This is a genomic window from Actinomadura meyerae, assembly GCF_900188445.1.
GTDB classification, from domain to species: Bacteria; Actinomycetota; Actinomycetes; order Streptosporangiales; family Streptosporangiaceae; genus Spirillospora; species Spirillospora meyerae.
In genome coordinates this window covers 1-95,220 of record NZ_FZOR01000033.1, presented here as the reverse complement: position 1 = coordinate 95,220, position 95,220 = coordinate 1, and the positions used below count along the sequence as shown (strand labels likewise).

The window sequence follows — 95,220 nt, the reverse complement described above, 5'->3', positions numbered from 1 at the left end:
CTCGTCCACCTCCGCCGCGAAAGGAGCGATCTTGGCCTCCGCCAGCTCGCGCACCGTCCGCCGCAGCAGCTCATGCTCCTCCGACGGCGCGTACGACGGGTAGTCGCTCATGGTCCCTCCACCTGCCCGACCGATACTTTGACGACAAATATTTTAATGACAAAATAATTGACCGGCCGCGCCCCGGTCAAGGCGGGCCCGCGGGTCACGGGGCGTCCGGCCGGACCCGTCCGGCCGCCGCTCACCGACCTGATGACGCCGAGACCGCCGAACCCGCCGAGCCCGCCGCGAGCTCGTGAAGCGCGTGCGCTCGTCGATGGAACGCCGCTCGGGAATGGCTGCTGGAGCAGGGTTCGAACCCGCATGACGTGATCCAGAGTCACGCATCCTGCCGATTGGATGATCCAGCATGGGTGCCCGCGGGCGGGCGGTGGCGTCCGCCCGCCTCGGGCACGTGCAGAACCAGCCGGGGGTCGTTACTCCCGCCGGGCCCAGTCCAGAGCCGTACCCGGGAATCGAACCCGGTTCTCCTGGGTGGAAGCCAGGTGCCTCACCATTTCGGCTTGTACGGCATGCGGCGGAGCGGAGAACGTTCCGCCGTGTGGATCGGGCCGGACTCGAACCGGCAACCTCCCGCTTGCAAGGCGGGCGCTCTTCCCATTGAGCTACAGACCCCTGATGGACAGGAAATGCTGGACATGAAAAGGCCGCCGGATAGGTCATCCTGGCGGCCTCCGGAGAACCTTCGCGGTCCTATCCGGAGCCGACTCTCTGGACGGCGGTGCCTCGCCGCTGCCCGGCGCCGAGGCGCCTTGGGGCTTGCCGCCCGCCGGCCATGGCCATGACGCACCGCTCCTTCCGTCGCTTCCGTTCCGGCTTGTCCCTTAAAGGATGCTGGACGCCGCGCCCGGTGCGCAAAGCATTTTCCGGCGCGGCGTTTCCGGACGGCGTTTTCGGGGTGGCGTTTTCCGGCAGGTGTCCGCCCCGGGCCATGGCGCACGAATGGCCCGGGGCGGACGTCCCGATACCGTGCCGGATATCGCGGCCCTTTACCGGTGGGCGCGGGTGCGTCGCCCGGAGGGCAGAAGGCGCTGCAGAACGCGGAACGGGAGGGTCACGATGCTGACGATCGTGCCGATGATCGCGCTGAGCGCTGCGCTGATGCGGCGCATGGTATTTCACTCCTTCAGGTCGTCCTGAACGACCCGTACCCCCGTGTCGGGTTTTACACCGGCTTTGCCCCGACAATGACCGTGGCGTAGAACTCGTCGGACGTCCGGACGGCGGCGGACAGCCCGCCCCGCTCGACGGCGGCGACCGCGTCCGGGACCTGGCGTTCGCTCGTCTCGAACAGCAGGTGGCCGCCGGGCGCCAGCCACCGCGCCGCCTCGGCGGTGACGCGGCGCAGCACGTCCAGGCCGTCGGGGCCGCCGTCGAGGGCGACCCGGGGCTCGTGGTCGCGCGCCTCCGGCGGCATCAGCGCCACATCGTCCGTCGGCACGTACGGGACGTTGGCGAGCAGCACGTCGACGCGGCCGCGCAGCGCGTCCGGGAGCGCCGCGAACAGGTCGCCCTCGTGGGCGTGGCCGCCGAGCGGCGCGAGGTTCGCGCGGGCGCACCGGACGGCGGCGGGCTCGACGTCGGCGGCGTGCAGCGCGTACTCCTCCAGGCCGGCGACGAGGGCGGCGCCCAGCGCGCCCGAGCCGCAGCACAGGTCGACCACGACCGGGCGGGGCGGGAGGAGCGCGGCGGCCTCCCGGACGAGGAACTCGGTGCGGCGGCGGGGCACGAACACCCCCGGCTCGACGGCGATCCGCAGGCCGCAGAACTCGGCCCAGCCGAGGACGTGCTCCAGCGGCAGCCCGGCGGCGCGCCGGTCCACCATGGCGGACGCGTCGGCGGGGGTGCGGGCGGTGGCGAGGATCAGCCGTGCCTCGTCCTCGGCGAACACGCAGCCGGCGGCGCGCAGCCTGGAGACGATCGCGGACTCGGTGAGGGGTGTCGTCATCGGGATCCGGACTGTACAGCACCGTCGCGTCCCGAGCAGATGTCGCCTTCCCCGAGAATGGAGCGTTGCCGGTGAGGCGGAGGTGCGGGGTGTCGGAGAGGGCGGCCGGGCTGAAGGCCGACTGCGCGAGCTGTTTCGGCCTGTGCTGCGTCGCGCTGCCGTTCGCGCGGTCCGCGGACTTCGCGGTGGACAAGGCCGCGGGCGAGCCGTGCCGCAACCTCCTGGCCGACTTCCGCTGCGGCGTCCACACCGACCTGCGGGGGCTCGGCTTCCGCGGCTGCACGGTCTTCGACTGCTTCGGCGCGGGCCAGAAGGTGTCGCGGGAGACCTTCGCCGGGCGGGACTGGCGCGCGGACCCCGACGTCGCGCGCCGCATGTTCGCGGTGTTCCCCGTCATGCGGCAGCTGCACGAGCTGCTGTGGTACCTGGACGAGGCGGCGGCGCTGCCCGCCGCCGGGCCGGTCCGGGCCGAGCTCCGGCGGGTCTTCGACGACGTCGAGGGCCTGACCCGTGGCGGGCCCGACGAACTCGCCGCGCTGGACGTCGCGGCCGTGCGGGCGGAGGCGAACGCGCTGCTGCTGCGCGCGAGCGAGCTGGCCAGGGCCGCCGCGCCGGGGCCCCGGGCGGACCGGCGGGGCGCCGACCTCATCGGGGCGCGGCTGAGGGGCGCCGACCTGCGGGCCGCGAACCTGCGCGGCGCGTACCTCATCGGGGCCGACCTGCGCGGCGCGGACCTGCGCTCGGCCGATGTGATCGGCGCGGACCTACGGGACGCCGACCTGCGCGGCGCCGACCTCACCGGCTGCCTCTTCCTCACCCGGGCGCAGCTCGACGCGGCGCGCGGAGACGCCGCCACGCGGTTGCCGGACGCGGTCGGACGCCCGGCGCACTGGTGACCCGCGCCGCCTCACCTTGTTTGGTTTCCCGGTCAAGGGGCATTTTCGCAGCGCACGTCATCGGGGGGTCACGTGGCGCGGGTGAGTTGGTGGGGTACGGGGCTCGTGGCGCTGGCGCTGCTGGTTCTCGCCGCGGGGCTCCCGCTGCTCGACAGGGCGCTCGGCAGCGGCGGCAGGCCCGTCGCGGCCGGCACGGTGCTGTCGGTGGGGGCCGAGCGCGACGGCGTCCGGCCGGTCACGTTCACCGTCCCGTCGCCGGGCTGGGTGCTCGACCGGGCGGAGTCCTCGCTGACCAGCGACATCGAGCTCGCCAACGCCGGCGTCGGGCTGTACGTGCGGGTCGTGGTGCCGCTGGCGCCGCTGGACGCCCGCGCGCTGTGGACCGGCCTCGGCCGGATCGTCGCCGCCGGCGGGCGGTCGCGGCTGAGCGCGGGGCCGGTCCCGATCACCACCGCGCACGGGCTGACCGGGCTGACCGGGCGGCTCGACGGCCGCGAGCGGGTCGGCATGGCGACGGTGTTCGCGCGGTCCACGCTCGGCGCCACGGTGACGGCGTCGGGGCCGCCGGAGGCGTACCGGCGGCTGGCCACCGAGATCGAGGCCCTCGTGCGGACGCTGCGGATCTCGGCGCCGTCATGACGCGCCGGCCCGCGTTCTGGCTGTGGGCGGCGGCGTGCCTGCTCGGGGCCTGGACCGCCTTCCGCGGGATCGGCGCGCAGGCCGCGGCGTTCCCGGCCGGCGCGATCCTCGGGTTAGCGCTGCTCGCCCCGGCGCTGGCCGTGGGCGTGTGGGCGCTGCGGCGGCTGCATCCGATCCGGTCGCTGCCGCTCGGCCACGCGCTCGTCGCGGTGGCGTGGGGCGGGCTCGCCGCGTTCGGCCTCGCGCTGCCCGCCAACGCGGCGTTCCAGGCCGTGCTCGGCAAGACGGCGGGGCCGGGGTTCACCGCGGTGTGGGGCGCGGCGATCGCCGCGCCGGTCGACGAGGAGGTCCTCAAGCTGCTCGGGGTCGTGGTGCTGGCGCTGATGGCGCCGGCCGCGGTCCGCGGGCCGCTCGACGGCTGGGGGTACGGCGCGCTCGCCGGCCTCGGCTTCCAGTTCGCGGAGAACTTCCTGTACGTGCTGAACACGATCGTGCTGACGGGCGCGACGCAGGACGCGAACGCGGCGCTGTTCACCTTCGGCAGCCGGGTGGTCGGCGGGGCGTGGTGGAGCCACTGGGCGATGACGGCGGTCGGCGGCGCGGGCCTCGGCTGCCTGCTCGGGCGGGCGTCGCGGACGAGCGGCGCGGTCGCGGGCGCCGCCTTCGTGCTGTCGATGGCGCTGCACTCGTGGTGGGACGCGCCCGTCCTGGCGGGGGTGGCGCTGCTGCCGGTGAAGGGCGCGCCGATCCTGCTCGCGGCGGTGGTCGCGTACCGGCTGTCGCGGCGCCGGTACCTGTCGCACTTCCGGCGGACGGTGCACGCGGAGACGGCGAAGGGCGTCCTGATCCCCGGCGAGGGGCACGTGCTCGCGTTCCGCAAGTGGCGCCGCAAGGAGCGGTGGGGCGTCCCGGCCGGGGAGCCGCGCCGGCTGCTCGCCCGGCTGCGCGCCGACCAGCTGGCGCTCATCGAGGACGGGCTCGGCGGGCTGGAGCCGGACCCGCTGGCCGCCGACCGGCTGCGGGCCGACATCCGGCTCGTCCGGCACCGGCTCAACTCGGCCGCCGACCCGCGGGCGGCCTGACCCCGCGCAGCCCGGCGGGGAGGACGGCCGCGCAGACGGCCGCGGCGATGAGCAGCGCGGTGCCCGGCCGCTCCGCCGCGAAGGAGCCCATCACGGCGACGCCGAGCGCGGCGCCGAGCTGGCGGACCGCGTTGAGCAGGCCGCCGGCCGCGCCGGCCGTCCCCTCGGGCGCGGCGGTGACCGCGAGGGTCGCGAGGGCGGGCAGGGCGAACGACACGCCGAAGCCAGTGCAGAGCAGTCCCGCGACCAGCGCCGGGTAGGTGGCGCCGCCCGCCAGGACCGCGCCGAACAGCACGCCCGCGGCGGTGAGCAGGGCCAGGCCCGCGAGGACGGGGAGACGCGGCCCGGTGCGCGCGACGATCCGCCCGGTGAGCAGCGGGTTGAACGCGAACGGCAGCGTCATCGGCAGGAACGCCAGGCCGGTCCGCAGCGGCGTGAGGCCCAGGGTCTGCTGGAACACCAGCGGCAGGACGAACAGCACGCCGGTCATCACGAAGTTGACCGCCGCGCCCGCCGCCAGCGCGAACGGCATCCCGGGCGCGCGCAGCACCGCGGGCACGAGGACCGGTGCCGCGCTCCCCCGCTCCCGCGCCGCGAACGCCGCGCCCGCCGCGACCGCGCCGGCGGCCGAGCACGCGGCGTGGACGCCCGCCCCGGCGCCGAGCGCGATGAGCGCGTCGGTCAGCAGGCCGGCCGCCGCGCAGGCGAGGAGCTGCGCGGGCCGGTCGATCGCGCGGGAGCCGCGCGGGCAGGCGACGGCCCGTCCCGCGACGAGCGCGAGGACGGCCGCGGCGAGCGGCACGTTGACCAGGAAGATCGCGCGCCAGCCGGCGAGGCCGACCAGCGCGCCGCCCGCGATCGGCCCGGCGGCGAGCGCGGCGCCGCTCGTCGCCGCCCAGGCCGCGACGGCGCGGGCGCGCTCGGCGGGCACCGGGTAGAGCCGCGCGATCAGCGCCATGGACGCGGGGACGCATCCGGCGGCGGCGACGCCGAGCACGGCGCGCAGGGCGACGAGCGTCCACAGGTCCGGGGCGGCGGCGCAGAGCAGCGACCCGGCGCCGAAGACGGCGATGGAGGCGCGGAACACCCGGTGCGCGCCGTGCCGGTCGGCGACCGCGCCCGCCGACAGCAGCAGCGCGCCGAGCACGACCGTGTAGCCGGTGACGGCCCACTGGAGACCGGCGACGGACGCGCCGAGGGACCGGGCCAGATCGGGTTCGGCCACCGACAGGACGGTGGTGTCGAGCAGGACCATGAAGTAGCCGAGGGAGATGCCGAGCAGGGCGGAGCGCCGCTTCGCGGCGGACCCCGCCGGAACGGGTGCGAGGACTGTGCTCATGGCCGCCCAGTCTGGGAACGGGCGCGGCGGCGCTCCACCGGCTGCGCCGCACGCGGCGTTCGGAATACCCGAACGCTCCGGGCGGGTTGCGGTCGGCATGGAACCGATCGGCATGGAACTGCGCCAGTTGCGGACGTTCGAGGCCGTCGTCGCCCACCGGACCGTCACCGGCGCCGCCGTGGCCCTCGGGCTCGCGCCGTCCTCGGTGTCCGAGCAGATCAGGACGCTGGAGGCGGCGCTCGGCGTGGCGCTGTTCGAGCGCGGCCCGAAGGGGATGCGGCCGACCCCCGCCGGGGAGCGGATGCGGGAGTGGTCGGGGCGGCTGCTGCGGATGGCCGAGCAGGCCCGCCGCGAGGTGGCCGGGGAGCCGCCGGTGCTGCGGCTCGGCGCGCTGGAGTCGATCGCGGCGACGCACGTCCCCGGCGTCCTCGCCCGGCTCGCCGAGCGGCGGCCCGGCCCGCGGGTGGAGGTCCGCTCGGACGCCGCCCGCGACCGGCTGCTGGACGCCGTCGCCGCCGGGGACCTGGACGCGGCGCTGCTGCTGGACGCCGGCGACGGCGTCGGCGGGCTCGGCTTCGCGGCGCCGGCCGCGCCGCTGGACTTCGTCGACCTGGAGCCGGTCCCGCTCGCGCTGGTCGCCGCGCCGGACCACCCGCTCGCCGGCGCGCCCCGCGTCGCCGCCGCCGACCTGCGCGGCGAGCGGCTCCTGGTGAACGTCCCGGCGTGCTCGTTCTGGCTGGCGGGCGAGCGGCTGTTCGGCGCCGCCGTCGAGCGTGTGCGGGCGGGCAGCGTGACCGTGATGAGCTCGTGGGCGGAGCGGGGCCTCGGCGTGGCGCTCGTCCCCGAGTTCGCCGTCCGGGACAGGCTCGACGCCGGCACCCTCGCCCGGCTCGCGCTGGACGCCCCGGCGCTCAGCCTGCGGCTGGTCTGGCGCGCCGACCGCGAGGCGCTCCCCGGGCTGCGCGAGGTGCTCTACGCGGCGGCCGCGCCCTGACCCGGCGAGGGGCCGGCAGGTGCCCGGAGGGCGGCGTTTGCAGTGATCGGGCCGGGGTACCCGCCCAGCGGAATCACTGCTCGGGCCCGGGGAGAAGCGCGCGATGGCGGGACGCAAAGGCCGGTCGAGATCGGCGAGGGCCGGGGAGCTGGCCCAGGGGGTCAACGACCGGCTCGGCTCCACCTCGTTCCTGAGCCAGAACATCAAGAAGGCGTTCCCGACGCACTGGTCGTTCCTGCTCGGCGAGATCGCGCTCTACTCGTTCATCATCCTGATCCTCACGGGCGTCTTCCTCACGCTGTTCTTCAAGCCGAGCGGCGGCGTCCAGGTCTACGACGGCTCGTACGCGCCGCTCAAGGGCGTGCGGATGAGCGACGCGTACGCCTCCACGCTGCGCCTGACGTTCGACGTCCGCGGCGGGCTGCTGATGCGGCAGATCCACCACTGGGCGGCGAACGTCTTCCTCGCGGCGATCGTGGCCCACCTCATGCGGATCTTCTTCACCGGCGCGTTCCGCAAGCCGCGAGAGATCAACTGGGTGATCGGCGTGACGATGTTCACGCTGGCGCTCGCCGAAGGGTTCGCCGGCTACTCGCTACCGGACGACCTGCTGTCCGGCACCGGGCTGCGCATCTTCCAGGGCATCCTGCTGTCCATCCCCATCGCCGGGACCTACCTCAGCCTGTGGGCGTTCGGCGGGGAGTTCCCGGCAAGCGAGGAGTTCATCCCGCGGCTGTTCACGGTGCACATCCTGCTGATCCCGGGGATCCTGATCGCGCTGGTCACCGTCCACCTGATGATCCTGTGGCACCAGACGCACACCCAGTGGCCCGGACGGGGCCGGCGGGAGATGGCGGTGAGCGGCGAGAAGACCTTCCCGAACTTCGCCGCCCAGAGCACGGGCTACTTCCTGTTCACCTTCGGCGTCCTGGCCGGGCTCGCGACGGTCTTCCAGATCAACCCCGTCTGGCTGTACGGGCCGTACGAGCCGGACGAGGTCTCCTTCGGCTCGCAGCCGGACTGGTACGTCGGGTTCCTGGAGGGCTCGCTGCGCATCATGCCGCGGCTGTCGACGACCGTCGCCGGGCACGACGTCGCGTGGAACGTCCTGCTGCCGGCCATCGTCCTGCCGGGGGTCTTCTTCACCGTCATGGGGCTGTACCCGTTCGTGGAGCGCTGGGCCACCGGGGACGAGCGCGTCCACCACCTGCTGGACCGGCCGAGGAACGCCCCGACCCGGACGGGGATCGGCGCGGCGGCCGTCGCCTGGTACGCCAACCTGATGGCGGCGGGCGGCAACGACGTCATCTCCGACACCTTCAAGATCCCGCTGTTCTGGACGACGTGGTTCTTCCGCGTCGGGTTCTTCCTCGCCCCGATCCTGGCGTTCGTCATCGCCCGCCGCGTCTGCCTGAGCCTGCAGCGCCGCGACCTGCGGATCCGCGAGGAGGGCGTGGAGAGCGGCCTGATCTCGCTCAGCCCGGAGGGCGGCTTCGTGGAGCGGCACGAGCAGCCGGAGCGGGACGCCGGGGCCGTCCTGCGGACCCGGCAGCCCGGCGAGCTCGTCGCCCCCTACCCGAACCACATGATCCCGCTGCCGACCCCGAACCGCGCCCGCGCCCAGGTGCGCACCCGCGTCAACCGCTTCTACCTCGACTACCAGTCCGAGTCGTACGGCGGCGGCCAGGGCGATCTGGAGAAGCCGCCGCAGGACGGCGGCGGCCCGCCGGACAAGAGCAGCGGCTGACCCCGCCCGGCCGGCTGGCCCCGCCAGGCCCGCATCACTTGGGCGGCGGGAGCGACGGCTCGGCCTCCTGCGGCGGCTCCAGCGGCGGGTGGTGCAGGTCGAACGCGGGCCGCACGGAGCGGATGCGCGGCATCGACGTGAAGTTGTGGCGGGGCGGCGGACAGGACGTCGCCCACTCCAGCGACCCGCCGGCGCCCCAGGGGTCGTCGGTGTGCACCTTCTCGCCGTGCCGCCACGAGCGCACCACGTTCCACAGGAACGCGAACGTCGACGCGCCCAGGACGAACGAGCCGATGGACGAGATGAGGTTCAGCGTCGCGAACTGGTCGGGGTAGTCGGCGTAGCGGCGCGGCATCCCCTCGGCGCCCAGCCAGTGCTGCACGAGGAACGTCGTGTGGAACCCGAGGAACAGCGTCCAGAAGTGGAGCTTGCCCCAGCCCTCGTGCAGCATGCGGCCCGTCATCTTCGGCCACCAGAAGTAGAACCCGCCGAACATGGCGAACACGACGGTCCCGAACAGGACGTAGTGCAGGTGGCCGACGACGAAGAAGGAGTCGGTGAGGTGGAAGTCCATCGCCGGCGAGGCGAGGATGACCCCGGTCAGCCCGCCGAACAGGAACGTCACGAGGAACCCGAGCGCGAACAGCATCGGGGTCTCGAACGTGAGCTGCCCCTTCCACAGCGTCCCGACCCAGTTGAAGAACTTGATCCCGGTCGGCACGGCGATCATGAAGGAGGTGATGGAGAAGAACGGCAGCAGCACCCCGCCGGTGGCGAACATGTGGTGCGCCCACACCGTCATCGACAGCCCGGTGATCGAGATCGTCGCCGCCACCATGCCGAGGTAGCCGAACAGCGGCTTGCGCGCGAACACCGGGATGATCTCGGTGACGATCCCGAAGAACGGCAGCGCCGCGATGTACACCTCGGGATGGCCGAAGAACCAGAACAGGTGCTGCCACAGCAGCGGGCCGTGGTTCGAGGGGTCGTAGATGTGCGCGCCGAGCTTGCGGTCGGCCTCCAGCGCGAACAGCGCGGCGGTCAGCACCGGGAACGCGATCAGCACCATCAGGCTGGTCAGCAGCACGTTCCAGGTGAAGATCGGCATCCGGAACATCACCATGCCGGGCGCCCGCATCGCGATGATCGTGGTGATGATGTTCACCGAGGTCAGGATGGTCCCGAACCCGGACAGCACCAGCCCCATGATCCACATGTCGGGGCCGAGGCCGGGCGAGTACGTCTGCGACGTCAGCGGCGAGTAGGCGAACCACCCGTAGGCGGCGGCGCCGCCCGGCATGATGAACGACGCCATCACCATCAGGCCGCCGAACAGGAACAGGTAGTAGGTGAGGGCGTTCATCCGCGGGAACGCCACGTCCGGCGAGCCGATCTGCAGCGGGACCAGCACGTTCGCGAACCCGGCGAACAGCGGCGTCGCGAACAGCAGCATCATGATCGTGCCGTGCACGGTGAACAGCTCGTTGTAGGTCTGGTTGCTCACCACCTGCTTGCCGGGCTCCAGCAGTTCGGCCCGCATCAGCATGGCCATGACCCCGGCGGCGAGGAAGAAAAGGAAGGACGTGACGAGGTACAGGTAGCCGACCACCTTGTGGTCGGTGGTGGCCAGGACGTCGCCGATCCGCCTGCCCATGCCGTGCCGCGCGAGCGCGTCGGCGACGCTCGCGTCGTCCCTGCCCCGTACAGCCGTCATCGACGGCCCTCCCTCCCGCCTCGGTGCCCAACGGGGCACTTGCCGCAGGGACGCCGTTCAAACGGCGGGGACGCCGTTCGAGCGGCGGGGGCGGCGGTCAGATCTCGTCGCCGCGGTCGAGCTCCTCCTCGACGGGCGACGGCTCGGTGTGCCGCATCGGCTCGGCGAGGCGGGGCTTGCGGTGGTGCCGGCGCTGGTGGTCGCGCTCGGTCGGGGTGCGGCCCGGGTCCGGGTCGAGCGGGACCGACCGCATCACCTCGGCCACGCTGCCGTACGTGCCGAGCGGCAGCGCCGCCACCGCGCGCTCGGCCTCCATCTCCGGCCGCCTCTCGTGCACGTGCTCGACGATCCGCTCCTTGCTCGCCGGGAACGGCAGGTCCCCGAGCAGCTCCTCGATCTCGCGTGCGTCGGCAAGTCTCATGGCGTGCCCCCCGGTCCGGTGTGCTCCCCTGCCCGCGTGCGCCGCGGCGCCGTCCTGCCGCGGAACTGCCCGCCCGGTCACGGGCCAAACGGGGCGGCCGAGCCCAGCCGGTCCAGCAGGACGCCCTCGCGCAGCGCCCACGGGCAGATGTCGAGGCTCTCCAGGCCGAGCACGTCCATCACGCCCTCGGCCACGATCGCGCCCGCGAGGATCTGGTGGGCGCGCGACGCCTTCACCCCGCGCAGCCGGGCCCGCTCCTCGTCCGGCAGCTTCGCCAGCCGCGGGATCCAGCGGTGCAGGTCGCGGCGGTCGAGCCGGCGCTCCCGGAACGGCCCCGCCTTCGCCTTCGGCGCCCCGCACAGCCGGGCGAGCTGGGTGAAGGTCTTGGACGTCGCGACGGCCCGCACCGGCGCCGGGCGCTCGGCGATCCCGACGGCGGCCTCGGTCAGCACCGACCGCACGTGCGCGGACAGCGCCCGGCGGACGCGCCCCCGCACCGGCGGGCGCGGCGGCAGGTGGTGGCGGGTGAGGCGGCCGGCGCCGAGCGGCAGCGACAGCGCGATCTCCGGTTCCCGGCCGGCGCCGTAGGCGAGCTCCATCGAGCCGCCGCCGATGTCGGCGAGCAGCATCGGGCCCGCCGACCAGCCGTACCAGGCGCGGGCCGCGAGGAACGTCAGCCGCGCCTCCCGCTCGCCGGTGAGGAACCCGAGCTCGACGCCGGTGGCGGCGCGGACCTCGGCGGTGACGTCGGCGCGGTTGGCGGCGTCGCGCAGCGCGGACGTGGCGTACGGGACCAGCTCGGCGACGCCGAGGGCCGCGGCGGCGGCCACCGCCTCCCGCACCGCGGCGATCAGCCGCCCGACCGCGGGCCGCCCGATGACGCCGTGCCGGTCGGTGGCCTCGGCCAGCCGGACCGGGCGCTTCACGGAGCGGACGGGCAGCGGCGGCAGCCCGGGATCGAGGTCGGCGACCCGCAGATGCGCCGAGTTGGAGCCGATGTCGAGCACGCCGAGGCGCAGGGGGGCGTCGTCCATGGGTCTGCTTTACCCCGCATTGACCTCCTCAGTCCGGCGACGTTTCGGCGCGCCCGGTGGGGTAGGGCCGCCGGGGAGCGGGCCACCGGCTGAGGAGGAGCAGATGAAGGCCGTCACCTGGCACGGCAAGCGCGACGTCCGCGTCGAGAGCGTGCCCGACCCGGAGCTCAAGGAGCCGAACGACGCGATCATCCGCGTGACCTCGTCCGGCATCTGCGGGTCGGACCTGCACCTGTACGAGGTCCTCGGGCCGTTCCTCTCCGAGGGCGACATCCTCGGCCACGAGCCGATGGGCGTCGTCGAGGAGACCGGGCCGGAGGTCACGCACATCAAGCCGGGCGACCGGGTGGTGATCCCGTTCAACATCTCGTGCGGGCACTGCCACATGTGCGGGATGGGGCTGTACGCGCAGTGCGAGACGACGCAGGTCCGCGAGCAGGGCATGGGCGCGGCGCTGTTCGGCTACACCCGGCTGTACGGGCAGGTCCCGGGCGGGCAGGCCGAGTACCTCCGCGTCCCGCAGGCGCAGTTCGGTCCGATCAAGGTGCCGGAGGGCCCGCCGGACGAGCGGTTCGTCTACCTGTCGGACGTGCTGCCGACCGCGCGGCAGGCCGTCGGGTGGGCCGCGATCCCCGAGGGCGGGTCGGTGGCCGTGCTCGGCCTCGGCCCGATCGGGCAGATGGCCGCCCGGATCGCCCGGCACCGCGGGCACCGCGTGATCGCGGTGGACCTCGTGCCGGAGCGGCTGGAGATGGCGCGCCGGCACGGCGTCGAGGTGGTCGACGCCGACGACGCCGACGACGTGCCGGACGCGGTGCGCCAGCTCACCGGGGGCCGCGGCACCGACTCGGTGATCGAGGCCGTCGGGATGGAGGCGCACGGCTCGCCGGGCGCGAAGCTGGCGCAGACCGTCGCCGGGCTGCTGCCGGGCAACTCCGCCGCGCCGCTGATGTCGCGGGTCGGGGTGGACCGGCTCGCCGCGCTGGCCACCGCCATCGAGATCGTCCGCCGGGGCGGGACGATCTCCCTCATCGGCGTGTACGGCGGCATGACCGACCCGCTGCCGATGATGCGGATGTTCGACAAGGGCATCGGGCTGCGGATGGGCCAGGCGCACGTCCGGCAGTGGATCGACGAGCTGATGCCGCTGGTGACCGACGACGCCGACCCGCTCGGGGTGATGGACCTCGCCACGCACCGCTGGCCGCTGGAGAAGGCGCCGCAGGCGTACGAGATGTTCCAGAAGAAGCAGGACGGCGCCATCAAGGTGCTGTTGCAGCCCGGCGCGTGAGGGCCCGCCCGGTCGAGCCGGGACGGGTGATCGTGGACGGGTGATCACGGACTGATGATCGCGGACGGGGTCCGCGCGCCCTAGGCTTTCGGCACGCCCCCGCGGCGTGCCGATCACCCAGAGCCTGGAGGTGGGCCCGATGCACCCGTTCCGCGCGGCCATTGAGAAGGGCGACATCGACGCCCTCCCGGCGCTGCTGGCCCAGGACGTCACGTTCCTCAGCCCGGTGGCGTTCGCGCCGTACGAGGGGCGGGCCGCCGTCACCGCGATCCTGCGCGCGGTGACCCGCGTGTTCACCGGCTTCCGCTACGTGCGGGAGATCAGCGACGGCAGCGACCACGCGCTGGTGTTCAAGGCGCGGGTGGGCGACCGCGAGGTGCACGGCTGCGACTTCCTCCACCACGACGACGCCGGGCTGATCGACGAGTTCTGCGTGATGGTGCGCCCGCTGTCGGGCGCCCGCGCTCTGGCGGACGCGATGGCGGTGGAGTTCGCGAACGTCCGGCGGGAGATGGGCCTGGCCTGACGCGGCCCCTGACCGGACGGGTGCGCCTCACCGGGCGAGCCCGAGGACGGCCCAGCTCGCGAACGCCGCCGCCATGTACAGGGCGGGCGCGGGCCACCGGGTGCGCCCGCGGGCGAAGGAGACGGCGGCCGGCGCCGGGACGATGAGCGGGGCGAACACGACGGCCGTCCACGGACCCGTCCGCGCGGAGAACGCGAGCAGCAACGCCGACAGGACCGGCGCGGCCAGGACGCACGCCACCGCGCCGCGGAGGCCGAGGACCGCCGTGCAGGTCCGCTCCCCCGGCAGCGGCGCGCGGGTGGTCTTCCCCGCGAGTTCCACGTGCCCCGCCGCGAGCACCGCGACGAGCACGGCGGTGAGCGCGGACGCGTCCGGGCCGTGCCCGGCGGCGTCCAGGTAACCGGCGTACAGGTACAGGTGCAGCAGGACGGGCACGGGCAGGCTCACCAGCAGCCCGGCGAACAGCCTGTCCGGATGGGGCCTCCCCCAGCGCAGGTGGACGCCGAGCAGCGCGGCGGCATAGCCGAGCTGCGCGAGCAGGACGCCGGCCCGCCACGGCCACGCCGCGTGCGACGCGACCAGCACCGCCGCGCCGACCGCGTACAGCACGAGGAGGTCGCGGACGCGCACCTCGCCGGACGGCAGCGGGCGGCGGGGATGGAACCGCCGGTCGTAGCCGATGTCGCGGATGTCGTCGAGCGCCCGCATGAGAAGCAGGTCGGCGAACAGCGCCGCCGCGGCCGCCGCCGTCCCCGCCCCGGGCCGCCACCCCCGTCCCGCAGGGTCGAGCGCGGCGAACAGTCCGGTGCCGCCGCACGCCCACAGCGCGGCGGACACCGCGGACGGCAGCGGCGGGTAGGCGCCCCGGACGAACCGGCCGACCCGGACGCCCCACCCCTCACCGGCCCATCCCCTCACCGGCTCGGGCGCGACCAGGTGACCGGGAGCTGCCAGACCCCGCGCACGAACATGCGCTCCCGCCAGGCCAGGTCGGCGGGGTCGACCGCCAGTGACAGGTCCCCGAACCGGCGCAGCACGGCGGCCAGGCCGGTCTGGAGTTCGGCGCGGGCGTGGTGGGCGCCGAGGCAGCGGTGCCGGCCGTGGCCGAAGCCGAGGTGCGGGTTCGGGGAGCGGGCCGGGTCGAAGGCGCCGGCGGCGGGGAACGCCGCCGGGTCGCGGTTGGCGGCGTCGGTGAGCGGGACGACGACGTCGCCCGGCGCCAGCGGCGTCCCCGCCAGCTCGGCGGCGGCGGTGACGACGTGCGGCCGGCCTCCGGTGCCCGCGAGCCACGTCCAGCGCACGTACTCCTCGGCCGCGGCCGGGATCAGCGCCGGGTCGGCGCGCAGCCGGGCGGCGAGCCGCGGCCGCGCCGCCAGGTCGAGCAGGCAGAGCGCGAGGAGGTTCGCGGTGCTCTCCCCGCCCGCCATCAGCAGCCCGGCCCCGAACACCGCGATCTCCGCGTCCGACAGGTCCGAGCCGTGCACGAGCGCGGTGAGCAGGTCGTCGCCGGGGCACGGCCGGCGGGCCGCGACCTGCTCGGCGAAGTAGCCGCGCATGCCCTCGTGCGCCGCCGCGACCTCGGCGTCCGGGTGGTGCCCCGCCGACATCATCGCGCTCGCCCACGGCAGCAGCAGGCCGAGGTCGGCCACGGGGACGCCGAGCATGCCGCACACCACCGCGTACGGGAACGGCGTCGCGAACCGGGCGACCAGGTCGGCGGGCGGCCCGTCCGCCGCCACGGCGTCCAGGAGGCGGCCCGCGACGGCCGCCATGCGTGGGCGGTCGGCCTCCGCGCGGCGGGCCGTGAACCACGCCCGGACGGCCCGGCGCCGCCGGGTGTGCGCCGGCGGGTCGCTCGCGGCCAGCGCGAGCGACTCCGGGGTCCGCGCGAACAGGGTGCCGCCCCGCCACGCCTCCCGGCTGAACCGGTCGTCGGAGAGCACTTTCCGGACGTCGGCGTGCCGGGTGGCGAGCAGCGCCTCCCGGCCCGCCACCACGGCCGGGACCAGCGGGCGCTCGTGCAGGATCCGCAGGTGCCCGGCATCCAGCGGGACGCCCGGCCGGTGCGGCGGGGGGAAGTCCATCGGGTCTCCTTCAGGCGCTGAGCGGCGGGGGCAGCGAGGTCTCCTCGGCGCGGCGGCCCTCGCGCTCCAGCCGGCCCAGCCGCGCCGAGGTGAGGGCGGCGCGGAACAGCTGGATGCCGCGCGCCGAGCTCGGGTCGACGCCGGACAGGTCGCGGATGCGGTCCAGCCGGTAGTGCAGGGTGCGGCGGTGGATCCACAGCTCCCGGGCGGCGCGCTCGCGGTCGAGGTTGCAGGCGAGCAGCACCTCCAGCGTCCGCCGCAGGTCGGTGCCCGCGTCGAGCGGCTGCAGCACGGCGGCGAGCCGGCCGCGGATCGCGGGCTGCTCCAGGATCGCCAGCTCGACCAGCAGCTCGTCCGCCCGGTAGGGGCGGTCCTCGCCGTCCGGGATGGCCTTGACGGCGGTGAGCACCCGGGACGCCTCCTCCAGTGCCTCCGGGATGCCGGCGAGACCGCGCCGCTGCGCCTGCGCGGCGTGCACCGGGCCGCGCGTCCAGGCGGCGAGGGACGCGGTGAACTCGGCGGCGCGGCTCTCCGCGCGGGCGTCCGCGCACGGCGGCTCCCCGGCCGGCAGCAGCACGATGAGGCCGGACAGGTCGCCGGAGTACAGCACGCCGTCCCAGCCGTCCAGCCGCTCGCTCGCCCGCTCCCAGGCCGCGTCGGAGGCGGGCGCCTCGCACAGCAGCACCAGGTAGCCGGGCGCGAGCCGGACGCCGGCCGCCTCCGCGATGACGCCGGCGGGCGCGCCGTCGATCAGGGTCTCGGCGAGCAGCCGGCGCAGCGGCCGGGACGCGCCGCCCGCGCGGGGCGCCTCCGCGTAGCCCTGGATGCACGCCTCCCGCGCGCCGATGGCGAGCTTGGCCGCGTGCGCGGTCAGCTCGGCCATCTCGGCGAACCGGCCGGGCGGCGCGACCGCCCAGCAGGTGCGGGCGGCGGCGGCGAGCGCGAGGTCCCACACCTCCGACAGCACCGGCAGCGGGATCGCCTGCCGGGCGGCGAGGACGCCGAGGTCGCGGAAGCGGGCGAGGTCGTCGGCGGGCAGCGGCTCGCCGGTGAGGACGAGCCCGATGAGGCGGGTGCAGGTCTCCCCGCGGCCGCCGAACATGGGGCCCGCCGCGCGCCGGATCGGCAGGTAGGCGGGGTGGCCGTGCAGGGCCTCGCCGACCGCGTCGGCGACCCGGGGGCCGGTGGACAGGAGGATGTCGGAGAGTTCGCCGGGAGCGGTCATCGGCGCCGCTCCCCTACGCCGCCGCCAGCCGGAACCTGGGCAGGTGGCCGACGGTCGCGTCGACCAGCCCGTGCAGCTCCCGCACGCAGGCCGGTTCGCCGCCGAGCCCGTCCAGCAGGCGGTGCGCCCGCTCGATCAGCGGAGCCACGGACGCCGCGTAGCCCTCGATGACCTCCTCGTCCAGCATCCGGGCGGCCAGCTCGGCGCGCGCGGCCGCGCACCGGCGGGCTGCGGCGTGCAGTTCGAGCACCTCGCGGCGCGGCCCGGCGGGCAGCCCGCTCAGCAGGTGGACGAGCAGGTAGGTGGCGGTGCCGTTGGCGAGGTCCTCGTGCCGCCCGGACGCCAGGTCGCGCTGGTCGTTGACGAGCTGGCGCAGCACGCCGAGCGACCGGCCGAACGCGCGCCAGCCGGCGACGCGGCCGCGGTCCGCGCCGGCGAGGCAGGCGGCGGCCGCGGCGGCCATCCCGTACGGCGCGCCGGTCTTGCCCTCGTAGCCGCGCAGCACCGACGCGGGCGTGGCGACCGCCGGGCGCTCGGTGAGGTCGCGGAGCTGGCCGTCCACGGCGTCCAGCCAGCAGCGCGACAGCTCCTCCTCCAGCGCGGCGCGGGTCGCGGCGGGCACCGGCAGCCCGGCGAGGAGCCGGGCGGGCAGGGGACCGCCGACGGCGAACGCGGTGAGCGCCTTCCTGCCGGCGGCGACCCGGTCCGGGACGCCGGCCGGGCCGGGCGCGTCGGTCAGATCGTCGAGGTGCCGGGCCGACGCCCACCAGAGCAGGTGGACCACCGCGACCGGCGCCGCCGGGCCCGGCTCGCCGGTCTCCGCGCCGTGCGCCAGCAGCGGCAGCGTCACCATGCCGTGCAGGCCGGGCCGCGAGCCCTTCGCGCGGACGAGGTCGAAGAACTCCAGGAGGAACTCCGACATGGCGCCGCCGACCATCTCCCGGCCGTCGTCCAGACCCATCGCCAGGCCCTCGGCGAGCAGCTCGCACAGCCGCGCGATCTCCACCTCGACCTCGGCGATCGCCCGCTCCTGGGCGGCCTTGCCGAACACTCCTTCGTCCACGTGCCAACTCCTCTGGTGCTGCGGGGTGTGTGCGGGCCGCGCCGGGGGTCTCCGGCGGGGCCCGTCATCGGCGGGCGCGCCCGTCCAGGACCCGGACCGTGCCGGCGCGCCCGTCCAGTTCGACCCAGGCGCCGTCCGGGATGCGGGCGACGGCGCCGCCGACCGCGACCGCGGCGGGCACGCCGAGCAGCCGTCCCGTGACGGCGGTGTGCGAGAGCAGGGTGCCGCGTTCGACGACCAGGCCGGACGCGGCGATCATGAGGGGAAGCCAGCCCGGGTCGGTCTCCCGGGCGATGAGGATGCGGCCGGCGCAGCCGGCGGGCGGGACGCCGGGGTCGAGCACGACCTTGGCGCGGCCGCGGACCGTCCCGCCGCCCGAGCCGAGCCCGCGCAGGAAGTCGCCGTCCGGGCCGCCGGCGGCGCCGGCCGGCCGGGCGGCGGCGAGGGCCGCCGCCACGGGGGCGTCCGCCGGGACCGACAGCAGCGGCGGCGGGGGCGGGGCGTCGCGGTGCAGGGCGCGTTCGGCGCGGCGCACCGCCGCGAGGCCGCGCAGGACGTCGGGGCCGCCGCCGGGCAGGGTGCCGTCGAACGCGCCAAGCACCTCCTCGACGGTGAGGTCGAGGACGTCCATGGGGTCGTCGAGCGCCCCGGCCCCGGCGAGGTCGGCGCCGAGCCGCCACAGGATCGTGCGGGAGAGCCCGAACAGCTGCGTCCGGCAGAACCTGGTGTCCTCCCGGGTGCGGACCAGCGACCGCAGCAGCGCGAGCAGGGCGCTCAGGACGGCGCGGCGCGCAGGGTCGCGGCAGGCCGCCCGCAGCCGCCGCCGGGCCTCGTCCGCCGCCCGCGCCTCGGCGGCGCGGCTGCCCGCGACGGTCGCTCCCCGCCGGACGAGCGGCGCGAGGGTCCCGGCGAGCATCCAGGGCCGCTGCCGGGGCGTGGGCGCGTCGAGCTTGAGGTCGTGCACGGCGCGGTCGCCGTAGCGGCGCAGGTGGGCGCGGGCGGCGGCGGCCATGGGCGAGCCGTGCCGGCCGGCGGCGACGCCGTCCCACACGGCGCGCAGGGCCCGCGCGTCGGCCGGGTCGGCGGCGAGCAGCTCGGCCTTCAGCTCGGGGATCCGCCCGGCGCGCTCGGCGAGGTCGACGGCGGCGCGGGCGGCGGCGAGCGAGCGGTTCTCGCGGCCGCCGCACAGCAGGCCGGGCAGCAGTTCGGGCCCGGCGCCCGCCCAGCGGCGCAGCAGCGCGATCGTCGCCCGCAGGACGAGCAGGCCGTAGACGCCGTTGGTGAGAGTGACGCCCCAGCGGACCGACACCTCCGCCCACACCCGCCGGTAGAGGGCGATCAGCTCCTCCGGGGACCGCTCGGCGAGCGGCCGGGCGGCCGGATCGTGGACGTCCGCCATCACGCCGTCCCACCAGCGCAGGAAGCGCGCGGTCGCGCGGCGGTGCCCGGCCGCGCGGACGGCGAGGCCGGGCAGCGCGGCGGCGGCCCGGATCCGCGGCCGGCGGCGCTCCGCGCGGGCCTCGCCGGTGATGCCCATGCCCTCCTCCCAGCCGTCGCGGACCAGGTCGAACACCGGCAGCCGGCCGTGCAGCTCCTGCCAGTCGTCCAGCCGGTAGTAGACGCGCCCGCCGAGGTGCCCGACCATGCGCGGCAGCCGGTGCGCGTCGGCGCGGAGCCGCCGCGCGGGCACGCCCATGCGCCGGTACAGGTCGGTGAAGGCCAGTTCGTAGAACATCCGCGCCTGGGAGTAGGTGAGCGCGCCCGACACGCCCGGGAAGCTCTCGGTGATGTTGTGGTCGCCCCAGTGGACGCGGGGCCCGGCGTCGTGCGGGGCCGCGGCGAGCGGCCGCGCCTGGACGAGGTGGATCGCGCCGTCGGGGGTGAACACCCCCTCGATGTCCTGGGGGCGGCCGAAGTGCGATTCGACGCGGCGGGCGAGCTCGGCGACCCGGCGGGCCTCCTCGTCGGTCAGCACGGGGGCGTCCGCCAGCTCCGCGGGCACCTCGACCACTCTCGGGCCGGCCTCGCCGTCCGCGGGCGGGCCGACCATGCGCCGCTTGGCCACAACCTCGGTACGGACCTCGCCGGTCTCCGGATCGACGAAGAAGTGGTCCACGTCGGCCTTCTCCTGGACGACGCCCTCACCGATGCCGTGCGCGGCGGCGATGACGTGCCGCCGGGTCCCGTCGCGGGGGTCGCGGGTGAACGCGACGAACGAGCGGTCGCCGCACACCATGCGCTGCACGCCGACGGCGACCCTGGCGCCGGTCGGGTCGGATCCCCGGAGCGTCCGGTACTGGACCGCCTCGGGCTTGAACGCCGACGCCCAGCAGCGGGCGACCGCCTCCAGCAGCCCGTCCCGCCGGACGTACAGGAAGCTGTCGCTCATCCCGGCGTACGGGTCGTCGTCGGAGTCCTCTCCCCCGCCGTCGGGCCCCGGCACGACGCAGGCGCGGACGGCCGCCGTGCCGCCGGCGCCGATGTGCTCGTCGAACGTCCTCAGCAGGGCCGCGGCGAGGTCGCCTTCCGGAACGGCCTTGGCCAGGGCGGACGCCGCCGACGCGCACCAGCCGGCGGCGGGCGCGGCCGAGGGCGGCGGCAGGCGCAGGGCGTCCAGCGCCCGGTCGAACTCGGCGGCCGGGAGGCAGAAGAAGTCCGGGACGGGCAGTCCCGCCGCGCGCAGCGACTCCAGCCGCGCGAACTTGAGCCCGATCTCGCCCATCGTCACCACACTCCCGGCAGCAGGCGGGGCGTCGCGGCGGCGTACCGCGGGTAGCCCGGAACGGCGCGGAGGGCCCGTTCCTCGACCCGGATCCGCCCGGCGACGGCCGCGGCGAGCAGGACGAGCGCCACCGCGGTCACCGCGCCCGGGAAGAAGGCGGCGACGCCGGCATGGGCGAGGAGCATCCCCGCGTACGCCGGGTGCCGGACGGTCCGGTACGGCCCGTCCGTGACGACCCGGTGGCCGGCCTGCCGCGCCACGTGGTGGGAGTAGAACCGGCCGAGCGCGCGGATCGCGGCCCGCCGCAGCGCCACCCCGGCCGCGAACAGCGCGCAGGGCAGGAGCAGCCAGGGCGTCCAGCGGTCCCAGGGCGCCGGCCGCAGCGACGCGCCGGCGACCAGCAGGACGCGGGCCAGCCCGTACGGGAGCAGTGTGCGGGTGTCTGCGGGCGGGGCGCCGGAGCGGCGGAACGTCACCGGCGCCTCCAGCAGCAGCCAGCCGAGGTAGCCGGCCAGCAGCGCCGCCGCCGCATGCCCCACCGCGCCGCCCCGGCCCGCGTGCAGCGCGATGCCGCAGGCCAGGATGACCGTGGCCGCCGCGAAGAGCAGGCGCGGCGCGAGCGTCACGTACCTCACGGCCCCGTTCACCGGTCCCGGGTCCGGGTCCGGGTCCGGGCGTACTGCTCCGGGTCCACCGCGTACGCCTCGTAGGTGAGCGATCCCAGGACGGCGCCCGTCGCGCCGTCCGCCAGCGTCGCCGCGCAGCGCGACCGGCGCCCGGCGGGCCGCGCGGTGGGCCAGCGCAGGACGAGCGGGACGTCGCGGTCCACTCCGTACGGGATGTCCGCCCGCAGCGCCACCCATAGCAGCGTCGCGTCCATGGGACGGCCGTGCACCTCGTGCTCCAGCATCGTGGCGAACTGCCGGCCCGCCTCGACGATCTCCACGGGCCCGCGGAGCGGGGGGCGCTCCCCCGGCGGCTGGAGGACCGCCGACTCCACCACGGCGCGCCCGCGCCGCACCGGCTCGCCGACCAGGATGTTCTCGGGGCGGCGCCGGTGCACGAGCCCGGCGGGCGCCCGCCGGGCGGGCGCGGGGCCGGGCGCGGCGCCCGGCGGCGCCGGATCCGCGTCGGCGAACGCGATGGAGCCGCCGCACACCTCCCGGCCGGCCTGCCGCGCGGCGACCGTCCAGGCGCGGTTGCGGCCGGGGACGGGGCGGCACGCGAGCGTCGTGCCCCGGTCCAGCTCGCAGAAGCGGGTGAAGTCGAGGCCGGCGACGACGCGCCCCGGCGGCCTCCCGCGCGCCCGCAGCCCGTCGGCGCGGGCGGCCAGCTCCAGCAGGCCGCTGAACAGCAGCATCCCCGGCACGTGGTCGAGCGGGTGGTCGAAGTAGAAGGGATCCGACTCGTCGACGACCAGCTCGCGGAATCGCTCGATAACGGACGCGGTCATGAGCTCCCTCCAATTACCCGTCCCAGGGCCTTCGGCTCCGCCTGCCGAAAACGGCATGGAAGGCCGTTCTCGGGAAGGTGCGGATATGCCGACCGGACGGCCGTCATCTTGCTACAGAAATGCGCACGGATGAACTGCACCCCTGGGCAGTCCGGGCCGCCGCGGGCTGCCCAGTCCGGCAACCGGGCGGCGCCGCGGGGCCGCCGCACGCGGCGCCTCCGGGCCGAAAACCGCATGTCAGCGTCCACTTGCAGGGCGGGCGCCGGCGGCCCGCCGGGCCGACCCCGCACGTCATCCGGCCGCAATGCGGACCGATAGCGGCGCGTTTCACCGCGCCCGCCGCGGCGTTTTACCGGGCCGGTCGAACAAGATACATTTTCAAAACATTGCTCAAATCAGCCCGGATACCTAACTTCCTGTGAGATACCCCACAAATAAGTGGCATAATGCGGCCATGCGGAAGGCCCGGCCCGGGGGCGGCGGTGTCCCCCGGGCCGGGCCCGGTCCGTGCCTCAGGCGGGCACGTGCGGTGTCAGGCGGGCATGTGCGGGGCGTCAGGCGGGCACGTGCGCCTTGTCGCGCGTCCAGTGCCGGTGCGCCGCGACCGCCGCGACCAGCCTGCGGGGGAACTCGGCCGACGGCCCCTCGCCGGTGACGACGCCGGCGTCGCTGACGATGTCGCCGTCGGCGAACCGCACCCCGGTGATCCCGGCCCGCTCCAGCAGCCCGATGCCCGCGTCGAGGGCGCCGACGGCCTTGCAGTGCACGAACGCCTCGGCCACGAAGTGCACGGCGTCGCCGTTCCGCGCGAGGGTCCGGACGCTCTCCTCGCCACCCGGTACGAACACCGCGTCGTAGAGGACGGACGCGACGGTCGGCATCGCCCGGTCGACCTTGACCTGGCCGCCGTTGGCCGCCTGGACGAAGCCGTCCTCGGCGGCGAGCACCTCGCAGACCGCGCCCGCCTCGACGAGCGCGTCCCCGACGGCGGTGAGGGCGGCCGAGTCGACGCCGTCCGCCACGAGGATCGCGACCTTGCGGCCCCGGACCGACTCCACGGGCGAGTGCGCCTGGCTGAGCGCGGGCGAGCTGAGGCCGTGGTTCGGGGTCGCGGGCGCCTCCGGCGGCGCCACGCCGATCCCCTTGGCGACCCGCACGGCGAGGTCGTGGTCGACGTTGTTGAGATGCGCGACGACGCCCTCCCGTATGTGCCGGTGCTCGCACTTGCCGAGCTCGAACCGGAACGCGCCGACGATGTGCTCCTTCTCCCAGTCGGCCATGCTGTTCCAGAACAGCGTCGCCTGGGAGTAGTGGTCGGCGAAGCTCTCGCTCCGCTTGCGGATCTTGTCGCCGTCCACCCGCTCCTGGTAGTGGCCGTACGACCCCGCGCCGCCGACCGCCGGGCACCCGCCCGACAGCGAGTTCTTGTGATAACTCGCCTGGCCCTGGTTCAGGTCCATCTGGTGGTAGCCGTCGCGGTGGTGGTTGCGCACGGGGGCGACGGGCCGGTTGACCGGGAGCTGCGGGAAGTTCGGCCCGCCGAGCCGGATCAGCTGCGTGTCGAGGTAGGAGAACAGCCGCGCCTGCAGCAGCGGGTCGTTGGTGAAGTCGATGCCGGGCACGACGTTGCCGAGGTGGAAGGCGACCTGCTCGGTCTCGGCGAAGAAGTTGTCGGGGTTGCGGTCCAGCACCAGCGTGCCGACCGGCCGCACCGGCACCGCCTCCTCCGGAATGATCTTGGTCGCGTCGAGCAGGTCGAACCCGAACCGGTGCTCGTCCTCCTCCGGCACCAGCTGGACGCCGAACTCGTACTCGGGGAAGTCGCCGCTCTCGATCCGGTCCCACAGGTCGCGCCGGTTGAAGTCGGGGTCCTTGCCCGCGATCTTCTGCGTCTCGTCCCAGGCGAGCGAGTGGGTGCCGAGCTTCGGCTTCCAGTGGAACTTCACGAACGTCCCGGTCCCCCGCGCGTTCACCAGCCGGAAGGTGTGGACGCCGAACCCCTGCATCATCGCGAAGCTGCGCGGCAGCGCCCGGTCCGACATCAGCCACATCATCATGTGCATGGTCTCGGGCTGGAGCTGCACGAAGTCCCAGAGGGTGTCGTGCGCGGACGACGCCTGCGGGATCTCGTTCGGTGGCTCCGGCTTCACCGCGTGCACGAAGTCGGGGAACTTGATGCCGTCCTGGATGAAGAACACCGGCATGTTGTTGCCGACGAGGTCGAAGTTGCCCTGCCGCGTGTAGAACTTCGTCGCGAACCCGCGGACGTCGCGCACCGTGTCGGCCGAGCCGCGCGATCCGGCCACCGTGGAGAACCGCACGAACACCGGCGTCGTCAGCGAGGTGTCGGTGAGGAACTCGGCGGTGGTGTACTCGGCGAGCGACTCGTGCAGCGTGAAATGGCCGTAGGCGCCGGCGCCGCGCGCGTGCACCACCCGCTCGGGAATGCGCTCGTGGTCGAAATGGGTGATCTTCTCGCGCAGATGGAAGTCCTCCATCAGCGTCGGGCCGCGCTCTCCGGCGGAAAGCGAGTTGTCGGTGTCGTCGACCCGGAGCCCCTGGTCGGTGGTGAGCGCGGCGCCCTCCGGGCTCACCCGCCGGAGGTCGAGCTGCTCCTGTTTCGGGTCCGCCCGGTCGGCGGGGTCGGCCATGTTCCTGCTCCCTCGACGGTGATGACGGTGAACGGTGGTGACGGTGAACGGTGGTGACGGCGAATGGACGTCTCGGGGCGGCTACCCCCCGTTCCGAGCGGCATGCGCCCTTTGACCTGAACTTGATTTCCGTCCGCCGCACCCCTTCCGGTGCGATTCCCGGGCTCTTGTCAACGGTCTGACAAACGCGCCGCCGGACGGTGCGGGCGGCTGAGTGTCGCCGTTCGCGCCCGCTGCCTACGTTGGGACGACCGGCGGCGGGCCCGTCCGGGACGACGCTTTCACGGGGCCGGAGACGCGCGGGGGTGGCGGGAGGTGGCGAGGTGACCGCGGCATTCGAGGACGCGCACGCCGGATCGGCGGTCCTCGCGGGCCTGACCGAGGAGCCGTGGCGGGACGTCCCGGCGGAGGAGGCCCGCTGGATGCGGCCCCGCCTGCCGGACCTGCTCGGCGTGATGGTCGCGGGGGTGCTGCGGCACGTCCCCGAGTACGACCGGCCGGGCGACGCCGCCTACTGGCGGGTCGCCGAGGCCGCGGTCGCGCAGGCGATGGAGCACTTCGTGCAGATGATCGCCGACCCGGACACCTCGTGGAAGGAGGTGTACCAGGTCTTCTTCGACGTCGGCTACGGCGAGGCCGTCGAGGGCCGCAGCCTGGAGCACCTGCAGAACGCGATGCGCGTCGGGTCGCGGATCGCCTGGCGGCACCTGGCGGTCGAGGCCGAGCGGCTCGGCCGCCCCCGCGCGCTCATCACCCTGCTCGCGGAGGCGAACTTCGCCTACCTGGACGCGCTCGCGTCCGCCGCCGCGCACGGCTACGCGCGGGCGCGGGAGAAGGCGGCCGGGGAGCGCGAGCAGCGCCGCGGCCGGCTGCTGTCGCTGCTGCTGTCGGACCCGCCGGCGCCGCCGGAGGTCGCCCGCGAGCAGTCGGCCCTGGCCGGCTGGCCGCTGCCGCGCCGGCTGGCGGTGATCGTGCTGCGGCCGCGGCCGGGCAGCGGCGGCGAGGGCCCGGCCGGGCTGCCGCCGTCGCTGCTGAGCGGGCTGGACCACGGCCGGCCCTGCCTGGTCATGCCCGACCCGGACGGGCCGGGCCGGATCGAGGAGCTGGCCGCGACGCTCGCCGGCTGGACCGGCGCGATCGGCCCGTCCGTCCCGGTGGAGGAGGCGGGGACGTCGCTGCTGTGGGCGCGGCGCGCGCTCGACCTCGCCCCGGCCGCGACGCGTCGCGGGGCCGCGGGCGCGCGCGGCGGGCGGAACCGGCGCGGCGGGGTGCTGGTGCGGGCCGAGGAGCACCTGCCGGGCCTGCTGCTGCGTGCGGGCGGGTCGCTCGCCGCGATCGTGGCGTCCCGGCGGCTGGCCCCGCTGGAGGAGGCGGGCCCGCGGCAGGGGCTGCGGCTCGCCGTGACGCTCCTGGAGTGCATGAAGCACGGCTTCAACGCCACCGGTGCCGCCGAGGCGCTGTGCGTGCACCCGCAGACCGTCCGGTACCGGCTGGCGCAGCTGCACGCGATGTTCGACTTCGACTTCGAGGACCCGGAGATCCGGCTGGAGCTGATGCTCCTCCTGCACACCTGGATCCAGCGCCGCGGCGGCTGAGCGGCGGCCCGGCCCCGCTCCCGTCCGCCGCGCCCTCCTCGTGTCCCAACCATGGCGGGGCCCCGCATCCGCTACGGTCGGGGGCGCCGCGCAGGCGAGGGGCGCCGCGCGGCGAGGGGAAGGAAGACACAGAGCACATGGCCGAGAAGGTCATTCGCGTGGACGACATCGACGGCTCCGAAGGGGCCGATGTCGTAAAGCGAGACTTCGAAGTCTTGGGTCGGACGTTCACGATCGACCTGAGCGATGACAACTACAAGCGGCTGAACGAGATGCTGGACGGCCTCGCGCCCTTCATCGAGAACGCCGCGGAGGTGAAGCCCGCCGGGAAGGGCCGCAAGTCCCGCACCGCGAAGATCAAGGGCTACACGAACGGCGATGTCCGCGAGTGGGCATTGCGTCAGGACATCGAAGTCTCCGAACGTGGCAAGATATCGGATGAGGTCTATGCTGCATTCATCGAGGCACATCCGGACGCCAAGCCGGACGCATAGCTAGAGGGAGTCCCCGCATGGCACAGAAGGTCGAAGTCCTTCTCGTCGACGACATCGACGGTGGAGAGGCTGACGAGACCGTCAGCTTTTCCCTCGATGGCACGGCTTATGAGATCGACCTGAGCAAGAAGAACGCCGCCAAGCTGCGCAACGGCCTGGAGCCGTTCGTGGCCCACGCCCGCAAGGCGCGCAAGACCACCGGCCGCACCGGCCGCGGGTCGCGCACCGCGGGCAGCCGCGAGCGTTCCGCCGAGATTCGCGAGTGGGCGAAGAACCACGGCATCAAGGTCAATGAGCGGGGCCGTATCCCCGCCAATGTGATCGAGCAGTACGAGGCGGCGCACTAGCGGCGCCGCACGCCGGCGGCGCACCGGCACGGCCGCGGGGCCGAGGTGGAATTCTCACCACCTCGGCCCCTTGGCTGCGCACCGGGCAAAACGCCATTAGGGGATAATGCGGGGAATAGCGCAAGACATCGCAATAGGCGGCCGGCGGGCGACGGCCGATAGGGGGCGGACCGGTTGGCACCTGTGACCCGGCGGGAGCGCATCCGGTACTGGTTCGACCGGACCATGTCGAAGGGGACGCCCGCGCTCATCGGGTGGCTCGGCCTCGCCTCGGCGGCGCTGGTGCTCGTCGTGGCGACCGCGGCGGTCGTCATCGCGCCGCGCGACACCGGCGAGAACGGCCACTGGCCCGGCATGGTGTGGCGGAGCCTGCTGCGCACCCTCGATCCCGGCACGATGGGCGACGACACCGGCACGGCGCCCTTCCTGGCGCTGATGCTGATCTCGACCGTCGGCGGCATCTTCATCGTCAGCTCGCTGATCGGCGTGCTCACCACCGGCCTCGAGGCCAAGATCGGGGAGCTGCGCAAGGGCCGGTCGCGGATCGTCGAGCACGACCACACCGTGCTGCTCGGCTGGTCGGAGCAGGTCTTCACCGTGGTCGCCGAGCTGGTCGAGGCCAACCAGAGCAAGCGCCGATCGTGCGTGGCGATCCTCGCCGACCGCGACAAGGTCGAGATGGAGGACGCGATCCGCGCCCGCGTCGGCGACCTCGGCCGGACCCGCATCGTGTGCCGCACCGGCAACCCGCTGAAGGTGGCCGACGTGGAGCTGGTCAGCCCCGGCACCGCCCGGTCCATCCTCATCGTCACCCCGGAGGTCGCCGACGCCGACACCCGCGTCATCAAGGTGCTGCTGACGCTCGGCGCCCGCACCTGGGGACGGCGCCGCCCGCACGTCGTCGCCGCCGTCCACGACTCGGCGAACCTGCCCGCCGCCCGCCTCGCCGGCGGCGAGCGCGCGCACGTCATCGACGCCGACGACGTCGCGATCCGGCTCATCGTGCAGTCGCACCGCCAGTCCGGCCTGTCCCAGGTCTGCACCGAGCTGCTCGACTTCGCCGGCCACGAGTTCTACATGCGGCCCGAGCCGTCCCTCGCCGGGACGCCGTTCGGGGAGTCGCTGTCGGCCTACGACCTCGGCGTCCCCGCCGGGCTGCGGCGCGGCGACGGGACCGTGATTCTCAACCCGCCGATGGACACCGTGATCCGCGCCGACGACGAGATCATCGTGCTGGCCGAGGACGACCTGCTGATCCGGCTCGCCGGCGGCCCGCCCCCGCCGGTCCGGGAGGAGGCGATCAGCACGGCCGTCGCGCGGGACCCGGTGCCCGAGCGGACGCTGATGCTCGGCTGGAACCACCGCGCCCCGAAGATCATCGAGCTGCTGGACGAGTTCCTCGCACCCGGCTCGGAGCTGGTCGTCGCGGCGCCGTGCGACGACCCGACCGGCGATCTCACCGAGCAGGCCAACCTCAAGGTCGGCTTCGTGCGCGCCGAGCCGACGCAGCGCCCGTCCCTGGAGTCCCTCGACGTCGGCAAGTACCAGAAGGTCATCGTCCTGTCGGACGCGGGCCACGACGCCGACACCGCCGACGCCCGCACCCTCGTCACCCTCCTGCACCTGCGCGACATGGAGGACGCCCTGGGCGCCCCCGACCCCCCTTTGGGCGACCCTGCTTCTCGTGGGGGGGCGACCCCCCACACCCCCCGGAAAGACCCGTTTGCCATAGTCAGCGAGATCAACGACGATGCCAACCGCGAGATCGCTCAGGTCACCAAGGCCGACGACTTCGTGGTCAGCGAGAAGCTGATCAGCCTCATGCTGACCCAGCTCAGCGAGAACCGGCACCTCTACGACGTGTTCGTCGACCTGCTCGACCCGGCCGGCTCGGAGATCTACCTCAAGCCCGCCTGCGACTACCTGGTGCCGGGCGCGGCGGCCGACTTCGCGACGCTGATCGAGTCCGCGCGGCGGCGCGGGGAGGTCGCGCTCGGCTACCGGCTGACCGCGCGGTTCCACGAGCCGCCCGGCTACGGCGTCGTCCTCAACCCCGACAAGAGGGCGCCGCTGACCCTGGACGCGGACGACCGCGTCATCGTGCTCGCGGAGAACTGACCCCGGCGCCGCCGGCCGGCGGGACCGGGCCGTGCCCGGCGCGCACCGCGCCCGCGCCGCCCTCGCGCAGCGCCCGCTCGGCGCGCCGCGCGTCCGCGGCCATGCCGCGGACCTCCGCCACCCCGAGCTCGTCGGCGGCGGTCCCGGCGAGCAGCTCCCGGTAGCGGGCGTTCTGCTCCGGCAGCCCGCGCAGCACCAGCGCCTCGTGGTAGGCGTCATCGGCCGCGGCGGCGCGGCGCGCGTAGTCCTCCAGCGCCTCGACCCGCCCGGTGACCGAGCGCACCGACAGCGCCAGGGCGCGGTCCTGCGGCTCCAGCAGCGCCCGGGCGTGCGCCGAGAGCCGCGCGGGCTGCTGGGCGAGGCGCTCGCGGCGCAGCCGGGTGTGCTCGGCGAGGGCGTCCGCGATGGCCCACTCCTGCCGCGGCAGGACGACCGCGTTGTTGATGCCGTCCAGCAGCCCGGCGCCGTTCGCCCGCGACCCGAGGACGGCGTCGACGGCCCGCTGGGCGCGGACGAGCAGCCCGGCGGCGGGCCGGTCGAAGTCGGCGGGCAGCAGGTAGGAGCCGTGGTGCTCGCGGGCGGCGCGCGCGGCCGGCGGCTCCGCCACGTGCCGCAGCGCGCCGGCCGTCCAGCCGGCGAAGCTGACGGCGGCGAGCACGGCGGCGGCGGGCACCTGTCCGAGCAGCAGCAGGAGGACCTGCAGCGCCGGGGTGAGCATCATGGCGAGCAGGGGCAGCCGCCCCCACCGCCCGGCCCCGCCGAGCAGCTCGCCGTCGTCGAGCGAGTCGAGGAAGCAGAGCCGCAGCCAGCCGCCCGGCAGCACGCCGTAGAAGACGGCGAACGCCGGGATCCACACCAGCCGCGCCACGACCGTGGCCGCGCTCAGCCGCGGCGCGGGAGGCGCGGGCCGGCTCGCCGGGACGAGCCGTTCGGGCGCGGCGGCCAGCAGCGCGCGGGCCTCGGTGCCGAGGGCCGGGTCGAACACCGGGCGGGGGCGGTCTTCTCCGGTCATCGTCACATCCCTCCCTGCTGTCCCGGGAGCCGGACGGCCCCGGCTAGTCCTGCAGCTCCGCCCAGACCTCCCGGTCGCGCTCCGCCGTCCAGATCCGCGGGCGCTCGACGCCGTCCAGCTCGTCCCAGAGCCGGGCCACGTCGAAGGGCAGGCAGTGCTCGAAGATCGGCCAGTGGCCGTAGGCGGGCGCCAGGGCGGCGCGGACCGCCTCGAACGCGTCCTTGCGGGTGCCGCCGTCCCGGCGGACGCGGCCCGCCTCCGCGAGCATCACGGTGAGGAAGTCGCGGGTCTGCGCGACCGCCGCGCGGGCGGCGTCCCGGCCGTGCGCGACGGCGCCGCGCCCGCCGACGAGCGTCTCGGCGCCGAAGGAGTCGACGTGGTCGAGGGTGCCGGCCGCCCACTCGCGGTGGAAGGCGTCGCCGGTGTAGAGCGCCGCCTGCGTCTCGACGAGGTCGCCGGCGAACAGGATCCGGTGCCGGGGCAGCCACGCGACGATGTCGCCCTCGGTGTGCCCGCGCCCGCAGTAGGCCAGGTCGAGGTCGCCGCGGTCGCCGCCGAGGTCGATGGTCAGGGTGCCGGTGAAGGTCACCGACGGCCAGGTGAGCCCGGGGATGCCGTCCGGGTCCTTGAACAGCCGGGGCATCCGGGCGAGCTCGGAGGCCCAGTCCTGCTTGCCGCGCTCGGCGATCAGCGCGCGGGTCAGGTCGTGCGCGACGACCACCGGGGCGCCGAACGCGCTCGCGCCGAGCGTCCGGACGGCGTGGTAGTGCGACAGCACCAGGTAGCGGACGGGCTTGTCGGTGTGCTCGCGCAGCACGGCGAGCCAGTCGCGGGCGGCGGCGGGCGTGGCGAGCGCCTCGAAGCAGACCAGGAAGTCCTCGCCCTCGACGGCGCCGACGTTCGGGTCGCCCTCGGCGGTCAGCGCGTACACCCCGTCGGCCAGGATCTCCAGCGTCGGGGTCTTGTCGCCCAGGTCTGCGGACGACGCGAACGGTCTGGGCATCGGCCCCCCTCGCACTCGTGGCCGCGGCTCGCGCCCCGCGGGCCGGTTCCGCCCGTGCAGGGGTTCATTCCACGCAGAGCGGTCGATAACCGTCGGGGATCGGGAGAGACGGGGGCCCGCCGGGGTAGGGAAGATCCTGGACGACGGGCGCCGGACGGCGGCCCGGTGGAGGGAGGGGCCGGGTGAACGGCGCGCTCGGGCTGCTGGCCGTGCTCCTGCTGACGGCCGCGACCGGCTACTTCGTCGCGCAGGAGTTCGCGTTCGTCACCGCCGACCGGCCCGTCCTCGCCCAGCGCGCGGCCGAGGGCGACCGGGCGTCGGCGCGGGCGCTGCGGGTGATGGGGCGGCTGTCGTTCATGCTCTCCGGGGCGCAGCTCGGCATCACGGTGACCGCGCTGGTCGTCGGGTTCATCGCCAAGCCCGCCCTGGCCGACCTGCTCGCACCGGTGCTGCGCGCGGCCGGGGTGCCGGGCGCGGCCGTCGGCGCCGCCGCCGTGGGGGTCGGCTTCGCCCTCGCCACCGTGGTCCAGATGGTGCTCGGCGAGCTGTTCCCCAAGAACTTCGCGCTGGCGCGGGCGGAGCCGCTGGCCCGCGCGCTCGCCGGCTCCACCCTCATGTACCTGGCGGCGGCGGGCCCGGTGATCAGGCTGTTCGACGCGTCCGCGAACCGGCTGGTGCGCGCGGTCGGCATCGAGCCGGTGGAGGAGCTGCACCACGGCGCGACGCTGGAGGAGCTCGGGCACATCATCGGCGAGTCCGGGGAGCAGCTCCCGGAGGGGCAGGTCGACCTGCTGGAGCGGGCCCTGGTCTTCTCCGAGCGGGACGCCGAGGAGGTCATGGTGCCGCGGGTGGACGTGGTGACCGTGCCGGCGTCCGCGCACGCCGCCGAGCTGAGCGACATCGTCTCCGCGAGCGGGCACACCCGCTACCCCGTCATCGGCGAGGGCGTCGACGACGTCGTGGGCGTCGTCGGGCTGCCGGAGCTGATCGCGCTCGGGCCGCGGGAGGCCGCGGACGTCCGGGTCGCGGACATCGCGCGGCCGCCGGTGCTGCTGCCGTCCTCGCTGCCGCTGCCGGAGGTCGTGCTGCGGCTGCAGAGCGCGGCCGAGCCGATGGCCTGCGTGGTGGACGAGTACGGGGGCTTCGCCGGCATCGTCACCTGGGAGGACGTCGCCGAGGAGCTGGTCGGGGAGATCGCCGACGAGAACGAGCCGGGCGAGGAGCTCGCGATCCGGACCGGCGAGTGGTGGACGACCGACGCCGGGCTGCGGATGGACGAGGTCGCCCACGAGACCGGCATCGCGCTGCCGGAGGGCGACTACGAGACCGTGGCGGGACTGCTGCTGAAGCGGCTCGGCCGGGTCGCGCGGCCCGGCGACGTCGTGCGGGTCGACCTCGAACCGACCCGGCTGGACGAGCCGCCCCGCACCGCGGTCGTCGAGGTGCTGACGGTCCACCGGCACGTGCCCGAGCTGATCCGCGTCCGGACCGTCGAGCCCCCCGGGGAGGACCGGTGAGCCTCGCCCTGGGCGCCGCCGTCACGCTGGCGCTGCTGGCCGCCAACGGCTTCTTCGTCGCCACCGAGTTCTCCCTGGTGGCGGCGCGCCGGCCGCGGCTGGAGCGGGCCGCCGCGCGCGGCGGCCGGGCGGCGGCCGCCGCGGTCGCCGGGATCGACGAGCTGTCGCTGACGCTCGCGGGCGCGCAGCTCGGCATCACGATGAGCTCGCTCGGCCTCGGCCTGGTGTCCGAGCCGGTGTTCGCGGGGGCGCTCACCCCGCTGTTCCACTCCGCCGGGCTGCCGGAGGGCGCCGCGCACGCCGTCGCGTTCGTGCTGGCCCTGGCGCTGGTGACGTTCCTGCACATGGTCGTCGGGGAGATGGCGCCGAAGTCGTGGGCGATCACCGACCCGGAGCGGTCCGCGACCGTGCTGGGCATGCCGTTCCGCGCGTTCACGACCGTCGCGCGCCCGGTGCTGGCGGCGCTGAACGGCGCGACGAACCTGCTGCTGCGCGCGGTGGGCGTCCGGCCCGCCGAGTCGCGGGAGGTGTCGCGGACGCCGGAGCAGCTGCGCAGCATCGCGCAGGAGTCGCGGCGGCTCGGACTGATCGACGAGGGCGAGCTGACCCTGCTGACCACCGCGCTGGACGCGCCGCGCGCCCCGCTGGCGGGGCTCGTCGTGCCGGTCTCCGACATCGTGTCGGTGCCGCCGGAGGCGTCCCCGCAGGAGGTCGTGGACGCCGCCGCCCGCAGCGGCCACACGCGCCTCATGCTGCGCGGCCCCGGCCGTCCGGGCGCCGCCCGCATGGTGCACGTCCGGGACGCCTACCTGGCCCGCGCGCGGGGGGCCGCGACACCGGCCGCGGGGCTGGCGCACCCGGTCCCGGCGATGCCGGTCGGGACGCCGGTCGGCGAGGCGGTCGCGATCCTGAAGGCCCACCACAGCCACCTCGGCGTCGCCGTCGCCCAGGACGGCGGGATCGCCGGCCTGGTCAGCCTGGACGACCTGCTCACCACGCTGCTGACCGTCCGCTGAACCACCCGAAATGTCAACGTCAGTTGACATGGCCAGGCTGTCAACCTACATTGACGCCATGAGCGATGGAGTGACGCTCGCCCAGGAGGCGAGCAGCCGGGACCCGGCGGTCGGCCTGCGGGCCGTGCGGGCGCTGCGCGAGCTGGCCGAGCGGCTGGAGGCGCTGCAGGTCGCCAGCGCCCGCGACCAGGGCTGGTCATGGCAGGACATCGCGGTCTGCCTCGGCGTGAGCAGGCAGGCCGTCCACAAGAAGCACGGCGGCGGGCGCCGCCTCCCCTTCCCGGCGAAGCCGGGCGGGCGGTCCACCGGGATCGGCGGGGCGTCCCCGGCCGACACGACACAGAAGGAGCAGTGACGGATGTTCGAGCGTTTCACCGCCTCGGCCCGCGAGGCCGTGACCGGCGCGCAGGCGGCGGCGCGGGAGCTGCGCGACCGCCACATCGGGACCGAGCACGTCCTGCTGTCGATGGTGGCGGGCGACGACGCCGCGGCCCGGACGCTGCGCGCGCACGGGCTGACGGCCGACGACCTGCGGGCCAGGATCGCCCGCGTCAACCGCACCGGCGGCGACGTCCTCGACTCCGAGGCCCTGCGGAGCATCGGGATCGACCTCGACGCCGTCCGGGACGCCACGGAGCAGAGCTTCGGCGAGGGCGCCCTCGACGTGCCCGCCGGGAAGCTCCACCGGTACCGCGGGGGGCACATCCCCTTCACCCCGAAGGCCAAGAAGGCCCTGGAGCTGAGCCTGCGGCACGCGATCCGGCTCAAGCAGAAGCGGATCGCCTCCGGGCACATCCTGCTGGGCATCCTGCACGACGACGACTTCCTGTCGGCGCGGCTCGCGGCGGAGGCGGGCGTGGACGTCCCGGCCCTGCGCGCCGACATCGAGCGGCTGCTCACCAGCGAGGCCGCCTGATCAGCCGCCGAGGGTGCGGGCCAGGACGGCGGCGCAGGCGTCCCTGCGGCCCGGGTCGTCGGGGAAGCGGCGGCGGCACTCGGCGGCGATCCAGGACGGCGTGGCCGGGCGCACGGTCCGCGGCGGGCGCGCCTTGTGCCCCGGATGCCGCACGGGCGGGCGGGGACGCACCCCGCGCGGCGCCGGGCGCGGTGCGGCGGAACGGGGGTGCGCCCGCCCCGGCATGGGCCGCTCGCGGACGCGCGGCGGCCGCCCCTCCCGGCCGGGGGCCTGCCGTCGTTTCCCGGCGGGCTTCTGCTCGCCTTCCCGGGCGGGAGCCGCCTTGCCCGGCCGCCCGGGGCTCGGCACCGGCGGAGGCACCGCCGGCGGGCTCAGGGACGGCGGGCTCGGGGACGGCACAGTCGCGGACGGCGGGCTCGCGGGCGGCGGCGTGGCGGCGTCCGGCACGACCGTGCCCGCCGGGGACACCGGGTCCGCTCCGGAGCCGATGGCGAAGAAGCCCGCGCCGATGGCGAGCGCGGCGGCCGCGACGGGCAGCCACGGCGTCTGGAGGACCCGGCGCCGCACGGGCGGGCTCGGCTCGCCCCGGGTGAACCCGGCGGGCGGGAGACTGGAGGAGAGGCGCACCCCACGATGGTCACGCTGCGCGGCCGCCCGGACACGGAGAATCGCCGCGCCGTTGCCGGGTTGATACAGACCGGCCCGCTCACCCGGCCTCGACGACCGTGAAGCGGCGCAGGGCGAGCGCCGGGTTCTTGGCCCGGACGGCGGCGATCCGCTCCGCCGAGACCTCGGCGGCCACGACGCCCGTGTCCTCCCCCAGCCCGGCCGCGACCACGCCCATCGGATCGACGACCATGCTGTTGCCGGCGCCCATCGGGGCGCACTGGCCGGCCGCGGCGACGTAGACGGTGTTCTCGATCGCGCGGGCCCGGACCAGCGTCCGCCAGTGGTCCTCCTTCAGCGGCCCCGGCACCCAGGCGGCGGGCAGCACCAGGACGTCGGCGCCCGCGTCCACGATCCGCCGCGTCACCTCCGGGAACCGGACGTCGTAGCAGGTCTGCATGCCGAACGTGGCGCCGTCCACCTCGAACGTCTCCGGCTCGCCGATGGCGCCCGGCCGGACCAGCTTCGACTCCCGGTACCCGAACGCGTCGTACAGGTGCAGCTTGCGGTACTCGGCCACGATGTCGCCGCCGGGGCCGAGGGCGACGAGCGTGTTGGAGATGCGGCCCGGTTCGTCCAGCCGCTCGTTCACGCCCGCGACGAGGTGCACGCCGTGCCGCCGGGCGAGCTCGCCGAGCCCGGTCGTGAACGGGCCGTCCAGCGGCTCGGCCGAGTCGGCGAACCGCTCGTCCAGCTTCGGCGCGGTGAACATCGCGAACTCGGGGAACACCACCACCTTCGCGCCGAGCCCGGCCGCCTCGGCGGCGAGCCCGCCGATCGCCGCGAGGTTCTCGTCCTTGTTGACGCCGGGCGCCAACTGCGCCACCGCCACCAGCACCATCCGCTGCCTCCCTACATCCGGCCTGCATCCGGCCTGCATCCGGCCTACATCCGGTCGACGCCGGTCACCCTGATCACGGCCTCGCCCTCCTGGTCGGAGCCCGCGAGGTCCACCTCGGCGCTGATCCCCCAGTCGTGATGCCCCTCCGGGTCGTCGAACACCTGCCGGACGCGCCACAGCCCGTCCTCCGGCACCTCCTCGATCCGCAGCAGCTTCGGCCCGCGGGCATCGGCGCCGGTGAGCAGCTCGTCGTGCTCGGCGAAGTAGCCGTCCATGGCGTCCGCCCACGCGTCCGCGCCGAAGTCGGGATCGAGCTCGCCCAGCTCGCCGTAGCGCTCCAGCGCCGCCAACTCCACCCGCCGGAACAGCGCGTTGCGGACCAGCACCCGGAACGCGCGCGCGTTCGCGGTCACCTTCGTCACGCGCTCCTCGATCGGCTGCTCCAGGTCGCCCTCGTCGGCGGGGTTCGCGAGCTGCTCCCACTCGTCCAGCAGGCTGGAGTCGACCTGCCGGACCAGCTCGCCGAGCCACTCGATCAGGTCGATCAGGTCGTCGCTCTTGATGGACTCGGGGACGGTCTGCTGGAGCGCCTTGTACGCCCCCGACAGGTACCGCAGCACCAGGCCCTCGGCCCGCGCCAGCTCGTAGTACCCGATGTACTCCGTGAACGTCATCGCGCGCTCGTACATGTCGCGGACGATCGACTTCGGCCGCAGCGGGTGGTCGCCGACCCACGGGTGCCCGGCCCGGTAGATCTCGTAGGCGGCGGCGAGCTCGTCCTCCAGCGGCTTCGGGTGGTCGACCTCCTGGAGCAGCTCCATCCGCTCCTCGTACTCGATGCCCTCGGCCTTCATCTCCTGGACGGCCTCGCCCCGCGCCCTGTTGACCTGCGCGGCGAGGATCTGCCGCGGGTCGTCCAAGGTCGCCTCGATCACCGACAGGACGTCCAGCGCGTACGACGGCGACGCCGGGTCGAGCACCTCGAACGCCGCCAGCGCGAACGTCGACAGCGCCTGGTTGAGCGCGAAGTCCTCCTGGAGGTCGACGGTGATGCGCGCGTACCGGCCGAGCTCGTCGGGCTCGTCCAGCACCTCCACGATCCCGCCCGCGAGCAGCGACCGGTAGATCGCGATGGCCCGCGAGATGTGCCGGCGGCGCGCCGCCGGCTCCTCGTGGTTGTCGGTCAGCAGCCGCTTCATCGCCTGGAACGCGTTGCCCGGCCGCGCGATCACCGACAGCAGCATCGCGTGGCTGACCTGGAACCGGGACCGGAGCATCTCCGGCTCGGCCTCCTGCAGCTTCGCGAAGACCTCCTCGTCCCAGCCGACGAACCCCTCGGGCGGCTTCTTGCGCTGCACCTTGCGCCGCTTCTTCGGGTCGTCGCCCGCCTTGGCGAGGGCCTTCTCGTTCTCGACGACGTGCTCGGGGGCCTGCGCCACCACGAACCCGACCGTGTCGAACCCGGCGCGCCCCGCCCGCCCGGCGATCTGGTGGAACTCCCGCGCCCGCAGCCGCCGCACCCGGTGCCCGTCGTACTTGCTCAGCGCGGTGAACACCACCGTCCGGATCGGGACGTTCACCCCGACGCCGAGGGTGTCGGTGCCGCAGATGACCTTCAGCAGCCCGGCCTGCGCGAGCCTCTCCACCAGCCGCCGGTACTTGGGCAGCATCCCGGCGTGGTGGACCCCGATGCCGTGCCGGACGAACCGCGACAGGTTCCGCCCGAACTTCGTGGTGAACCGGAAGTTGCCGATCAGCTCCGCGATGCGGGCCTTCTCCGCCTTGGTGCACACGTTGATGCTCATCAGCGCCTGCGCCCGCTCGATCGCCGCCGCCTGCGTGAAGTGCACCAGGTAGATCGGCGCCTTCTGCTCGGCCAGCAGCTCCTCGATCGTCTCGTGCAGCGGCGTCACCCGGTAGTCGTAGATCAGCGGGACGGGCCGCTCCGCCGAGGTCACCAGCGCCGTCGGCCGGCCCGTCCGCCGGGTGAGGTCCTTCTGGAAGAACGCGACGTCGCCCAGCGTCGCCGACATCAGCAGGAACTGCGCCTGCGGAAGCTCCAGCAGCGGGATCTGCCACGCCCAGCCCCGCTCGGGCTCGGCGTAGAAGTGGAACTCGTCCATCACCACCACGCCGATGTCGGCGTCGGCGCCGTCCCGCAGCGCGATGTTCGCCAGCACCTCCGCCGTGCAGCAGATGATCGGCGCGTCCGCGTTCACGCTGGCGTCGCCGGTCATCATCCCGACGTTCTCGCGCCCGAACATCTCGCACAGGTCGAAGAACTTCTCCGAGACCAGCGCCTTGATCGGCGCGGTGTAGAAGCCGACCTGCTCCCGGCCCAGCGCCGCGAACAGCGCCCCCGCCGCGACCAGGCTCTTGCCCGACCCGGTCGGGGTCGACAGGATCACGTTCGCGCCGGACACCACCTCGATGAGCGCCTCCTCCTGCGCCGGGTACAAGGTGATCCCGCGCCCCGACACCCACCGCTCGAACGCCTCGAAGAGCGAGTCTGCGTCTGTGTCGTTTCCGGAGGGAAGCTCATCGATAAGGCTCACCCCTCCATCCTGCCCCCGATCACCCACTGCCCGTGCCGGGGACGGCCGCGCTCACACCAGCGCGTGGCCGTATTCGGCGGCCAGGGGCTTGAGATCGGGCTCGCCGTACAGCTCGCGCATCTCCTGGAACAGCTCCGCCTTGCCCTCGCCGAACCGCCGCACGTGCACGGCGTAGGTGTCGGCGGACACGAAGACCGGCGGATTGGTCTTGCTGTGGAACTTGTCGGCGTACATGACGAGCCGCTCCTCCCGGGTCTCCGGGACGTAGTCGCCCGCGGGCAGCGGAAGGCCCTGCCGCTCGATGTCGTCGCGGGTCAGGCCCATGCCGGTGTGGCAGGAGCAGAACCGGCGGAGCACCTCGGGGAGGCCCTCGTCCCGCAGCAGTTCGTACCCGAGCACCCCGTGCCGGACGTACCCCTTGAAGTCGATCTCGCCCGCCGCGTCGTAGAGCCGGTACACCCCGATGTCGTGCAGCAGGCACCCGGCGCGCACCAGGTCCGCGTCGACGCCGAACCGGCCGTCGGCCATGATCCGCTCGGCGATCTCGGACACGATCACGCAGTGCGTCCAGACGAGCTCGAACGCCTCCCGCCCCGGAGCGTGCCGCTCGTGCAGCGCCCTGATCTCCTCGTCCCCCGGAACCCGCATCCGCCAAGCCTACGGTCCGGCTGCTCGCGTAACGCCCGGACGGGCGGCGGGCCGCCCGGATCCGCAAGGAACCCGTGACGGCCGGGTTAGGGCGGACCGGGATGGGCGGACCGGGATGGGGCGGACCGGGTTAGGGCGGAGATGTCCGGCAACAAGGGGTGGACGGGAACGGAAGGGAGCCGAGCGATGAAGAAGGACGAGCCGGACGAGCCGGGGGCCAGCTCCGGTCTGGAGGACCAGGCCCACGAGCGGGTCGTGCCGGGGACCGAGAGCGCCGACGAGGGCTACGAGTCGGACGCCGCCGGCGGCGTCCGCGACGCGAACCCCATCGCCGGGGTGGAGAAGGAGCCCGACGAGCCCGGCGAGGCGTGAGCCGCGGCCGGGCCGCGCGGGGAGACCGCGGGGCCCGGCGTCGGGCGGTGTCGGGTTCGGGCGGTGCCGGTTCGGGCGGTGCCGGTTCGGGCGCCGGCTTCGGGGCGTCAGGAGGTGACTTCGGTGCGGTCGCCGCCCCAGAGGGTGTGGAAGGAGCCCTCGCGGTCGACGCGGCGGTAGGTGTGCGCGCCGAAGAAGTCGCGCTGGCCCTGGGTGAGCGCGGCCGGCAGGCGGTCGGCGCGCAGGGAGTCGTAGTAGGCCAGCGCGGTGGAGAAGCCCGGCGCGGGGATGCCGAGGCGGGCGGCGGTGGCGACGACGTCGCGCCACGCGTCCTGCGCGTCCCCGGCGGCCGCGGCGAAGTGGTCGTCGGTCAGCAGCGTCGGCGTGTGCGGGTCGGCCTCGTAGGCGGCGCGGATACGGTCCAGGAACTCGGCCCGGATGATGCAGCCGCCGCGCCAGATGGTGGCCATCGCGGCGAGGTCGATGTCCCAGCCGTACTCGGCGCTGCCCGCCTGGATCTCGTGGAAGCCCTGCGCGTACGCGACGATCTTGGACGCGTAGAGCGCCCTCTCGACGGCGTCGGCGAAGCCGGCGCCCGCGGCGCCGGTGCGGGACGGGCCCGGCAGGCCCCGGGCGGCCTCGCGGAGGGCGGCGTGGCCGGAGACGGAGCGGGCGAACACGGCCTCGGCGATGCCGCCGACCGGGACGCCGAGGTCGAGCGCGGTCTGCACCGTCCAGCGCCCGGTGCCCTTCTGCTCGGCCTGGTCCAGCACGACGTCGACGAACGGGCGGCCGGTCGCCGCGTCGGTGTGCGCGAGGACCTCGGCGGTGATCTCGATGAGGTAGGAGTCGAGGCGGCCGGCGTTCCAGGTGCGGAAGACCTCGGCGATCTCGGCGGGCGCCAGCCCGGCGGCGTGCCGGAGCAGGTCGTAGGACTCGGCGATCAGCTGCATGTCGGCGTACTCGATGCCGTTGTGCACCATCTTCACGAAGTGCCCGGCGCCGTCGGGGCCGACGTGGGTGCAGCAGGGCGTGCCGTCCACCTTGGCGGAGATGTCCTCCAGCAGCGGGCCGAGGGCGGCGTAGGACTCGGCGGAGCCGCCCGGCATGATGCTCGGGCCGTGCAGCGCGCCCTCCTCGCCGCCGGAGATGCCGGTGCCGACGAAGTGCAGGCCGCGCTCGCGGAGCGCGGCCTCGCGGCGGCGCGTGTCGAGGAAGTTGGCGTTGCCGCCGTCCACGATCATGTCGCCGGGCTCCAGCAGCGGCGCGAACTCCTCGATGACCGCGTCGGTCGGGGCGCCCGCCTTCACCATGACCACCAGCCGCCGGGGCCGCTCCAGCGACGCGACGAACTGCTCCGGCGTGTCGGCGGGCAGGAACGTCCCCTCGTCGCCGAACTGCTCGACCAGCGCCTTCGTCCGGCTCTGCGTGCGGTTGTGGACGGCGACGGCGTGCCCGTGCCGGGCGAGGTTGCGGGCCAGGTTCCGGCCCATCACCGCCAGGCCGGTGACCCCGATTCGCGCCTTCTGCATTGGCTCACTCCTCCTCGTGTGCGACCCTGACCGAGGGGTTGTACGCGGGGCGTGATCCCTCTGTTCGAGTGCCGGGCCGGTTGTCCGGGCTCGGCGCGGGAACGGGTCGCGCGGTACAGATCATCGTCTACTTCACTTCGATGGTGTCAGGGGGTGCGGATGCTGGGGCTGCCGGACGACGCGACGGCGTGTCTCTTCGATCTCGACGGGGTGCTGACCCGGACGGCGTCCGTCCACGCCGCGGCGTGGAAGGAGATGTTCGACGGGTACCTGCGGGAACGTTCCGAACGGACCGGCGAGGCGTTCATCGAGTTCGACCCGGTGCACGACTACGGCCGGTACGTCGACGGCAAGAAGCGCGAGGACGGGACGCGCTCGTTCCTGGAGTCGCGGGGCATCGTCCTCCCCGAGGGCGATCCCGGCGACCCGCCGGAGAAGGAGACGGTCCGCGGCCTCGGCAACCGCAAGAACGCGCTGGTGCTGAAGATCATCGAGGAGAAGGGCGTCGAGACGTTCGACGGGTCGATCGACTACGTCCGCGCGGCCCGCGAGGCGGGGCTGCGGACGGCCGTGGTCTCGTCGAGCGCGAACACCGTCCAGGTGCTGGCGACGGTCGGCATCACCGACCTGTTCGACGCGCGCGTGGACGGCGTCATCGCCGCCGAGCGGCACCTGCCCGGCAAGCCCGCCCCGGACATGTTCCTCCTGGGCGCGAAGGAGCTGGGCGTCCCGGCGTCGCGTGCGGTGGTGTTCGAGGACGCGCTCGCGGGCGTCCAGGCGGGCCGGGCGGGCGGGTTCGCCTACGTCGTGGGGGTCAACCGGGTGAGCGAGGCGCACGCGAAGGCGCTGGCCGAGCACGGCGCCGACGTGGTCGTGGACGACCTCTCCGAACTGCTGGAGGACGTGTGATGGAGCGGGAGGGGCAGAGCGCCGCCGACCGGCCGGTGTTCACGGTGGAGCCGTGGTGCGTCCGCGAACCCGAGCTCCGGCTGGACCGGCTGGCCCAGGGCGAGTCGGTGTTCGCGCTGTCCAACGGGCATCTCGGCATGCGCGCCAACCTCGACGAGGGCGAGCCGCACGGCCTGCCGGGCACGTACCTGAACTCGTTCTACGAGCAGCGGCCGCTGCCGCACGCCGAGACCGCCTACGGGTATCCGGAGTCGGGGCAGACGGTCATCAACGTCACCAACGGCAAGATCATCCGGCTGCTGGTGGACGACGAGCCGCTCGACGTGCGCTACGGCCGCCTCCACCACCACGAGCGGGTGCTCGACATGCGCGAGGGCACCCTGACCCGGCAGCTGGAGTGGACGTCCCCCGCCGACAAGACGGTCAGGGTCACCTCGCAGCGGCTGGTGTCGCTGACGCAGCGGGCGATCGCGGCGATCTGCTACGAGGTCGAGCCGGTGGACGGCTCGGTGCGGGTGGTCGCCCAGTCGGAGCTGGTGGCCAACGAGGCGCTGCCCGGCGGCGGCAAGGACCCGCGCTCCTCGGCGATCCTGGAGAGCCCCCTCGTCAGCGAGGAGCACTTCGCCAACGGCACGAAGGTGCTGCTGCTGCACCGGACGCGGCGCAGCGGGCTGCGGATGGGCGCCGGCATGTCGCACGACATCGAGGGCCCGGAGTCGATGCGGGTGGAGACCGAGAGCGCCCCCGACGTGGGCCGGCTGACGGTCGCGACGCGGCTGGAGCCCGGGCAGAAGCTGCGCATCGTCAAGTACATCGCCTACGGCTGGTCGAGCCGCCGGTCCCGGCCCGCGCTGCACGACCAGGTGGTCGGGGCGCTGGCGGGCGCGCGGCAGACCGGCTGGGAGGGGCTGCTCGACGAGCAGCGCGCCTATCTGGAGGAGTTCTGGGAGGGCGCGGACGTCGAGATCGAGGGCGACGCGGAGATCCAGCAGGCGGTCCGGTTCGGCCTGTTCCACATCCTGCAGGCGGGCGCGCGCGCCGAGCGCCGCATGATCCCGGCCAAGGGGCTGACGGGGCCCGGCTACGACGGGCACGCGTTCTGGGACACCGAGACGTTCGTGCTGCCCGTCCTGACCTACACGTCCCCCAGCGCGGCGGCCGACGCGCTCGCCTGGCGGCACATGACGCTGCCGCTGGCCTGCGAGCGCGCCCGGCAGCTCGGCCTGGAGGGCGCGACGTTCCCGTGGCGGACGATCCGCGGCCAGGAGTGCTCGGGCTACTGGCCCGCCGGGACGGCGGCGTTCCACATCAACGCCGACATCGCCGACGCCATCGTCCGGTACGTCGACGCGACGCAGGACGAGCAGTTCGAGCGGGAGATCGGCCTCGACATCCTGGTGCAGACGGCGCGGCTGTGGCGCAGCCTCGGCCACCACGACGTCGGCGGGGTGTTCCGCATCGACGGCGTCACCGGCCCGGACGAGTACAGCGCGGTCGTCGACAACAACGTCTACACCAACCTGATGGCGCGCCGGAACCTGCAGGAGGCCGCCGAGATGGCGATGCGCCATCCGGACGTGGCCGACCGGCTCGGGGTGAACGCCGAGGAGGCCGCGTCGTGGCGGGACGCGGCGGCGGCCATGCTGATCCCCTACGACGAGCGGCTCGGCGTCCACCCGCAGAGCGAGAGCTTCACCAACCACGCCCGGTGGGACTTCGCGTCCACCAAGCCCGACCACTACCCGCTGCTGCTGAACTACCCGTACTTCGACCTGTACCGCAAGCAGGTCGTCAAGCAGGCCGACCTCGTGCTCGCCCTGCACCTGTGCGGGGAGGCGTTCACCGACGAGCAGAAGGAGCGCGACTTCGCCTACTACGAGGGGCTCACCGTCCGCGACTCCTCGCTGTCGGCGCAGACGCAGGCGGTGGTCGCGGCGGAGGTCGGGCAACTGGAGCTCGCGCACGACTACCTCGGCGAGACCGCACTGATGGACCTGCACGACCTGAACCGCAACACCCGCGACGGGCTGCACATCGCGTCGATGGCGGGGGCGTGGAGCGGGATCGTGGCCGGGTTCGGCGGGATGCGGGCCGGCAAGGGCGAGCTGAAGTTCGCGCCGCGGCTGCCGGGCGGGATCAGCCGGGTGACGTTCCGGATGCGCTACCGGGGCAACCTGATCAAGGTGGGGGTGGCCGCGGAGGCGGCCCGGTACGAGCTGCTGGACGGCCCCGGCCTGCCGATGTGGCACCACGGCGAGCGGTTCACGCTGGGAGACGAGTCGGTGGAGCTGCCGATCGAGCCGATCCCGGCGCCCCCCGCGCCGCCCCAGCCGGCCGGGCGCGAGCCGACACCGCGCCGCTTCGACCCGCACGTCCGCGCGCAGCGCCTCCGCTAGCCGGTCGCCGGGCCGCTCCCCGGGGCACAGGAGGGTTCCGCGCAGTCCGGGAGCGGCCCGTCCGGCGCGCACCCCGCCTCGTCCTCGCCTGCGGGTGCAGGTGCGGAGGGGGCGGGGGCGGGGCGCCCGGTGAGGAGCCTGCGCGGCCCCGGCCCCTCGTCGCCGAGCCGGTCGTAGGGGTTGGCGAGGGCGCACTTCTTCAGCGACAGGCAGCCGCAGCCGATGCAGTCGGTGAGGTCGTCGCGGAGCCGCTCGAGCTGCCGGATGCGGGCGTCGAGCTCGCCGCGCCACCGCTCGGACAGCCGCGCCCAGTCGGCGACGGTCGGGGTGCGCTCCTCGGGCAGGGTGGCGAGCGCCTCGCGGATCTCGGCGAGCGGGATCCCGACGCGCTGCGCCACCTTGATGAACGAGACCCGGCGGAGCGTGTCGCGGCCGAACCGGCGCTGGTTGCCCGCCGTCCGGCGGCTGCTGATCAGGCCCTTGGACTCGTAGAAGTGCAGCGCCGAGACGGCCACGCCGCTCCGCTCGGCGAGCTGCCCGACGGTCAGTTCGTGCACCCGGTGCTCCAGCCGCGTCATGACCCGCATCCTATGCGACCTCAACCGCGGTTCAGGTTTCGCCGGTGGCGGCGGACGGTCAGCGCGGATGGTCGGCGCGGACGGTCAGCGCGGATGGTCGGCGCGGACGGTCAGCGCGGATGGGGTGCGCGCGCCCCGCTCCACCGCTCGGCGGCCCGGCCGAGGCGCCGGAGCCGGAACGCGGCGCCGAGCAGCGCGGCCCCGAACAGGATCGCGAGGAGGCCGATCAGCCAGACCACGGCGATCGCCCCGGAGACCGGCCAGGCGAACAGCAGGATGCCGAACAGCAGCGAGACGGCGCCGGTCAGCACGTACGCCCATTCGCCGCGCAGCTCCCGGCGCAGCGCGACCGCGACGATGATCTCCAGCAGGCCGGTCGCGACCGCCCACGCGGCGATCAGCATCAGCAGGACGAACGCGGTGATGCCCGGCCATATCAGCGCGGCGGCGCCGAGCGCGATCCCCGCGACCCCGGACAGCGCCAGCAGGCCCCGCGGGCCGCCGGTGGTGCCGCGGGCCGCCTGCGCCACGGCGACGACGCCGTCCGCCAGCGCGTAGGCGCCGAAGAGCAGCACCAGCGCGAAGACGGTGATGCCGGGCCAGGCCAGCGCCACGACGCCGAACAGGATCGCGAACGCGCCGCGCACCGCCAGCACCCACCAATGGCGGGTCATGAGATCGAACATGCGGCGCCTCCCCCGGTCGGACCTGCCTTCAGTGCTAGTCCGCGCCGGGTCCGGAAAGCGCCAAGGCCGGTCGCGGACTGCGCAAAGTCCGCGACCGGCCCCGGTGTTTCGAGCGCGTGTGTCGAGCCCGGTGTGTCGAGCGCGTGTGTCGAGCGTGTGCGTCACGCGCGTGCCGTCCGGCGGGCGGGCGTCACTGCTCCAGGCGGCGCACCAGGTCGTGGTACTCGTCCCACAGCGGCTGCGGCAGGTGGTCGCCGAACTTCTCGAAGAACTCCGGTACGAGCGCGGCCTCCTGCTTCCACACCTCGGCGTCGACCGACAGGAGCGTGTCCAGGTCGGCGTCGTCGATGGCGAGGCCGTCGGTGTCGAGCGCGTCCCGGGTCGGCAGGTGGCCGATCGGGGACTTGGCGGCGTCGGCCTTGCCGTTGAGCCGCTCGACGATCCACTTCAGCACGCGGCTGTTCTCGCCGAAGCCGGGCCAGATGAACGTGCCGTCGGCGTTCTTGCGGAACCAGTTGACGTAGTAGATCCGGGGCAGCTTCTCCGGGTCGGTGGCCTTGCCGATCTCGAGCCAGTGGCCGAAGTAGTCGCCCATGTTGTAGCCGCAGAACGGCAGCATCGCGAACGGGTCGCGGCGCAGCTCGCCGACGGTGCCCTCGGCGGCGGCGGTCTTCTCCGACGCGATGTTGGCGCCGAGGAACACGCCCTGCTGCCAGTCGAAGGCCTCGGTGACCAGCGGGACGGCGGAGGCGCGCCGGCCGCCGAACAGGATCGCCGAGATCGGGACGCCCTTCGGGTCCTCCCACTCGTCGGCGATGATCGGGCACTGCCCGGCCGGGGTGGTGAAGCGGGCGTTCGGGTGGGCGGCCGGGGTCCCGGACTCCGGCGTCCAGTCGTTGCCCTTCCAGTCGGTGAGGTGCGCGGGCGGCTCGTCGGTGAGGCCCTCCCACCACACGTCGCCGTCGTCGGTGAGCGCGACGTTGGTGAAGATGCTGTTGCCCCACAGCGTCTTCACGGCGTTGGCGTTGGTGCTCTCGCCGGTGCCGGGCGCGACGCCGAAGAACCCGGCCTCCGGGTTGATCGCGTAGAGCCGGCCGTCGTCGCCGAACCGCATCCAGGCGATGTCGTCGCCGATGGTCTCGACCTTCCAGCCCGGGATGGTCGGCTCCAGCATGGCGAGGTTGGTCTTGCCGCACGCCGACGGGAACGCGGCGGCGACGTAGCGGGTCTCGCCGGCCGGCGGGGTCAGCTTGAGGATGAGCATGTGCTCGGCCATCCAGCCCTCGTCGCGGGCCATCGTGGAGGCGATGCGGAGCGCGTAGCACTTCTTGCCCAGCAGGGCGTTGCCGCCGTAGCCGGACCCGTACGACCAGATCTCCCGGGTCTCGGGGAAGTGGGTGATGTACTTGGTGGAGTTGCAGGGCCACTTGGCGTCCGCCTGGCCGGGCTCCAGCGGCGCGCCGACGGAGTGGACGGCCTTGACGAACGAGCCGCGCTCCTCGATGAGCCGCAGCGCGCCCGCGCCCATCCGGGTCATGATCCGCATGGAGACGGCGACGTAGGCGGAGTCGGTGATCTCGACGCCGAGCTGGGAGATGTTCCCGCCGAGCGGGCCCATGCAGAAGGGCACCACGTACATGGTGCGGCCCTTCATGCAGCCCTCGAAGAGCCCGTTCAGGGTCTCCCTCATCTCGGCGGGCGCGATCCAGTTGTTGGTCGGACCGGCGTCCTCCTCCTTCTCGGAGCAGATGAACGTGCGGTCCTCGACGCGGGCGACGTCGGTCGGGTCGGACGCGGCGTGGAAGCTGTTCGGCCGTTTGGCCGGGTCGAGGCGGGTCAGCGTGCCCTGTTCGACGAGGAGGCCGGTGAGCCGCTCCCACTCCTCCTCCGAGCCGTCGCACCACTCGACGCGGTCCGGCCTGGTCAGCTCGGCGATCCCGCGCACCCACTCAATCAGTTCGGTGTGGCCGGTTGGGGCCTGGTCGAGGCCGGGGACCTGGATGGACACGGGCTACTCCTTCAGCTGTTCGCAGGATCTCTGCATGATGAACAAGACCCGACGTTTTTGCCATTTGGTCTGGACCAATCACGTCCGCTTTTCTGGGCGTATGCCCGCTTTGTGATTGTTCTCACGCGGAACCGGACGTGATGCCCGCCACCTCCCCATACGCCCCGGGGGGCCGCCTCAAGCTGGGTAAACGCGGGTCTCGGTGGCCTTGACAGCGGCCCACACCTCGGTGCCCTCCGACAATTCGAGTTCGGCCACGGCGGCCGGAGTCACGTCCGCGACGGCGTCGAAAGGCGGCCCGGACAGCCGGACCCGGACCCGGTCCCCGTGCCGTTCGACGGCGGCCACGCGGGCGCGCCAGAGGTTGCGGGGGCTGCCGTCCGGGCGCGTCCGGTACAGCGCCACCGCGGACGGCTCGAAGGCTATGAAGACCTCACCGCCGGGAGAGTCGACCGTGTCGAGCGTGGCGCCGTCGCCGATCGCCACGGTCCCGCCCTCGGCCCGCCCCCGGTACAGGTTCAGCCCGACGAGCCGGGCCACGTAGTCGGTGCGGGGGTGGCGCGCGACGTCCGCGGGCGCGCCCTCCTGGACGAGCCGCCCGCCCTCGACCACCGCGATGCGGTCGGCCAGCACCATCGCGTCGAGGGGGTCGTGGGTGACCAGCACCGCCGCTCCCGCGAACCCGGCGAGGTGGCGGCGCAGCGCGGCCCGGATCTCCAGCCGCGTGTGGGCGTCGAGGGCGGCGAGCGGCTCGTCCAGCAGGAGCAGGCCCGGGTCGACGGCCAGCGCGCGGGCGAGCGCGACCCGCTGCGCCTGCCCGCCCGACAGCGCGCGGGGCCGCGCCTGCGCGTACCCGGCCAGGCCCACCCGCTCCAGCCAACCGGCGGCGACGCGGCGCGCGGCGCGGCGGCGCATCCCCCGGCAGCGCGGCCCGAACGCGACGTTCTCCAGCACGCTGAGGTGCGGGAACAGCAGGTAGTCCTGGAAGACCATGCCGATGCGGCGGCGGTCCGGGGGCAGCGGGCGCAGGTCCTCGCCGTCCACCCGGACGTGCCCGCTCGCCATCGGGACGAGCCCGGCCAGGGCGCGCAGGGCGGTGCTCTTCCCGGCGCCGTTCGGGCCGAGCAGCGCGACGACCTCGCCGGGCGCGGCGGTGAGCGGCAGGTCGAGGTCGAAGGACGCGCGCCGCACCACGAGCCGCGCGTCCAGCCCGGCCCCCGCCTTCCCGGGGGCGACGGCGCCGCGATCCGCTCCGGTCATCTCGACGTCCCGACCCAGCGGTCCCGCAGCGCGGCGAGGACGACCACCGACACCGCCAGCAGGACGAGGCTGAGCACGATCGCGGCCTGCGGATCGGTCTCCAGCGCCAGGTAGACCGCGAGCGGCATCGTCTGCGTCCGGCCCGGGAAGTTGCCCGCGAAGGTGATCGTCGCGCCGAACTCCCCCAGCGCCCGCGCCCAGCACAGCACCGCGCCCGCCGCCACGCCGGGCGCGACGAGCGGCAGGGTGACCCGCCGGAACACCGTCCAGCGGCCGGCGCCGAGCGTGGCGGCGGCCTCCTCGTAGCGCAGGTCGGCGGCGCGCAGCGCCCCCTCCACGCTGATCACCAGGAACGGCATCGCGACGAACGTCTCGGCCAGCACGACCCCGGCGGTGGTGAACGGGAACGTGATCCCGAACGCCTCGTCCAGCCACCCGCCGACCAGGCCGCGCCGCCCGAGGACGAGCAGCAGCGCGACGCCGCCGACGACCGGCGGCAGCACCAGCGGCACCGTCACCAGCGCCCGGACGAGCCGGACGCCCGGGAACCGGACGCGGGCCAGCGTCCACGCCAGCGGGACACCGAGCAGCAGGCACAGGCAGGTGGCGAGGGTGGCGCTGAGCAGCGACAGGCGCAGCGCCTCCAGCACCTCGGGCTCCGCCAGCCGGGTGCCGAGCGTCGACCAGGGCGCCCGGACGAGCAGCCCGGCCAGCGGCAGCACCAGGAACGCCAGCCCGGCGAGCGCGGGCAGCAGCAGGATCCAGGGCGGCCGCCCCGGCGGCCGGTCGGCCTCTCCCGCCGGCCTCACGGCGCCCCGGAGCCCGCCCCGGCCGGCGCCCCCGGCACGGCCTTCCCGATCATGGCGCTCCCGGTTCCGCGACCTCGACCACGACGTTCGTCGACTTCACCACCGCGTCGGCGACCACGCCGACCCGGAGGCCGAGGTCGTCGGCGGCCTCGCGGCTCATCAGCGACACCACCCGGAACGGCCCCGCCTGGATCTCCACCTGCGCCATCACCCCGTCCCGCACGACGTCGGTGACGATTCCCCGCAGCCGGTTGCGCGCCGAGGAGAACCGCTCCGGCCGGTCGGACGGCCCGGCCGCGCGCGCCTGGTCGCGCACGAAGGCGGCCAGCTCGGCGCCCGGCACGCGCCGGTGGCCGTGCTCGTCCCGGGACGCGGGCAGCCGCCCGCCGTCCACCCAGCGGCGGACCGTGTCCGCGCTGACGCCGAGCAGCGCGGCCGCCTCGCTGATCCTGAACGTGGTCACGCAGGCAGCTTAGCCAACCGCGGTACGAGGAGAAGAGCCCTGTAGGTCTGGATAATGCGGCCCTTGCAGGCCGCCAGGCCTCGCATCTGCGGTCAGCTCGCGTCCAGCAGGACCTCGGTGATCATGCCGAGGCCGACCCAGCCGACCGGTGGTTCCCACCGGACCCGCCTGACCGCTATGTCGCTTTCCATGGAAATACTCCCCTATTGGCCATGTCTGGGTCTTGTCGCCGTGTGGGCCGGTCCGCACCGGGTAAACGGTCACTCAACAGATTTCCGCACCCGCCCGGTCAGGAGGAATGATCATGACTGGGACCATGCGAGCACCTCGCACCCGGGGCGTCCTCAGCGGAGTCATGCTGATCCTGCTGGGGCTGTGGGGCGGCCTGCTGCCCTTCGCCGGCCCCTACTTCGGGTTCGGCTTCGCGCCGGACGACACCTGGGTCTACACCACCGAACGGCTCGAACTGAGCATCGCCCCGGCGGCCGCGACGGTCCTCGGCGGGCTCATCCTGCTCTTCAGCGCCAACCGCGCCCTCGCCATGTTCGGCGGCTGGATCGCCGCGCTCGGCGGCGCCTGGTTCGCCATCGGCCCGATCCTCGCCGGGCTGTGGGACGTCCCCGGCATCGGGACCCCGCTCGGCACCGGCGAAGGCCAGATCATCGCCGAGCAGCTCGCCGGCTTCACCGGCCTCGGCGTGGTCACCGTGTTCTTCGCCGCGCTCGCGCTCGGCCGGTTCGCCGTGCTCGGCGCGCGGGAGGCGGCACGGGCGGCCGGCGGCACCGGCACCGGCGCGGGAGGCGGCGCGACCGCCACCCAGCCGATCGTGCACGGCCGCTACGCCCGGGAGAACCAGGGCGGGCGCGTCCCGCAGCAGCCGCAGCCGGGCCATGACCAGCCCGTCGCGGGCGAGCGCCGGTACGAACGCTAGCGGTCGCGGCGGCGCATGTTGCGGACCGCCTTGGTGGTCTCGTAGCTGCCGCGCTCGTCGTCGGTCCGCACGTCGTCGCGGTCGGTGAACATCGCCACGAAGGCGATCAGCAGGCCGACGCCGCCGATCCACGGCTCCCGCCAGGCGAAGCTGAGCGCCACGCACGCGACGGCAACGGAGATGAGCAGCAAGAGCTTCACGTCGCACCCCTCGACCGCGCCCGATGTCCCGGGGGCCGGGGTCCCCGGGGCGTCCACCACGTTCCCGCGGATCATCGAGTAATGGAAGACTTACTCGATGTCCGCAGCAGCATCCTGACACGCCGCGGCCCGTCCGGGAAAGATCCGGACGGGCCGTATCGCCGAATATTTCGCTATCTGCGGTTCTTGCCGCGCTTTTCGCGGATCTTCATCGTGATGTCCAGCGGGGTGCCGGCGAAGCCGAACTCCTCGCGCAGCCGCCGCTCGATGAACCGCCGGTAGCCCTCCTCCAGGAAGCCGGACGTGAACAGCACGAACCGCGGCGGCCGCACCCCCGCCTGCGTCGCGAACAGCACCCGCGGCTGCTTGCCGCCCCGCACCGGGTGCGGGTGCGAGTTCACCAGGTCGGCGAAGAACTGGTTCAGCTTCGACGTCGGGACCCGCGTCTCCCAGCCCGCCAGGGCCGTCTCGATGCCCGGCACCAGCTTCTCCACGTGCCGGCCGGTCTTCGCGGAGATGTTCACCCGCGGCGCCCAGCGCGCGTTGTGCAGCTGCCGGTCGATCTCGCGCTCCAGGTAGTGGCGGCGCTCCTCGTCCAGCAGGTCCCACTTGTTGTACGCCAGCACCAGCGACCGGCCCGACTCGATCACCATCAAGATGATCCGCAGGTCCTGCTCGGCCAGCGGCTGGTCGGCGTCCACCAGCACCACCGCGACCTCGGCGCGCTCCAGCGCCGACTGCGTGCGCAGCGTCGCGTAGAAGTCGGCGCCCTGGTTCTCCCGGTGCCGTCGCCGGATCCCGGCCGTGTCGATGAACCGCCAGGTCCGCCCGCCCAGCTCGATCAGCTCGTCGACCGGGTCGCGGGTCGTGCCCGCCACCGAGTCCACGACCGCGCGGTTCTCCCCCGCCAGCTTGTTCAGCAGGCTCGACTTGCCCACGTTCGGACGGCCGAGCAACGCGATCCGGCGCGGCCCGCCCGCCTCGCCGAACGTCTCCGGCGGCGGCTCGGCCGGCAGCGCCTCCAGCACCGCGTCGAGCAGGTCGCCGCTGCCGCGCCCGTGCAGCGCGCTCACCGGATGCGGCTCGCCGATGCCGAGCGACCACAGCAGCGCCGCGTCCGACTCGGCGCCCGCGTCGTCGACCTTGTTGGCGACCAGCACCACCGGCTTGCCGGCCCGGCGCAGGATCTCCACCACGGCCTCGTCCACGTCGGTCGCGCCCACGGTCGCGTCGACCACGAACATCACCACGTCCGCCAGGTCGACCGCCAGCCGCGCCTGCTCCGCGATCGCCGCGGCCAGGCCGGACGAGTCGGGCAGCCACCCGCCGGTGTCGACGACGGTGAACCGGCGCCCGCTCCACGCCGCGTCGTAGGCGACCCGGTCGCGGGTCACGCCCGGGACGTCCTCCACGACCGCCTCGCGGCGGCCGAGGATCCGGTTGACGAGGGTGGACTTGCCGACGTTCGGCCGCCCGACCACCGCCACCACCGGCGCCGGCCCCGCGTCCCCGGCGACGTCCTCGACGACGTCCACCGTTTCGATCTCGTAATCGCTCACTGCCCTGTCCCCGGGACGGCCCTCAGGCCGCCCCCTCACTCATGCTCTTTGGCGAGGCGGACGACCGCCTCGATGACCTCGGCGAGGCTCAGCTCCGTCGAGTCGATCTCGTGCGCGCCGGCCGCCTTCGCCAGCGGCGACGCCTTCCGGGTGGAGTCGAGCCGGTCCCGCCGCGCCTGCTCGGCCCGCGTCACCGTCACCGACGCCCCCGGGTCGGCCGCGAGGTCCTTCGCCCGGCGCGCGGCGCGCGCCTCCTCGCTGGCCGTCAGGTACACCTTCACCGCCGCGTCCGGCGCCACGACCGTGCCGATGTCGCGGCCCTCCACCACGATCCCGCCGGCCCCGATGATCTCCCGCTGGAGCTCGACCAGCCGGGTCCGGACCGCCGGGACGGCGCTGACCGCGCTGACCGCGTTCGTCACCTCGCGGGTGCGGATCGGCCCGGCCACGTCCACCCCGTCCACCGTGATCGCCGGGGCGTCCGGATCGGTGCCCGACACGATCTCCGGGTCGAGGGCGCGCGCCGCGACGGCGGCGCCGTCCTCCACGGGCACGCCCCGGTCCAGCATCCACCACGTCATGGCGCGGTACATGGCACCGGTGTCCAGGTACCGCAGCCCGAGCGCGCGGGCGACGCCCTTGGACGCGCTGGACTTGCCCGAACCGGAGGGTCCGTCCATGGCGATGACGAGCGGCACGATCGCTCCCTCTCTTCGTCGTCGGAGCGTCCGCCGGCCCCGGCCGGCGGACGAGAACGGGCGGCGCGCGCCGCCGCGCGGCGCAGAGGCCCGGAATCCCCCCGGCGAACCAGGCTACCGGTCCCCGGAGGCCCCCGGCACCGACCAGCCGCGCGAGCGCAGCTCCGCGGCCAGGCGGTCGGCGGCCTCCGGGACCACCGCCAGCTCCAGGACGCCGAGCGGGCGGCCCGGGGAGTGCTCGATCGTCACGTCCTCGATGTTGACGCCCGCGATCCCCGCCGCCTGGAAGATCATCGCCAGCTCGCCGGGGCGGTCGGGGATGACCACCTGGACGGTGGCGTAGGCGGGCTGGTCGCCCCCGTGCTTGCCGGGGATGCGGGACCGGCCCGCGTTCCCGCGCAGCAGCAGGTCCGCGACGTGGGCGGCGGCCTCCTCGCTGCCGTCGCGCAGCAGCGACGCCGCCACCGCGAGATCCGTCGCGACGGCCTCCAGCACGTCCGCGACGGGCTGGGAGTTCGCCGACAGGATGCCGATCCACAGCCGCGGGTCGCTCGCCGCGATCCGCGTCACGTCCCGGACGCCCTGCCCCGCGAGGCCCAGCGCCACGTCGTCGGCGCCCGTCAGCCGCGCCGCCACCGCAGCCGACACCACGTGCGGGCCGTGCGAGACCAGCGCGACGGCCCGGTCGTGCTCGGCCGCGTCCACCCGCACCGGCATCGCCCCGCACGCCTTCACCAGGCCCGTGACGGCCTCGACGGTCTCCGGCGTCGCCTCGGGCGGCGCGCACAGCGCCCACGGGCGCCCGAGGAACAGGTCGGCGCGCGCCGCGCCCGGCCCCGACCGCTCGCTCCCGGCCAGCGGATGCCCCGCCACGAACGCCGTCAGGTCGCAGCCCAGCTCGGCCGCCTGCGCCAGCGGCAGCGCCTTCACGCTCGCCACATCGGTGTAGGCGGTCGCCAGGCCGCGCTTCTGTGCGTCCAGCAGCGTCACCGCCACCGCGGCCGGCGGCACCGCCAGCACCGCCAGGTCGGCGGGCCCGGCGTGCGCGCCGTCCGGCAGCGCCTCCCCCGCGCCCAGCTCCACCGCCAGCGACAGCGCCGCCGCGTCCCGGTCGGTCAGCAGCACCTCGGCACCGCGCTCGCGCATCGCCAGGGCGATCGACGTCCCGATCAGCCCCGTCCCCACGACGACGATGCGCCGCGCCACCACGTCCTCACTCACGCCGAAACCCTACTGCCCCCGACCCGTGCCTACTGCGCGATGTCGAGCCGGAGCGCCGTCGCGCCGCGCAGGTAGACGTGCTGGACGTCCGAGCGCGGGCGGTCGGTCTCGATGTGCGCCATCAGCCGGATCACCCGGGGCAGCGCCCCCGGCACGCCGATCTCGGTCGCGCACAGCAGCGGCACCTCGTGGAAGCCGAGCTTGCGGGCGGCGAGCGCCGGGAACTCCGCCGTCAGGTCCGGGGTGACCGTGAAGATGACGCTGATCACATCGTCGGTGCTCAGCGCGTTGCGCTCCATCACCTCCGCGACCAGCTCCGTCGTCGCCTCCAGGATCTGCTCCCGGTCGTCGGCGTCGATCTGCGTCGCCCCGCGGACCGCGCGTACCGCCACAGTCGTCCTCCCCTTCCCGTGTCCTAGAGCCCGACGGCCTTGTACAGCTCGCCGACCTCCCGCACGCTCAGCGCGCGCATCCCGCCCGGCTTCAGCGAGCCCAGCCTGATGGGCCCGAACTCTATGCGGGCGAGCTGCTGGACCGGGAACCCGACCTCCTTCAGCAGCCGCCGGACGATGTGCTTGCGCCCCTCGTGCAGCGTGATCTCCACCAGGACGCGCCGGCCAACCTGGTCGAAGACGCGGAACCGGTCGGCCTTGGCGGGCCCGTCCTCCAGCGTCACCCCCGCCTTCAGCCGCCGGCCGAGGTCGCGCGGGATCGGGCCGTGGATCTCGGCCAGGTAGGTCTTGTCGACGCCGAAGGACGGGTGCATGAGCCGGTGCGCCAGCTCCCCGTCGTTGGTGAGCAGGATCAGGCCCTCGGTGTCGGTGTCGAGCCGGCCGACGTGGAACAGCCGCTCGGGGACCTCCACGTAGTCGGCGAGGGACTTGCGGCCCCGCTCGTCCGACATCGTGGACACCACGCCGCGCGGCTTGTTGATCGCGTAGTACCGCATCTCGGCGCGGGTCTCGACGCGCTTGCCGTCCACGTGGATGACGGCGGTCCGCGGGTCGACGCGCTCGCCGAACCGGAACACCCTCTTCCCGTCCACGGTGACGCGGCCCTCGCCGATCAGCTCCTCGCAGTGGCGGCGGCTGCCGACCCCGGCGTCGGCCAGGACCTTCTGCAGCCGCACGCCCTCGTTCTCACTCACGGAAACCCTCAATCGTCCACTATGTCTTCGGGCAGGTCGTCCGGCAGGTAGGGGGCGAGCTCCGGCAGCTCGTCGAGGTCGCGGAGCCCGAGGCGCTCCAGGAAGTACCCGGTCGTGCGGTACAGGTGCGCCTGCGACTCCGGGTCCTGCCCCGCGTCCTCGATGAGGCCGCGCAGCGTCAGCGTCCGCATGACGCCGTCGCTGTTGACGCCGCGGATCGCCGACACCCGGGCGCGGCTCACCGGCTGCCGGTAGGCGACGACGGCGAGCGTCTCCAGCGCGGCCTGCGTCAGCCGCGCCTGCTGCCCGTCGGTGACGAACCGCTCCACGACCGGGGCGCACACGTCCCGGGTGTAGAACCGCCAGCCGCCGGCGACCTCCCTGAGATCGAACCCGCGGCCCTGCTCGGTGTATTCCGCGGCCAGCTCCCGCAGCGTCTCGGCGACCTCGCCGCGGGGGCGCTCCAGCAGCTGGGCCAGCGTCATCTCGGTGACCGGCTCGTCCACCACCAGCAGGATCGCCTCGATCGAGGCCCGCAGCCCCGGAAGCTCCGGCTGCTCCGGCTGCTCCGGCGCCTGCGCGCCGGGGTCCTCACTCATCGCCTCGCCCGTCTCCCTCATCTCGCGCGCCGTCCTTCTTCGGCGCGCCCTCGTAGTCGTCGCCCACCTCGACGTCGCCCTCGTCGGCGCCCGTCCAGATCACGTGCAGCTCGCCGAGGGGCTGGTCCTGCTCGAACACGACCGCCTGCTCCCGGTACAGCTCCAGCAGCGCCAGGAACCGCGCGACGACCTCGTAGGTGCCCTCCGCGTCGGCGGCGAGGACCCTGAACGTCGTGCGGCGCAGCCGGCGCAGCAGCGCCACGACGATCGCGGCCTGCTCCTTCACGCTGGCCTTCGGCTGGTACATGTGCTCGACCGACACCGCGGGCGGCGCCTTCGGCGCGAGGGCCTTCGCGGCGAGCCGCGCGAACTCCTCCGGGCCGAGGCCGAGCAGCACCTCCGGCAGCAGGTTCGCGAACCGCGGCTCCATCGGCACCAGGCGCGGGAAGCGCCGCCCCGCCTCCGCCATCCGCGCGGCGAGCACCTTCGCGACCTCCTTGTAGGCGCGGTACTGCAGCAGCCGCGCGAACAGCAGGTCGCGGGCCTCCAGCAGCGCGAGGTCCTCCTCGTCGTCGACCTCGCCGGACGGCAGCAGCCGGGCGGCCTTCAGGTCGAGCAGCGTCGCGGCGACCAGCAGGAAGTGGCTGGCCTGGTCGAGGTCCCAGTCGCGGCCGTGGGAGCGGATGTGCGCGATGAAGTCGTCGGTGACCTTGTGCAGCGACACCTCGGTGATGTCGAGCTTGTGCTTGGAGATCAGGCCGAGCAGCAGGTCGAACGGGCCCTCGAAGTTGTCCAGGTGGACGCGGAAGCCCTGCTGCTCCCCGTCCTCCCGCTCCTCCGGCCCCGGCTCCGGCGGCGTCTCCTCCACGTCGCTCACGGTAGCGGAGGACTCCTCCCGCGCTGTGCTCACCGGCCACATCGTCCCATGCCCTGCGCGCCGCTCGCACCATCGGCGGTCACGAGCGGTGACGGGCGCGGCCCGCTACCGCCCGGTCATCCGGCGGACGAGACCCTCGGCGTACTCGCGGGTGAACCTGTCGGGCGGGCCGGTGATCTCCACTTTTCCGGCGGTGATGGCCTGCTCCACCTGCGCGGGCTCGGAGATGAGCGTCCCGCCGACGAGCATGCCCATCCGGCCGCTCGGCGCCTGGCTCGCGAACCCCCGCGCGGCCTTGGCGGTCAGGGCGGCGAAGCCCTGGCGGTCCGCGGCGGTGAGGGTCACCTGGACGCTCCAGCCCGGCGCGCCGCGCGCCGGGTCGGGCATCGCCGCCTTCACCGCCTCCAGGCGGCGCACGGTCAGCTGGTCGGAGCCGAAGGTGTAGCAGGACGTGTCGCCGGCGACGGTGCGGGCGCCGGGCCGGCACGGCGGCTCGGACTCCTTCTCGACCAGCGCGAACGTCAGCGGCTCGCGGAGGTCGGACGGGCCGGAGGAGGCGGCCGCCTCGGAGCCGCCGTCGTCCCCGGTGGCGATGACGTAGGCGACCGCACCGCCGAGCAGCAGCAGCACGGCCACGCCGGCGGCGACCAGCACGAGGACCAGCCGCCCCGGCCCGCCGCCGGATGCCGGCGCGGGGGCGCCGGGCGGCGGGAACGCGCCGGGTGGCGGGGGCGCGCCGGGAGGCGGGGGCGCGCCGGGCGGCGGGTCGTACGGGCCGGGCGGGGGGTTTCCCATGTGCGCTCCGTCAGGGGGTTCGGGGAACGCCGGGCCGGATCACTCCGTCTCGGCCCACCGGACGAGGACCTCGCGGGCGAGGCTCCGGTAGGCGTTCGCGCCCATCGAGCTCGGGTCGAAGAACGTGATCGGCTCCCCGGCGACGGTCGCGTCCGGGAAGCGCACCGTCCGGTTGATGACGGTGTGGAAGACCTTGTCGCCGAACGCCTCGACGATGCGGCCGAGGACCTCGCGGGTGTGCAGCGTCCGCGAGTCGTACATGGTGCCGAGGACGCCGTCGATGACCAGCCCCGGGTTGATCCGGCCCTGGACCTTGTCGATCGTCTCCATCAGCAGCGCGACGCCGCGCATCGCGAAGTACTCGCACTCCAGCGGGATCAGCACGCCCTCGCTGGCCGCCAGCGCGTTGACCGTGAGCAGGCCGAGCGACGGCTGGCAGTCGATGAGGATGTAGTCGTAGTGCGGGATCGCCGACTTCAGCGCGCCCTGCAGGATGTACTCGCGCCCGACCTCGTGGACGAGCTGCACCTCCGCGCCGGACAGGTCGATGTTGCTCGGCAGCAGGTCCATCCCGTCGACGCCGGTCTCGATGACGACGTCCTCCCACTCGGTGTCGTGCTCGAGCAGCAGGTTGTGGATCGTCACGTCGAGCTGGCGCGGGTCGCCCTTGCCGAGGCCGACCGACAGGGCGCCCTGCGGGTCGAAGTCGACGAGCAGGACCCGGCGGCCGTACTCGGCGAGCGCCGCGCCGAGGTTGATCGTCGTGGTGGTCTTGCCGACGCCGCCCTTCTGGTTGCAGACGGCCACGATGCGCGCGGGCCCGTGCTCGGCCAGGGGTTCCGGCTCGGGGAACACCGGCACGGGTCGCTGAGTGGGCCCGAGGGCCCGGCTCGGATCGGTCTCTATGGTGGCGGAGGAAAGGACTCCCTCCGCACCGTCTGTGCTGGTCACCAGATCCCTCCCCGGCGGCCCGGAAATGCCATCCAGAACGGGGACTCTAGGGCCGTCCACCCCCGGCCACAAGCCGACGCGCGCCGAACGTCGGGATTTGTGCCGCGACCGGTCCGTCCCGTTCCTGCCTGATTGGGCACCGGGCGGGTCAGCTCCGCGCGCGGGGGTGCGAGGTCGCGTAGACCTCCCGCAGCAGCTGCGCCGTCACCAGCGTGTAGACCTGCGTCGTCGTCACCGACGCGTGCCCGAGCAGCTCCTGGACGACGCGGACGTCGGCTCCCCCGTCCAGCAGGTGCGTCGCGAACGAGTGGCGCAGCGTGTGCGGCGACACCTCCGACAGCTGCGCGCGGTCGGCGGCGGCGCGCAGCACCATCCAGGCGCCCTGCCGCGACAGCCGCCCGCCGCGCGCGTTGAGGAACAGCGCCGGGCCGCCCCGGCCCGCCCCCGCCAGCTCCGGCCGCGCCCGCACCAGGTAGGCGTCCACGGCCTCGCGGGCGTAGTCGCCGATCGGCACGACCCTGGCCTTGCCGCCCTTGCCGGCGACGCGGGCGATCCCGTCCCGCAGGTCGAGGTCGTCGACGTCCAGGCCGACGGCCTCGGAGATCCGCGCGCCCGACCCGTAGAGCAGCTCCAGCAGCGCCCGGTCGCGCAGGCCGCGCGCGGCGCCGCGCTCACCGGACGGCCCGGCCGCCGCCGCGAGCAGCCGCTCCACCTCCGGCAGCGAGATCGCCTTCGGCAGCCGGCGCGGCGGCGTCGGCGGCTTGACGTCGTGCGCGGGGTCGCGGGCCGCGAGGCCCTCCCGCAGCGCGAACCGGTGCAGGCCCCGCACCGCGACGAGCGCCCGCGCCGCAGATCCCGCCGACAGCGGCGGATGGTCGGCGTCGCCCTCCCGCAGCCCCAGCAGGAACGCGCGGACGTCGTCCTCGGTGATGTCGCCGATGGCGGCGCGGCCGCGGGCGTCCTGCACGCGCGCGTAGCGGCGCAGGTCGCGGCGGTAGGAGCTGAGCGTGTTCGCGGCGAGGCCCCGCTCGACGGCCAGGTGCCCCAGGTAGGCCCGCACGGCCGAGTCGAGCGCGGAGGCCGCGGCCGCGTCCTGCGCGGCACTCCGGGGGGACGGGCTCGGGGACAGTGCGGCACCTCGTTCCGGCCGGGGACAGCGGGACCCGCCCATCATGCCCCGTCCGGCCGCCCGAGGGGACCTCGCGGGCCCGTCTCCGGGCCGGGCCCGCGGGCTCAGTCCTCGGGCGCGTCCGCGGGCCGCAGGTCCCGGAAGCCGGTGTCGCGCGCCGCGCGCACCGCCAGCACCCCCATGCAGGCGACCATGTTGTGCAGGTCGCCGGCCAGGACCTTGCGGACCGCCTCGTCCAGCGGCACCCACACGACCGGCATGTCGGCCTCCTCGTGCACCCGCTCGAAGTCGATCTCGGCTTCGGGTACCTCGGTCAGGCCGCGGGCCAGGAAGATCCGGACCCGCTCGTCGGCCATGCCGGGCGAGGTGAACACGTCGACCAGGGTGTCCCAGCGCTCGGCGCGGTACCCGGCCTCCTCCAGCAGCTCCCGCTCGGCCAGGCCGCGCAGTTCCTCGCCGTCCACGTCGCGCAGCCCGGCGGGCGCCTCCCACAGCAGCCGCCCCACCGGGTGCCGGTACTGGCGCAGCAGCAGCACCCGGTCCCGGTCGTCGAGCGCGATGACGCCGACGGCGCCGATGTGCTCGACCACGTCCCGCCGGACGACCTCGGTGCCGTCGCCGCGCGGCATCTCCACCCGGTCCCGCCGGACGCCGAACACCGGCCCCCGGAACGCCTCCGACGACCCGACGACCGTCCAGCGCTCGGGCCGGTCGCGGACGTCGCCGGGCCCGAGACCGCCGCTCACGCGTCGCCCGCGCGCTGCTCGGAGTAGTCCAGGGCGGCGGCGACCAGCCCGGTGAACAGCGGGTGCGGCCGCGTCGGGCGGGACCGGAACTCCGGGTGCGCCTGCGTGCCGACGAAGAACGGGTGCCGCTCGCGCGGCAGCTCCACGTACTCGACGAGGCGGCCGTCCGGGGACAGGCCGGAGAACCGCAGCCCCGCCTCCTCCAGCCGGTCGCGGTAGGAGTTGTTGACCTCGTAGCGGTGCCGGTGCCGCTCGGACACCTTCGCCTCCCCGTACAGCTCCCGCACGACCGAGCCCTCGGCGAGGTCGGCCGGGTACAGGCCGAGGCGCATCGTCCCGCCCATGTCGCGCTCCCCGGCGACGACGTCGAGCTGGTCGGACATCGTCGCGACGACCGGGTGCGCGGTAGTGGCGTCGAACTCGGCGCTGCCCGCCTCGGCGAGCCCGCCGAGGTTGCGCGCCGCCTCGATCACCATGCACTGCAGGCCGAGGCAGATGCCCAGCAGCGGGATGCGGTTCTCGCGGGCGTGCCGGACCGCGCCGAGCTTGCCCTCGATGCCGCGCACCCCGAACCCGCCGGGGATGAGCACGCCGTCGACGCCGTCCAGCTCCCGCTTGGCGCCCTCGGGGGTCGCGCAGTCGTCGCTCTTGACCCAGCGGATGCGGACCCGGGCGTCGTTGCCGAACCCGCCGTGCCGCAGCGCCTCCGTCACCGACAGGTACGCGTCGGGGAGGTCGATGTACTTGCCGACCAGCGCGATGACGACCTCGCGGGCGGGCTTGTGGACGCGGCGCAGCAGCTCGTCCCAGGCGCCCCAGTCGACGTCGCGGAACGGCAGGTCGAGCCGGCGCACCACGTAGGCGTCCAGGCCCTCGGAGTGCAGCACCTTCGGGATGTCGTAGATGGACGCGGCGTCCACGGCCGACACCACGGCCTCGCGGTCCACGTCGCACATCAGGCTGATCTTGTGCTTGAGCCCGTCGGTGATCGGCCGGTCGGACCGGCACACGATCGCGTCGGGCTGGATGCCGATGGAGCGCAGCGCGGCGACCGAGTGCTGCGTCGGCTTGGTCTTCAGCTCCCCGGACGGGCCGATGTAGGGCAGCAGCGACACGTGCAGGAAGAAGCAGTTCTCCCGGCCGATCTCGTGCCGGATCTGGCGGACCGACTCCAGGAACGGCAGCGACTCGATGTCGCCGACCGTCCCGCCGACCTCGGTGATGACGATGTCGACCTCGGTGTCGTCCGCCATCCCGCGGATCCGGTCCTTGATCTCGTTGGTGATGTGCGGGATCACCTGGACGGTGTCGCCGAGGTACTCCCCGCGCCGCTCCTTGGCGATCACGTTGGAGTAGACCTGGCCGGTGGTGACGTTGGCGGACCCGTGCAGCTCGGTGTCGAGGAACCGCTCGTAGTGGCCGATGTCGAGGTCGGTCTCGGCCCCGTCGTCGGTGACGAACACCTCGCCGTGCTGGAAGGGGTTCATGGTGCCGGGGTCGACGTTGAGGTAGGGGTCGAGCTTCTGCATGGTGACCCGGAGGCCGCGAAGCGTGAGAAGCCGCCCCAGGCTGGACGCCGTCAGTCCCTTGCCGAGGCTGGAGGCGACACCGCCGGTGACGAAGAGATGCTTGGTAGGACGTGATCTACCAGTGGCTGCCGAAGGCAAGAAGGCGCTCCCGTGGTCGTGATGAGGCGGACGAGTCTCATCGTCCACGGGCCACCAGGATAGCGTGCTCATTGCATTGACCTCGGCCTCGGGCCCGGGAGGCCCTCCGGCCGGGGCCGCCGCGGCGGGCGCGCGGGCTCCGCCCCCGGCCGGGCGCGGTCCGGCGGCGTCCTGACCCCGGGCCGGGCCAGGACGTCCCGGGCGTCCTCAGAGGCGGGGCGTGGCGGCGCTCGGCATGATGGTGCGGAGCTGGCGGGTCAGCTCGTCGATCAGGGAGCGGGCCTGGTCGGCGGCCTGACGGGCGGCGTCGCGCTCCTGGGACAGCTCGGCGATCTGGGCGCGCTGCTCGGTGACGGCCTGGGCGAGCTGGTCGACCCACTGGTCGCGCTCGGCGAGCTTCTCGGCGACGGCGTCGCGCTCGGCGGCCATCTGCCGCATCCCGGTCACGGCCTTGTCGCGCTCGCGGCCGGCCTGGTCGGCGCGGCCGCGGGCGAGCGTCAGCTCGGACTCGGCGCGGGCCTGGGCCTGGACGGCGGCCTCGCGGGTCCGCTCGGCGGCCTCCCGGGCCTTGGCGCTGGCGTCGCGCTCCCGCTCGGCCTTCTTGGCGGCCTCCAGGGACTGCGCGGCCGTGTCGAGGGCCTGCTGCCGCTCGGCCTCGGCGGCCTCAGCGCGGCCGGCGGCCTCCTGGACGCGGCGCTCGGCGTCCTGCGCCCGGCGCTCGGCCTCCTGGGCGCGGCGCTCGTTCTCCTGCGCGCGGCGCTCGGCGACCTCGGCGCGGCGCCGCGACTCGTCGGCCTCCTTGCCCGCGGCGACGACGGCGTGCTGGAGGTTCTGCGCGGTCATCTCGGCGTCGGTGACCTTGGCGCGCAGCTGCGACAGCTCCGCGTGCGCGTTCTCCAGCGCGCGGGACAGCTCGGCGGCCTGCTCGGCGACGCGGTCGCGCTCGGCCTCGGCGGCGCGGCGCCCGCCGACGGCGTCCTCGACGGCGCGGAGGGCGTCGTCGCGGGCCTCGCTCATGGCGTCGCGCTGCTGGATCGCCTGGCGGACGGTGGCCTCGGCCTCGGCGACGCGGCGCTCGGCCTGCTCGACCTGGGCCTGGACCTGCTCCATCTGCGCGCGCGCCTGGTCGGCCTGGGCGCGGGCCTGGTCGGCCTGGACGCGGCCCTGCTGCGCCTGGTTCCACGCCGCGGCGGCGTCGCGCTGCGCGTTCTCCTTCTCGGTCTGGAGCGCGGCGATCTGCGTGACCGCCTCGTTCTGGACCTCGGCGGCGCGGCGCTCGGCCTCGGCGGCCTGGCGCTCGGCCTCGACCGCGCGGCGCTCGGCCTGCTCGGCCTGGCCCCGGGCGCGCTGCACCTCGCCCCAGGCGGCGGCCGCGTCGCGCTGCGCCGACTCCTTCTCCTGCTGGACGGCGGCGACCTGCGCGGCCGTCTCGCTCTGCGCCTCGGTGGCGCGGCGCTCGGCCTCGACGGCGCGGCGGTCGGCCTGCTCGGCCTGGCCGCGGGCGCGCTGCACCTCGCTCCAGGCGGCGGCCGCGTCGCGCTGCGCCGACTCCTTCTCCTGCTGGACGGCGGCGATCTGCGCGGCGGTCTCGCTCTGCGCCTCGTTGACCTTGCGCTCCCCCGCGGCGAGCGCGTCGCCGATGAGGTCGGCCATCTGGCGGAGCCGCTCGACGATGTCCCAGGGCTGGGCCTCGGGCTGCTCGGCGTCGGGCCGCACCATCTCGCCGGTCTGCCCGTGCCGGCCGCCGCCCTGCCCGGGCTTGGCCATCTGGATCGGCTGCTGCGCGGCCGGCAGGGCCGCGGGCGGTGCCGCCTCGTGCGGGCGGCCCGGGTCGCGGCCCATGGCGGGCCAGGGCGCCGCCGCGTCCGGGACGCCGCGGTTGCCGCCCGATCCGTTCAGCTCGCTCACCGTTCTCCTCGCCTCACGGCCGGGAGCGCGGTGACCGGCATGGCGCCGCCCGACCTGCCCGCCGCTTTCCCCGGACGGCTCGTCACTTCGCTCACGTGTCTCCTCGCCAGGCGGCGCGGGGCCGCGTTCGCGGGGGTCGTTGTGCACATCTCGTTCGCTCCGCTGCCGGCCTCGCGGCTCCTCGCTTCGCTCACTGAAGGCACTCTAGTCCCGACCAGCGGAGCGTTTGCCCAGTTTGGGGTTTACTTTCTCGACTCCCGTGCGGTGTTCCCGCACGAAGACGGCCGGATGGCGGCCGGCGGGGGCGGTGCGACGGTGCCGCGGGTCACACCGGACGTGCGGGCGGGGCCGGTGGGACAATCGCGCCCCATGGAGCTTCGCACCCTGTATCCGCCGATCGAGCCGTACGACTCCGGGCTGCTCGACGTCGGCGACGGCGACGAGATCTACTGGGAGGTCTGCGGGAACCCCGACGGCAAGCCCGCGGTGATGGTGCACGGCGGCCCGGGGGCCGGGTGCAGCCCGGCGCACCGCCGGCAGTTCGACCCGGAGGCGTACCGCATCGTCCTGTTCGACCAGCGCAACTGCGGGCGCAGCGTGCCGCACGCGAAGGACCCGGAGGTGTCGCTGGAGGCGAACACCACCTGGAACCTCGTCGCGGACATGGAGCGGCTGCGCGAGCACCTCGGCATCGAGCGCTGGCTGGTGTTCGGCGGGAGCTGGGGCAGCGCGCTGTCGCTGGCCTACGCCGAGACCCATCCGGACCGGGTGAGCGAGCTGGTGCTGCGCGGCATCTTCACCCTGCGCCCGTTCGAGCTGTACTGGTTCTACCAAGAAGGGGCGTCGCTGCTGTTCCCCGACCTGTGGGAGAAGTACGTCGAGCCGATCCCCGAGGACGAGCGGGAGGACCTCATCTCCGCCTTCCACGAGCGCCTCAACTCCCCCGACCGGGAGGTACGGGTGGCGGCGGCGAAGGCGTGGGCGACGTGGGAGGGCTCGACGATCACGCTGCGCCCCGACGCGGAGCTGGCGGCGGGGTTCGGCGAGCCGGACTACGCGGTGGCGTTCGCCCGCATCGAGAACCACTACTTCGTCAACGAGGGGTTCTTCGAGGACGAGCAGCTCATCCGGGACGTGGACAGGATCCGCCACGTCCCGGCCGTGATCGTCCAGGGCCGCTACGACGTGTGCACCCCGGCGGCCACCGCCTGGGACCTGCACCGGGCGTGGCCGGAGGCCGACTTCCACATCGTGGACGACGCGGGCCACGCGTACAGCGAGCCCGGGATCCTGCACCGCCTGATCGAGGCGACCGACCGCTTCGCCGCGACGCGGTGAAGGCGCGGTAGACGGCAAAAGCGCGGTAGACGGTAAAGGCACGGCAGAGGAGGCAAGGGGCCGGTCAAGATTCCGGCCCTTTCGGCAAAGAAACGACAGGACGGTCCCGCGAGAAGCGGCCACTCCCTAATGTGGCAGCCAACCGGACCGGAATACGGCCGGGGTCGGCTCCCGAACGGCGGGCCCCGGCCGGTCCGTCTCCGGTCCGAAACCCGCGTTTTCTTACCTGTCGGCAACACACCCGTAACCGCGCCGCCAGCACCCCTCCCCCTTGAAGGTGACCAGACGGCGCCTCCCAGAGCCCGCGCCGGCGCCGTGGCCCCCATCCGCCCCAGGACACGCGCGACCGGACGACCACGGACGATGCGACGTGACGCCCGCCGCACCCGCCGCGTTGACATGAAATCTGAGTGACTTACCTCACACAACCGATACACAAAACCCCACTCGGGGCGACGCCGAAACATTAAGCTGACGTTCAGGAAGCATCCTGGCGGCCTCCGCGATCAGTTCGGCAGTACCTCCTGCGTAGCACCGGGAAAGGCGGACCGCCGCCCGCGCGGCGCCCATTCGAATTGCACCGAATTCGGCAAAGCCCTTAACCCTACCCAGCGCGATGCGCGGCTAAACATCCCGCCGATAACAATCCTCTGCGATCACGGCGCGAGATTCGCTAAGTTGCCTGGACATGGCAGCGCAACCCCTGGAATCACCGACCCGACGCCCGGACGCGAACGAGACGACCGCGGAAGTGCAACTCCAGGAGCCGGGCCTCGCCGATGGCCCGGAGCTGTGGCGGCTCGCCCGGGACTCACGAGTCCTGGACGTCAACTCGCCGTACAGTTACACGCTTTGGTGCCGCGATTTCGCGGACACTTCCGTGGTGGCGCGCGACGGCGAGGGCCCGTGCGGTTTCATCACCGGCTACGTGCGCCCGTCGCGGCCCGACACGTTCTTCGTGTGGCAGGTCGCCGTCGACCGCGAGCACCGCGGCCAGGGCCTCGCCCGCCGCATGCTGGACCGCCTCGCCGACCGGCTCGCACCGCGCGGGCACCGGTACATGGAGGCCACGGTGACCCCGGACAACACCGCTTCCACCGCGATGTTCGAATCGTTCGCCAGGGACCGCGGGTGCGAGGTCGCCCGCAGCCCGCTGTTCGGCGCGGAGCACTTCCCCGAGGGGGGACACGAGCCCGAGGTGCTCATCAGGATCGGCCCGATCGCCGCCGCGAACTGACCACCCCACTCCCCCATCCGCTCCCCCACCCCGACTGCCTGGGAGGCAGACATGGACGTTTTCGCCCGCCTGGAATCGGAAGTCCGCGGCTACTGCCGAGGGTGGCCCACGGTGTTCACCACCGCGCAGGGCAGCCACATGACCGACGAGAACGGTAAAACGTACCTCGATTTCTTCGCCGGTGCCGGGACGCTCAACTACGGGCACAACAACCCGCAGCTGAAACGCCGGCTGCTGGACTATCTCGCCAGTGACTCGATCGTGCACAGCCTCGACATGTACACGGCCGCGAAACGGGACTTCCTGGAACGCTTCAGCGAGTACGTCCTGCAGCCGCGGGGGCTCGACTACAAGATCCAGTTCCCCGGCCCGGCGGGCAACAACTCGGTGGAGGCCGCGCTGAAACTCGCGCGGAAGTACACCGGCCGCGAGACCGTCGTCAGCTTCACCAACGCGTTCCACGGCATGACGCTCGGCGCGCTCGCCGTCACCGGGAACTCGATGAAGCGCACCGGCGCGGGCGTGCCGCTCGGCCACGGCGTGGCCATGCCGTACGACAACTACCTCGACGGCCGCACCCCGGACTTCCTGCTGTTCGACACGATGCTCGACGACAGCGGCAGCGGCCTGGACAAGCCCGCCGCCGTCATCGTGGAGACGGTGCAGGGCGAGGGCGGCATCAACGTCGCCACCGCCGAGTGGCTGCGCGGCCTGCAGGACCTGTGCCGCCGGCACGACATCCTCCTCATCGTCGACGACGTCCAGATGGGGTGCGGCCGCACCGGGCCGTTCTTCAGCTTCGAGGAGGCCGGGATCACCCCGGACATCGTCTGCCTGTCCAAGTCGCTCAGCGGCTACGGGCTGCCGTTCGCGGTCACGCTCATGAAGCGCGAACTGGACGTGTGGGACCCGGGAGAGCACAACGGCACCTTCCGCGGCTTCAACCCCGCGTTCGTCACCGCCGTCGCCGCGCTCGAGGACTACTGGACCGGCGACGACATGGAGAAGCAGACCCTCGCCAAGGGCCAGCAGGTCGAGCGGGCGCTGCAGGACATCGCGCTCGCGCACGCCGGGGCGGTCGACTCCGTCCGCGGCCGGGGCCTCGCGTGGGGCCTGGTGATGAAGGACCCCGAGATCGCCCCGAAGGTGTGCGGCGAGGCGTTCGCCCGCGGCCTGCTGATGGAGACCTCCGGCCCCGAGGGCGAGGTCGTCAAGCTGCTGCCGCCGCTCACCACGACCGAGGCCGAGCTGGCCCGCGGCCTGGAGATCATCGCGGACTCGGTCGAGGCCGTCCGCACCAAGGTCGCGGTCTGACCCGCGCCACCGCGCCCGGTCCGCGTCCCGGACCGGGCCCGCACCCACCCGCCGCGCCCCCGGCACCACCGGAAAGAGGAGTTTCATGATCGTTCGTTCCCTTGACGAGATCGTCGGCACCGAGCGCGACGTGCAGGCGCCGACCTGGTGCAGCCGCCGGTTCGTGCTCGCCAAGGAGGGCGTCGGCTTCTCGCTGCACGAGACGATCCTGTACGCGGGCACCGAGACGAAGATGTGGTACGCGAACCACATCGAGGCCGTGTACTGCATCGAGGGCCAGGGCGAGCTCACCAACGACGAGACCGGTGAGAAGCACGACATCCGGCCCGGCGTGATGTACCTGCTCGACGGCCACGAGCACCACACCCTGCGCGCGCACACGGACGTCAAGACGGTGTGCGTCTTCAACCCGCCCTGCACCGGCCGGGAGGTCCATGACGAGAACGGTGTCTACCCCCTGCTGACTGAGGAGGACGCATGAGCATCATCGAGTCCCATCCGACCATCGACGACGCCTACCCGACCCGGAAGGCCGCCGAGGCGGCGCTGCTGTACCGGCAGGACCCGGTCGTGTACGGCGGCCCCGGGGACGGGCCGATCGACGGCGCCACCCTCGACTCGTTCGAGGCCAACGGATTCCTGTCCGTGGACCAGCTGCTCGCGCCGGAGGAGGTCGAGGACTACCGCGCCGAGCTGCGCCGGCTGTCCTCCGACCCGGAGGTCCTGGCCGACGAGCGCACGGTCACCGAGCGCGGCTCGGACGAGGTCCGCTCCATCTTCGAGGTCCACAAGATCAGTGAGGTCTTCGCCGGCCTCGTCCGCGACCCCCGCGTGGTCGGCCGGGCCCGGCAGATCCTCGGCTCGGACGTCTACGTGCACCAGAGCCGGGTCAACTACAAGCCGGGCTTCACCGGCAAGGACTTCTACTGGCACTCCGACTTCGAGACCTGGCACGCCGAGGACGGCATGCCCCGCATGCGTGCGGTGAGCATATCCATAGCGCTCACGGAGAATTTCGTGCACAATGGCGGGCTAATGATTATGCCCGGCTCGCACAAGACCTTCGTGGCCTGCGTCGGAGAGACCCCCGACGACCACTACAAGGAGTCGCTGCGCGGCCAGGAGATCGGGACGCCCGACCCCAACAGCCTGTCGATCCTCGCGGACAAGCACGGAATCGAGCTGTTCACCGGCCCGGCCGGCTCCGCGACCATGTTCGACTGCAACTGCATGCACGGCTCGAACGGCAACATCACCCCCTTCCCGCGTTCGAACGTGTTCATCGTGTTCAACAGCGTGGAGAACACGTGCGTCGAGCCCTTCTCGGCGCCCGCGCCGCGTCCGACCTTCATCGGCGCGCGCGATTTCAGCCCGGTGCTCGACTGACCGGGTGACAACAATTCGATAACCCGACCGTTCGCCCCGCGCACGCGGGGGGCCGCTTACCGGCCCCCCGCGTGCGCGTGGCACACCGACAGGAGTTCGACGATGACTTCTTCGAGAAGAGACTTCCTCCGCACCGCCGTGCTGCTGTCCGCCGCCGCGCCTCTCGCGGCGGCGGGCTGCTCCACGACGGATCCGGAGAAGGAGAAGGCGGGCGGCGGCACGCTGCAGAAGGCCAAGGACTCCGGCACGATCACGGTGGGCTTCGCCAACGAGGCCCCGTACGGCTACACCGACAAGTCCGGGAAGCTGACCGGCGAGGCGCCCGAGCTGGCCCGCGTCATCTTCAAGAACCTCGGCATCAACGAGATCAAGGGCGTGCAGGTCGACTTCGGCGGCCTCATCGCCGGGCTCAATGCCAAGCGGTTCGACGCGATCGCCGCCGGCATGTTCATCAACCCGGAGCGGTGCGCGTCCGCGGCCTTCGCGAACCCCGAGTACGTCGCCAAGAGCGCCTTCATGGTCAAGGAGGGCAACCCGAAGGGGCTGAAGAACGAGAAGGACCCGGCGGCCAAGGGCGTCAAGGTCGGCGTCCTCACCGGCGCGGTCGAGGCCGGCTACGCCGAGAAGAGCGGCGTGAAGAAGGGCGACATCAAGACCTACGCCGACCAGGCGAGCGCCTACGAGGGCCTCAAGGCCGGCCGTGTCGACTGCATCTGGCTGACCCGCATCTCGCTGGCCGACCTGCTGTCCAAGCACGAGGGCGAGGGCTTCGAGGTCACCGAGGCGTTCACCCCGGTCATCGACGGCAAGGAGCAGTTCGGCGCGGGCGCGTTCGCGTTCCGCAAGGCCGACTCCGACCTGCTGACCGCCTGGAACACCGAGCTCGACAAGCTCAAGCAGCAGAACGGGCTGCTGCCGATCCTGCAGCCCTTCGGCTTCGCCGAGGCCGACATGCCGGGTCCGGACGACACCGCCGCCAAGTTCTGCAAGGCCTGATCGCCCGTGTCCGACGTCCTCGACAGCTACCCCCAGTGGCTGGACGGCGCGTGGGTCACGGTCAGGCTCACCCTTCTCGGTGGCGCGCTGGCGCTGGTGCTCGCCCTGCTGTTCGGCATGGCGGGCACCTCGCGCCACGCGTGGGTGCGCGTGCTGAACCGGTTCTACGTGGAGTTCTTCCGCGGCAACGCCACGCTGGTGCTGCTGTTCTGGTTCTTCTACGCGCTCCCGCTCATCGGCCTGCGGTTCACCACGATGTTCGCGGCCGTGCTGGCGCTCGGCCTCAACGTCGGCGCCTACGGCGCGGAGGTGGTGCGCGGCTCGATCAACGCCGTCCCGAAGGCGCAGTACGAGGCCACCATCGCGCTGAACTTCACCCCGCTCCAGCGGATGCGGCGCGTGCTGCTGCCGCAGGCGTTCGCGCTGATGCTGCCGCCGTTCGGCAACCTGCTCATCGAGCTGATGAAGGGGACGGCGATCGTGTCGCTGGTGGGTCTCGTCGACCTGACCCGCGTGTCGAAGAACATCCAGGGCAGCACCGGCGAGACCGTGGCGGCGTTCTCGATGGTGCTGGTCCTGTACTTCGTCATCGCGCAGGTGCTCCAGCTGTTCGTCCGGTACGCCGAGCGCCGCGTGGACCGCATGCTCGGCCGGCGGCTGCCCGCTGAGCCGTCCCTCGGGACGATCGCGGCGGGCGCTCCCGGAGCGGGGGTGGCGAGCTGATGGACTGGGACTGGCAGTACTCCGGGGACATCCTCCCCGACCTGCTGAGCGGCCTGCGCTACACCGTCGTCGCCACGCTGGCCGGCTACGTGATCGCGATCGTCCTCGGGCTGGTGTGGACGCTGCTGCGCCGCTCCCCGAGCCGGGTGTTCAACCAGGCGATCCGGTGGATCACCGAGTTCATCCGGTCCACTCCGCTGATCCCGCAGCTGTACTTCGTGTTCTTCGTCCTGCCCGCCTGGGGCATCACCATCGGGTCGCTCACCGCGGGCATCATCACGCTCGGGGTGCACTACTCGACCTACACCGCCGAGGTGTACCGGGCGGGGATCGCCGATGTGCCGAAGGGGCAGTGGGAGGCGTGCACCGCGCTGAACCTGCCGAGGTCGCGGGTGTGGCTGGACGTGATCCTGCCGCAGGCGATCCGGCGCGTGATCCCGACGCTCGGCAACTACCTGATCGCGATGTTCAAGGACTCGCCGATGCTGCTGGCCATCAACGTGGCGGAGCTGCTGTTCTCCGCCTACAAGGTCGGTTCGCAGAGCCTGCAGTTCCTGGAGCCGATCACGCTGGTCGGCCTGTTGTTCGTCGTCGTCAGCGTCATATCCTCGATACTCGTCCGCCGCTTGGAGAGGCGTTATGCCACCACCTAACACACCGGAAGTGCCGAAGGACGCCGCGGCCGGCACCGCGTCCGAGACCGAGTCCGAGGCCGTCCTCGGCAAGGGCGACGCCGGCGGGGCGGACGCCGCCACCGGGAAGGACACCGCCGCCGCGGGCCTGCCGCACGGCGCCGCGCCCGGGATCCGCTTCGAGAAGGTGGTCAAGCGGTTCGGCCAGAACGTCGTCCTGCGCGAGCTCGACTTCACCGTGGCGCCGGGCGAGCGCGTGACGCTGATCGGGCCGAGCGGTTCGGGCAAGACCACGATCCTGCGGCTGCTCATGACGCTGGAGAAGCTCGACGAGGGCCTCATCTGGATCGGCGACGACACGCTGTGGCACATGGAGCGGGGCGGCAAGCGCGTCCCGGCGAACCAGAAGCACCTGCACGAGATGCGCAAGCAGGTCGGCATGGTGTTCCAGCAGTTCAACCTGTTCCCCAACATGAACGTGCTGCGCAACCTCACCGAGGGGCCGGTGCGGGTGCTGGGGGTGCCGAAGGACGAGGCGGTGGAGCGCGCCAAGGGCCTGCTCGACCTGGTCGGGCTCGCCGACAAGGAGAACGCGCACCCCACCCAGCTCTCGGGCGGCCAGCAGCAGCGGGTGGCGATCGCGCGGGCGCTCGCCATGCAGCCGAAGGTGCTGCTGCTGGACGAGGTCACCTCCGCCCTGGACCCGGAGCTGGTCGTCGGCGTCCAGGACCTGCTGCGCGACATCGCCCGGCAGAGCGACCTCACGATGCTGTGCGTCACGCACGAGATGGCCTTCGCGCGGGACATCTCCAACCGGGTCCTGATGTTCGACCAGGGCCAGATCGTCGAGGAGGGCCCGCCGGAGCAGATCTTCGGTGAGCCGTCCGAGCAGCGCACGCGGGACTTCCTGCAGGCCGTCCTGGCCTCCTGAGCCGGTCCCCCGCCCGCCGCCCGCGTCCCCGTCGCCCCGGGGGCGCGGGCGGCACTCGTCTCAGCGGACGCCGGGCCAGGCGCCGGCGGTCGAGCGGGTCGCGGCCGAGGCCGGGTTCGGCTCGCCGGTGACGCTGCGCGCCCGCTCCTGATCACCCCGCCGGAACCCATACCGAACGTCGTTCTGTACGGTGGCACCCACGGACGAGGAGAGCGAGGCGATGGGCACTTCGAGGGGCACTTCGATCGCCGGGCTCGGGATGACCGAGCTCGGCAGGGTGTACGGGCGCAGCCCGCGGCGGCTCGCCGCGGACGCGGTGCGGCTCGCCGCCGCGGACGCGGGACTGGCGCTCGGCGACCTGGACGGGCTGCTGGTCAGCCACGGCATGGGCGGCTCCCCCGGCATCGAGCTGGCCGCCACGCTCGGCCTGCGCGACCTGCGGCTGCTGTCGCAGGTCAACGCGTTCGGCGCGACGGCCGGGGCGATGGTCTCCTACGCGGCGTCGGCCGTGCTCAGCGGCACCGCGACCACCGTGGCGTGCGTGTTCGCCGACGCGCCGCTCAAGCCGAAGCAGTCGGCGGGCTCGGCCTACAACCGCGACGCCCGCGAATGGTACGGGTTCGGCGGGATGACGGCGGCGCTCGGGCTGCGCAGCGTCAACTCCTTCTACGCGCTCGCCGCGCAGCGCCACATGGCCCGGTACGGGACGACCAGCGAGCAGCTCGGCGCGATCGCCGTCGCGACGCGGGAGTGGGCGTCGCGCAACCCGCTCGCCCAGATGCGCGAGCCGATCACGCTGGAGGACCACCAGAACTCGCGCTGGGTGTCCGAGCCGCTGCACCTGCTGGACTGCTGCCTGGTGTCCAACGGCGCCATCGCCGTCATCGTGACCGGCGACGACCGCGCCCGCGACCTGGCCCGCCCGCCCGTCCACCTGTGGGGCTGGGGGCAGGGCCACCCGGGGCACCGCAAGGAGCGCGGCAGCGAGTTCGGCCTCACGACCGGCGCGGCCTCCTCCGGCGCGACGGCGATGAAGATGGCCGGGATCACCCCGTCCGACGTGGACGTGTGCGAACTGTACGACTGCTACACCTACACGGTCCTGGTGTCGCTGGAGGACTACGGGTTCTGCGCCAAGGGCGAGGGCGGCGCGTTCGCCGCGTCCGGCGCGCTCGGGCCGGGCGGGTCGCTGCCGACCAACACCGGCGGCGGGCAGCTGTCGGCGTACTACATGTGGGGCATGACGCCGCTGTCGGAGGCCGTGATCCAGGCGCGCGGAGACGGCGGGGAGCGGCAGGCGCCCGCCAACGACGTGATCCTGGTCAGCGGCAACGGCGGCATCCTCGACCACCACTCCACCCTGATCGTCAGCCCGCACCGGAAGGGGGCCTAGCCGATGGAGATCGGCGTTCTGCGGCGGGACGGGCGCACCGACCCGTTCTTCGACGGCACCGCGTCCGACCGCCTCGTGATCAGGCGCTGCGAGGCGTGCGACCGGTGGTTCGCGCCGGACGCCACCGGCTGCCCCGGATGCGGCGGGGAGGACCTCGCCTGGGCCGAGGCGAGCGGCGACGCCGCCCTCGTGACCTGGACCGTCCTGCCCAAGGACCCGCCCGCCTTCCTCGCGCTGGTCGAGCTGGCCGAGGGCCCCTGGCTGCACGCCCGGCTGGACGGCGTGACCCGGGCGGACCTGCGCGAGGGACTGCCGCTGCGGGCCGTGTTCGAGCACCCGGAGGAGGGCGAGTCGTTCGTGCTCTTCCGCCCCGCGGGCGGATAGCGGCCGAGCGCCCCGTCCTCTCCGCCTCTGGACCGAATGGCGTTCGGTCCATTAGCGTCGGGGCATGAACACCGAGGTCTGCGAACGGTTCGGCATCGAGTTCCCGCTGTTCGCCTTCAGCCACTGCCGCGACGTCGTCGCCGCCGTCACCAACGCCGGCGGCTTCGGCGTCCTCGGGGCCGTCGCCTACAGCCCCGACCGGCTCGAAGAGGAACTGCGCTGGATCGACGACCACGTGCACGGCCGCCCCTACGGCGTCGACGTGCTGGTCCCCGGCAAGATCGACAAGTCGGCGGAGAGCGGCGGCGGCCTCGACGCCATGCTCGCCGCGATCCCGGACGAGCACTGGACCTTCCTCACCGGCCTGTTCGACAAGTACGACGTGCCGCTGCCCGACTTCGACAAGGCCCGGCGCGCCAACGCGCGCAGCGGCGCGCAGGTCACCAAGAAGGGCGCGACCGAGCTGATCGACGTGTCCCTCGCGCACCCCATCGGGCTCATCGCCAGCGCCCTCGGCACCCCTCCCCCCGTCATGGTCGACAAGGCCCGGGAGGCGGGCGTCCCCGTCGCCGCGCTGGTCGGGACCGCCGAGCACGCCCGCCGCCAGGTCGCCGCCGGCGCCGACCTGATCATCGCGCAGGGCGGCGAGGCCGGCGGGCACACCGGCGAGATCTCCACGATGGTGCTCGTCCCCGAGGTCGTCGACACGGTCGCGCCGGTGCCCGTCCTCGCCGCGGGCGGCATCGCCACCGGGCGCCAGATGGCCGCCGCGCTCGCGCTCGGCGCGTCCGGCGTCTGGTGCGGCTCGGTCTGGCTCACCACGGAGGAAGCGGAGACGTCCCCGGCGGTCAAGGAGAAGATGCTCGCCGCCACCTCCCGCGACACGATCCGGTCCCGGTCGCGCACCGGCAAGCCCGCCCGCCAGCTGCGCTCCGCCTGGACCGAGGAGTGGGAGGGCCCCGCGTCCCCCGGCCCGCTCGGCATGCCGCTGCAGATGATCGTCGCCGAGGGCGCGATGCGGCAGATCACCAAGGTGGCCGAGTCCGGCAACCCCGGCGCCCGCGCGCTCGCCAACTACTTCGTCGGCCAGTGCGTCGGCCTCATGAACACCGTCAAGCCCGCCCGCCAGGTCGTCTACGACATGGTCGAGGACTTCGCGAACGCCGTGGAGCGCCTCAACCGCGTCACCGGCGAGGACTGACCGGCCGAAACCGGACGCGACGCCATGGGGTGATTCGGTCATCACCCCATGGCGTCACACGGGTCACCGCCCTACGCTTCCCACCGACACAAGATCCTCGGGAAGGCGAGCCGTGGGCAACCCCCGACCCACCGAGTCCGCACGCGGCCTGTTCGCGCTGTTCGACTGGATGACCGGGCGGCTGCCCTGGCGGCTGGACTCGCGCCCGTACCCGGTCATCGTCCTGGAACCGGCGGACGACCCGGACGCCGAGGACGCCCCCGGCCGCCACCTCGACGAGCTCAAGCGGTTCGCCGCCGAGGCCGGGCTGCCCGCCGTCTCCCCCGACCTCCCCGAGGGCTCGGAGGGCGGGGAGGACGAGGAGGCCGCCCGCGGCGCGGAGACCGCCGCGATCGCGCTGGTCGACGCGATCTCCCAGCCGCTCACCTGGACCCACACCCGCTCGCCCTACGGGCGGCTGCGCTTCCCCCGCTCCGACCTCGTCCGGACGATCCAGGCGGCCGCCGCCGAGCCCGGCCCGGACGGCTCCCCCGCCCCGCCCCCGTACCAGCGCTCCGCCGTCGCCGCCGTCGACCGCTGGAACGAGCACGCCCGCCTGTTCCGCTGGCAGAGCGGCCGGCTGCGCGCCCCCGGCTGGTGGACGACCGTCGGCGGCTCCCTCGTCGCCATGATCGCCGTGCTGGCGGGCGGCATCGCCGAGCAGACGCCGAGCCCCGTCCTGCTCACCGCCTCCGGCTGCCTCGCCGCCGTCCTGCTGATCGTCGCCGGGCTGTCCACCCGGCGGATCTGGCTGGCCGTCCTGTCCACGGTCGGATTCGGCGGCCGCTACCGCTGGTTCGCGCGGACCTCGTTCTTCGCCGTCCTCGGTGACGGCGAGGACGGCGGCGACGACCTCGGCTTCGAAGGCCGCCTGCACCGGGTGTACGAGCGGCTCGCCAAACCCGACGCGGCCCGGTTCCTCCTCCAGATCAAGACGTTCGCGCTGCTGGAGGACCTGCGCGACCAGCACCGGCGGTCCGCGCCCGACCTGCGCGGCTTCAAGCGCCCCTGCCCGCCCGTGGTGTTCCTCGCCGGGGCGGGGCGGCACAACGGCGGGCTCGCCGTGCTGTCGGCGATCAGCGACATCCGGGCCCGGCGCAGCGAGTTCCACCCGCTGATCGTCATCGCCTCCGTCGACGCCGCCACCCGCGAGGAGCTCGGCGGCCCCGCCCCCGGCTCCGGTCCCGCGCCCGGCGGGGACGCCCAGGAGCGGTACGAGCGGTGGCGGTCCTCGCTCGGCACCGCGCAGGGGCCGAGCGAGTCCGTGCCGCTGCCCTACCTGCTGCGGATCCCGGTGACCGGCGACCCCGCCGCCGGACGCCCCGACGAGTTCACCGTCCGGCGCCGCCCACGCTGGACGTGGCTGTGGTCGCGGCGCAGCCTCGGCGCCGCCCTCATGGCGCTCGTGCTCGTCCTCGTCTACGTGCAGACCAACCTGCGCTCCACCTACTGCAGCGTCGGGCTGCCCGTCCACTGGAACGGCGACACCCGAATCCAGACCAACGGCGACGGAAGCCGCGAATGCGTCGGCGTCTCCACGCACGGCGTCCGGTTCGAGCGCGGCCCCGACAGCATCGGGCTGGACGGGGAGCGCCGCCGCCCGTCCCACCGCAACACCGGCTCCCGGCTCACCCTCGCCGACCTCCAGCGGCGCATCGAGGACGAGAACGAAGCCGTCCTCGCCTCCCGCAAGCCCTACGTCACCCTCGTCTACGTCGGCATCTTCACCGCCAGCCCCGGGCAGAGCGACCTGACCGTCAGCAGCATCCGCGAACTCGCCGGCGCCCACCTCGCCCAGATGCGCAACAACCGCTCCGGCCAGCCCGGCGCGGTCGGCAACCCCCTCAAGGTGCGGCTCCTGCCCGCCAACACCGGGCAGAACATGCTCTTCTCCGCCGAGACCGCCGACCGCATCCTCGACATCGCCCACCGCGACCCCACCCTCGTCGGCGTCACCGGGTTCGGACGCAACACCGACCACTCCCGCGCGGCCATCGAACGGCTCATCGCCGCCGGGCTGCCCCTCGTCAACACCGTCAACTCCTCCGACCGCCTCCCCGCGCTGCCGCACTACTACGGGCTCGCCGCGACCAACTTCGACGAGGCCGCCGCGACCCGCGCCGCCGTCCGCGCCGAACTGCGCGGCAAGCCGATCTCCCGGCTGATGCTCGTCCACCGCGCCCCCGGACCGTCCAGGGACGCCTACAGCCGCGAGATCGCCGACGACGTCGCCCGCGCGCTCACGCCCCGCACCGTCGACCGCGTCGTCTACACCGACACCGACGACATCGCCGACAAGGTCAAGCGGAACTGCGAGACCGCCCCCGCCCCGTTCGTCTACTTCGCCGGACGCTCCGAAGACCTCCCCGGCCTCATGAACGGGCTCGTCCAGGGCGGCTGCACCCGGCGGCACCTCGTCCTCATGGCCGGCGACGACGTCACCAAGACCCGGTTCGGCACCGGCCCGCACGAGGTCCCGATCCCCGCGAACACCGTCGTCTACCACACCGCCTTCGTCCACCTGCCGTTCCTGATCGCCGGGAACGCCGACCAGACCAACGGGTTCTTCCTCCTGGCCCGCAACCTCCTCGGCATCGGCGGCCCCCGCGCCCGCCCCGCCGAACCGCTGCTGGTCGACGGGCAGATGGCCCTCACCTACGACGCCGTCGTCGCCCTCGGCCAGGCCGCGCAGAACGCCTTCGCCGGCCTCGGCCTCACCGCCGCCGGATCCGCGCCGGTGGAGGGCAGCCGCTCGGTCACGTCCGGTGCCGTCCTGCTGGAACTGCGCCACCTGTACGTCCGCAACGCCGCGACCGGCGACATCGACTTCCGCGGCGACCGGCACGAGCTGAACGGCCCCGGCGACCGCGGCCTCACCATGATCAAGGTGACGCTGAAGGACGGCACCCCGGTCACCGTCCCCATCTGCGGCCGCCTCAACGGCGGCGTCCCCGCCCCGGGCCTCAAGCCCTGCCCCCGCTGAGCAGCGGGGTGGCAGGGCCAGCCCGTCGGGTCGCTGGGCGGCTCAGTCGGGGGGTGGGTCAGGCGCCGGATTCCGCTGCGGTCCGGCGGAGGCGGGGAGCGAGCTGAGCCGTGCTCCAGGCGATCCACACGAGGCCGAGCAACGTCTTGAACATCCATCCCTCGATGAAGTCGTACGTGATCGGGCTCAGCGTGATCGGCTCGGTCAGGGCCCACGAAACGAGCACGGGCCAGAGCACCGCGACGAGACCTTCGAGGACCACGGCCGCTCCGGACACCGCCACCCGTGCCCGAGGGGACTGGATCCGGGAGATCAGCGCCCCGTTCAACCCCGCGAACGCCAGCATGAGCGCTACCGCGCCCGCGAGCCAGCCGAAGGCCAGGCCGTAGCCGACGGGGATGATGTCGGTGTGGGGAAAGACCTGCGCGACCGAAACCCTTCCCAGCGGCGCCGCCAAGAAGAGCGCCAGATCGAGAGCGATCACGATGGCGAGTGCCGGCACGGCCCGATGAGGAAACCTCCACTGCAGCGCCGAGACGGCGAACAGCGCCACCAGCACCCACAGCATCCAGGACGGGCCCTCGTCCAGAAGGACCTTCAGAGCGATATCCTCCCCGAGCCCTAACGGCAGCAGCAGCGAGCCGACGACCGCGATCCAGCCGCAGACGAGGGCACGCCGCACGGCCGCCGGACGCGCACGGGCAGTCTGGGGCACGATGTCGACGCGGGTCGCGGGTCCAGGTGACGAGGTGATGCGCGAGGCAGGTGCACTGTGCGCGGCGGGATGTCGTTCTGCGTCAGTGGACGCTAGTGCGAGCAGTTCGCGGGCCTGGGTGGCGGACAGCCGGGCGGCCGGGTCCTTGTGGAGCAGACCGTCCAGGAGCCGCGCGAGCGGTCCGCCGCAGACGGGTGGGGGTGGCTCCCGCGTCGCGATGGCAATGAACAGCGCCCCGTGCGTGGGAGCGGTGAACGGCGGGCGGCCCTCCACCGCCGCGTAGAGGGTCGCGCCTAACGACCACAGGTCGGAGGCGGGCGTGACGGTCTCGCCCTGCACCTGCTCTGGGGACATGTAGGCGGGCGTGCCCAGCACCGCACCGGAGCGGGTGAGGGTGGCGTCGCCTTCTACGGCGGCGATGCCGAAATCGGTGAGGACGACCCGATCGCCTTCGAGCAGGACGTTGGCGGGTTTGACGTCGCGGTGCACGATGCCTTGCGCGTGCGCGGCCGACAGCGCGTCCAGCATCGCCAGGCCGATCGCGGCGACCTGGTGCGCCGGCAGCCTTCCCCGCTCGGCCAGCATTTGCTCCAGTGACCGCCCGTGGATCAGCTCCATCACGATCCACGGACGGCCGTCCTCGCCCATGACCCGGTCGTAGACGGTGACGATGGCCGGGTGCCTCAGCCTGGCGGCGGCCCGCGCCTCGCGCTCCATCCGCGAGTACCACACCGCCCGCTCCTGCTCGGTGACCTGCTCGGGCACCCGCAGTTCCTTGATCGCGACCTCGCGGTCGAGATCGGTGTCGAGGGCGCGCCACACCGCCCCCATGCCGCCCTGCCCGATCCGCCCGAGCTTCCGGTAGCGGCCTGCCAGCACACCTTCGCGGTCCCAGCTCACGATCAGAATTTACCGTCCGCAGAAGATCCGGAAAGGTGTGATCCGCTTCCGCCTCGGCGCGGACCTCGGCGGCACTCCGGACGGGGCCCTGCGAACCGAGGACGCATATCGGTCGTCGCACGGCCGCCGGTCTTCTTCTGGCGCGTCCCTTTATGACGTGCGCGTGGCTGAGGTCTCCTTTTTTACCGGTTCAAGTATGGCGAGGCAGGTGCACGGCTGAGGTGGCCCCCGAAGGTCGGGCGCTGTTCGGGCGGCTGGCACATCGTCCGGCCCGAATTGGAGTAGCGCCGCAGACGGTTTCTTTTCAGGTATTGCCGGGCGCGGACAGCGGGCGGCCCTCCGGAGTAGCGTCTCCGGTGATGTCCTGCGAGTGAGGGAGGCGCCGTGGCCGAAGAAACCGCGGGATGGGGCGGGAGATTGTGGGCGGCCGCCGATCTGCTCACCCCGATGGCCATTCGAGTCGCGGCGACACTTCGGGTCGCCGATCACATCGCGGACGGCACGCGGACGAGCGAAGCTCTCGCCGTAGCGGTGGACGCCGAACCCGACGCACTGCGACGGGTACTCGAACATCTGGTGACCTTCGGCGCGCTGACCCGGGAGGACGGCGCCTATGGGCTGACGCCCCTGGGCGAGCAGCTTCGCGACGACCATCCGGGCGGCCTGCGGCGCTGGCTCGATCTGGACGGGGCCATCGGGCACGCCGACCTGTGCTTCGTCGAGATGCTGCACACCGTCCGCACCGGGGAACCCGCCTTCCCGCGTCGCTTCGGCCGGACGTTCTGGGACGACCTGTCCGCCGACCCGGGGCGTGCGGCGTCGTTCGACGCGCTGATGGGCGGGCGGCTGGCTGAGGAGGCGCCCGCTCTCGCCGCCGCCTACCCCTGGGGCGGCCTCGGACACGTGGTCGATGTGGGCGGCGGTGACGGGAGCCTGCTGATCGCCCTCCTCCGCGCCCACGAGAACCTGCGGGGAACGGTGATCGACCTGGACGGGCCCGTCGCACGCGCCGAGCGGGCCATCGCCGAGGCCGGACTGGACGATCGGGCGGACGCCGAGGCGGGCAGCTTCTTCGACCCCCTGCCCGCCGGGGCGGGCGGATACCTGCTCTCGGGCGTCCTCCACGACTGGGACGACGAGCACGCACTCCGCATTCTGCGGCGGTGCGCCGAGGCGGCCTCGGGAACGGGGAAGGTGCTCGTCGTGGAGAACGTCGCCAACGTCGAGGGCGCCACGCGGGACACCGAAGGCGACCTGCGCATGCTCTGCTACGTCCGCGGCAGGGAACGCACCCTCGACGAGCTGGGCGATCTGGCCGCGCAGGCCAGTCTGCGCGTCGGCCCGGTCGAGCGCGGCGGGCTGCACTCGATCATCGAGCTGCGGCCGTCCGGCTGACGTCGCTCCTCGCCGCCCCTGGTCCAGGTGACCGGCGGGTATGGGACGATGCGGTGGTGTCCGTGGTGCCGGAGCCCATCGCCGCCGATGCGCCGGGAGTGATCTCCCGGCCGCTGCTCACGCAGTGGTGGCTCGACCTGGCGTTCGTCCACTGGGCCGTCGAGCCGCGCCGGGTGGCGCCGCTGCTGCCGGAGGGCGTCGGACCCGACACGCTGGACGGGGTCACCTACGTCGGTCTCGTCGCGTTCTGGATGGACCGGGTCGGGTGGCTCGGGCTGCCCGGCGTCCCGTACTTCGGCACGTTCCCGGAGACGAACGTCCGGCTGTACTCGGTGGACGCGCAGGGGCGCCGGGGCGTGGTGTTCCGGTCGCTGGACGCCACGCGGCTCCTGCCCGTGGCCATCGCGCGGGCGGGGTTTCGGATGCCGTACCAGTGGTCTCGCATGTCCGTCCGGGCCCGCAAGGACGTCATCAGCTACACCAGCTCGCGGCGGTGGCCGGGGCCGCGCGGCGCCCGCAGCCGGATCGACGTGCGGATCGGCGGGCGGGTGGAGAGGCCGACCGAACTGGAGCACTTCCTGACCGCGCGCTGGGGCATGCACACCGAGGTGTCCGGGCGGGTGCGGTTCCTGCCGAACGTCCACCCGCGGTGGCCGCTGCACCGGGCGACGCTGCTGCGCTGCGAGCAGGACCTCGTGGCGGCGGCGGGGCTGCCGGGGCCGCTGGGCGAGCCGGTCAGCGTGCTGTACTCGCCGGGCGTGCCGGTCCGGTTCGGCCTCCCCGGCGGCTGATCAGCCGCGGGGGAACCGCATCACGGGGTTGCTGCGGCCCGCCAGGAGCAGGACGAGCGCGATCCCGGCGGCGGCGTAGCAGCCGAGGACGATCAGCGGCCGGGTCAGGTCGTGGCCGCCGAAGTAGACGGTGTTCCGGACGGCCTCCGTGCCGGCCCAGTTCGGCAGCCACGGTCCGACGTCCCGCCAGAACCCCGGCAGCATCTCCGGCGGGCGCGGCCCTCCCGCGGACGGGTTGCCGAGCACGACGAACACCACGATCGCCAGCGCCGTCCCGATGATGCCGAGCAGGCTCTCGGCGGCTGCCGTCGCGACAGCGACGGCGAACACGCACAGGGCCCCGATACCGGTGAGCAGCCAGGGGCGGCCGGACAGGTAGCCGTACCCGGTCTCCACGATCAGCGTCCCGGCGGCGCCCGCAGCCGCCGAGTAGACCGCGAACGCCAGCAGGCGGACGACGGCGTCCCGCGGTGTCACGGCCGCCATCCCCCGGTACAGGCCGACGATCGCGGCGACCAGGTAGGCGCTGACGATCCAGCCGATCACCAGGTAGAACGGGACGAGCCCATCGGGGTCCCCGGCGTCGGCGGGCGCCACGTCCCGCTCCGACAGGTTCTGCCCGGACGCCGCCGCGACCTGCGAGAACGACCCGCGCAGCAGGCCGGCGACCTCCGGACCGAAGGCGGTGGTGACCAGCAGCAGGCCCTGCTGCGGCACGTAGGCGCCGTAGACGTCGCGGTGGCGGATCGCCCGCTGCGCGGCCTGCATGGTCGGGTACGGGCGTGTGTCGAACGCCCGGCCCCGGCGGTTCAGCGCGGCGCCGACGCGGTCGGCCGTGTCCGGCGGGCCGACCACGGCCACCGGCACGCGGTGCGGGTGCGGCGCGTGGAGTCCGCCCACGTAGGACGCGATGAACGCCGCGCCCAGCAGGAACACCGCCGCCATGAACAACGCGGTGACCGGATAGGAGACGCCGTGGGAGGGGTGAGGCGAGCCAGTCATTGCATCTGGCTACCCTGTCGTCGCTGTACGTAACTGCGGTTGCCCGATGCGAGCCGACGGCACGCAGCCCGACTTCGCCGCCCACTGGGCCGAGGCGCTGGTGGACGAGTACGGGCCGCTCGGCGACCCGCTATAGCCCGCCCGTGACGAGGCGGCCGCCACGCACCTCGACGCGGGTCCCGAAGGCGCGGCAGGCGGCGGTGAACCGCTCGGTGATCCAGGCGTGGTCGGCGCCCTCCGCGCACTCCGTGCGGGCGAAGCCGAGCCGGAGCGGCACGGCCTCGACCCGGGACGGCCCTCCCTCGTCCAGGGTGACCAGGAACAGCAGCCCCAGGTCGTTGCGGAGCAGCGGATCGACGATGTAGTCGTCGATGAAGTCGCCCATGTCGAACACGACCGGCGGGGCCACGCCGTGGAACACGTGCGCCGAACTGCCCGCGACGAGCGACGCGCCGGCGTCCACGAGGCCCCGCGCCGCGCGCCGGACGTACGGCAGGGGCTCCGCGGTCATGTTCGGCCCCCAGTGCGGCATGACGAGTACGGTGCCTGCGGTGGCCCGCAGTTCCCGGATCCGCCGCTCCAGGTCGTCCGGGACGCCCTGCCGCAGATCGGTGAAGGCGACCCCCGGGCGATCAGGCCCCGCGGCGAAGTCCGCGGGATGGTCGGTGACGCCCACCACCGCGACCCGCGTCCCCTGGGCCTCCAGGACGGCGGGTGCCCGAGCGGCGGCGAGGTCCTCCCCGGCTCCGACCGTCTTGATGCCCGCCTGGCCGAGGAGATCGAGCGTGTCCGCCAGGGCGTCGGCGCCGTAGTCGAGGGCGTGGTTGTTGGCGACCGTCACGCAGTCGACGCCCAGCTCGGCCAGGACGTCGACCGCGGCCGGCGGCGCCCGGAAGTGGAAGGGCTTGCCCGGCGCGTCCCACGGCCGTCCGCGCTCGGAGACGCAGCACTCCAGGTTCAGCAGCGCCAGGTCGGCCTCGGCGAACGCGTCGCGCACGCCGCCGGAGAACAGGCCGTGCGGCCCCGACGCCTCGATCTGCGCCCCTACGCCGCGGCCGAGCATGGTGTCCCCGGCGAGCGCCATCGTGATGGCCATCGGTCCCCCCTCGACGGGACGTCCGATACCAGCCTACGAAGCGCGGGGCGCTCCCCCGCTAGGACAGCGGGCGGCCCGGGCCCTTCTTGATCTGCTCGATGAACAGCTGCGCCAGGGCGTGCTGGCCGGCGACCGTCGGGTGGTAGCTGCGCGGCTCGGCCTCCAGCGCGGGCAGCTTCAGCGCGAGGCCGTTCATGTACGCGTCGCTGCTGCCCACCTCGTGCCCGGCGAACGCGCCGTAGGCGTCGATGAACTCGACGCTGCCGCGGGCGCGCGTGGCGGTCTTGCGCGCGTCGGCCTCCTCGACCGACTGCCGGATCAGCTGCCCCAGCTCGTAGGCGCGAGCGTTCAGCCAGCGCTGGTCCGACACCGTGATGTTGTCCGCGTCCACGCCGCTGACCTCGGAGAACGCCTTCGGGTACCCCATCACCACCACCCGGGCGTAGGGGGCCCGCGCGGTGATGTCGGCCAGCAGGGACGGCAGGCTCTGCCGCAGCTCGGCCATCTTCCGGGCGACCTCCTCGCCCTGCCGGGTGCAGCTCCGGCTCCACGGCAGCTTCACGACGCACCCGGCGAGGACCTTGGAGAACCCGACGTCGTTGCCGCCGATGCTGATGGTGACCAGGCTCGTGTCGCGTCCGATCCGGTCGATCTGCGGGGGTTCGCCGTGCCGGCCCTTCAGGACGTCGCGGGTCGTCGCGCCCGAGCAGGCCCAGAATGAGGTGCCCTTCGCGAACCGGAACGCCCCGGCGACCTCGTGGTAGTACGCCTTGGACGTGCGGTGGCAGCGGGCGAGCGGGTTGTGGTCGGCCGCGGTCGCCTCCGCGCCGACGCCCGCCGAGTAGGAGTCCCCGAGCGCGACGTAGGCGCCCCGGGTGGCGACCTCCAGCGGCGTCGGCGGCCGGCCGGCGGAGACCGGGTCGGCGCGCTGCTCCTGCGGCGCGGGCGTCCGGCAGCCGGTGCCGAGCACCTCGCAGCGCGCCGCGGGCAGCGCCACCACCGGGACGACGGCCAGGAGCAGCAGGACGGCGAGCAGGACGAGCCCGGCGCGGCGCTCGCCGAGACGGTCCCGCAGCCGTGCGACCGGGCTGATCAAGCGTCCTCCTTCGCGTCCATCAGGCAGACGTCCGTGCGCGGTCTCCGGTTCCCGCCTTTACATTGTAGATCACTAGCGGTCGCAGGGGGCCCACATGACGGCGCGCGGCCCGAGGTCGTGCAGGCCCGCCTCGACCTCGGCGTCCCAGTGGGACCTGATCTCCGGGCCCCACCGCTCCTCGGGCAGCTCGGCGAAGCCGTGCCGCGCGTACCAGGGGCCGTTCCACGGGACGTCCCGGAACGTCAGCAGGCTGACGCCGGGCGCCCCGGACTCCGCCGCGACCGCCATGACCTCCGCCAGCAGCGCGGCGCCGATCCCCTGCCCGGTCAGGTCGCCGCGCACCGAGATCTGCTCCAGGTGCGCGGCGCCGTCCGCCTCGCCGACCGCCGCGAAGCCGGCCGCCGGGTCCCCGGCCACCACGATCCGGGCGCCGCCGGCGGCGATCAGCTCCTCGACCACGGTCGGGCCGGGCGGGAACACGATCCCGATCTCCCGGAACATCGCGTCGCCCGAGTTCTCGATGTCCGCCAGCCCCGGCAGATCCGCCGGCCGCGCCGGCCGCACCTCGTACCCCATGCCGTGATCGTAGGCCGCGCCCCCGCCGGCGGCCTCCCTTTTACCGGCCGGCCGGGCGCGCCGCCTCGGGCGCCAGGGACAGCTCCCAGAACTCGGCGTAGCGGCCGCCGCGGGCCAGCAGCTCCTCGTGCGTGCCCTCCTCGACGATCCGGCCTCCGTCCAGGAACGCGATGCGGTCGGCGCGGCGGACGGTCCGCATCCGGTGCGCCACCATCACCACCGTCCGGCCCGCCATCAGGCGCTCGATGCCCGCGTGGACGGCCGCCTCGTTCACCGGGTCCAGCGCCGAGGTCACCTCGTCCAGCAGGACGACCGGCGCGTCCTTCAGCAGCGCCCGCGCGATCGAGACCCGCTGCCGCTCGCCGCCCGACAGCAGCGCCCCGCCCTCGCCGACGTTCGCGGACCATCCGCCGGGCAGCCGCTCGACCACCTCGTCCAGCCGCGCCGCGGTCGCCGCCGCGCGCACCTCCGCGCCGGACGCGCCCGGACGGCCGAGGCGCACGTTCTCCTCGATCGTGCCGTCGAAGAGGTAGACGTCCTGGAACACCACGGCGATCTGCTCCATCAGCACCTCGGTGCTGATCTCCCGCACGTCCACCCCTCCGATGCGGACCGCTCCGGCGTCCACGTCGTAGAACCGGGCGAGGAGCTGCAGGAGGGTGCTCTTGCCGGCGCCCGACGGGCCGACGACGGCGAGCCGCCGCCCCTCCGGCACCGCCAGCGACAGCTCGCGGATCACCGTGCGGGCGTCCCGCCGGAACGTGACGGACGCGAACTCCAGGTCGCGGCGCACCGGCCGGACCGGCTCCGGCGGCTCCGGCAGCGGCTCGGTGCGCAGCACCTCGTCGAGCCGCGCGAGCTGGGAGCGCGCGGCGCGCATCCGGCCCGTGAACTCCGCCAGCGCCAGCAGCGGGTCGGCGCAGCGGGCGGCCAGCACCAGCACCGCCAGCAGCTCGGCCGCGCCGATGTCCCCGCCGAGCAGGAGGTGGGCGCCGAGGACCAGCATGCCGGTGAACACCGCCTGTACCACGAGCGTCAGGCCGAGGACGCCCGGCAGCGCCGACAGCGTCGTCCTGCGCGACGCGCGCCGCAGCTCGGCCAGGGCGTCGTCGAGCAGCCGGAACCGCTCGGCGGTGCGGCCGCCGGCCCGCAGCACCGGCTGGGCCTGGAGGTACTCGATGACGCGGCCGGTCGCCTCGTGGGCGCGCGCGTGGCGGTCCTCGTCGGCCGCGGCCATCGAGCGTCCCGTCCACACCTGGATCACCGCGACGACCGGGACGGCGGCGAGCGCGGCCAGCCCCAGCCGCCAGTCGTAGGCGAGCATCACTCCGACGATCGTCAGCGGGGTCACGCAGGCGGAGACGAACGGGCCCAGCAAGTGGGCGATCACGCTCATCGCCTGGAGCACGCCGGGCCCGGCCAGGACCGACACCTCCCCGACGCGGCCCGGCCCGTACCAGCCGACGGGCAGCCGCGCCAGATGGTCGCCGAGCCGGTGGTACATGCCGTCCAGCAGCGTGGTCCCGGCGCGGAAACCCGACAGGTCGCTCACGTAGCGCAGTGCCGCGCACCCGGCGACCGCCGCGCCGAACGCGATCAGCCAGGGGCGGGCGTCCCCGGGCGTGCTCCCGAAGAGCTCGCGCAGGATCGGGACCAGCAGCGCGCAGGCCAGCCCCTCGACCACGGCGGTCACCGTCATCAGCGCCAGCGTGCGGCGCACCGGCGGGGCGTACCGGGGACCCAGCACGCGCAGCAGCAGTCGGATCATCGGGGCATGCCTCCTTGCGGTACGGCGTCGTGCTCCGCGGCCCCTCCGGCGGCCGCCGAGCGGTGGGCGTCCCAGAGCGCGGCGAACCGCCCGCCCCGGGCGAGCAGGTCGGCGGGACGGCCGCGCTCCGCGACCGCGCCGTCCTCCAGGACCACGACGGTGTCGGCGTCGGCGATCGTCTCCAGGCGGTGGGCGATCACCAGGACCGTCCGGTCGCGCCTCAGCGCGGTGAGCGCGCGGCGGACGGCCCGCTCGGTGAGCGGGTCGGCGAACGCGGTCGCCTCGTCCAGCACCAGGACGGGCGTGTCGGCCAGCAGCGCGCGGGCGAGCGCGATCCGCTGCGCCTCGCCGCCCGACAGCCGGGCCTCGTCGCCGAGCACCGTGTCGTAGCCGCGCGGCAGCTCGGTGATCCGGTCGTGGACGTCCGCCAGCCGCGCGGCGCGGACCACGTCGTCGCGCCCGGCCCCCGGTACGGCGAGCGCGATGTTGTCGGCGACCGACGCGCGCAGCAGGCGGACGTCCTGGAACACGAAGGACACCGTCCGGTACAGCTCGCGGGCCCCGATCTCGCGCAAATCCGCGCCGCCGAGCAGGACGGCGCCCTCGTCCGGGTCGAAGAACCGCGGCAGCAGCTGGACGAGCGTCGACTTCCCGCTCCCCGACGGCCCGACGACGGCGGTGACCGTCCCCGGTTCGAGGACCAGGTCGACGCCGCGCAGCACCTCCCGGCCCGGGTCGTAGCCGAACCGGACGCCGCGCAGCTCCACCCGGTGGCCGCGCGGCGCGACCGGGCGCGCCGGCTCCGGCAGCGCCGGCACGGCGAGCACCTCCCGGATCCGGCCGACCGCGCGGCGCGCGGCCTGCATGTCGTCGAAGCCGTGCCCGAGGGCCTGCACCGGAGCGGCCAGGCCCAGGCCGAGCAGCACGAACGGCAGCAGGTCCGCGGCGGGCATGCCGCCCTCGGTGATCAGAACCGCGCCTCCGGTCAGCACGACCAGCAGCACGAACGGCGGCGACAGCACCACCTGCATCGCGGCGGCGATCCCGGCGAGGCCGAGCACCATCCGGTAGAAGGAGGTGGTGAACTCGTCCACGGCGTCGAAGAACGCGCGGTGGGCGCGCTCGGCGCCGCCGAACGCCTTCACCACCGCGATGCCCTGGACGAACTCCACGACGGAGTCGGAGATGCGCCCCATCGCGGCGTCGAACTCCTTCTGCTCGCGCAGCCGCGCGGGGGTCATCATCAGCGGCACCGTCGCCACCGCCAGCGCGACCGGGATCAGCGTGATGAACGTGAGCCGCCAGTCGACGGTGAACAGGTAGGCCAGCGACACCGCCGGCACCGCGAACGCCGACACCATCTCGCCGGGGGTGTGGGCGATGAACGGGTGGACGGCGCTCACGTCGTCCCCCACGACCTTGGCCAGCTCACCCGTCCGGCGGCGCGACAGCCAGCCGATCGGCACGAGCCCGAGCCGGGCCGCCAGCCGGCGGCGGAAGTCCAGCTGCACCCGGTCGTCGAGGAGGTGCCCGAGGGCCGACGCCGCCCCCGCGGCCAGCAGCCGGACGAGCAGCCCGCCCGCGCCCGCCGCGACCGCGGCCCAGACGTGGCCGCGGTCGAGCGGGCCGGGCGCGAGCAGGACCCGCCCCAGCTCGACGACCGCCAGCAGCGGCGCCAGCCCCGCGACGGCGCCGACGACCTGCAGGACGACGATCGCGGCGAAGCTCCACCGGTAGGGGCGCAGCAGCCCCGTCGCGCTCACCCCGTCCCCGGGGTGCGGGTCGCTCGGTGCGGCGGTCATGCCGGGGCTCCTTCCTGCGGCGGGCTCGTCCTGGGCAGGACGGTGAGGGCGATGAGGACGGCACCGGTCAGCAGGACGGCGCCGAGGGTCAGGCCGAGCGCGTAGCCGTCGTTGAGGGCCGCGGGCGTGGCGGCGCCGCCGGCGCGGTCGCTCGCCGCGGTGCCGAGGACGGCCAGGCCGAGCGACGCGCCGATCTGGCGGGAGCTGTTGAGCAGCCCGGAGGCGATGCCCGTCTCGGCCGGGGCGACGCCGCCGGTGGCGATGGACACGAGCGGCCCCAGGCAGAGCCCGAACCCGGTGCTGGCCACGACCGCGGGACCGAGGACGTCGACGCCGTAGGAGCCGTCCGGGCTGATGAAGCCGAACCAGGTGAACCCGGCCGCGGCCAGCGCCGCGCCGGCGGCCAGCAGGCGGCGCGGCGCGAAGCGGTAGCCGAGCCTCACCGCGAGCACGGACCCGGCGACCACCCCGAGGGCGAACGGCAGGAACATCACGCCGGTCAGCGCCGCGCCGTGCCCGAGGACCCGCTGCAGGTACAGCGACATGAAGTAGAACGCCGAGGCCATCGCGGCGCCGGTCAGCAGGTTGAAGGCGTTGGCGCCCGCGACCGAGCGGTTGCCGAACAGGCCGAGCCGCACCAGCGGGTCGCGGGTGGTGCGCCGCTCGACCAGCACGAACGCGGTCAGCAGCACGGCGGCGGCCGCCAGGCTCGCCACGGTCGCGGCCGACGTCCACGCGTGCTGGTCCGCCCGGACGATCCCGAACACCAGCAGGGTCAGGCCGCCCGTGGCGAGGACGGCGCCGAGGACGTCCGGCCGGCCGCCGCGCACCGGCGGCGGGGCCGCGGCGACGCCCCGCCAGGCGATGGCCAGCGCGACGGCGGCCATCGGCACGTTCACGAACATCACCGAGCGCCAGCTCGCGTACTCGGTCAGCACGCCGCCGATGAGGACGCCGAGGGCGCCGCCCGCGGCGTTCACCGCGCTCCAGATCCCGAAGGCCCGGACGCGCGCCCGGCCCGAGGGGAAGGCGTCCGCCAGCAGCGCCAGCGCGGCCGGGGCGAGCGCGGCGGCGCCGATGCCCTGCGCCGCGCGGGCCGCGACCAGGTGGCCGGGCGCCTGCGCGAACCCGCCGAGCAGGGAGGCGAGGCCGAACAGCCCCAGCCCCGCCAGCAGGACCCGCTTGCGGCCGTACCGGTCGGCGGCCTTCCCGCCGAGCAGCAGCAGCCCGCCGAAGGTGAGCGCGTAGGCGTGGATCACCCAGGTCAGCCCCGCCGGGCCGAAGCCGAGCCCCGCGGCGATCTCCGGGAGCCCGACGTTCACGACCGACAGGTCCAGCGACACCATGAACTGCACGACCGCGACCGCCGCGAGGACGAGCCCCGGCCGTGCCCCGGCCGCGGCGGCGGGCGCGGTCCGCTCCGTCTCCTTGATCGTCATCGCGGCCCTCCCGGGACCGCGCCGGAATGCCTTCGTCGACTCGTACGCATGCCGGACATCGTCATGTCCGGGCAGGTCCGCGGTCGTCCTGCCGGGGTAGACACCTTCGCCCGGCACCCGCGGCGCAGGAACCGCCCGCGTACTTCCCCGGGAGTAGGCGCGTTCTGCGACGTTCGGCGGAGGCGACCCGCCCGGAAAGCGGCTTAATCTACGCAGATGAGGTTCTTGGACGGGTGGCGGCCGCTCGCCCAGGACGCCCTGCTCGCGGTGGCGGTGGCCGTCCTGCCGGTGGTCTTCGTCGTGGCCGAGCCGGGCGCGGGTCCCGCGGACGCCGCGCTCGCCCTCGCCGGCTGCCTCGCGCTCGTCGCCTGGCGGCGGGCGCCGCTGGTGGCGCTCCTGGTCAGCACGGCCTGCATGCTCGTGGTCATGGTGCACGCCCAGCCGGGCCCCTCGCCCGTCTTCCCGGTGCTCGTGTCGGTGTTCGCGACGGTGCGGGCCGGCCACCGGGTCGCCCCGGCGCTGGCCGGCGCGGCCTTCCTCGGCGCGACCCTCGCCGCCGGGCCGCCCGGGGACGGCGGGCCGGTCGACGACCTGGAGAACGCGTCGCTGATGCTCGGCTGGTTCGTCGCCGCCGGGGTCGTCGCGACGGTCACCCGGCACCGGCAGGCGTACCTGGAGGAGGTCGAGCAGCGCGCCGCCGAGGCCGAGCGGACGCGCGAGGAGGCGGCGCTGCGCCGCGCGGGCGAGGAGCGGCTGCGGATCGCCCGGGAGCTGCACGACTCCCTCACCCACAGCATCTCGATCATCAAGGTGCAGGCCGGGGTGGCGGTGCACGTCGCGCGGCGGCGCGGCGAGGAGGTGCCGCCCGCGCTGCTGGCGATCCAGGAGGCCAGCGGCGACGCGATGCGCGAGCTGCGCGCCACCCTGGAGGTGCTGCGCGACCAGGACCCCGGCGACGACGCCGCGGCCAGCGGGCTCGACCGGCTGGACGACCTGGTCGAGCGGGCCCGCTCCACCGGGCTCCCCGCCACCGTGACGATCTCCGGCGTCCCCCGCGACCTGCCCGACGAGGTGGACCGGGCCGCGTACCGGATCGTCCAGGAGGCCCTCACCAACGTCTCCCGGCACGCCGGCGGCGCGGCCGCCGCCGTGCGCATCGACTACGCCGACCGCGACCTGGTCGTGCGCGTCGACGACGACGGCAAGGCCGACCCGGAGGCGCCGCCCGTCCCCGGCACCGGCCTGCTCGGCATGCGCGAGCGCGTCACCGCGCTCGGCGGCCGGCTGCGCGCCGAGCCCCGCCCCGGGGGCGGCTTCACCGTGTGCGCCGAGCTGCCGCTGGGAGAGCCGGCGTGATCCGGGTGCTGCTGGTGGACGACCAGGCCCTCATCCGCGGCGGCTTCCGGGCCCTGCTGGAGATCGAGGACGACATCGAGGTGGTCGCCGAGGCCGCCGACGGCGAGCAGGGCGTCGCGCTCGCCGCCGAGCACCGGCCCGACGTCGCCCTCGTCGACGTCCAGATGCCGGTGATGGACGGCATCGAGGCGACCCGGCTGATCGCCGCCGACGAGCGGCTCGCCGGCGTCCACGTCGTGATCCTCACCAACTACGGCCTCGACGAGTACGTCTTCAACGCGCTGCGCGCGGGCGCGTCCGGCTTCATGGTGAAGGACACCGAACCCGCCGACCTCGTGCAGGGCGTCCGGGTCGCGGCCCGCGGCGACGCGCTGCTGTCCCCCGCGATCACCCGCCGGCTGATCGGCGAGTACGTCGCGCGCCGGCCCGGGCCCGCGCCCGGCGCGCTCGGCGTGCTGACCAACCGGGAGCGGGAGGTCACCGCGCTGGTGGCGCGCGGCCTGTCCAACGACGAGATCGCCGCCCACATGGTGATCAGCCCGACCACCGCCAAGACGCACGTCAGCCGGGCCATGGTCAAACTCGGTGCGCGGGACCGGGCGCAGCTCGTCGTCTTCGCCTACGAGTCCGGCCTGGTCGCCCCGCGCACCCCCTGAGGCGCCGGACGCGCGGGCGCCCGCGCCGGCCCGCCGGGCGGACCCGAAAACGGGATGCGGGCACGGGCCGGGAGTGCCCATGCTCGGGTATGGGATGGACGCTGAGCGACGACCACGAGGAGTTCATCGGCCGGGCGGGCGGCTTCCTGCGGAGCGACCCCGTCCGGAACACCGTGACACTGACCCTGACCGAGTCCCTGCGGCACCGGAACCTCTACCCGCACGCGCGGTTCGGATGGTGGACGGAGGGCCCGGACGTCGCGGCCACGTGCCTGTGGACGACCGACCGCTACCCGCCGCTGCTGAGCGCGATGCCGGAGCGGGCCGCGCGGGAGCTCGCCGGCGTGCTGGCGGAACGCGACCACGTGGTGGGGGCCGTCAACGGCACGCCCGCGACGGCGGCGGCGTTCGCGGACGCGTGGACGCGCCGCACCGGCGCGGCGGGCCGCGTCACGATGCGGCAGCGGCTCCACCGGCTGGCCCGCCTCGAACCGCCCGACCCGGCGCCCGGCGGCGCCGCCCGCACCGGCGGCGACGCCGACCGCGACCTCGTGGCGGGCTGGTCCGCGGCCTTCCACCGCGACACCGGCGGGCACGGCGCCCCGAACCCGGCGGTGCTGCTCGCCAGGCTCGCCGACGGCCTCATCACGCTGTGGGAGGACGGCGGGCGGCCGGTGGCGATGGCGGGCCGCACGGCGGCCGCCGCGGGCGTCGCGCGGATCGCGCCCGTCTACACGCCCGGCGAGCACCGCCGCCGCGGCTACGGCGCCGCCGTCACCGCGGCCGCCACCCGCGCGGCGCTCGACGCGGGCGCCGCGGACGTCGTGCTGTTCACCGACCTCGCCAACCCGACGAGCAACGGCGTGTACCGCCGCATCGGCTACCGCCCTGTCGAGGACCGCGTCATCGTCTCCTTCACCTAATGGGAGCTGCCGGGTCGGCCACTGCTGACAGACTCGGTGCCTGGTAGCCGCCGGTGAGTGAGCACTTCCATCGCCTGGACCGTGGAGTCC

At 74.1% G+C, this 95,220-nt stretch carries 86 protein-coding genes and 3 tRNA genes; 37 read left to right on the top strand and 52 right to left on the bottom strand.

Going from position 1 to position 95,220, the window contains the following annotated elements; all coding sequences use genetic code 11:
- Positions 1 to 335: 335 nt before the first annotated feature.
- From CHF16_RS28400 to CHF16_RS28385, 5 genes are all read right to left on the bottom strand, one after another.
- Positions 336 to 410: transfer RNA gene (locus tag CHF16_RS28400), tRNA-Gln, on the bottom strand.
- 90 nt (positions 411 to 500) lie between these two features.
- Positions 501 to 572, bottom strand: a tRNA-Gly gene (locus CHF16_RS28395).
- Between the two features lie 30 nt (positions 573 to 602).
- Positions 603 to 675, bottom strand: a tRNA-Ala gene (locus CHF16_RS28390).
- A 374-nt stretch (positions 676 to 1,049) separates the two neighbouring features.
- Positions 1,050 to 1,172: an LPFR motif small protein gene (locus CHF16_RS41955; protein WP_281259406.1), complete on the bottom strand. Its 123-nt coding sequence runs from the start codon at positions 1,170 to 1,172 to the stop codon at positions 1,050 to 1,052.
- Between the two features lie 53 nt (positions 1,173 to 1,225).
- Positions 1,226 to 2,008, bottom strand: a complete 783-nt coding sequence (locus CHF16_RS28385; RefSeq protein WP_089329199.1) for a putative protein N(5)-glutamine methyltransferase — start codon at positions 2,006 to 2,008, stop codon at positions 1,226 to 1,228.
- An 89-nt stretch (positions 2,009 to 2,097) separates the two neighbouring features.
- Between CHF16_RS28385 and CHF16_RS28380 the strand changes: the two genes are divergently transcribed.
- The 3 genes from CHF16_RS28380 (at position 2,098) to CHF16_RS28370 (ending at position 4,625) form a co-directional block, all read left to right on the top strand.
- Positions 2,098 to 2,904: a pentapeptide repeat-containing protein gene (locus tag CHF16_RS28380; protein ID WP_143228153.1), complete on the top strand. Its 807-nt coding sequence runs from the start codon at positions 2,098 to 2,100 to the stop codon at positions 2,902 to 2,904.
- Between the two features lie 81 nt (positions 2,905 to 2,985).
- Positions 2,986 to 3,543, top strand: coding sequence for a hypothetical protein (locus CHF16_RS28375; protein WP_143228152.1), 558 nt, complete (start codon positions 2,986 to 2,988; stop codon positions 3,541 to 3,543).
- Positions 3,540 to 4,625, top strand: coding sequence for a PrsW family glutamic-type intramembrane protease (locus CHF16_RS28370; protein ID WP_089329197.1), 1,086 nt, complete (start codon positions 3,540 to 3,542; stop codon positions 4,623 to 4,625). Before CHF16_RS28375 ends, CHF16_RS28370 begins: the two co-directional genes overlap by 4 nt.
- On the opposite strand, the gene CHF16_RS28365 is transcribed toward CHF16_RS28370, so the two are convergent.
- On the bottom strand, positions 4,594 to 5,964 hold the full coding sequence (locus CHF16_RS28365) for an MFS transporter (protein WP_089329196.1): 1,371 nt from the start codon (positions 5,962 to 5,964) through the stop codon (positions 4,594 to 4,596). The genes CHF16_RS28370 and CHF16_RS28365 overlap by 32 nt on opposite strands.
- Before the next feature lie 97 nt (positions 5,965 to 6,061).
- Here CHF16_RS28365 and CHF16_RS28360 point away from each other — a divergent pair, with 97 nt between their 5' ends.
- Together CHF16_RS28360 and qcrB are read left to right on the top strand one after the other, a co-directional pair.
- A complete protein-coding gene (locus tag CHF16_RS28360; protein WP_218826876.1) occupies positions 6,062 to 6,958 on the top strand; it encodes a LysR family transcriptional regulator in 897 nt (298 codons plus the stop codon).
- Between the two features lie 103 nt (positions 6,959 to 7,061).
- Positions 7,062 to 8,705, top strand: a complete 1,644-nt coding sequence (qcrB, locus tag CHF16_RS28355) for a cytochrome bc1 complex cytochrome b subunit (RefSeq protein WP_089329195.1) — start codon at positions 7,062 to 7,064, stop codon at positions 8,703 to 8,705.
- Positions 8,706 to 8,739: 34 nt separating this feature from the next.
- Here the strand turns inward: qcrB and ctaD are convergent, their stop codons facing one another.
- The 3 genes from ctaD to CHF16_RS28340 all read right to left on the bottom strand — a co-directional run bounded on the left by ctaD (position 8,740) and on the right by CHF16_RS28340 (position 11,874).
- Positions 8,740 to 10,419 carry an aa3-type cytochrome oxidase subunit I gene (gene ctaD, locus CHF16_RS28350; protein WP_089329194.1) on the bottom strand — a complete coding sequence of 560 codons (1,680 nt, stop codon included), beginning with the start codon at positions 10,417 to 10,419 and terminating at the stop codon, positions 8,740 to 8,742.
- Positions 10,420 to 10,516: 97 nt separating this feature from the next.
- Complete coding sequence (locus CHF16_RS28345) at positions 10,517 to 10,840, bottom strand: DUF2795 domain-containing protein (protein WP_089329193.1); 324 nt, start codon at positions 10,838 to 10,840, stop codon at positions 10,517 to 10,519.
- A gap of 77 nt (positions 10,841 to 10,917) precedes the next feature.
- On the bottom strand, positions 10,918 to 11,874 hold the full coding sequence (locus CHF16_RS28340) for a Ppx/GppA family phosphatase (protein WP_245869391.1): 957 nt from the start codon (positions 11,872 to 11,874) through the stop codon (positions 10,918 to 10,920).
- Positions 11,875 to 11,977: 103 nt separating this feature from the next.
- On the opposite strand from CHF16_RS28340, the gene CHF16_RS28335 reads away from it, so the two are divergent.
- Together CHF16_RS28335 and CHF16_RS28330 are read left to right on the top strand one after the other, a co-directional pair.
- A complete protein-coding gene (locus tag CHF16_RS28335) occupies positions 11,978 to 13,165 on the top strand; it encodes a zinc-dependent alcohol dehydrogenase (protein WP_089329192.1) in 1,188 nt (395 codons plus the stop codon).
- A gap of 106 nt (positions 13,166 to 13,271) precedes the next feature.
- Positions 13,272 to 13,691 (top strand): nuclear transport factor 2 family protein, encoded by a 420-nt coding sequence (locus CHF16_RS28330; RefSeq protein ID WP_425427523.1) that lies wholly within the window; start codon positions 13,272 to 13,274, stop codon positions 13,689 to 13,691.
- Positions 13,692 to 13,718: 27 nt separating this feature from the next.
- Here the strand turns inward: CHF16_RS28330 and CHF16_RS28325 are convergent, their stop codons facing one another.
- The 8 genes from CHF16_RS28325 to CHF16_RS28290 all read right to left on the bottom strand — a co-directional run bounded on the left by CHF16_RS28325 (position 13,719) and on the right by CHF16_RS28290 (position 24,889).
- Positions 13,719 to 14,609, bottom strand: a complete 891-nt coding sequence (locus CHF16_RS28325; protein WP_089329190.1) for a hypothetical protein — start codon at positions 14,607 to 14,609, stop codon at positions 13,719 to 13,721.
- Positions 14,606 to 15,775 (bottom strand): cytochrome P450, encoded by a 1,170-nt coding sequence (locus CHF16_RS28320; RefSeq protein ID WP_089329189.1) that lies wholly within the window; start codon positions 15,773 to 15,775, stop codon positions 14,606 to 14,608. Before CHF16_RS28320 ends, CHF16_RS28325 begins: the two co-directional genes overlap by 4 nt.
- Before the next feature lie 10 nt (positions 15,776 to 15,785).
- Positions 15,786 to 17,000, bottom strand: a complete 1,215-nt coding sequence (locus CHF16_RS28315) for a PucR family transcriptional regulator (RefSeq protein WP_089329188.1) — start codon at positions 16,998 to 17,000, stop codon at positions 15,786 to 15,788.
- Between the two features lie 13 nt (positions 17,001 to 17,013).
- Positions 17,014 to 18,063, bottom strand: a complete 1,050-nt coding sequence (locus tag CHF16_RS28310) for a polyprenyl synthetase family protein (RefSeq protein ID WP_143228151.1) — start codon at positions 18,061 to 18,063, stop codon at positions 17,014 to 17,016.
- A gap of 64 nt (positions 18,064 to 18,127) precedes the next feature.
- Positions 18,128 to 20,785 carry a PEP/pyruvate-binding domain-containing protein gene (locus tag CHF16_RS28305; protein ID WP_089329186.1) on the bottom strand — a complete coding sequence of 886 codons (2,658 nt, stop codon included), beginning with the start codon at positions 20,783 to 20,785 and terminating at the stop codon, positions 18,128 to 18,130.
- 2 nt (positions 20,786 to 20,787) lie between these two features.
- The gene (locus CHF16_RS28300) at positions 20,788 to 21,420 is read right to left on the bottom strand and encodes a methyltransferase family protein (RefSeq protein WP_179271737.1); all 633 of its coding nucleotides are present in this window, start codon (positions 21,418 to 21,420) and stop codon (positions 20,788 to 20,790) included.
- Positions 21,421 to 21,428: 8 nt separating this feature from the next.
- The gene (locus tag CHF16_RS28295; RefSeq protein WP_179271736.1) at positions 21,429 to 22,238 is read right to left on the bottom strand and encodes an AfsA-related hotdog domain-containing protein; all 810 of its coding nucleotides are present in this window, start codon (positions 22,236 to 22,238) and stop codon (positions 21,429 to 21,431) included.
- A gap of 554 nt (positions 22,239 to 22,792) precedes the next feature.
- The gene (locus tag CHF16_RS28290; RefSeq protein WP_089329183.1) at positions 22,793 to 24,889 is read right to left on the bottom strand and encodes a catalase; all 2,097 of its coding nucleotides are present in this window, start codon (positions 24,887 to 24,889) and stop codon (positions 22,793 to 22,795) included.
- A gap of 323 nt (positions 24,890 to 25,212) precedes the next feature.
- Between CHF16_RS28290 and CHF16_RS28285 the strand changes: the two genes are divergently transcribed.
- The 4 genes from CHF16_RS28285 to CHF16_RS28270 all read left to right on the top strand — a co-directional run bounded on the left by CHF16_RS28285 (position 25,213) and on the right by CHF16_RS28270 (position 29,443).
- Entirely contained in the window at positions 25,213 to 26,484 is a 1,272-nt protein-coding gene (locus tag CHF16_RS28285) for a PucR family transcriptional regulator (RefSeq protein ID WP_245869389.1), read from the top strand.
- A 137-nt stretch (positions 26,485 to 26,621) separates the two neighbouring features.
- A complete protein-coding gene (locus tag CHF16_RS28280) occupies positions 26,622 to 26,978 on the top strand; it encodes a histone-like nucleoid-structuring protein Lsr2 (RefSeq protein WP_089329182.1) in 357 nt (118 codons plus the stop codon).
- Positions 26,979 to 26,995: 17 nt separating this feature from the next.
- Positions 26,996 to 27,325 (top strand): histone-like nucleoid-structuring protein Lsr2, encoded by a 330-nt coding sequence (locus tag CHF16_RS28275; RefSeq protein WP_089329181.1) that lies wholly within the window; start codon positions 26,996 to 26,998, stop codon positions 27,323 to 27,325.
- A 174-nt stretch (positions 27,326 to 27,499) separates the two neighbouring features.
- Entirely contained in the window at positions 27,500 to 29,443 is a 1,944-nt protein-coding gene (locus tag CHF16_RS28270; RefSeq protein ID WP_218826875.1) for a CASTOR/POLLUX-related putative ion channel, read from the top strand.
- Here CHF16_RS28270 and CHF16_RS28265 read toward each other — a convergent pair.
- Entirely contained in the window at positions 29,421 to 30,455 is a 1,035-nt protein-coding gene (locus CHF16_RS28265; RefSeq protein WP_143228150.1) for a hypothetical protein, read from the bottom strand. The genes CHF16_RS28270 and CHF16_RS28265 overlap by 23 nt on opposite strands.
- Before the next feature lie 43 nt (positions 30,456 to 30,498).
- Positions 30,499 to 31,458 (bottom strand): MBL fold metallo-hydrolase, encoded by a 960-nt coding sequence (locus CHF16_RS28260; protein ID WP_089329179.1) that lies wholly within the window; start codon positions 31,456 to 31,458, stop codon positions 30,499 to 30,501.
- Between the two features lie 182 nt (positions 31,459 to 31,640).
- Here CHF16_RS28260 and CHF16_RS28255 point away from each other — a divergent pair, with 182 nt between their 5' ends.
- The 4 genes from CHF16_RS28255 to CHF16_RS28240 are packed head-to-tail and all read left to right on the top strand — an operon-like array spanning position 31,641 to position 34,907.
- Positions 31,641 to 32,975: a hemolysin family protein gene (locus CHF16_RS28255; RefSeq protein ID WP_089329178.1), complete on the top strand. Its 1,335-nt coding sequence runs from the start codon at positions 31,641 to 31,643 to the stop codon at positions 32,973 to 32,975.
- Positions 32,972 to 33,991 (top strand): CNNM domain-containing protein, encoded by a 1,020-nt coding sequence (locus tag CHF16_RS28250; protein ID WP_089329177.1) that lies wholly within the window; start codon positions 32,972 to 32,974, stop codon positions 33,989 to 33,991. Before CHF16_RS28255 ends, CHF16_RS28250 begins: the two co-directional genes overlap by 4 nt.
- A gap of 58 nt (positions 33,992 to 34,049) precedes the next feature.
- Positions 34,050 to 34,346, top strand: coding sequence for an RNA polymerase subunit sigma-70 (locus CHF16_RS28245; RefSeq protein WP_425427522.1), 297 nt, complete (start codon positions 34,050 to 34,052; stop codon positions 34,344 to 34,346).
- Positions 34,347 to 34,349: 3 nt separating this feature from the next.
- A complete protein-coding gene (locus CHF16_RS28240) occupies positions 34,350 to 34,907 on the top strand; it encodes a Clp protease N-terminal domain-containing protein (protein WP_089329176.1) in 558 nt (185 codons plus the stop codon).
- Here CHF16_RS28240 and CHF16_RS28235 read toward each other — a convergent pair whose 3' ends face one another.
- The 4 genes from CHF16_RS28235 to CHF16_RS28220 form a co-directional block, all read right to left on the bottom strand.
- Positions 34,908 to 35,534 carry a hypothetical protein gene (locus tag CHF16_RS28235; RefSeq protein WP_089329175.1) on the bottom strand — a complete coding sequence of 209 codons (627 nt, stop codon included), beginning with the start codon at positions 35,532 to 35,534 and terminating at the stop codon, positions 34,908 to 34,910.
- Between the two features lie 79 nt (positions 35,535 to 35,613).
- Entirely contained in the window at positions 35,614 to 36,414 is an 801-nt protein-coding gene (locus CHF16_RS28230) for a carbon-nitrogen hydrolase family protein (protein ID WP_089329174.1), read from the bottom strand.
- A gap of 44 nt (positions 36,415 to 36,458) precedes the next feature.
- Positions 36,459 to 38,969 (bottom strand): DEAD/DEAH box helicase, encoded by a 2,511-nt coding sequence (locus CHF16_RS28225; protein ID WP_089329173.1) that lies wholly within the window; start codon positions 38,967 to 38,969, stop codon positions 36,459 to 36,461.
- A 51-nt stretch (positions 38,970 to 39,020) separates the two neighbouring features.
- Positions 39,021 to 39,617, bottom strand: a complete 597-nt coding sequence (locus CHF16_RS28220; protein ID WP_089329172.1) for an HD domain-containing protein — start codon at positions 39,615 to 39,617, stop codon at positions 39,021 to 39,023.
- A gap of 186 nt (positions 39,618 to 39,803) precedes the next feature.
- Between CHF16_RS28220 and CHF16_RS28215 the strand changes: the two genes are divergently transcribed.
- A complete protein-coding gene (locus CHF16_RS28215) occupies positions 39,804 to 39,989 on the top strand; it encodes a hypothetical protein (RefSeq protein WP_089329171.1) in 186 nt (61 codons plus the stop codon).
- 107 nt (positions 39,990 to 40,096) lie between these two features.
- Here CHF16_RS28215 and gndA read toward each other — a convergent pair whose 3' ends face one another.
- Complete coding sequence (gene gndA, locus CHF16_RS28210; protein WP_089329170.1) at positions 40,097 to 41,521, bottom strand: NADP-dependent phosphogluconate dehydrogenase; 1,425 nt, start codon at positions 41,519 to 41,521, stop codon at positions 40,097 to 40,099.
- Between the two features lie 159 nt (positions 41,522 to 41,680).
- Here gndA and CHF16_RS28205 point away from each other — a divergent pair, with 159 nt between their 5' ends.
- Positions 41,681 to 42,430, top strand: coding sequence for an HAD family hydrolase (locus CHF16_RS28205; RefSeq protein WP_089329207.1), 750 nt, complete (start codon positions 41,681 to 41,683; stop codon positions 42,428 to 42,430).
- On the top strand, positions 42,430 to 44,826 hold the full coding sequence (locus tag CHF16_RS28200; protein WP_089329169.1) for a glycoside hydrolase family 65 protein: 2,397 nt from the start codon (positions 42,430 to 42,432) through the stop codon (positions 44,824 to 44,826). Before CHF16_RS28205 ends, CHF16_RS28200 begins: the two co-directional genes overlap by 1 nt.
- Here CHF16_RS28200 and soxR read toward each other — a convergent pair.
- The 6 genes from soxR to CHF16_RS28170 form a co-directional block, all read right to left on the bottom strand.
- On the bottom strand, positions 44,823 to 45,404 hold the full coding sequence (soxR, locus tag CHF16_RS28195; RefSeq protein WP_089329206.1) for a redox-sensitive transcriptional activator SoxR: 582 nt from the start codon (positions 45,402 to 45,404) through the stop codon (positions 44,823 to 44,825). The two genes, CHF16_RS28200 and soxR, sit on opposite strands and share 4 nt — an antisense overlap.
- A gap of 110 nt (positions 45,405 to 45,514) precedes the next feature.
- Positions 45,515 to 46,090, bottom strand: a complete 576-nt coding sequence (locus CHF16_RS28190) for an HdeD family acid-resistance protein (RefSeq protein ID WP_089329168.1) — start codon at positions 46,088 to 46,090, stop codon at positions 45,515 to 45,517.
- Positions 46,091 to 46,280: 190 nt separating this feature from the next.
- Complete coding sequence (locus tag CHF16_RS28185; RefSeq protein ID WP_089329167.1) at positions 46,281 to 48,098, bottom strand: phosphoenolpyruvate carboxykinase (GTP); 1,818 nt, start codon at positions 48,096 to 48,098, stop codon at positions 46,281 to 46,283.
- 177 nt (positions 48,099 to 48,275) lie between these two features.
- Positions 48,276 to 49,358 (bottom strand): ABC transporter ATP-binding protein, encoded by a 1,083-nt coding sequence (locus tag CHF16_RS28180; protein ID WP_089329166.1) that lies wholly within the window; start codon positions 49,356 to 49,358, stop codon positions 48,276 to 48,278.
- Positions 49,355 to 50,167 carry an ABC transporter permease gene (locus CHF16_RS28175; protein ID WP_089329165.1) on the bottom strand — a complete coding sequence of 271 codons (813 nt, stop codon included), beginning with the start codon at positions 50,165 to 50,167 and terminating at the stop codon, positions 49,355 to 49,357. The genes CHF16_RS28180 and CHF16_RS28175 overlap by 4 nt, the downstream gene beginning before the upstream one ends.
- Before the next feature lie 49 nt (positions 50,168 to 50,216).
- Positions 50,217 to 50,630 carry a TOBE domain-containing protein gene (locus CHF16_RS28170; protein ID WP_089329164.1) on the bottom strand — a complete coding sequence of 138 codons (414 nt, stop codon included), beginning with the start codon at positions 50,628 to 50,630 and terminating at the stop codon, positions 50,217 to 50,219.
- A gap of 304 nt (positions 50,631 to 50,934) precedes the next feature.
- Between CHF16_RS28170 and CHF16_RS28165 the strand changes: the two genes are divergently transcribed.
- Positions 50,935 to 51,561 (top strand): hypothetical protein, encoded by a 627-nt coding sequence (locus CHF16_RS28165; RefSeq protein WP_143228149.1) that lies wholly within the window; start codon positions 50,935 to 50,937, stop codon positions 51,559 to 51,561.
- Here CHF16_RS28165 and CHF16_RS28160 read toward each other — a convergent pair.
- From CHF16_RS28160 to CHF16_RS28095, 14 genes are all read right to left on the bottom strand, one after another.
- Positions 51,558 to 51,836, bottom strand: a complete 279-nt coding sequence (locus CHF16_RS28160) for a hypothetical protein (protein ID WP_245869387.1) — start codon at positions 51,834 to 51,836, stop codon at positions 51,558 to 51,560. The genes CHF16_RS28165 and CHF16_RS28160 overlap by 4 nt on opposite strands.
- A gap of 98 nt (positions 51,837 to 51,934) precedes the next feature.
- Positions 51,935 to 53,320 carry a ribosome biogenesis GTPase Der gene (der, locus tag CHF16_RS28155; RefSeq protein WP_089329162.1) on the bottom strand — a complete coding sequence of 462 codons (1,386 nt, stop codon included), beginning with the start codon at positions 53,318 to 53,320 and terminating at the stop codon, positions 51,935 to 51,937.
- 35 nt (positions 53,321 to 53,355) lie between these two features.
- Entirely contained in the window at positions 53,356 to 54,018 is a 663-nt protein-coding gene (gene cmk, locus CHF16_RS28150; protein ID WP_245869385.1) for a (d)CMP kinase, read from the bottom strand.
- Positions 54,019 to 54,132: 114 nt separating this feature from the next.
- On the bottom strand, positions 54,133 to 55,239 hold the full coding sequence (locus CHF16_RS28145; protein ID WP_281259404.1) for a prephenate dehydrogenase: 1,107 nt from the start codon (positions 55,237 to 55,239) through the stop codon (positions 54,133 to 54,135).
- Between the two features lie 29 nt (positions 55,240 to 55,268).
- Positions 55,269 to 55,631 carry a chorismate mutase gene (gene aroH / locus CHF16_RS28140; protein WP_089329160.1) on the bottom strand — a complete coding sequence of 121 codons (363 nt, stop codon included), beginning with the start codon at positions 55,629 to 55,631 and terminating at the stop codon, positions 55,269 to 55,271.
- 23 nt (positions 55,632 to 55,654) lie between these two features.
- On the bottom strand, positions 55,655 to 56,386 hold the full coding sequence (locus CHF16_RS28135) for a pseudouridine synthase (protein ID WP_089329159.1): 732 nt from the start codon (positions 56,384 to 56,386) through the stop codon (positions 55,655 to 55,657).
- Between the two features lie 8 nt (positions 56,387 to 56,394).
- Positions 56,395 to 56,985 (bottom strand): SMC-Scp complex subunit ScpB, encoded by a 591-nt coding sequence (scpB, locus tag CHF16_RS28130; protein ID WP_218826873.1) that lies wholly within the window; start codon positions 56,983 to 56,985, stop codon positions 56,395 to 56,397.
- Complete coding sequence (locus CHF16_RS28125; protein WP_425427521.1) at positions 56,978 to 57,862, bottom strand: segregation and condensation protein A; 885 nt, start codon at positions 57,860 to 57,862, stop codon at positions 56,978 to 56,980. The genes scpB and CHF16_RS28125 overlap by 8 nt, the downstream gene beginning before the upstream one ends.
- Before the next feature lie 105 nt (positions 57,863 to 57,967).
- Positions 57,968 to 58,657 (bottom strand): hypothetical protein, encoded by a 690-nt coding sequence (locus tag CHF16_RS40490; RefSeq protein WP_089329156.1) that lies wholly within the window; start codon positions 58,655 to 58,657, stop codon positions 57,968 to 57,970.
- Between the two features lie 39 nt (positions 58,658 to 58,696).
- Positions 58,697 to 59,563: a ParA family protein gene (locus tag CHF16_RS28115; protein ID WP_245869399.1), complete on the bottom strand. Its 867-nt coding sequence runs from the start codon at positions 59,561 to 59,563 to the stop codon at positions 58,697 to 58,699.
- Between the two features lie 193 nt (positions 59,564 to 59,756).
- A complete protein-coding gene (locus tag CHF16_RS28110; protein WP_245869382.1) occupies positions 59,757 to 60,668 on the bottom strand; it encodes a site-specific tyrosine recombinase XerD in 912 nt (303 codons plus the stop codon).
- Between the two features lie 173 nt (positions 60,669 to 60,841).
- On the bottom strand, positions 60,842 to 61,483 hold the full coding sequence (locus CHF16_RS28105) for an NUDIX domain-containing protein (protein ID WP_089329154.1): 642 nt from the start codon (positions 61,481 to 61,483) through the stop codon (positions 60,842 to 60,844).
- On the bottom strand, positions 61,480 to 63,150 hold the full coding sequence (locus CHF16_RS28100) for a CTP synthase (RefSeq protein ID WP_089329153.1): 1,671 nt from the start codon (positions 63,148 to 63,150) through the stop codon (positions 61,480 to 61,482). The genes CHF16_RS28105 and CHF16_RS28100 overlap by 4 nt, the downstream gene beginning before the upstream one ends.
- A 207-nt stretch (positions 63,151 to 63,357) precedes the next feature.
- Positions 63,358 to 65,058: a coiled-coil domain-containing protein gene (locus CHF16_RS28095; RefSeq protein WP_089329152.1), complete on the bottom strand. Its 1,701-nt coding sequence runs from the start codon at positions 65,056 to 65,058 to the stop codon at positions 63,358 to 63,360.
- Between the two features lie 369 nt (positions 65,059 to 65,427).
- On the opposite strand from CHF16_RS28095, the gene pip reads away from it, so the two are divergent.
- The 13 genes from pip (at position 65,428) to CHF16_RS28030 (ending at position 79,615) form a co-directional block, all read left to right on the top strand.
- Positions 65,428 to 66,396 carry a prolyl aminopeptidase gene (gene pip, locus CHF16_RS28090; protein ID WP_089329151.1) on the top strand — a complete coding sequence of 323 codons (969 nt, stop codon included), beginning with the start codon at positions 65,428 to 65,430 and terminating at the stop codon, positions 66,394 to 66,396.
- 688 nt (positions 66,397 to 67,084) lie between these two features.
- Positions 67,085 to 67,633, top strand: coding sequence for a diaminobutyrate acetyltransferase (ectA, locus tag CHF16_RS28085; RefSeq protein WP_089329150.1), 549 nt, complete (start codon positions 67,085 to 67,087; stop codon positions 67,631 to 67,633).
- 51 nt (positions 67,634 to 67,684) lie between these two features.
- Positions 67,685 to 68,947 carry a diaminobutyrate--2-oxoglutarate transaminase gene (gene ectB, locus CHF16_RS28080; protein WP_089329149.1) on the top strand — a complete coding sequence of 421 codons (1,263 nt, stop codon included), beginning with the start codon at positions 67,685 to 67,687 and terminating at the stop codon, positions 68,945 to 68,947.
- An 85-nt stretch (positions 68,948 to 69,032) separates the two neighbouring features.
- A complete protein-coding gene (locus CHF16_RS28075; protein WP_089329148.1) occupies positions 69,033 to 69,428 on the top strand; it encodes an ectoine synthase in 396 nt (131 codons plus the stop codon).
- Positions 69,425 to 70,333 (top strand): ectoine hydroxylase, encoded by a 909-nt coding sequence (gene thpD, locus CHF16_RS28070; RefSeq protein ID WP_089329147.1) that lies wholly within the window; start codon positions 69,425 to 69,427, stop codon positions 70,331 to 70,333. Before CHF16_RS28075 ends, thpD begins: the two co-directional genes overlap by 4 nt.
- 102 nt (positions 70,334 to 70,435) lie before the next feature.
- Positions 70,436 to 71,329 carry an ectoine/hydroxyectoine ABC transporter substrate-binding protein EhuB gene (ehuB, locus tag CHF16_RS28065; protein ID WP_089329146.1) on the top strand — a complete coding sequence of 298 codons (894 nt, stop codon included), beginning with the start codon at positions 70,436 to 70,438 and terminating at the stop codon, positions 71,327 to 71,329.
- 6 nt (positions 71,330 to 71,335) lie between these two features.
- Entirely contained in the window at positions 71,336 to 72,052 is a 717-nt protein-coding gene (gene ehuC, locus CHF16_RS28060; protein WP_089329145.1) for an ectoine/hydroxyectoine ABC transporter permease subunit EhuC, read from the top strand.
- Positions 72,052 to 72,705 (top strand): ectoine/hydroxyectoine ABC transporter permease subunit EhuD, encoded by a 654-nt coding sequence (ehuD, locus tag CHF16_RS28055; protein ID WP_179271735.1) that lies wholly within the window; start codon positions 72,052 to 72,054, stop codon positions 72,703 to 72,705. The genes ehuC and ehuD overlap by 1 nt, the downstream gene beginning before the upstream one ends.
- A gap of 127 nt (positions 72,706 to 72,832) precedes the next feature.
- Entirely contained in the window at positions 72,833 to 73,615 is a 783-nt protein-coding gene (gene ehuA, locus CHF16_RS28050; RefSeq protein ID WP_281259407.1) for an ectoine/hydroxyectoine ABC transporter ATP-binding protein EhuA, read from the top strand.
- A 220-nt stretch (positions 73,616 to 73,835) separates the two neighbouring features.
- On the top strand, positions 73,836 to 75,008 hold the full coding sequence (locus tag CHF16_RS28045; RefSeq protein ID WP_089329202.1) for a thiolase family protein: 1,173 nt from the start codon (positions 73,836 to 73,838) through the stop codon (positions 75,006 to 75,008).
- Between the two features lie 3 nt (positions 75,009 to 75,011).
- Positions 75,012 to 75,392 carry a Zn-ribbon domain-containing OB-fold protein gene (locus CHF16_RS28040; RefSeq protein ID WP_089329142.1) on the top strand — a complete coding sequence of 127 codons (381 nt, stop codon included), beginning with the start codon at positions 75,012 to 75,014 and terminating at the stop codon, positions 75,390 to 75,392.
- Between the two features lie 64 nt (positions 75,393 to 75,456).
- Positions 75,457 to 76,593 (top strand): NAD(P)H-dependent flavin oxidoreductase, encoded by a 1,137-nt coding sequence (locus tag CHF16_RS28035; protein WP_089329141.1) that lies wholly within the window; start codon positions 75,457 to 75,459, stop codon positions 76,591 to 76,593.
- Between the two features lie 112 nt (positions 76,594 to 76,705).
- Entirely contained in the window at positions 76,706 to 79,615 is a 2,910-nt protein-coding gene (locus CHF16_RS28030; RefSeq protein ID WP_089329140.1) for a hypothetical protein, read from the top strand.
- A gap of 58 nt (positions 79,616 to 79,673) precedes the next feature.
- On the opposite strand, the gene CHF16_RS28025 is transcribed toward CHF16_RS28030, so the two are convergent.
- Positions 79,674 to 81,230, bottom strand: coding sequence for a serine/threonine-protein kinase (locus tag CHF16_RS28025; protein ID WP_218826872.1), 1,557 nt, complete (start codon positions 81,228 to 81,230; stop codon positions 79,674 to 79,676).
- Between the two features lie 384 nt (positions 81,231 to 81,614).
- Here CHF16_RS28025 and CHF16_RS28020 point away from each other — a divergent pair, with 384 nt between their 5' ends.
- Both CHF16_RS28020 and CHF16_RS28015 read left to right on the top strand, forming a co-directional pair.
- Positions 81,615 to 82,625, top strand: coding sequence for a methyltransferase (locus CHF16_RS28020; RefSeq protein WP_089329139.1), 1,011 nt, complete (start codon positions 81,615 to 81,617; stop codon positions 82,623 to 82,625).
- Between the two features lie 56 nt (positions 82,626 to 82,681).
- Positions 82,682 to 83,416: a YqjF family protein gene (locus tag CHF16_RS28015; protein WP_245869380.1), complete on the top strand. Its 735-nt coding sequence runs from the start codon at positions 82,682 to 82,684 to the stop codon at positions 83,414 to 83,416.
- Here CHF16_RS28015 and CHF16_RS28010 read toward each other — a convergent pair whose 3' ends face one another.
- From CHF16_RS28010 to CHF16_RS27980, 7 genes are all read right to left on the bottom strand, one after another.
- The gene (locus CHF16_RS28010) at positions 83,417 to 84,418 is read right to left on the bottom strand and encodes an ABC-2 transporter permease (protein ID WP_143228148.1); all 1,002 of its coding nucleotides are present in this window, start codon (positions 84,416 to 84,418) and stop codon (positions 83,417 to 83,419) included.
- 130 nt (positions 84,419 to 84,548) lie between these two features.
- Positions 84,549 to 85,514, bottom strand: a complete 966-nt coding sequence (locus CHF16_RS28005; protein WP_089329137.1) for a CapA family protein — start codon at positions 85,512 to 85,514, stop codon at positions 84,549 to 84,551.
- Positions 85,515 to 85,572: 58 nt separating this feature from the next.
- The gene (locus tag CHF16_RS28000) at positions 85,573 to 86,610 is read right to left on the bottom strand and encodes an SGNH/GDSL hydrolase family protein (RefSeq protein ID WP_089329136.1); all 1,038 of its coding nucleotides are present in this window, start codon (positions 86,608 to 86,610) and stop codon (positions 85,573 to 85,575) included.
- Positions 86,611 to 86,682: 72 nt separating this feature from the next.
- On the bottom strand, positions 86,683 to 87,186 hold the full coding sequence (locus tag CHF16_RS27995; RefSeq protein WP_089329135.1) for a GNAT family N-acetyltransferase: 504 nt from the start codon (positions 87,184 to 87,186) through the stop codon (positions 86,683 to 86,685).
- 40 nt (positions 87,187 to 87,226) lie between these two features.
- Entirely contained in the window at positions 87,227 to 88,954 is a 1,728-nt protein-coding gene (locus CHF16_RS27990) for an ABC transporter ATP-binding protein (protein ID WP_089329134.1), read from the bottom strand.
- Positions 88,951 to 90,756 (bottom strand): ABC transporter ATP-binding protein, encoded by a 1,806-nt coding sequence (locus CHF16_RS27985; RefSeq protein WP_089329133.1) that lies wholly within the window; start codon positions 90,754 to 90,756, stop codon positions 88,951 to 88,953. Before CHF16_RS27985 ends, CHF16_RS27990 begins: the two co-directional genes overlap by 4 nt.
- Positions 90,753 to 92,195: an MFS transporter gene (locus CHF16_RS27980; RefSeq protein WP_089329132.1), complete on the bottom strand. Its 1,443-nt coding sequence runs from the start codon at positions 92,193 to 92,195 to the stop codon at positions 90,753 to 90,755. The genes CHF16_RS27985 and CHF16_RS27980 overlap by 4 nt, the downstream gene beginning before the upstream one ends.
- Positions 92,196 to 92,411: 216 nt before the next feature.
- On the opposite strand from CHF16_RS27980, the gene CHF16_RS27975 reads away from it, so the two are divergent.
- The 3 genes from CHF16_RS27975 to CHF16_RS41565 all read left to right on the top strand — a co-directional run bounded on the left by CHF16_RS27975 (position 92,412) and on the right by CHF16_RS41565 (position 95,130).
- Positions 92,412 to 93,551, top strand: coding sequence for a sensor histidine kinase (locus CHF16_RS27975; protein ID WP_089329131.1), 1,140 nt, complete (start codon positions 92,412 to 92,414; stop codon positions 93,549 to 93,551).
- Positions 93,548 to 94,207: a response regulator gene (locus CHF16_RS27970; protein ID WP_179271734.1), complete on the top strand. Its 660-nt coding sequence runs from the start codon at positions 93,548 to 93,550 to the stop codon at positions 94,205 to 94,207. Before CHF16_RS27975 ends, CHF16_RS27970 begins: the two co-directional genes overlap by 4 nt.
- A gap of 89 nt (positions 94,208 to 94,296) precedes the next feature.
- Positions 94,297 to 95,130 carry a GNAT family N-acetyltransferase gene (locus CHF16_RS41565; protein ID WP_089329129.1) on the top strand — a complete coding sequence of 278 codons (834 nt, stop codon included), beginning with the start codon at positions 94,297 to 94,299 and terminating at the stop codon, positions 95,128 to 95,130.
- The last annotated feature ends 90 nt before the right edge of the window (positions 95,131 to 95,220 follow it).

Coding starts and splice junctions, on each gene's coding strand:
- CHF16_RS41955 (WP_281259406.1), bottom strand. CDS start 1,172: ATGCGCCGCATCAGCGCAGCGCTCAGCGCGATCATCGGCACGATCGTC.
- CHF16_RS28385 (WP_089329199.1), bottom strand. CDS start 2,008: ATGACGACACCCCTCACCGAGTCCGCGATCGTCTCCAGGCTGCGCGCC.
- CHF16_RS28370 (WP_089329197.1), top strand. CDS start 3,540: ATGACGCGCCGGCCCGCGTTCTGGCTGTGGGCGGCGGCGTGCCTGCTC.
- CHF16_RS28365 (WP_089329196.1), bottom strand. CDS start 5,964: ATGAGCACAGTCCTCGCACCCGTTCCGGCGGGGTCCGCCGCGAAGCGG.
- CHF16_RS28360 (WP_218826876.1), top strand. CDS start 6,062: ATGGAACCGATCGGCATGGAACTGCGCCAGTTGCGGACGTTCGAGGCC.
- qcrB (WP_089329195.1), top strand. CDS start 7,062: ATGGCGGGACGCAAAGGCCGGTCGAGATCGGCGAGGGCCGGGGAGCTG.
- ctaD (WP_089329194.1), bottom strand. CDS start 10,419: ATGACGGCTGTACGGGGCAGGGACGACGCGAGCGTCGCCGACGCGCTC.
- CHF16_RS28345 (WP_089329193.1), bottom strand. CDS start 10,840: ATGAGACTTGCCGACGCACGCGAGATCGAGGAGCTGCTCGGGGACCTG.
- CHF16_RS28340 (WP_245869391.1), bottom strand. CDS start 11,874: ATGGACGACGCCCCCCTGCGCCTCGGCGTGCTCGACATCGGCTCCAAC.
- CHF16_RS28335 (WP_089329192.1), top strand. CDS start 11,978: ATGAAGGCCGTCACCTGGCACGGCAAGCGCGACGTCCGCGTCGAGAGC.
- CHF16_RS28320 (WP_089329189.1), bottom strand. CDS start 15,775: ATGGACTTCCCCCCGCCGCACCGGCCGGGCGTCCCGCTGGATGCCGGG.
- CHF16_RS28315 (WP_089329188.1), bottom strand. CDS start 17,000: ATGACCGCTCCCGGCGAACTCTCCGACATCCTCCTGTCCACCGGCCCC.
- CHF16_RS28305 (WP_089329186.1), bottom strand. CDS start 20,785: ATGGGCGAGATCGGGCTCAAGTTCGCGCGGCTGGAGTCGCTGCGCGCG.
- CHF16_RS28295 (WP_179271736.1), bottom strand. CDS start 22,238: ATGACCGCGTCCGTTATCGAGCGATTCCGCGAGCTGGTCGTCGACGAG.
- CHF16_RS28290 (WP_089329183.1), bottom strand. CDS start 24,889: ATGGCCGACCCCGCCGACCGGGCGGACCCGAAACAGGAGCAGCTCGAC.
- CHF16_RS28280 (WP_089329182.1), top strand. CDS start 26,622: ATGGCCGAGAAGGTCATTCGCGTGGACGACATCGACGGCTCCGAAGGG.
- CHF16_RS28275 (WP_089329181.1), top strand. CDS start 26,996: ATGGCACAGAAGGTCGAAGTCCTTCTCGTCGACGACATCGACGGTGGA.
- CHF16_RS28265 (WP_143228150.1), bottom strand. CDS start 30,455: ATGACCGGAGAAGACCGCCCCCGCCCGGTGTTCGACCCGGCCCTCGGC.
- CHF16_RS28260 (WP_089329179.1), bottom strand. CDS start 31,458: ATGCCCAGACCGTTCGCGTCGTCCGCAGACCTGGGCGACAAGACCCCG.
- CHF16_RS28245 (WP_425427522.1), top strand. CDS start 34,050: ATGAGCGATGGAGTGACGCTCGCCCAGGAGGCGAGCAGCCGGGACCCG.
- CHF16_RS28240 (WP_089329176.1), top strand. CDS start 34,350: ATGTTCGAGCGTTTCACCGCCTCGGCCCGCGAGGCCGTGACCGGCGCG.
- CHF16_RS28230 (WP_089329174.1), bottom strand. CDS start 36,414: ATGGTGCTGGTGGCGGTGGCGCAGTTGGCGCCCGGCGTCAACAAGGAC.
- CHF16_RS28220 (WP_089329172.1), bottom strand. CDS start 39,617: ATGCGGGTTCCGGGGGACGAGGAGATCAGGGCGCTGCACGAGCGGCAC.
- CHF16_RS28215 (WP_089329171.1), top strand. CDS start 39,804: ATGAAGAAGGACGAGCCGGACGAGCCGGGGGCCAGCTCCGGTCTGGAG.
- gndA (WP_089329170.1), bottom strand. CDS start 41,521: ATGCAGAAGGCGCGAATCGGGGTCACCGGCCTGGCGGTGATGGGCCGG.
- CHF16_RS28205 (WP_089329207.1), top strand. CDS start 41,681: ATGCTGGGGCTGCCGGACGACGCGACGGCGTGTCTCTTCGATCTCGAC.
- CHF16_RS28200 (WP_089329169.1), top strand. CDS start 42,430: ATGGAGCGGGAGGGGCAGAGCGCCGCCGACCGGCCGGTGTTCACGGTG.
- soxR (WP_089329206.1), bottom strand. CDS start 45,404: ATGACGCGGCTGGAGCACCGGGTGCACGAACTGACCGTCGGGCAGCTC.
- CHF16_RS28190 (WP_089329168.1), bottom strand. CDS start 46,090: ATGTTCGATCTCATGACCCGCCATTGGTGGGTGCTGGCGGTGCGCGGC.
- CHF16_RS28180 (WP_089329166.1), bottom strand. CDS start 49,358: ATGACCGGAGCGGATCGCGGCGCCGTCGCCCCCGGGAAGGCGGGGGCC.
- CHF16_RS28165 (WP_143228149.1), top strand. CDS start 50,935: ATGACTGGGACCATGCGAGCACCTCGCACCCGGGGCGTCCTCAGCGGA.
- CHF16_RS28160 (WP_245869387.1), bottom strand. CDS start 51,836: ATGATCCGCGGGAACGTGGTGGACGCCCCGGGGACCCCGGCCCCCGGG.
- scpB (WP_218826873.1), bottom strand. CDS start 56,985: ATGAGTGAGGACCCCGGCGCGCAGGCGCCGGAGCAGCCGGAGCAGCCG.
- CHF16_RS40490 (WP_089329156.1), bottom strand. CDS start 58,657: ATGGGAAACCCCCCGCCCGGCCCGTACGACCCGCCGCCCGGCGCGCCC.
- pip (WP_089329151.1), top strand. CDS start 65,428: ATGGAGCTTCGCACCCTGTATCCGCCGATCGAGCCGTACGACTCCGGG.
- ectA (WP_089329150.1), top strand. CDS start 67,085: ATGGCAGCGCAACCCCTGGAATCACCGACCCGACGCCCGGACGCGAAC.
- ectB (WP_089329149.1), top strand. CDS start 67,685: ATGGACGTTTTCGCCCGCCTGGAATCGGAAGTCCGCGGCTACTGCCGA.
- CHF16_RS28075 (WP_089329148.1), top strand. CDS start 69,033: ATGATCGTTCGTTCCCTTGACGAGATCGTCGGCACCGAGCGCGACGTG.
- thpD (WP_089329147.1), top strand. CDS start 69,425: ATGAGCATCATCGAGTCCCATCCGACCATCGACGACGCCTACCCGACC.
- ehuB (WP_089329146.1), top strand. CDS start 70,436: ATGACTTCTTCGAGAAGAGACTTCCTCCGCACCGCCGTGCTGCTGTCC.
- ehuD (WP_179271735.1), top strand. CDS start 72,052: ATGGACTGGGACTGGCAGTACTCCGGGGACATCCTCCCCGACCTGCTG.
- CHF16_RS28045 (WP_089329202.1), top strand. CDS start 73,836: ATGGGCACTTCGAGGGGCACTTCGATCGCCGGGCTCGGGATGACCGAG.
- CHF16_RS28040 (WP_089329142.1), top strand. CDS start 75,012: ATGGAGATCGGCGTTCTGCGGCGGGACGGGCGCACCGACCCGTTCTTC.
- CHF16_RS28035 (WP_089329141.1), top strand. CDS start 75,457: ATGAACACCGAGGTCTGCGAACGGTTCGGCATCGAGTTCCCGCTGTTC.
- CHF16_RS28010 (WP_143228148.1), bottom strand. CDS start 84,418: ATGACTGGCTCGCCTCACCCCTCCCACGGCGTCTCCTATCCGGTCACC.
- CHF16_RS28005 (WP_089329137.1), bottom strand. CDS start 85,514: ATGGCCATCACGATGGCGCTCGCCGGGGACACCATGCTCGGCCGCGGC.
- CHF16_RS27995 (WP_089329135.1), bottom strand. CDS start 87,186: ATGGGGTACGAGGTGCGGCCGGCGCGGCCGGCGGATCTGCCGGGGCTG.
- CHF16_RS27990 (WP_089329134.1), bottom strand. CDS start 88,954: ATGATCCGACTGCTGCTGCGCGTGCTGGGTCCCCGGTACGCCCCGCCG.
- CHF16_RS27985 (WP_089329133.1), bottom strand. CDS start 90,756: ATGACCGCCGCACCGAGCGACCCGCACCCCGGGGACGGGGTGAGCGCG.
- CHF16_RS27980 (WP_089329132.1), bottom strand. CDS start 92,195: ATGACGATCAAGGAGACGGAGCGGACCGCGCCCGCCGCCGCGGCCGGG.
- CHF16_RS27975 (WP_089329131.1), top strand. CDS start 92,412: ATGAGGTTCTTGGACGGGTGGCGGCCGCTCGCCCAGGACGCCCTGCTC.
- CHF16_RS41565 (WP_089329129.1), top strand. CDS start 94,297: ATGGGATGGACGCTGAGCGACGACCACGAGGAGTTCATCGGCCGGGCG.